This is a genomic window from Streptomyces sp. NPDC041796, from assembly GCF_055590785.1.
In genome coordinates, this window is record NZ_JBVJAH010000004.1 from 228,555 (window position 1) to 343,897 (window position 115,343).

Consider the following 115,343-nt stretch of genomic DNA (forward strand, 5'->3'; position numbering starts at 1 on the left):
GCCTTCCCGGCCTTTGCGCCCCCCTCTCCCCCCCCCACCGAAAGGGACTCCCCCCCGTGAGGGCAGGGGGGGGGGGTGGGGGGGGTGTGGGTCCCCCCCCCCCCCCCCCCCCCCCCCCCCCCGGCCGTTTCCCGCCGCTGCCGAACGGGGAACGCGTCCCGGCATTCACGCCGTTGCTCACGCGCCTATTCCGGAGTTACGGTCGGACCGCATCGCCGAACTTTATCCGCCCAATTCATGACCGCCGTGCGGCAGAATTACCGAGCCGATCCGAGCGGCGAAGGAGCGCTGACTACACACCATGCAGGAAAATGAAGTGAATAAGGTCGACGACCCTGCTCTCATCGATGCGTTCACCGAGCAGATACGTCTGACGGCGGTCGCCATCTGTGCCGAGCAGCCCGACGTCCCGGAGCCGAAGGAGCTGCTCGACCTCGACTCCTTCTCGATGGTCCAGGTCCTGCTCGACCTGGAGAACGAGCTCGACATGAAGATCCTGGAAGAGCTCGAGGGGTTCGAGGGCAGGACGTTCCGTGAGATCGCCGAGCACATCGCCGGCATCGCGCACCGGGCCGGCACCTACGCCGAGTTCACGGCGGCCGTGCGGCGCATCGAGGTCTCCCCGGCCTCGTAGGGCGCCGGTACGACAAGCCCCAGTCACAGGAGATAACTGATGGACAGCCACAGCAGCACCTCGGACCGCGCGTACCGCGTGGTCGTCAACGAGGAGGAGCAGTACTCGATCTGGTGGGCGGACCGGCCCCTTCCGGCAGGGTGGCGCGCGGAGGGAACCGAGGGCAGCCGCGAGGTGTGCCTGGCCCACATCGACACGGTGTGGACCGACATGCGCCCGCTCAGCCTGCGCCGCCGCATGGAGGAGTCCGCAGCGGTCTGATCCGGTCCGCGGCTCCGCCGGGCGGGCGCGACTCGGCCGAGTCGCGTGCCGGGCGGAGCCTCCGGTGCATTTGTCGCCCGGTCACCGGCCGCTGTGCGGCCCGTTTCTCCTAGCCTTTCGGCCATGACCATTTCGCATTCCGCCGGGTCACGGGGACCGGCGCATATAGCCATGTTCAATGTCGCAGCCCACGGTCACGTTCAGCCCAGTCTGGAAGTGATACGGGAACTCGTCGCCCGGGGGCATCGCGTCACATACGCCATTGCGGAGGAATTCGCCGAACTCGTCGCCTCCACGGGCGCCGAGCCCCGCGTTCACTCCTCGTCCCTCCCGCCCAAGGACGACACCGACGCCTGGGGCACCGAACTGACCGGGCATCTGCGACTGTTCCTCGCCGAGGCCGGCCGGGCCCTGCCGCAGCTGACGGAGGCGTACGGGAACGACCGGCCCGACCTCGTCCTGCACGACCCCGTGGCCTACGCGGGGCGCGTCCTGGCGGACCGCTGGGGAGTGCCCGCCGTCCAGGTCAGCCCGACCGCGGTCGCGTGGGAGGGGTACGAGGACGACATCCGGGACGGCACCGGCCCGGACGCGGCCGCGCACGGCTGGCTCGGAGCCGCCGGTCTGGCGGCCGGGCGCGCCGCGCGCCGCCCCGAGCGCTGTGTGGTGGTGATCTCCAAGGTCCTGCAACCGCACGCCGACCGCGTGGACGGTTCCGTCTACAGCTTCACCGGCCCCTGCCGGGGTTCCGGCACGGTCACGGTCCGGGACGACTGGCGGCGTCCGCCGCACGCCGAGAGAGTGGTGCTGGTCTCGCTCGGCACCATCTTCACCCGGGCGCCGGCGCTCTACCGCGCCTGCCTCGCCGCCTTCGGCGGGCTGCCGGGCTGGCACGTCGTCCTCCAGACCGGCGGGGGCATCGACCCGGACGACCTCGGTGAGCTGCCGGACAACGTGGAACTGCGGGGGTGGATACCGCAGTTGTCGATCATGGACCGGGTGGACGTGTTCGTCACGCACGCCGGGCCGGGCAGCATTCAGGTGGCACTCGCGCACGGCGTCCCCATGGTCGCCGTCCCCCAGGCCGCCGACCAGTTCGGGAACGCGCGGATGCTCCAGGAGCTGGGAGTCGCCCATTGCCTCGGCAAGGACGAGGTCACCGCGGAGGCGCTGCGCGAGGCGGTGTGCGCCCTGGTCGACGACCCGGAGGTGGCCGCGCGCGTCGCGAGCGTCCGGCGGGAGATGGCGGCCGAGGGCGGCACCCACCGGGCCGCCGACCTGATCGAGGCCGCGCTCCCCGCCCGCTGACGTCCCCGGACCCTGCCGCCCTGTCGGCCCCGCCCCTCAGGGCACCCCTCGGGGTGGCCCCCGCACGACACGAGCCCCGGCCGGGGGGTCGCCCCCCGGCCGGTCCCGCGCGGCGGAGCCTCGGGCTGGGGCTGCCGGCCCGCTCCCGCGTGCGGAGGGCCGGGGGCCGGGAGGCGTGGCGGGTGGGCGGTTTACCTGTGGGCGGCGGCTGACAGGTCGACGAGCTCGGGGACCAGGTCGTTGGCGTGCGGGACCAAGGCCATCTCGTCCCGCAGGTCCGCCGCGCGGCGGCGGAACGACTCCTCCTCCAGCAGCCGGAGCAGGCTGTCGCGGACGATCGGCCCGGTGGCTTCCACGGAGTGGGTCGTGAGGCCCGCGCCATGTCGGGCGAGGCGGCGCGACAGCATGGGCTGGTCCACGTCCCACGGCAGGGCCAGTTGCGGCACGCCGTAGAACGCGGCGGTGTTCAGGGTGCCCACGCCCGCGTGGTGGATGACCGCCGCGCAGGTCGGCAGCAGGGCCTGCATCGGTACGTACGGTACGAGGCGCGCGTTGTCGGGGACGCGGGTGAGCTTGGCCCGGGCTTCGTCGTTGACGGTGGCGACCAGTTCGATGTCGAGGTCCGCCACCGCGTCGAGGATCTCCTGGACGTCGATGGGGAGGCCTATCGCGTGGTCGGTGACCGTGAGCCCCAGGGTCAGGGCCACGCGCGGGCGGCGCGGCGGCTCCCACAGCCAGCGGGGGACCACGGCCGGCCCGCCGTAGGGGGTGAAGCGCAGCGAGCGGTAGTCGAGGCCGGGCGCGTGGAACTGGAGGGACGGCGGCAGGGGGTCGATCGACAGCTGTCCGGTGCACAGTTCCTCGGTGAACTCGTGGCCGTAGCGCCGGGCGTAGCCGCCGAGCCACTCGCCGAGCGGGTCACCGCGGTCCTCCGGCGGCTGCTGGGCCGTCAGGGCCACGAAGTGTTCGCGGGTGATGCCGTGCACGTCGGCACCGATCAGTACGCGGGCGTGGGCGGCGCCGACGGCCTGCGCGGCGATGGCGCCCGCGAAGGTGAGGGGCTCCCAGAGCACCAGGTCGGGCCGCCAGTGCCGGGCGTAGTCGACGAGGGCGCCGGCCAGTGGCACGTTGGTCATCTTGTGCGTGCTGTCGACCCGGACCCGGTAGCCCTCGCGGAGCGACTCCAGGGTGATGTCCTCGGGCATGCGTTCCGCCGCGTCGTACGGGGGGAGCAGGCCGGGCGCGCGGCGCGCCCCGGGGCCGTCGACCCGGCCGACGATCTGCCACAGGTCCCGGTCGCTTCCCACGGGCACCGCGGTGAGCCCTGCCTGGTGGACGACGGCGGCCATCTTCGGCTGGCAGGCCACCCGGACCTCGTGTCCCGCCGTGCGCAGCGCCCACGCCAGCGGGGCCATCAGCAGGAAGTGGGTGCGCTCGGGGTAGCAGGTGAGCAGGACGCGCATCGGCCGGGCCATCACGCCGCTCCCGCCATCGCCCGGCGGCGCAGCAACCGCACCGGGAGGCTCTTGATGCCCCAGGTGAAGTTGGAGGAGTTGTAGCGGACCGGGCCGCTGAGTTCGAAGCCGTCGAGGGTCCGCATGAACTCCTTGAGCAGCGCGGCGAGTTCGAACCGGGCCAGGTGTGCGCCGAGGCAGAGGTGGCGGCCGTGGCCGAAGGCGATGTGCCGGTTGGGGCGCCGGTCGACGGCGAAGGTGTGGGGGTCGGTGAACAGCTCCTCGTCACGGTTGGCGGAGACGTTCCACAGGGTGACCCGGTCGCCGGCGGCGATCCTCGTTCCGTTGATCTCGGTGTCCCGGGTGGCCGTGCGCAGTGCGTGGACGCCGGGGGTGGTCCAGCGCAGGACCTCCTCGACGGCGGGAGCGACACCGGCCTCGCCGAGTTCCTTCAGGAGCCGCCACTGCTCGGGGTGCTCGGCGAACTGGTGGACCGCTCCGGCGGCCGAGTACCTGGTGGTCTCGTTGGCACCGGACAGGATGCCGTTGCAGTTGAAGACGATCTCCTCGTCGGTGAGCGGGCGCTGCTCGCCGCCGCCCTCGTCCACCTGTGTGTCGTGGGCGATGTGGCTGATCAGGTCGTCGGCGGGGTGTGCCCGCCGCTCCCTGAGCAGCTCCATGAAGTACACGAAGATCGCGGAGTGGGCGCTGCTGCGCTCCATCTCGTCGTCGGAGTCGAAGGCCTCGGTGGTGAGTTGTCCGATCCAGGCCCAGTCGGCGTGCGGGATGCCCATGAGGGCGCAGACGACGCGGTTGGGCAGTTGCTTGGCGAGGTCGATGAAGTCGAACGTGTCGCGTTCGAGGTACTCCAGGGCCAGTTCGGCGACGACCTTCTCGACCAGGGCCTCGATCCGCGGCATGCGCTGCGGGCCGAGCGCCTGGTGGAGGGCGCGCTTGAGGCGGGTGTGCTGGGGGGCGTCGGAGACGATGAGCATGCGCTGGGCGACGGCGGCGACGGCCCCGGGGTCGCTGCCGAGGCGCATGCCGGCGGCCGAGCTGAAGGTCTCGCTGTCGGTGTAGACCCGGCTGATGTCGCGGTGCTTGCTGAGTACCCAGAAGCCGTCCCCGTCGGGCTCCGGATGGCGGTGCACCGGGTCGTTGACGCGCAGCCAGGCGAAGGTCTCCCAGAAGTCGTTCCTGGCGAAGGGCGCCGGGTCGAGGAGGTCGATGTGCATGTCAGGCTCCTGTGGGGCGAGCTGCGGATACGGCGGCGGTGGCCGCGGTGGTGAGGTCGGCCGGGGCCGGGGCGGCGGCCGCGGCCCGCAGGAGTCCGGCCAGGTGGGCGAGCAGCCGCTGCGGGCGGCGCAGCACCGCGTGGTGCCCGCCGGGGACCTGGTGACGGTGCAGGGGGCCGGTGGTGGCCGCGGCCCACCGGTCGAGCTCGGCGGGGGTCACGGTCGGGTCGTCGTCCGCTCCCCAGACGTGCACGGGAACCCGCAGCGGCGGGTCGGGCCTGTGCGTGTAGCTCCGGGAGAGCGCGGCGTCCTTGCGGAGCATCTCCAGGGCGAGTTCCCGGAGCTCCAGGTCGCGCAGGCCGTTGGCCTGGCCGGGGTCGAGGCCGGGGTCGTCGGTGTCGAGGAGCCGGTCCAGCTCCTCCTGGCGGATCGGGGAGCCGGCGGTGCGGCGGCCCGTGCCCGGCGCGCGGGCCGGGGCCCGGCAACCGCTGACGACCAGGGCGTACGGCGTGGTGCGGCGCGCCACCTCGTAGGCGAGGAGGCCTCCGAAGCTGTGTCCGTACAGGACGAGGGGGCGGGAGCGGCCGAGCCTGCGGGTGAGGGCCGTGACGATCGTGTCGACGGCCTGGTCGAAGGTGTCCGGCATGGGCTCGTGCCAGCGGTCCTCCCGGCCCGGCAGTTGGACCCCGAACACCTCGGCGGTGCCCGCGAGCGGGTGCTGCCAGGAGCCGAACCGCAGGCATCCGGCTCCGGCGGGCGGCAGGCAGACGAGTGCGGGGAGCGGGCCGTCGGTGACCGCTCCGGTGGTCCAGTCGATGATCCAGTCGCCCATCGCGGGTCCTCCTCAGTCCTCGGCAGTCTGGGGAGGAGGTCTATCGATTCCCTATCAACGCCGGCGCCCGCTCTGATAGCCGTTCGATCGAGCCCCTTCCGACACTGAGGATTCGTCCCCTGCCGCAGACCCGGAAACGAGGGTGAGCAAGATGAACAGTGCTGACACGCGGATACGGAAGGTCGTCATCCTCGGTGGCGGCACCGCGGGCTGGATGACCGCCGCCTATCTGGGCAAGGCCCTTCAGGACACGGTCGACATCACCGTCCTGGAGGCACCGGGCATCCCGCGCATCGGGGTGGGTGAGGCGACGGTCCCGAACCTGCAGCGCTCCTTCTTCGACTACCTCGGCATCGCCGAGGACGACTGGATGCGGGAGTGCAACGCGAGCTTCAAGATGGCGGTGCGGTTCATCAACTGGCGTACCGAGGGGCGTGGCGAGGCCGGCCCGCGGACGCTGCCCGACGACCGCCCGGACCACTTCTACCACCCGTTCGGGCTGCTGCCCGACCACGACCAGACGCCGCTGTCCCACTACTGGTTCAAGCGGAAGCACGAGGGCGCCACCACGGAGCCGTTCGACTACGCGTGCTTCACGGAGCCGCCGGTGATGGACGCCATGAAGGCGCCGCGTCACCTCGACGGCACGGCCGCGACCCGGTACGCCTGGCACTTCGACGCCCACCTCGTCGCGGACTTCCTGCGCCGCTTCGCCACCTCGAAGCAGGGCGTGAACCACGTCCAGGACGAGATGGTGCGGGTGGAGCAGGACGAGCGGGGGTACGTCACGGCGCTGCACACCAAGGGCGGTCTCGCGCTGGAGGCGGACCTGTTCGTCGACTGCTCGGGCTTCCGCGGGCTGCTCATCAACAAGGCCCTCGAAGAGCCGTTCATCGACATGAGCGACCACCTGCTGTGCGACAGCGCGGTCGCCACCGCGATCCCGCACGACGACGAGGCGAACGGCGTCGAGCCGTACACCTCAGCCATCGCGATGTCGTCCGGCTGGGCGTGGAAGATCCCGATGCTGGGCCGCTTCGGCTCCGGGTACGTGTACTCCAGCAAGTTCGCCACCCAGGAGGAGGCGACGCGGGAGTTCAGTGAGATGTGGGGTCTCGACCCGGAGAAGACCCGGTTCAACCACATCCGGTTCCGGGTCGGCCGGAACCGCCGCGCCTGGGTGAACAACGTGGTCAGCATCGGTCTGTCGTCGTGCTTCCTGGAGCCGCTGGAGTCGACGGGCATCTACTTCACCAGCGCCGCGATCTACCAGCTCGCGAAGCACTTCCCGGACAAGACCTTCAACCAGGGTCTCGTGGACAGCTTCAACCACGAGATCGAGGTGATGTTCGACGACACCCGCGACTTCATCCAGGCCCACTTCTACTACGCACCGCGCAACGACACCCCCTTCTGGCGGGCCAACAAGGAGCTGACGCTGCCGGAGAACATCCAGAAGAAGATCGCCGCGTACAAGGCCGGCCTGCCCATCAACTCGCCGATCACCGACGAGTCGACGTACTACGGCAACTTCGAGGCGGAGTTCCGGAACTTCTGGACCAACGGCAGCTACTACTGCATCTTCGCCGGGCTCGGCCTGGAGCCCGACGCCCCGCTGCCCGCGCTGGCGCACAAGCCGGAGTCGGTGGCCGGTGCGCAGCCGCTGTTCGAGGACGTCAAGCGGCGGCAGCGCGAGCTCGTCGAGACGCTGCCGAGCACGTACGCGTACCTGCGGCAGCTCCACAAGTCCTGACCCCCGTTCGTTTCCGTACGCGCCGGTCAGGCGGGAGGCCCCACGACGCTCCCGCCTGGCCGGCCGTACGCCGTGTGAAAGAAGGCCCAGTTGACGACGCATGCGCGGCCGGCCGCCGGTACCGGCGCACCGAACGACGTCCGCCCCATGACGGGCGAGGAATACCTCGACTCGCTGCGTGACAGGCGCAGTGTCTACATCCACGGTGAGCGCGTGTCCGACGTCACCGAGCACCCCGCCTTCCGCAACAGCGCCCGGTCCATCGCCCAGTTGTACGACGCGCTCCACGACCCGGAGGCCAAGGGCGTCCTGTCGGTACCGACGGACACCGGGAACGGCGGTTTCACGCACCCGTTCTTCAAGACGGCCCGCAGTGCGGCGGATCTGCGCGAGGCACGGGACGCGATCGTCGGCTGGCAGCGGCTCGTGTACGGCTGGATGGGGCGTACCCCCGATTACAAGGCGGCGTTCTTCGGCACGCTGGACGCCCACGCCGACTTCTACGGGCCGTTCGCGGACAACGCGCGCGGCTGGTACAAGCGGGCGCAGGAGCGGGTGCTGTACTTCAACCACGCCATCGTGAACCCGCCCATCGACCGGGACCGGCCGGCCGACCACATCGGCGACGTGGTGGTGCACGTGGAGGAGGAGACCGACGCGGGCCTGATCGTGAGCGGTGCCAAGGTGGTGGCCACGGGATCGGCGCTCACCAACGCCAACCTGATCGCGCACATGGGGCTGCCGTTGCGCAAGAAGGAGTTCTCCGCGGTCTTCACCGTGCCGATGAACAGCCCCGGGCTGAAGTTGCTCTGCCGCAGCTCCTACGAGATGCAGGCAGCCGTCCTGGGCAGCCCCTTCGACCGGCCGCTGTCGAGCCGGCTGGACGAGAACGACTCCATCATCGTGATGGACCGTGTCCTGGTGCCGTGGGAGAACGTGTTCATGTACGACGCGGCGTCGGCCAATTCCTTCGCCACGAAGTCGGGCTTCCTGGAGCGCTTCACCTTCCACGGCTGCGCCCGCCTTGCGGTCAAGCTCGACTTCATCGCGGGCTGTCTGCTCAAGGCGGTCGAGGCGACGGGTACGTCCAAGTTCCGTGGTGTGCAGGCGCAGATCGGCGAGGTCCTGAACTGGCGCGACATGTTCTGGGGGCTGTCGGACGCGATGATCTCCTCGTCCACGCCGTGGTCGGACGGGTCGGTGCAGCCCAATCTGCACTACGGGCTCGCGTACCGCACCTTCATGGGTGTCGGCTACCCGCGGATCCGCGAGATCATCCAGCAGACCGTCGGCAGCGCGCTGATCTACCTCAACTCGCATGCGAGCGACTGGAAGAACCCGGAGATCCGCCCCTATCTGGACCGGTATCTGCGCGGCTCGCACGGTATCGAGGCCATCGACCGGGTGAAACTGCTGAAGCTGCTGTGGGACGCGGTCGGCAGCGAGTTCGCCGCCCGGCACGAGCTGTACGAGCGCAACTACGGCGGCGACCACGAGGGCATCCGCGTACAGACCCTCATGGCGTACCAGGCGAACGGGCGGGCCGACGCGCTCAAGGGCTTCGCGGAGCAGTGCATGGCGGAGTACGACCTGGACGGCTGGACCCGCCCGGACCTCATCCCGCCGGGGTCCTGAGCGGCGTACCGGAACGGCCGAAGGGCCGGGGCGCGGACGGTGTGTCCGTACCCCGGCCCTTGCGCGTGCCCGTTTCACACGGGACGCAGGCCCCTGCGGAAGGCCGTGCACTGCTCGTACGAGGGCAGGGCCCCCGCCTCCTCGAGCTGGGCCAGGGTGGGTGCCCGGGAGTCCTTCGGCGAGAGCAGCGGGTCGATGCCGGCCGGCCAGTCGATGGCCAGCGCGGGGTCCAGCGGGTGGATGCCGTGCTCCCGGCCGGGCGCGTACCCCTCGGAGCAGAGGTAGACCACGGTCGCGTCGTCGGTCAGCGCGAGGAAGCCGTGGCCCAGCCCCTCGGAGAGGAAGACGGCGCGGTGGTTGCGGTCGTCCAGCAGCTTGCTCTCCCACTGGCGGTACGTCGGGGAGCCCGTCCGGATGTCGACGACGACGTCGAGCACCGCTCCGCGTACGCACTTGATGTACTTGGCCTGGCCGGGCGGTACGTCGGCGAAGTGGATGCCGCGCAGCGCACCGCGCCGGGAGACGGACAGATTGGCCTGGGCGAGCCTCAGCTCCTGCCCGGTGATCTCGCCGAACTCCTGGCGGCGGAACCACTCGTGGAAGTCGCCGCGCTCGTCGGGGAAGATCGTCGGCTCGTGGAGCCAGGCGCCTTCTATGGACAGCGGTCGCATACGGACGGGGATTCCTCGCGGTCGGTGTGGACTTCTCCGGTGGCGCGGTGCGCGATACCGGGGAGAGCGGCGGCCAGGGCGGACCGCCAGTCCCTCATGGGTGCGATGCCCGCGGTGTGCCAGCGGTCGTGCCCCAGCACGCTGTAGGCGGGCCGGGGAGCCGGGCGGGCGTAGGCGTCACTGGTCGTCGGGCGTACCCGGGCGGGGTCGGCGCCGATCAGCCGGAAGATCTCCCGGCCGAGGGCGTGCCAGGTGGCCTCGCCGGCCGAAGTGCCGTGGTAGACGCCGGGCGGTGCGGCGCCGGACAGGGCCGCTCGTCCCAGCGCGACCAGGGTGTGCGCGAGGTCGACCGTCCAGGTCGGCTGGCCGCGCTGGTCGTCGACCACGTCCAGGGTGTCGCGTTCGCGCTCCAGGCGCAGCAGGGTGCGGACGAAGCTGTTGCCGCCCGCCCCGTAGAGCCAGGCGGTGCGCACGACGTAGCCGGTGTCCGGCAGGGTGTCCAGGACGGCCCGTTCGCCCACGAGTTTGGTGCGGCCGTAGGCGGTGCGGGGTCCTGTCGGGTCGTCCTCCCGGTACGGCCGGGTGGCGTCCCCGGCGAAGACGTAGTCCGTGGACAGGTGCAGCAGGACGGCTCCGGCGTCGCGGCACGCCCGGGCCAGCAGCCGCACCGCCGTGCCGTTGACGACGAGCGCGTCGGCCTCCCGGTCCTCCGCGTCGTCGACGGCCGTCCAGGCGGCGCAGTTGACCACGACGGAGGGGCGGTGGGAGGTGATGAAGGCGCGTACCGCCACGGGGTCGGTGACGTCGAGGGCGCTCCGGCGCGCCGCGACCGTGCGGATGCCGGCGCGTGTCAGCTCGGCCAGGACGTCGCGGGCGAGCATGCCGCCCGCCCCGGTCACCAGCCACGGGCCCCGGTCCGCTCCCCCGGCGGGGCCGGGGAGCCGGTGGTGCGCGGTCACAGCTCGGCCCGCCTCTTCAGCGGCTCCCACCAGTCCCGGTTGTCGCGGTACCACTGGACGGTGGCGGCGAGGCCCTCCTCCAGCGGGACGCGCGGCTCGTAGCCCAGTTCCCGGCGGATCTTGGTGCAGTCGACGGAGTAGCGCCGGTCGTGTCCCTTGCGGTCGGTGACGTACTCGACGCTGGCGTCCCAGTCCGCGCCGCACTCCTTGAGCAGCAGGCGGGTCAGCTCGTCGTTGGAGAGTTCGGTGCCTCCACCGATGTTGTAGATCTCCCCGGCCCGTCCGCGGGTGCGTACCAGCTCGATGCCCTGGACGTGGTCGTCGATGTGGAGCCAGTCGCGGACGTTGCTGCCGTCGCCGTACAGCGGGACCTTCCGGCCGTCCAGCAGGTTGGTGACGAACAGCGGGATGAGCTTCTCGGGGAAGTGGTGGTGACCGTAGTTGTTGGAGCAGCGGGTGACCCGTACGTCCAGGCCGTGGGTGTGGTGGTACGACAGTGCCACCAGGTCTCCGGACGCCTTCGCCGACGAGTAGGGCGAGCTGGGGCGCAGGGGGTGGGTCTCGGGCCACGAGCCGGTGTCGATCGAGCCGTACACCTCGTCGGTGGAGACCTGGACGAAGGTGGTGATGCCGGCCCGGTGGGCGGCGTCGACGAGGGTGTGGGTGCCGAGGACGTTGGTCCGGATGAACTCCGCGCCGCCGTCGATCGACCGGTCCACATGGGACTCGGCGGCGAAGTGCACCACTTGGTCGTGCTCCCGCATGAGCCGGTCGACGGTGCCGGAGTCGCAGATGTCCCCCTGGACGAAGGCGAATCCGGGGTGGCCGCGCACGGCGTCGAGATTGGCCGGGTTGCCGGCGTAGGTGAGCTTGTCGAGGACGGTCACGGACACGTCGCCCGGCCCCTGCGGGCCGAGGAGGGTGCGCGTGTAGTGGGAGCCGATGAAACCGGCGCCACCGGTCACGAGTATGCGAGTCGCCATAGGTCCTTACACCTTGCTGTGGTCACCGGTCGGGCCGGTGCGCGGGGAGTCGGGCGTACGAAACGGAGCAGGGCCCGGTGGACGCGGGCGGCGCCGCGCACCGGGGCGGGTCGTGCGGGGGCGGGGCCGGGCGTTCACCGGCGCACGACGACGGCGGCGAGGAGCAGGTCGCGGTCGGCGGTCCAGCGGCCGTGCAGGTCGGGCGGCAGGGCCCCGGCCGCCCGGTCCGGCACCGGCCTGAGCAGCCGGGCGGTGAACGACCGCGGGGACGCCTCGAGGCGTATGGAGGCCTCATGGAAGCCCAGCCACTCGCCGGCGAGCGGTGACCACACCTTGTAGACGGCCTCCTTGGCGCAGAACAGCAGCCGGTCCCAGCAGACGCCGGGGTCCTGGGCGCGCAGGGTGTCGTGTCGCGCCCGCTCCTCGGGGAGGGCGATCCTGCGCAGCATGCCGTCCGGCAGCGGCTCGTGCGGTTCGGCGTCGATGCCGACGGCCCGCGCCCGGGTGCTCCGGGCCACGGCGGCGGCACGGTAGCCGCGGCAGTGGGTGAGGCTGCCCACCACGCCGTGCGGCCAGCGCGGGGCGCCGGCCCGGCCCGGCGGCAGCGGGAAGGGGGGCAGTCCGAGGCGGCGGCCGGCGCGGCGGGCGCACTGCCGCACCGTCGCGAACTCGCCCCGCCGCTCCCGGCTCATCGCGGCGGCGGGCGCCCGCTCCTCCGGCAGCAGCCTCGCCCCGGGCAGGTCGGTGAACGACTCGGCGGCGGCGACGTAGGACGGCAGGATCGTGGTCAGCACGGCGTCAGTCCCGGGCGGGCGCGAGCGCCTCGACGTGGGCGACGGGGTCGGAGTCGTCGACGGGCAGGAGGGCGATCAGCGGGGTGTCGAGGCCGTGCTCGGTGTACGCCTTGACGCGCGCCCTGCACTCCTCCGGGCTGCCGTGCACGATCAGTTCGTCGACCACCTCGTCCGGCAGGGCCATGCCCGCACGCCAGCGGTCGCCCGCGTCCCAGGCCCGGTACATAGCGGCGAGGGCGTCGCTCCGCCCGAGCCAGTCCTGGAAGGCCCGGTAGGCGGGTACGGTGAGGTAGCGGCTGATCATCATCCGGCCGACCCGCCGGGCGGCCCTGGCGTCCTCGGTGGGGCAGACGAAGACCGGGGCGACGAGTTCCGGCCCGGGGCCGGTCTCGGCCCTGATCCTCGCCACGTCGCCGGGCGCCATCCAGTTGGTGATCACGCCGTCCGCCTCGGTCGCGGCCAGCCTCAGCATGCCGGGCCGCAGCGCGGCGAGCATGATCGGCGGTACGACGGCGGGGGGTCGTTCCAGCCGGAACTGGCGTACGGCGAAGGTGGGGTACTCGGTGTTCACCGCGCCGCCGGCGAACGCCGACTTCAGGAAGCGCAGCGTGTCCCTGGTGCGGCCGTACGGGGCGTGGTGGGTCATGCCGTTCCAGCCCTCGACGATGCCGGGCGAGGAGGCGCCGATGCCCAGCACGAACCGGCCGGGAGCGCACTCGGCGACGGCCGAGGCGCTCATCGCGAGGAGCGCCGGGCCACGGGTGAACACCGGGACGATGGCGGTGCCGAGCCGCAGGCCGGGTGCCCACTGCGAGGCCAGGACCAGCGGCGAGAAGGCGTCGGTTCCCGCGGTCTCGGCCGTCCAGAGGTCGGTGTAGCCCAGGTCGGGCAGCCGCTCCACGAGCGTGCGGTGCCCGGGCAGGGGTACGCCCGGCAGTGGAAGGGTGATCCCCCAACGGGTCATGGCGTGGTCTCCGGTCTCACTCGGCGGTGCCGGTCCCACCCGGCGCTCTCGCTGTTGTCGCTCGGCGGTCCGCGCACGGACCGTGCCGCGCGCGGCCGGCTCGGGGGTGTCGGCCGCGCGCGGCATTCCTCAGCGGCCTTCGGCCAGCAGGGTCCCGGCGTGGCCGTGGAGCAGGTCCGCGGCCCTGCGGACCTCGGCGGCCATCGGCCGGTCCTCGTCCAGCGGCGGGGACAGCTCGGCCAGTTCGGCCCACACACCGGTGGCGTCCCCGGCCCGGCCGGTGATCGCGGCGAGCTGGGCGAGGGTCACGGCGAGGGAGCCGACGGTGAGCCACGCCAGCTCCAGTGCCTCGCCCACGCCGTTGGCGCTGTTGAGCGCCATCGGTACGTGGTCCTGGTTCCAGCCGTTGGTCGGCAGCGTCGTCAGGGACGCGGGGGTGACGAGCTGGCGTATCCGGGAGATGAAGGACGTGGCGCTGATCTGCACTCCGGCCAGGCCGCAGCCCCGGCCGGCGCGGGGCGTGAGCATGATGGGCAGGTCGCCGTTGGTGGTCGGGTTGACGACCAGTCCGAGCTGCCGCTCGGCGAGGTACGCGGCCATGTGCAGGGCGAGACCGGTCTGCTCGGAGGCGAACCCCACCGGCATGGCGTGGAAGTTGCCGCCGTGCAGGACCTGGCCCTCGAAGGTCAGCGGATTGTCGGTGCAGCCTTCCGCCTCGCGACCCAGCACGGTCCCGGCCATGGTGAGCTGGTCGAGCACGGCGCCGAGCACCTGGGGCGCGCAGCGCAGGCTGTAGGGCTCCTGGAGGGGGCGGGTCTCGTCGCGGACGTGGCCTTCCGGGAGGTCCTGCCGGATCCAGCGGGCCACTTGGAGCTGGCCCGCCTGGCCGCGGGCCCGCCCGACACCGTCCTCGAAGTGCTCGGGGTTCCCGCCGAGCAGCTCCGTCATCCGGGAGGTGAGGAGCGCCGTCGCACGGACGAGCCGGACGGCGGAGCGGTGGTTGAGGACCGCGGCGGCGAGGCTGACGCCCGTTCCGTTGACGAAGGCCAGGGCCTCCCGGACGGGCCAGGCGAGGGGTGTGGCGCCGAGCCCGGCCAGCACCTCGTCGGCCGGGGCCAGCGACCATCGTCCGTCGTCGCTCTGGGTCCACGCCTCGCCGTGGCCGGTGAAGGCGAGGGCGGCGTGGGCGAGCGGCTGGAGGTCGCCACTGGCGCTGACCGTGCCGTCCCGGGGGATGGCGGGGGTGAATCCCTCGTTCCACAGGTCGGCGAGGCGCTGCCAGAACTCGGGTGAGACGGCGGAGAAGCCCTTGCGCATGCTGTTGAGCCGCAGCCAGACGACCAGGCGGCAGGTCTCGGGGTCGAGCGGCCTGCCCTGGGCGGTGCCCAGGTGGGAGATGAGGGAGCTGCCCTGCTCCGCCTCCGACTTGGCCTCGTAGGTGACCAGCGGGCCGAAGCCGTGGGTCAGGCCGTAGACCGGCCGCCCGGTCGCCAGGTGGCTGTCGACGGTGGCCGCGCTCGCCTCCATACGGGCGATGTCGGCGTCGGTCAGCGGGCTGATCTTCTCCGTCCAGGGCGTCTGCCCGGCCTGCTCCGACAGGAGTGCGGGGATCGACGAACCGTCGTCGAAGGCCGCGCTGTTGAAGGTCTCGGTGGTGGCTGTCACGTTGCACTCCCTGGCTTGCTCTGTGGGGTCGATCGGTGGCGCAGCTTGCCCGTCGCGGATCGGCTGATCGCGGGCACCACGTGCACCTTCCGGGGGCGCACGCCCAGGAGGGCGGGCACGGGGGACAGGTCGGCGCCGGTGCGTCCGGAGCCGGCCCGGGGGACGACGTAGAGGTCGATCTGTTCGCCGGTCATGCGGTCGCTGACCGCGACCAGTGCGAGGTCCTCGCAGTCGACACGCGCGCGCAGGGTGTGTTCCATCTCGTCGAGGTTGATGCGGCGCCCGTTCACCTTGACCAGGCGTCCGACGCGTCCGGCGAGGCGGAACGTACGGGCGTCCAGGGGCTCCACGAGATCGCCGGTGTACCAGTGGTCCGGCCTCGGTTCGCCGGGACGGTGGCCGAGCCGGGGGCTGCGGATCACCAACGGGACGGTGCCGTCGGGGAGTTCGGCCTCGTCCGGGGTCGCCGGGGTCGCCGGCCCGCCCGGGGGGTTCGGGTGGTTCGCGTGGTACGTGTCGCCGGGGGCGAACGTCACGTCGGGGAAGAGGCTCCAGGCGGGCGGTTCACCGCCGCTCCAGCGCCGGGTGGCGATACCGCCCGTTTCGGTGGAGCCGAGCAGTTCGACGAGCGTCACCCGGCCCGGCCCCGTCTCCTCCAGCAGCGTGAGGGCGTCGGCCGGCAGCATCGCGCTGCTGTAGAGGACCGTGAGGTGCTCGAAGGAGCGTACCCAGTCGATGTGCCGCAGCAGCAGCGAGAAGATCCACGGGGTGGCCACCACCACGGTGTGCCGCTGCCCCGTGTCGGGCATCGCGCCCACGAAGGCCTTCCGGTACCAGGCCGGTACGCCCAGTCGGGCCGGGACGAGCAAGGTGGCCAGCGCCCCGTAGACGTGCAGCGGCGGGGCGAAGGCGACGACGGCACCGGGTGGTACCGGGGCGTCGGCCGTGAGGAACGCGGCGAGCATTCCGGCCTCTCCCCAGGCGTCCTCACGGGTGCGGCGCCAGCAGCGGCTGGGGCCGGTGCTGCCCGAGGTGTGGAAGTCCACTTCGGGCGGCAGGGCGCCCAGTACCAGCTCCTCGCGCCGCGCGAAGGACTCCAGCGCGTCCCAGCGCACGTGCCACGCGGTGTCGTTGACGGCGGGCGCGGCGTGTCCCGAGGAGATGAGCTCCTCGGGGCTCAGTTCCTGATAACCCACACAATCTCCCTGTGGTGAACGGGCGGTCGCGCACCGTCAGACGAACGAGGCGGCGACCTGCATCAGGTACTGGCCGTATTCGGAGTTCTTCATCTCCAGTCCGAGATCGTGGCAGGCCCTGGCGTCGATATAGCCCATACGCAGGGCGATTTCTTCGATGCAGGCCACGCGGACGCCCTGCCGCTTCTCGATGACATGGACGTACTGACTCGCGTCGAGCAGCGAGGCATGCGTTCCGGCATCGAGCCAGGTGTATCCGCGGCCGAGCCTGATCAGCCGGGCCCTGCCTTGTTTCAGATAGGCCTGGTTGACATGGGTGATCTCCAACTCGCCCCGTTCCGACGGGGTGAGTTCCCGGGCGATGTCCACAGCTTCGGAGTCGTAGAAGTAAAGCCCGGTGATGGCATTGTCGGAACGCGGCCGGAGCGGTTTCTCCTCCAGGGATACCAGATTGCCTTCCGCGTCGGTCTCGCCGATTCCGTACCTCTCCGGGTCCGATACCGGATATCCGAAGAGCGTACAGCCGTCGAGTTCCTCACGCGCCGTCCGCAGTAGCTGCGGGAAGCCGGCGCCGTGGAAGATGTTGTCGCCGAGCACCAGCGCGACGGGGCCGTCGCCGATGTGTTCCGCGCCGATGATCAGCGCTTCCGCGATACCTCTGGGCTCGTCCTGGACCGCGTAGGTGAGGTCGAGTCCGAGCTGGGAACCGTCACGGAGCAGCGCCCGCAGCGGACCGATGGCATCCGGCGTGGAGATCACCAGGATCTCCCGGATCCCGGCCAGCATGAGGACGGAAAGCGGATGATAGATCATCGGCTTGTCGTAGACCGTGAGCAACTGCTTCGACGTCGTCAAGGTGGAGGGGTACAGACGTGTGCCCCTGCCCCCCGCGAGAATTATCCCCTTCACCGTTCCGCCCGTTCATCGAGGCCGGGCACATGCGCTCGGCCGACCGGAAAACTCCTTCTTCGAAGCTCGTTCCAGCGAGTGTGCCAGGCACAACACCGGCAGTGGAAGGCGCGTTTGCGTGTTCTGTGTCCCGCTGGCGGGACACAGAACACCGATTGACCCTGGACTGGATCGGTCGTTAGCTTCGCATTCGGCCGGGTTTCCGCGCGCCGACACAGAATTGACAAATCCCGGTAATGGATTACCGGGTGTCCGGCATGCCGAAATGCGCGCCTCGACGGCCCCGGCAGGAGTTCCCTTGCCGGCAAGAGCGAGAAGGCACGTGATCATGACTGATACGACTGATACCAGCACTGCTCCGTTCCTCGTCGACACCGCGGTGGTGCTCACGGACGCGGAACGCGAGCAGGTGCGCGCGGTGGCGGAAGGCCTCGTCCCGGCCGCCGGCGGTGTACTCGACGACCCCGCCTGGCTCTCGGCGGCGCGCGCCGCGTCCGAGAGCCTGCCGCACCGGCTCCGCTGCGGACTGCGCGACTTCCGTCACGACGCGGGCCACGACGGCACCCTGCTGATCCGCAACCTGCCCGTGGAGGCGGAGCTGCCGGCCACACCGACCCGGCGCGGCTCGGTGCGGCGTACCGCGACCGTCGCGTCGGCCGCCATCGCCACGGTGATGCTCCAGCTCGGCGAGGTGATCGCGTACCGCAGTGAGAAGTCCGGCGCCCTCGTGCAGGACGTCGTGCCCGTGCCCGGGCACGAGGAGGAGCAGAGCAACGCCGGCTCCGTTCGTCTGCACATGCACACGGAGAACGCCTTCCACCCCAACCGGCCCCACTACGTGGGCCTGATGTGCGTACGCGCCGACCCCACCGGTGACGCGCGGCTGTGCACGGCCTCCGTGCGGCGGGCGCTGCCACTGCTGACGGACGAGGCCCGCCGGGTGCTGTCGGAGCAGCGCTTCATGACCGAGCCCCCGCCGTCCTTCGGCGACCTCGGCGGAGTCACCCCGGTGCACGCGGTCCTCCAGGGCGCCGCGGAGGATCCGGACGTGCTGGTGGACTTCGCCAGCACCCACCCGCTGGACGACGGGGCCATGCGGGCGATGGAGGAGCTGCGCGGGATATTCGAGCGGACCGCCCACGCGCACGACCTGGCGGCGGGCGACCTGGCGGTGGTGGACAACCGGCTCACCGTGCACGGCCGGACGTCGTTCAGTCCCCGCTTCGACGGTACGGACCGGTGGCTGCACCGGGTCTACGCCGCGCTGGACCGCCGCCGCAGCCGCCCCGACGCGGAGGCGGGCGGGGCCGTGCTGCGCTGACGTACCGGTGCCGGTGAGCGGCGTCCGGGGCCGAGGGGCCCGGACGCCGCTCTTCCGCGTGTGCGCCGGCCGCCCGGGCCGGTCCGCCGGCGCGCCTACGCGGGAGCACTCACGGGCGGTTGTCCGCGCGGCACCACTCCAGGACGGCCATCGCGCTGTGCATCTTGTTCTCGGCCTGCTGGAAGGCGATGCTCATCGGCCCGTCCAGCACGTCGGCCGTGACCTCCTCGCCCCGGTGGGCCGGCAGGTCGTGCATGAACGCGGCCTTCGGGCTGTCTTCCCACAGTGCGCCGTCGACCTGGAACGGGGCGAAGACCTCACGCCAGTCCGGGTCGGGCTTCGTGGTGCCGGTGGTCTGCCAGCGCGTGGTGTAGATGACGTCGAACCCCTCCGGCAGCCCCTCCATGGTGTGCTCCTCGCGCAGCACCGCACCGCTGCGCGCCGCGTGCCGCCGTGCCGATTCCCGCACCGGGGCGGCCAGCCCGTATCCGGGCGGGGTGCGCAGGTCGAACTCCACGCCCGGGTAGCGGCTGAGCGCCAGGGCGAGGGCGGCGGCGGTGTTGTTGCCCTCCCCCAGGTAGAGGATGCGCAAGCCCTCGATGCGGCCGAAGTGTCCGAGCAGCGTGGTCAGGTCGGTGAGGGCCTGCGTGGGGTGTTCGTCGGCGCTCATCGCGTTGATCACCGACATCCGGTCCTGCCGAGCCCAGGCCCGCATCTCCTCGGGGTCGCCCGCCGTCCGTGCCACCAGGACGTCCAGCATCCGGGCGAACACCCGGCCGGTGTCCTCGCTGGTCTCCCCGGTGTTGAGCTGGAGGTCGCCGGGGCCGTAGGTGACGATCGAGCCGCCGAGCCGCTGGGTGCCGGCGGAGAACGCGGTACGGGTCCGCGTGGAGGTCTTGGCGAAGTAGATGCCCGCGACGGAACCGGCGAGCGGGTTGTCGGGCACCGCGGTACGGGAGGAGAACGCCGCCCCCCGCTCGACGATGTGGTGCAGGTCCTCGTCGCGCAGGTCGTCGAGCGAGATCAGGTGGCGGGCGGTGGACGGGACCATCGGGTTCACCTTTCGGTAGGGGTGTCGAGGACGGCGGCGAGCGCGGCGACGGTGGAGTGCCGCAGGAGGGTGCTCAGTTCCAGGGGCAGCCCGGCCGCCCGGGAGGCGCTCAGCACGGAGAGCGCCAGGAGCGAGTCCCCGCCGAGGTCGCGGAAGTGGTCGTGGACGCCGACCCGCCGGAGTCCGAGCACCCGCTGCCACACGTCGGCGAGCCGGCGTTCGGTCAGGGTCCTCGGGGCCGTGTACGGGGCCCGGACGGCGGCGTCGGTGCGATCGGCGACGGCCGGGTCCATGTCCCGTCGGTCGTACTTGCCGTGCTCGGTCAGGGGCAGTTCCCTCACCACCCGGAACACGGCGGGGATCAGCGGTTCCGGCAGCAGGGCGCGCAGCCCGTCGCGCAGTTCGGCGGGCGTCGGCGTACCGCCGGGGCCGCCGACGGGCACGACCCAGGCGGCGGTCCGGCTGCCGCCCGTCGCGTCGGGCACCGCGACCGTGAGCGCTTCCCGCACCCGCGGATCGGTGAGCAGAGCGGCCTCGATCTCGGCGGGCTCGACCCGGTGGCCGCGCACCTTGAGCTGCCGGTCGGTGCGGCCGGCGAACTCCAGCTCGCCGCCGGGCAGTACCCGGGCGAGGTCGCCGGTGCGGTACAGCCGTGCGCCGGGCGGCCCGTAGGGGTCGGGCAGGAAGCGGTCCGCGGTGAGGCCCGGCCGCCCCGTGTACCCACGGGCCAGACCCGGCCCGCCGATGTGGATCTCCCCGACGACACCGTCCGGTACGGGGGCGAGGTTCTCGTCGAGGACGCGCAGCGTGGTGCCCGGCAGGGCCCGCCCGAGCGGCACCAGGTCACGTACCGCGGGACCCTCCGTACGGTAGGCGGACGCGGCCACCGTCGCCTCGGTGGGGCCGTACTCCGCGACCAGGCGCAGCGCGCCGCCGCCCGCGGCGATCCGGGTGGCGATCCGTTCGGCCCGCCCGGCGGGCAGTCCGTCGCCCGCGACGACGAACAGGGCGGCGAGCCCGGCGAGCTGCTCGTCGTCGAGCTGCCGCTCCAGCAGCGCCAGGTGGCCGGGGGTCAGCCCGGTGAACGCGTACGGTGCTCCGGCCGTCAGCAGGGCGCCCAGCTCGTCGGGCCGCCAGTCCTGCGGCAGCAGCCGCACGGTCTGCCCGGTCAGCAGCGGCCCGAACAGCGCGGGCACCCCGAGGTCGGCTCCGACGGAGGTGAAGAACGGTGCTCCGCCCGTCGCGTCCGCGAGGTAGGTGCGTACGGCCCAGTCCAGGTAGTGGCCCAGCGCCCGGTGGCCGACGGCGACGCCCTTCGGCCGTCCGGTGGAGCCGGAGGTGTGCAGGACGTAGGCGAGGCGGTCCGGGTCGAGCACGCGCGGGGGTGGCGTGGCGGCCCCGGCCCGCCGCGCACGTACCTCGTCCGGCGCGTCCGGCGTCGCGTCAGGTGCGTCCGGTTCCTCCGGCGCGTCCGCGAGGAGCACGGTGTACGGGGCGCGCGTCGTGCCGGCGGGGGCGGTGACCCTCCGCTGGTGGCGCGTGCCCGTGACGACGATCCGGCAGTCCGTCCCCGCCAGCAGGGCGTGCAGCCGGGCGTCGGGAACGCACGTGTCGAAGGGGACGTAGGCGGCGCCCGTCTTCCAGACCGCGAGGAGTGTGACGACGAGGTCGATGCCCCGGTCGAGGAGCACCCCCACGCAGACCTCGGGTCCCGCGCCCGCGGCGTGCAGCCGCCGTGCGAGGCGGTTGGCGAGGGCGTCGAGTTCCCCGTACGTCAGCCGTTCCGTGCCGGTGGAGAGGGCGATCGCCCCCGGGGTTCGCCGTGCCTGTTCCTCGAAGGCGAGGACGGTGTCCAGCGGCCGGGGGCTGCCGGCGTGGGCCAGGACCTCGGTTCCCTGCTCCTCGTCCTCCGGGTATCCGCGCCGTGCGTCGCCCTCCGCGCCGGTGGTGGCCATGTCGGCGAGTACGGCGCGGTAGAGCCGGGCGAGCCGTTCGCCGAAGGCGCGGTGCAGGGTGCGGGTGTCCGAAGCGATGCTGAGCAGCCCGCGGGTGGGCGTGCCGACGACGAGCGGGAACTCATTGGGGCTGACGTCCCGGGTGACCGCGCTGTCGACGAGGTCCGCGTCGACCTGGTGGAAGTCCAGGTAGTGGAACAGGACGTCGACCAGGTGGCGTTCACCGCCCTCCTCGCGCATGGCCGGCATGGGGAAGCGCCGGTGCGGCCACAGGCCGACCTCGGCCTCGAACACCTGCCGGGCCAGCTCGCCCCAGGTGCGGGCGCCTCGCTCGTACGGGAAGGGGACGGAGTTGAGGTACATGCCGGAGACCCGGTCGGCGCCGCGTACCTCGGGCCGGGCGTCGATGACCATGCCGCCGCGGAAGGCGTCCTGCCGGGTGAGCATGCTGAGCACCTTGCTGTGCGCGGCGTGCAGCACGCTCTTGTACGGCACTTCGGTGGCGGTGGCGAGGGCACGCAGACCCGGTTCCAGGTCGTGCAGCGGGATGTCGATGCGGTACCTCTCGCCCGGCTCCTCCGGTGAGCCGGCCCAGCCGGGAGAGATGCGGAACTTCTCGTACCGGTCGATGAGTCCGCGCCAGTGGGCGCGGTCCTCGGGGTCGGCCAGTGAGCGCAGCTCGGCCGCGATGAAGTCGGCGTAGCGCAGGGCGGGTGCGGGCGGTGCGGGTTCGGGGTCCTGTCCGGCCCGCAGCCGCCGGTAGGCGTGGAGCAGCTCCATGAGCTGGTTGTGGTAGCTCCAGCCCTCGATGGCGGGGTGGCCCTCGGTGATGGACAGCCACCAGCCGTCGTCGTCCAGTACGTGCGTGGCCATGCGCATCAGCGGGGCGGCACCGTCCTCGAAGAGCCGTTCCCGGTCCCGGTCGGCGAACGCGGTGAGCGCGGGCCACCGCTCCTCCGGGGGCAGGTGCCGCAGGTCGTGGTGGACGCAGGGCATCGAGCGGCGGGCGTGCACGATCTGCAGCGGCTGGGAGTAGCCGGTGAGGGCGAAGGAGGTCCGCATCACCTCGTGGCGTGCGACGACCAGGTCGGCCGCGGCACGGAAGGCGTCGGGGTCGAACGGCTCGTCGTCCTTGATCCGGAAGGAGGTGATGTTGTGGTAGCGGTTCTCGCCGCTGTCGCCGTGCATCTCGATGAACATGCCGGCCTGGGTGCGTGAGAGCGGGTAGGCGTCGACGGCATCCGCCGGGAGGGCCGCCAGGTCCTCCTCCGCCACGAGGGCGAACGGCGCGACGGGGGTGAACCGCTCGGTGCCCCCGCCCTCTCCCTGGCCCAGGGCCCGGCACAGTGCCGCGACGGTGCGGTGCTCGAAGATGTCACGTACCGCGACGGGCTGTCCGCCCTCCCGCAGCACGCCGGCCAGCGCGACCGCCCGCAGCGAGTCGCCGCCGAGGTCGAAGAAGTTGTCGTGGACGCCGATCCGGTCGATGCCGAGGATCTCGGACCACACGGCCGCCATGGCCCGTTCGTCGTCGGTGCGGGGGGCGACGTGCTCCCCGACGGCGGCGGCCTCACGTCCGGGCGCGGGCAGCGCCCGGCGGTCGAGCTTGCCGTTGGCGGTCAGCGGCAGGTCCGGGAGGGTGACGAAGGCCGACGGCACCATGTACTCGGGCAGCGAGGCGCCGAGCAGTTCGCGGAGCCGGGCGGGTGCGAGGGCCGCCGGGTCGGCGTCGGCCGCGGGGACCAGGTAGGCGACCAGGCGTCTGTCGCCCGGTGCGTCCTCCCGTACCAGCGCCACGGCTTCGGCGACGGCGGGGTCGGCGGTGAGGGTGGTTTCGATCTCGCCGGGTTCGATGCGGTACCCGCGCAGCTTGACCTGGTGGTCCGCCCGCGAGACGAAGTCCAGGTTGCCGTCGGGCAGTACGCGGGCGAGGTCGCCGGTGCGGTAGAGGCGGGACCCGGGCGGACCGTAGGGGTCGGGCAGGAAGCGCTCGGCGGTCTGGGCCGGGCGGCGGGCGTAGCCGCGCGCGAGGCCGATACCGCTGACGCAGACCTCGCCCACGCCGCCGATCGGTACCGGCCGCAGTTCCCGGTCGAGGACGCGCATGGAGGTGTGCGGGATGGCCCGTCCGATGGAGACGAGCTCCGCGTCCTGGGGCCCGTCGATGAAGTAGGCGGAGTTGCCGACGGTGATCTCGGTGGGTCCGTACTCGGCGGCGAGGCGCGTGCCGTCGGGGCCGGCCATGCGCAGCCAGCGGTTGGCGAGCCGGCCGGTGAAGGAGTCACCCGCGGCGATCACGACGCCCGCGAGCGAGGCGGCCTGCTGGTCGGTCAACTGCTTGGTGAGCAGGTCGAGGTGGCCAGGGGTCAGCTTGACGAAGGAGTACGGGGCACGGCGGACGAGCTGTGCGCCCAGCTCCGTGATGTCGGCGTCCTGGTCGAGCAGGTGCACCGGCTCGCCGGTCATCAGCGGGGTGTACAGGTCGGGTACGCCGAGGTCGAAGGCGAGGGACGAGAAGAACGGGGCGCCGCCCCGGCTCGCGCTCGCGTAGGCGTCCACGGTCCAGTGGAGGTAGTTGGCGAGCCCGCGGTGGCTCACCAGGACGCCCTTGGGGCGGCCCGTCGAGCCGGAGGTGTAGATGACGTACGCGAGGTGGTCGATGTCGTGGCCGCCGGGCGGCGGTGCGAGCGGGGTGGTGGCCTGCCGCTGGAGGGCGGCGCGGTCCGTGTCGTCGTCGACGACGAGGAGCCGGGCACCGGTGCCGGCCAGTCGTGCCGCGTGGCGCCGTTCGGTCACGACCAGTTCGGTGCCGGTGTCGGCGACCATGTGGGCGAGCCGGTCGTCGGGGTAGCCGGGGTCGAGGGGGACGTAGGCGGCTCCGGTGCGCCAGATGCCCAGCAGGGTGGCGACCGTCTCCGGGGTGACGTCGAGGAGGACGCCGACGGTGCGTTCGGGTCCGGCACCGAGGTCCCGCAGCAGGTGGCCGGTGCGGCAGGCGTGCGCGTCGAGTTCGCGGTAGGTCACGGTGCGGTCGCCGTGGAAGACGGCGGGGGCGTCCGGTGTGCGGGACGCCTGGAGCGCGATGGTCTCGTGGACCGGGCGCAGGGCGGCGGGGTCGAGCGGCGCGCGGGTGCCGACGGGGTCGGGCCTGCCGTCGATCAGCAGGGTCCGTTCGGCGTCGTCGAAGATGTCCAGGGCCGACACGGGGGTGTCGGGTGCCGCCGACACGGCATCGAGCAGCCGGGTGTAGTGGCCGGTCAGGCGCTCGGCGGTGGTCGCGTCGAAGAGGGCCGTCGCGTATTCCAGCGCGCCGTCGATGCTGCCGTCGGGCCGCTCCTCGAGGTGCATGGTGAGGTCGAACCGTGAGGTGCGGCAGGGGACGTCGACCGGTGCGACGTCGACGCCGGGCAGGTGCAGCGGTTCGCCGGCGGCCGCTTCGGCGAGGTCGAACATCACCTGGTAGACGGGGGTGGTGGACAGGTCCCGTTCCGGTGCCAGCGCTTCGGCCAGCCGGTCGAAAGGTGTTCCGGCGTGGTCGAGCGCGGCGAGGACGGTCCCGCGGTTGTCGGCGAGGAGGTGCCGGAAGGCGGGGTCTCCCTCCCACCGGGCGCGCAGCACCAGGGTGTTGTACGCGTACCCCGCCATGGTGGTGAGGTCGTCGCGGGTACGGGCGGAGACGGCCGTACCGACGGCGATGTCGGTGCCACCGGTGTGCCGGGCGAGCAGGGTCTGGAACGCGGTGAGCACCACCATGAACAGGGACGCCCCCTGCTCGTCGGCCAGCGCTCGGAGCCGGGTGGCCACGTGTGGCGGCACGGTGAACCTCTGCTCGGCCCCGGCCCACGACCGGACGGCGGGGCGGGGCCGGTCGGTCGGCAGGTCGAGCGGGTCCAGTCCGGCGAGGTGCCGTCGCCACCAGTCGAGTTCCTCGCGCGCCGTCGCGCTGTCCTCCCGGGCGGTGAGCCAGGCGGCGTAGTCGGCGAACTGCACCGGGGGGGGGGGGGGGGGGGGGGGGGGGGGGGGGGGGTGGGGGGGGGGGGGGGGGGGAGGGGGGGGTGGGGGGGGAGGGGAGGGGGGTGCCCCCCTCCCCCCCCCCCCCCCCCCCCCCCCCCCCCCCCCCCCCTCCCCACCCCCCCCACCCCCCCCCCCCCCCCCCCCCCCCCCCCCCCCGGGGTGCGGCGCCCTCGGTGCGGGCGCGGTACAGCTCGGACAGTTCCTTGAGCAGGAGCACTCGGGTCGCGGCGTCGCACACCATGTGGTGCAGCACGAACACGAGGAGGTGGTCGTCGTCGGCGAAGCGGATCAGCCGTATCCGCACGGGTGGTTGAGCGGCCAGGTCGAACGGGTCCAGGGCGGCGGCCTCCAGGCTGCGCTCGGCCTCGGCGTCACGCTCCTGCGGGTCCAGGCCGGGCAGCTCGGTGACGGTGAGGTCGGCCGGCCCCGGCGGGTCGATGACCTGACGTGGTTCGGTACCGGTGAGGACGTAACGGGTGCGGAGGATCTCGTGCCGCGCGGTGAGCCGGTCGCACGCCGCGCGCAGGGCGTGCGCGTCGACGGGGCCGCGCAGCCGGTAGGCCATGGGCAGCAGGTAGTCGGGGGCCTTGGGGTCGAGCTGGTGCAGGATCCAGAACTGCCGCTGTCCGGACGACAGGGGGAGCGGCTCTCCGCGCGGCACCGGGGGGATGGTGTCGGCGGGCCGCGCGTCGCGGACGGCACGGGAGCCCGTACGGGCGGCGGATCCCGCCAGCCGGCGGCGCAGCAGTTCCTCCCGGAGGGCGGCGGCGTCGGTGGGGGTGGCTTCCGCCTGGCTCGTCTGCGGTCCGGTCACGGATGGATCTCCTTGTGTGCTGCGGCCAGTTCCGCGTCGGTGAGTGCCGCGATCTCCGCGCGTACGGCGTCCTCGACGGCCTCGGCGAGGCCGGCCACGGTGGGGCGGTCGAAGATCGTGCGCGGCGGCAGTTTGATGTCGTACGTCTCCCGGATGCGGGCGATGACCCGCGCGGCCCGCAGCGAGTCCCCACCGAGCCGGAAGAAGCCGGTGCGGGCGCCGATGCGCGGTACGGCGCCGTCGGCCCCGGCCAGCACGTCGCTCCAGATGCGGGCGATGGACTCCTGCAGTTCGCCCTGGGGCGCGATGTACGCCGTGTCGTCGGACTCGCCGTGGGCGGGTGCGGGCAGCGCGGCGAGGTCGACCTTGCGGTGCCGGGTGAGGGGCAGGGCGTCGAGCGGGACGACGTAGGTGGGCAGCATCCACTCGGGCAGGCTGCGGGCGCAGTGGTCCAGCAGGGTGCCCAGGTACGGGAGCTCCTCCCCCGCCGCCGGGACGCAGTAGGCGACCAGGCGGGCCTCGTCCCCGGTTCCGTGCGGGACGACGACCACCTCGCCGACGGCCGGGTGTTCGGCCAGTACCGTCTGCACCTCGCCGGTCTCCACCCGCCGGCCGCGTATCTTGACCTGTCCGTCGGCGCGGCCGACGAAATGGAGCGTGCCGTCGGGCGTCATCCTGACCAGGTCACCGGTCCTGAAGAGCCGGGAGCCGGGCGGGCCGTAGGGGTCGGGCACCAGGCAGGCGGCGGTGGCGCCGGGGCGTCCCGCGTAGCCGCGGAACAGTCCGGTGCCGCCGACGCACAGTTCACCGACGGTGCCCAGGGGGACCGGCCGCAGCCGCGGGTCGAGCACGTGGGTGGTGGCGTGCGGGTAGGGGCGGCCGATGGGGACGGTGGAGGCGGTGCTGTCCGCCTCCCACCGGGTGGCGGCGATGGCGGTCTCGGTGAGGCCGTACTCGTTGACGAACCGCTTCAGGCGGCCGGCGAGGTCGCGGGCGAGGGCGGGCGGGCAGGGCTCGCCGCCGGTCTGGCCGGTCAGCGGCCTGCTGCCGAAGCCCGCGTCGATGAGCATCCGCCACAGCGGGAACCCGGCCTGGAGGTGGGAGACGCCGTGCCGGTCGATCAGGCGCAGGAGCGCGGCGTGGTCGGACGTCTCCTCCTCCCGGGCCAGCACGACCCGGCCGCCCGCGAGCAGCGGCATGACCAGTTCGGTGAGGGCGATGTCGAAGGTGGGCTGGGCGAGGGCGAGCCAGGCGTCGTCGGCGCCCTCGCCGAACCCGAGGTGGGCGCCGTTCGCGCGCAGGGTGCGCAGGACCGCGCGGTGCTCGACGGCGACGCCCTTGGGGCGTCCCGTGGTGCCGGAGGTGTAGATCAGGTAGGCGAGCCGGGCGGGGTCGCGCTCGGCCGGTGTCCGTTCCCGGTCGCCGCCGCGCGTGCCGTCACCGGGGACGACGAACGCGCCGTGGTGGTGGGGGCGGAGGCGCTCGGCGCCCGCCGTGTCGGTGAGGACGGCGGTGACGCCCCCGTCGGACAGGATGTGCGCCAGCCGCTCGTCGGGGGCGGCGTGGTCCAGTGGTACGAAGGCGGCTCCCGCGCTCCACACGCCGAGCATTCCGGCGACGAGGCCGGGCGAGCGGGGCAGCAGGACGGCGACGGTGTGCTCGGGGCCGGCGCCCACGGCGCGCAGTTCACGGGCGATGCCCTCGGCGCGGTCCGAAAGCTCCCGGTAGGACCACTCCTCGTCCCCGCACAGGACGGCGACCGCGTCGGGCGTGGCACGGGCCGTCGTCTCGAACGCGGCGTACACGCAGCCGTCGGGGGCGGTGTCGGCGGGGCCGTCGGGGGCGGCGAGGGCGGTCAGCCGGGCGTGCTCGTCCTCGGGCAGCAGTTCGGCGGCGGCCAGGGTGGTGCCCGGGTCCGCGACGAAGGACTCCAGGAGCCGTATCCAGCAGGCCACGAACCGGTCGACGGTCGCCTCGTCGAACAGCGCGGTCGCGTAGTGGGCACCGACGTGCAGGGAGCCGTCGGCCCGGTGCTGGACCACCAGGGAGAGGTCGGTGCGCGCGGCGCGCCAGGCGTCACGGAGCGCGACGCGGCCGGCCTCCGGTACGGCGGTGGCGGTGCGGCCTTCCTCGTGGAGGTCGAAGACGACCTGGTAGAGGGGCGTGCGGGAGGTGTCGCGCTCCGGTTCCAGCTCCTGCACCAGGCGGTCGAAGGGCAGTTCCTGGTGGGCGAGGGCGTCGAGCACGGTGTCCCGCACCGATTCCAGCGCCTCCAGGACCGTGCTGTCGGCGTCGGTGCGGCAGCGTACGACGAGGGTGTTGAGGAAGAACCCGACGGTCTGGACGACCTCGGGCCGGTGGCGCCCGGCGACGGGCACGCCGACGGTGAAGTCGGTGCGCCCGGTGAGCCGGGTCAGCAGAGTGGCGAAGGCGGTCAGCAGGGTCTGGTGGAGGGTGGCTCCCGCACTGCGGCCGAGGGCGGCCACGGATTCGGTGAGCGCGGCCGGCACGGTACGGGTCACGAGGCCGCCCCGGCCGTCCCGCTCCGGTGGCCGGGGGCGGTCTCCGGGCAGTTCGAGGGGGGTGATGCCGTGGAGGACGGTGCGCCAGTGTGCGAGGTCGGCCTCGGTGTCCGCCTCGGGGCGGCGGTGCTGCCAGGCGGCGTGGTCGGCGAACTGTACCGGTAGCGGCGGCAGTTGTGGCGCGGTGCCCTCGTGCAGGGCGGTGCCCAGGGCGTGCAGGTCGCGTTCCAGGACGACCGACGACCAGCCGTCGGAGGCGATGTGGTGGACGGTGAGCAGCAGCAGCGGGCCGTCGTCGTGGGTGCGGACCAGCAGGGCACGCCAGACCGGCCCGGTCTCCAGGTCGAAGCCGTGGGAGAGTTCGCGTTCGGTCAGGGCGCCGAGTTCCGCCGCGTTCGCGGCGTCGGCGACGCGCAGGTCCACCGACGGCGCGGGCGGGTCGATGAGTTGTACGGGTCCCTCGTCCCGCAGTACGTAGCGGGTGCGCAGGGTCTCGTGCCGCTCGACGAGCCGCGCCAGCGCCCCGCGGACGGTCTCCTCGCTCCATTCGGCGGGCAACCGCACCCACTGCGGGGACACCCATTCCGGGCTTCCGGGCTGCAGTTGTTCGAGCAGCCACAGTCCGCGCTGGCCGGACGAGAGGGGCATGCCGTCGGCGTCGCGCTCCACGGGAACGACCGCGTCGCCCTCCGGGGTGGCTTCGGCGTCGCCGTGCGCCACGGTCGTCCCCACCGGCCGGGCGTGCTCGCCGCCCCCGGGCAGGAACGCGGCCTGGGCCACCACGGTCGAGGCGGCGAACAGGTCACGGAGGCCCACCTGGGCGCCCAGCGCGACGAGCCGTGTGGCGAGCTGGGGCACCTGGAGGGAGGAGCCGCCGTGCTGGAAGAAGTCGTCGTGGACGCCGATGGCGGTGAGGGGCAGTCCCAGCAGCTCGGACCAGATGGCGGCCACGGCCCGCTCGGCCGGGGTCCGCGGGGCCGCGGGGCCGGCGTCGTCGCCCGTGCCGCCCACTGCCGCCGGGACCGGCAGCGCGGCGAGGTCGGTCTTGCCGCTGGGGGTACGGGGGAAGTCCGCGAGCGGCACGAAGAGGGCCGGGACCAGCGGCTGGGGCAGCGTGCGGCGCAGGAAGGCGCGCAGGTCGGAGGGGGAGGGCGCGGTGCCGCGTACCTGGATCCAGGCGGCGAGACGCTGTCCGCCCCTGCCGTCCGGGACGGCGCCGACCGCTGCCGCGTCCACTCGCGGGTGAGCGGTGAGGGCGGTTTCGACCTCTCCGGGTTCGACGCGCACGCCGTTGATCTTGAGCTGCTGGTCCAGGCGTCCGCGGTACTCGAGTACTCCGTCGGGGCGTTGCCGCACGAGGTCACCGGTGCGGTAGGCGCGGGCCCCCGGCGGGCCCGCCGGATCCGGAACAAAGCGCTCCGCGGTGAGTCCCGGGCGGTCCAGGTACCCGAGGGCGACCCCGGGCCCGGCAGCGTACAACTCGCCCTCGCCGCCGGGCGGTACGGGCGTGCCGTTCTCGTCGAGGACCAGGGCGCGCATCCGGCCGAGCGGGCGGCCTATGGGCACCGGACCATGGGTCTGAGCCGGGTCGAAGCGGTGCTCGGTGATGTCGACCGAGCACTCGGTGGGCCCGTAGGTGTTCCAGATCTCGACCTGCGGAACCCGCGCCAGCAACCGGTGGCACAGCTCGGCGTGGAGCGGCTCCCCCGCGCTGAACAGCAGCCGCAGCGCACGGCAGCCGTCCCAGCCGGGCAGCTCCGCCAGGGCGCGCAGCACCGTGGGCACCGCTTGGAACACCGTGATCCGCTGCCGGGCCACGGTGCCGAGCATCGCCGCGGGGTCGTGCTCGACGCCGTCCGGCGCGAGGACGACGGTGGCACCGCTGATCAGGGGCGCGAACAGTTCGAGCCCCGCCGCGTCGAAGCCGATGGTGGTCTTCTGGAGCATCCGGTCCCCGGGGCCGAGCCCGTGCCCCTCCGCCAGCCGGAGGACACGGTGGGCGATGCCCTCGTGCGGGACGACGACTCCCTTGGGGCGGCCGGTGGAGCCCGAGGTGTGCAGGACGTACGCGGCGCCGTCCGCGCGCGCGTCCCCGCCGCCGGCTCCGGAAAGCTCCGTCTCCTCCTCGTACGTGACCTCGTCCACCATCAGCATCGGCGCGGTGGCCGATTCCGGCAGGGCGGCGTGGGAGGCGCGCTCGGTGAGCACCACGGAGGGAGCGGTGTCGGCGAGGGCCCAGGAGAGCCGGTCGGCGGGGTGGGCCGGGTCCAGCGGTACGTACGCGGCGCCCGTCTTCCACACCGCGAGGAGGGCCGCCACCAGATCGGTGCCGCGGCGCAGGCAGACGGCCACCCGCCGGTCCGGGCCGGCACCGAGCGCGCGCAGCCGGCGGGCCAGGGTGTCGGCCCTCCGCTCCAGTTGTGCGTAGCTGAGCCGCGCTCCCGGCCCGCCCGCGTCCTCGACCGCGACCGCGTCCGGTGTGCGCGTGGCCTGCACGGCGATCAGCTCGGGCAGTATCCGGATGTTCACGAAGCCCCCTTCGACAGAAAACGCACCGCACGGGAGAGGCTGAATTCACCGACGAGCAGCACGGAATTCGTTGCATTGGTGTGGTCCGGCACGGCTTCCGCCGGCTCCCCATTCGCCACCCGGTCGGCGCGCATCGCGCTGCGGAGTTCAGCCGGAGGTGAATCCAGACGGTATCCACGGATTCCGTACGGGGGCAACGTTCACCGGTGTCCGCCGGCCCGGCGCCATGGCCGGCCGCATTATGTGCCCGGTCGGCGTCCCGCCGGCGGGACAAGGGCAGCCATTCGGTCCGGCCCGCCGCCGGCGGCGTACGGCCGGGATCCCGTTGCGGGAAGTCCATTGTCGCCGCGGGGACTTGCCCCGCGCCCTTCCGCCGGTCGAACGTCGAGTGCGTGACTTCGGCCTCGCCGAACCCCGCACCGTCGGTGCAGAAACCCGATGTATCGCCAGGGGCCGCTGTTCGACCGACGACCCGGCCCCGACGGAAGGGACCCCATGCTTTTCCCGCACACCACGTCCAGGCGCGTATCGCTGCGCCCGGCCGGCGCCGAGGACGCCGCTCAGGCGTATGAGATTCTTTTCCGCCTGGGGAGCCCGGGGCTCCCGCTGATCGACGATTTCGTGAAATCCTTCGGCGAGCGGCTCTCGGCCTGCTTCCTCGTGCACCGGAACGACACCGAGGAGGTCGTGGGGTTCAGCACGCTCTCCACGCTCGAGGCGGCCGGCCATCTCCGTATGGACGTCAGCCTGGCTTCGGAGACGGCCGCGGAATTCGCGACCGACGCCCACGCCCTGACGGCCAACTTCGCCTTCACCATGTGGCGTACCCGTAAGGTGTACGTCCATCTGACGTCGCCGGACACGTCCGGCATCGGTTTCGGTGACGAGTTCGGTTCGCTGCTCAGGTCCGAGGCCGTACTGCCGGATCACGCCTATGTGCACGGCGGTCTGCGGGACGTCCACGTTCTCGCCATTCACCGTGACGACTGGGACACGCTCGGGGTGGACCTCCTCAAGCAGATCGTCTGACCCGGCCGTACGACGGACACATTCACCAGTCAGCTCTTGCATCCCGACGGGAACCCTGGAGGCTCGATGACCCAGCATGTGTGGGGTTATTTGCCGGAGTACGAAAAAGAACGCGCGGAGATCCTCGAAGCCGTCGACACGGTGTTCAGTTCGGGGCAGTTGGTGCTCGGAAAGAGCGTCAGCGCGTTCGAGGAGGAATTCGCGGCGTACCACGGTGTCGGACACTGCGTGGGCGTCGACAACGGAACCAACGCCATCGTCCTGGGCCTGCGCGCCCTCGGTGTCAAGCCCGGGGACGAGGTGATCACCGTTTCCAACACCGCCGCGCCGACCGTCATCGCGATCGACGCCGTCGGGGCGAAGCCGGTGTTCGTCGACATCGACCCCGACACGTACCTGATGGACGTCGACCAGGTGGCGGCGGCCATCACGCCGCGCACCCGCTGCCTGCTGCCGGTCCACCTGTACGGCCAGTGCGTCGACATGGCCCCGCTGGAGGCCCTGGCCGCCGAGCACGGCCTGGTCGTCCTCGAGGACTGCGCCCAGGCGCACGGCGCCCGTCACCACGGTCGTGTCGCCGGGTCGATGGGCGACGCCGCCGCGTTCTCCTTCTACCCGACCAAGGTGCTCGGGGCGTACGGCGACGGCGGCGCCACCGTGACCGACGACGCGGAGGTCGACGCCCGGCTGCGGCGGCTGCGCTTCTACGGCATGGAGGACCGGTACTACGTCGTGGAGACGCCCGGTCACAACAGCCGGCTCGACGAGGTCCAGGCGGAGATCCTCCGCCGCAAGCTCACGCGCCTGGACGACTACGTCGCCCGCCGCCGGGCCATCGCCGACCGGTACGCGGAGGCGTTCGAGGGCACCGGCATCGTCACGCCGCGCACCGCGCCGGGCAACGAACACGTCTACTACGTCTACGTGGTGCGCCATCCCCAGCGCGACCGGATCATCGAGACGCTGAAGAAGGAGCACGACATCGCGCTCAACATCAGCTACCCGTGGCCGGTGCACATCCAGTCGGGCTTCAGCCACCTCGGCTACACGAAGGACGACCTGCCGGTCACGACCCGCCTGGCGGACGAGATCTTCTCGCTGCCCATGTACCCGTCGCTGACCGACTCCGAGCAGGAGCGGGTCATCGAGACGGTGCGCGACGTCGCGGGAAGGCTCTGACCGGAGATGACACACGTCGTGGAGTCGGGACCGCACGGTCCCGCCCTCCGCTGGGAGGCGGACGGCCCCCGCCTGACCTCGTCGGCGGAGTTCCACAGCTGGTGGGAGGAACGGCTGCGGACCGGCGGCTTCTCGGTGGAGCGCATACCCTTCGACCGCCTGGACGCGTGGTCCTTCGACCCCGCGACCGGGAACCTCCGCCACGACAGCGGACGGTTCTTCACCGTCGAGGGGCTGCGGGTGCGCGAAGGCACCCGCGACACCTGGTCGCAGCCGATCATCCACCAGCCGGAGATCGGCGTCCTCGGCATCGTGGTCAAGGAGTTCGACGGCGTCCTGCACTGCCTCATGCAGGCGAAGATGGAGCCGGGGAACGTCAACACGATCCAGCTCTCCCCGACGGTGCAGGCCACCCGCAGCAACTTCACCCGCGTGCACCGCGGGGCCGGGACGCTCTACCTGGAGCGGTTCATCGGACCCGACCGCGACCAGGTGCTGGTGGACGTGCTCCAGTCGGAGCAGGGTGCGTGGTTCTGGCGCAAGCGGAACCGGAACATGGTCGTCCTGGCCACGGACGACGTCCCCCTGGCGGAGAACTTCTGCTGGCTCACGCTCGCCCAGATACGCGAACTGACCCAGCGGGACAACCTGCTCAACATGGACGCCCGTACGGTCCTGTCCTGCATGCCCTTCGCCCTCCCCGACGAGGCCGAGGGCTCCACGGGCAGCGCCTTCCGGGACGCCCTGGTCCGGTCCTTCCAGTACCAGACGGCGGGCCGCAGCAAGCACGCGCTGCACACCGCGGGGGAGATCCTGAGCTGGTTCACCGAGGCGAAGACCCGGTGCGACTGGACGGCACGCCTGGTGCCGATGAACGAGCTGTCGGGCTGGTCGCGCGACACGTGGGAGATCACCGACACCGAGAGCAGGAACTTCCGCATCCTCGCCGTCGAGGTCGCCGCCGGGACGCGTGAGGTCACCCGCTGGACGCAGCCGCTGCTCAATCCGTACGGCGAGGGGCGGGCGGTGTTCCTCGCCCGCCCCATCGACGGGGTGCTGCACCTGTTGGTGCGGGCGCGCCCCGAGTACGGGCTGATGGACCAGGTGGAGATGGCGCCGACCGTGCACCTGCTTCCGGGGCAGGAGACCGGCGACGTCGCCGAGTCGTTCCTGCGGGACGCGCTGCGCCCGGGCGCCGCCACGACGCGGTACGACCACGTGCTCTCCGAGGAGGGCGGCCGTTTCCACAACGCGCTGACGCGCTATCAGATCATCGAGGTCGGCGAGGAGTTCCCGCTCGACGTGCCGCAGCACTTCTGCTGGATGACCGCACGTCAGCTGACCGATCTGCTGCGCCACGGCCACTACCTGAACGTCGAGGCGCGGTCCCTGCTCACCTGCCTGTACAGCCTGTGCTGACGGGCGACAGCGCCACGTACGCAATCACCTTTCGGAAGCTGGTCGGACATGTTTGATGCAGCATGCGTGACAGAGATGTCGATCCGGGACGCCTACCGGATCGTCCCGAACAAGAAGCCGGACCGGCGCGGCCACTTCTACGAGGCCTTCCGCGCCGACATCCTCACGGACATCATCGGCTACCCGTTCGTCGTCGGGCAGGCGAACTACTCCCTGAGCCGGCGCCACACGGTGCGGGGCATCCACAGCACCTCGCTGCCGCCCGGCCAGGGCAAGCTCGTCACCTGTGTGCGCGGGGCGGTGCTGGACGTGGCGGTGGACCTGCGGGTCGGCTCGCCCACCTTCGGCCAGTACGACGTGACGCCCCAGGACGAGGACTCGGGAACGGCCGTCTACTTGGCCGACGGCATCGGCCACGCCTTCCTGACCCTCACGGACGACGCGTGCATGAACTACCTCTGCTCGGAGGTGTACATCCCCGGGACGATGATCGAGGTCAACCCGTTGGACCCGGAGATCGGCATCCCGTGGGACCTCACGCAGGAGCCCGTGATGTCGGACAAGGACGCCGGCGCTCCCACGCTGGCCCAAGCGCAGTCCCTGGGACTGCTCCCCACCTACGAGGAATGCGTCGCCCATTACGAGGCTCTCAAGCAGAGCCCGTCGCGGAGCTGACCCCTGTTCCCGGGTGGCCGATCGCCTCACCCATCCCATGCTGAGCGGAGTTCTTCCACATGTTTCGAGACACGAGCGACAGACTGCGCGTCGGGGTCATGGGGTGTGCGGACATCGCCTGGCGGCGCACCCTTCCCGCCATGGCGGGCAACACCCGCGTGGAGGTCGCCGCGATCGCCAGCCGCAGCAAGCAGTCGGCCGTGGAGTTCACCGACCGCTACGGCGGCCTGCCCCTGGAGGGGTACGACGCGCTGCTGGAGCTGCCGGACATCGACGCCGTGTACATCCCGCTGCCCGGTCTCCTGCACGCCGAGTGGGTCACCCGGGCACTGGAGGCGGGCAAGCACGTCCTGGTCGAGAAGCCGATGACCGGCAGCTTCGCCGAGACCCGCCGCCTCGTGGAACTGGCCCGCTCGCGCGGACTGGTACTGCTGGAGAACTACATGTTCCTCTACCACTCGCAGCACGAGGCGGTACGCAAGGTCCTGGCGGACGGCGCCATCGGGGAACTGCGCGGCTTCACCGCCACGTTCACCATTCCACCCAAGCCGGCCGGGGACATCCGCTACCGCAGCGAGGTGGGCGGTGGCGCGTTCCTGGACTTCGGCGGCTATCCGGTCCGTGCCGCGCAGTTCTTCCTCGGCTCCCGGCTCCGGGTGGCGGGCGCCGTCTTCCGGCACGACGAACGGCACGGCGTGGTGATGTCGGGGAGCGTGCTGCTGTCCACGCCGGACGGAATCCCCGCCCAGCTCACGTTCGGCATGGAGCACGCGTACCGCAACACCTACACCCTGTCGGCCAGCACCGGGCACCTCTCGGTGGACCGCGCCTTCACCCCGCCCCCGACGTACCAGCCGGTACTGCGGGTCGAACGGCAGGACCACCGCGAGGAGTTCGTGCTGCCGGCCGACGACCAGTTCGCCAATGTCGTCGAGACCTTCGTCCGGGCGGTCGCCGGTGACGAGAACGTACAGGCCCAGCAGGAGGGCACGCTGCGACAGGCCGCGCTGATCGACGAGATCCGGCGCGTCGCCGAGGTCACCTCCGTCTGACGCCCCTACCCGGCGGGCAGCCGAAAGCCTCCCGGTCCCCGCTGGTCGGGTGATCCGGGAGGCTTTTTCAGCGGAAGAGCGGCGCCTCAGGAAGCGGTGGCCGGTGCCGTACCCGCCTCGTCGTCGGGCAGGAAGCCGTCCACCCGGGTGCCGAGCCCGCGCCGCACGCACTCCTCGTGGACCCACTGGGCGAGTGTGATGTCCAGGACGCCCAGGCCGAACGGCGAGAAGACGGCGACCCTCTCCGGGTCGCGCCGGAAGTCCGCGCTCCCGTCCAGCAGCGCACCGATGGGCGCGTCGATGAACCCCCGTCCGCCCATCGCCTGTTCGGCGAGGTGGAGCGAGGTCCGCTCACGGCACACGTGATCGGCGTCGTCCACGACGTTCTGCGCGCCGAGCACCGCCTCGACCGTCAGGTCGCGGAGCGAGACGTGCAGCACGGTGGTGCCCGGTGCGCACGCGGTCAGGTCCGTGTGCGGCTCACCGGCGGTGGTGGCGAACGACACCAGCCGGTGTGCGCCCAGGGCGTCCTCGGCGCTCGCGGCACGGCGGAAGGTGATCTCCGGGAAGTCCGCGCCCCCCTGGGCGATGAACGCGTCGGCCCGGGCGGCGTCCAGGTCGTGGACGACGACCTCCCGGAGCGACGGCAGGGCCGCACTGGTGAACCGCAGCACCTCGCGGTTGATCGGCCCGCAGCCGAGGAGCGACATGCCGCTCGGTGTGGCTTCGGTGGTCAGCAGGGAGGCCGCGAGGGCGGCGGAGGCCGCGGTGCGCCGCGCGGAGATCAGCGACGCCTCGACGCACGCCCTGGGGCGCCCGTCCTCCATGGAGTTGAGCAGGATCGCGGCACTGGCCCGCTCCTTGCCCCGGGCCACGTTGCCGGGGAAGCTCGCGATCCACTTCATGCCGGCGACGGCGTTGTCACCGCCCGCGTACGCGGGCAGGCCGATGATGCGGTCCCGGGGGCTTTCGGGGAAGCGCAGGAAGACCGAGTGCGGCAGCGCGGTGCGTCCCGCCTCGTGGAGCCGGTAGGTCTCCGCCACCAGCGACAGGATCTCCTTCTCCCGGCCCTCCATCACCCGGCGGGTCTCCCGGTGTCCGATGATCAGCACGAAACAGTCTCCTTGAGGTCGATACCGGCGCCGTGCGGTGGGGTGTCACGGGAGGACGGGTCGTCCGCCCACAGGTGGGTGACCTCGCCGAAGTGGCGCCGCACCCAGGCGTCGGAGTACACGGTGTCGAGGTAGCGGTCACCGCCGTCGGGCAGGACCAGGACGCAGACCGACCCGGCCGGGATGCGCGGCGCCATCTTGCCGAGGGCGGCGACGACGGCCCCGGAGGAACCGCCGGCGAGCAGCGCCTCGTGCCGCACCAGCCGACGGCAGCCGACGACGGCCTCCAGGTCCGTGACGTGGACGACGTGGTCGGCGGCGGTGGGGTCGAAGAGGGAAGGCAGGACGGAGGTGCCGTGCCCGGGGATGAGCCGGGAGCACGACACCGGCGAGTCGAACAGCACGCTGCCCACCGCGTCGACGGCGACGACGCTGGTGTCCAGGCCGTGTTCGCGTACGTAGGCGGCGCAGCCGCCCAGCGTCCCTGTGGTGCCGGCCGCGCAGAAGACGTAGTCGACCTCGCCCTTGAGGGCCTCGTCGATCTCCCGCATCGTCGTCAGGTGGGCCGCGGCGTTGAGCGGGTTGCCGTACTGGTCGGGCAGGTACGCACCGGGGATGCTCGCGGCCAGTTCCGCGACGCGGCGGAGCCGCTCGGGCAGGTATTCGCCGGACACCGGATCGGGCTCGGTGACGACCTGCACCTCGGCGCCGTAGGCGCGCAGGACCGCGAGGTTCTGCTCGGTGGTGCGCACGTCGACGACACAGATGAAGCGCAGCCCGTAGTAGCAGCAGACCTGCGCGAGGCCGATGGCGAGGTTCCCGGAGCTGGACTCGATCACGGTGTGCCTGCCGGGTACCAGTTCCCCGGAACGCAGCTTGGCCAGCAGCATGTTGAGCGCCGGCCTGTCCTTGATGCTGCCGCCCGGATTGAAACGCTCGACCTTCGCGAAGACCCGGAATTCACCGTCGGCTGCTATTTTCTGCAACTCGACCAGGGGCGTATTACCCACGGCCGAGAGGATTCCTTTGACCTCGGCTTCCGCTACGGGCTCCACCTGGTCCTGAAGAAGACTGTGCGGTTCCCCCATGCGCTTGACGCCCCTGTCATTCGGTTAACGGTTGCCCGTACCGTACTTGGCCATTTCCGGGGTGTGTCCACCACCGTTGTCCGAGTTTCTCCGCGGGCCCGGCGGGCGTGGGCCCGCTCCCGTAACAGCGTGTCCGCCGTGGTGTCGATATGCTGCGCCGACGGTGCCCACAACTGCGCACGGCATGTGTGACAGCGGCCCGTGTCCCGCCAGCGGGACAGAATCCGATTGCCCCCACTTCCGTCGCGGCCCTGTTTCTGTGAAGAATCTGGCTCATCCGCCACTTACGCTTCGACATGGCCCCGTGCTCAGGTCGACGGAGTCGGCTTTCCCGTACCGCATTCCGTACGGACTTTCCGTCCCAATTTTCGTGGCGCGGTATTCGTGCCCACAGGAGATCTCATGCCGAGCACTTCGCAGTGCCGCGTCTGCGGCGACCAGGTGACCGAGTTCTTCGACTTCGGCCGCCAGCCGTTGTCCGACGCCTTCCACACTCCTGGCTTCGATTTCGAGAAGGAGTTCTTCTTCCGGCTCGCGGTCGGGCTGTGCCAGGGCTGCACGATGGTGCAGCTGATGGAGGAGGTGCCCCGGGACAACATGTTCCACGAGGAGTACCCGTACTACTCGTCCGGTTCCGCCTACATGCGGGAGCACTTCGAGGGCCTGGCCAAGCGGCTCCTTGCCACCGAGCTGACCGCCGACGACCCGTTCGTCGTCGAACTGGGCTGCAACGACGGCGTGATGCTCAAGGTCATGGCCGAGTCCGGGGTGCGTCACCTGGGTGTCGAGCCCTCCGGTGGCGTCGCGGACGTCGCGGCCGCCAAGGGCGTGCGGGTGCGCAAGTCCTTCTTCGAGGAGGCGACGGCCAAGGAGATCGCGGCCGAGGACGGCCGGGCGGACGTGATCTACGCGGCCAACACGCTGTGCCACATCCCGTACATGGAGTCCGTCCTCAGCGGCGTACGCGCGCTGCTGAAGCCCACGGGCGTGTTCGTCTTCGAGGACCCGTACCTGGGCGACATCGTGGAGCGCACGTCCTTCGACCAGATCTACGACGAGCACTTCTTCTTCTTCACGGCCCGTTCCGTGCGGGAGATGGCGGCCCGCAACGGCCTGGAGCTGGTCGACGTCGAGCGGCTTCCCGTGCACGGTGGCGAGGTCCGGTACACGCTCGCCCCGGCGGGTGAGCGCACACCGTCGCAGGCCGTCGCCGACCTGCTGCGGGCCGAGGCCGCGAGCGGGCTCGCCGAGCCGGCCACCCTGCGGGAGTTCGGCCGCAAGGTCACCGCGATCCGGGACGACCTCACCGGCCTGCTGCGCCGTCTCAAGGACGAGGGGAAGAAGGTCGTCGCCTACGGCGCGACGGCGAAGAGCGCCACGGTCACCAACCTGTGCGGCATCACCCCCGACCTCGTGTCGTTCGTCTGTGACACGACGCCGGCGAAGCAGGGCCGGGTGACGCCGGGAACCCACATCCCGGTGGTGACGCCCGACACGTTCGCGGCGGACTACCCCGACTACGCGCTGCTGTTCGCCTGGAACCACGCCGACGAGATCATGGCCAAGGAGCAGGCGTTCCGGGACGCCGGTGGCAAGTGGATCCTCTACGTGCCCGACGTCCGGATCGTATGACGCGGACCGGGACACCAAACCGTCCATCGAGGAGGGGAGGGCGTACGCCATGAGAGCCGGCGTACAGAACGCGACCGGTGAACCGGAACGGCTGCCCGCCGCGCCGGCCGTGCCACGGCCCCGGCAGTCCAGTGATCCCACGGACACCGGCGCCTTCCGGGACTTCATGGGTTCCTATTTCACCGGGGTCTCCATCGTCACGGCGCTCGACGGCGAGGGCCGGCCGCACGGGTTGACGTGCAGCTCGCTGACGAGCGTGACCCTCGCGCCTCCCACCCTCCAGGTCTGTCTGGACGTCCGGAGCGGGACGCTGGCGGCACTGCGCGCCGAGGGCGGCTTCGCGGTGAACCTGCTGCACCAGGGCGGAGCGCACACGGCCGAGGTGTTCGCCTCGGCCGTGCCCGACCGGTTCGCGCGGACGGCCTGGCGCCGCTCCTCGCGGCTCGGCCTTCCGTGGCTGCACGAGGACGCCTACGCGGTGGCCGAGTGCCGGGTGGTCGAGAGCGTGGAGATCGGCGACCACGTGGCCGTCTTCGGTGAGGTCGTCGGTGTGGAGAACGGTGCCGGGTGGCCGCTGCTGTACGGCAGGCGCGCCTTCCGGAGCGTGGACCGTGCCGGAGCGGCGGACGGCGTGCGGGCGGAGGCGAACGTCTCGTGACTCCCTCGCCCCGCACCCCGCCGCCCCCGTCGTCCCGCTCGCAGACCCCGGCCGTGTCCCCGTCGCGGCCGGTCGGGTCCGGGGGGGGGGGGGGGGGGGGGACCCTCCCCAGCAGGGGGGGGGGGGAGGGGAAACGAGGGTTCCTCGGGGCGCTTTGGGGTGTTTTAGGGTGGGTGGCGGTTTTCTTCCTTCCCGGCCTCTTCTCGGGCGGTCCCGGCACCCTGTGGGACGACCCGCTCACCCGCTTCCTGCTCGCCCTCACGGTCATCCTGTGCGTGAGCCACCTGTTCGGGGAGCTGCTGCGCCGGATCGGTCAGCCCCCGGTGGTGGGGGAGATCCTGGGCGGCCTGATGCTGGGCCCGTCCGTGCTCGGAGCGCTGTGGCCCGCGGCCACCGACCTGATGTTCCCCCCTGCGGTGCTGGCCGGTCTGGACAAGGTCGCCCAGCTCGGGCTGGTCGTCTTCATGTTCCTGATCGGCAGCGAGGTGCGGATCGAGCGGGCCCGGAACCAGGGGCCGCTGGGTGCCGTCCTGGCCGGCAGCATGGCGCTGCCCTTCCTCTGCGGTACGGGGCTGGCGCTGGCCTTCGCCCCCCACCTGTCGGGTGACACGACGTCGACCAGGTTCGCGCTCTTCTTCGGCCTGGCGGTCTCCATCACGGCCGTGCCGGTACTGGCGCGGATCCTCGTCGACCTGGGCCTGGACCGCACGCGGGCCGGCAGTGTGTCGATGACCTGCGCCGCGCTGGGCGACGGCTTGGCCTGGCTGGTGCTCACCGTGCTGCTCACCGGGTCCCCGGCCGGGGACGGTGGCCGACTGCTGACGACCGTCGTGTGGGTCGCCGCGCTGGTGGCGCTGACCTACCTCGGCGTACGGCCGCTGCTGGCGCGGCTGGTCGCCCGCGCGCCGTCCGAGCGGCTGCTCGCGGTGGTTCTCGTCGCCGGTGCGGTGGCCTGGGCGCTGCTCACCCAGGTGATGCACCTGCACCCGGTCATCGGGGCGTTCCTGTTCGGCACCGCGGTGCCGCGCAACGTGCCCGCCGTGGAGCGGGTGGCGAACACATTGCGCGGCTTCACGATGCTGGTGCTGCTCCCGGTGTTCTTCGCCGGAGTCGGCGTCCGGACGTCACTCGGCGACTTCGGTTCGGAACCCGGGATATGGCTGCTGTTCGCGACGGTACTGGTGGTGGCCCAGGTGTCCAAGGTGGTGGGCGCGGGGGGCGCCGCCCGGCTCGCCGGGATGACCCCGCGCGAGTCGTGGCAGATCGGCGTTCTCATGAACTGCCGTGGCGTCACCGAGCTGATCGTGGCGACGATCGGCCATCAGGCCGGTCTCATCAACGACCTGTGCTTCACCATGCTGGTGCTGCTGGCCATGACCACCACGGCCCTGACCGGTGTGGTCGTGCCCCGCCTGGGCAAGGACCCGGCGCCCGGCGCGAGCGGCGGGGAGGCCCCCGGCGTCACACGCATGTCGCCGGGCGCCGGTCCGTGACCGGGCGCCGCACGGCGAACCCCGTGCCCGGGTCGTCGTAGCCCCTGCCCATCGCCCTCCCCTGCTCCACGAGCGCCATCCGGCGTGCGTGCTCGTGGAGCAGCAGGTGCATCCGGAAGCGGTCCGGCGCCACCTCCCGTACCAGGCCCGCGTCGGTGAGCACGTCGAGGGCGCGGCGGGCGTCAGGCACCGTCCGCCCGCTCAGGACCGCGGCGCGCTCCAGGTCGGCGTCGCGTGCGGGGTGCCGGCCGAACGCCCGGTACATCTGGGCGGCTTCCGGCGGGAGGCTGGCGTAGGACCAGCCGAGCACGGCACTCAGCGAGGAGTGCTCGTCACCGGGCAGGGACAGGGTGTCGAGCAGGCTGCCGGTGCGCAACCGGCGGAGGGCCACCTCCGGGAAGGGCGCGATGTTGATCTGGGTCGCCGCGATGCGCAGCGCGAGCGTCAGCCCCTCGCAGGCGGCGATGACCTCGTCCACCGCGGCGCGGTGCCGCGCGACGAAGGTCTCTCCCACGATCCCGCTGAACAGCCGCAGGGCGTCCTCGTCGGCGAGCCCCTCCGTCACGAAGCGCCGTGCCCCGTCCCGTGCGATCAGCCCGGCCAGGCCCCAGCGGCTGGTGACGATCACCAGCGAGGAGGAGGTCCCGGGCAGCAACGGCCGGACCTGTTCGACGGAGGCGGCGTTGTCCAGAACGATGAGCAGGCGGCGGTCCGCGGCCCTGCTCCGGTAGGCGGTCTCCAGATCGAGGTCGGCCAGCGGCCGGGTCTCGCCGAGCGCGGAGGTCAGCCGGCGCAGTGCGGAGAACACGCTGTACGGCTTGCCGCGTGCGGAGAACGCTCCCAGGTCGAGGTGTATCTGACCGTCGGGGAACCGTTCGGACTGGAGCCGCGCGAAGCGGTTGGCGAGCGCGGTCTTGCCCACCCCGGGCCCGCCGGTGAGCAGCAGCAGGGTGGACTCTCCGGTGTGGCCTCCGGCCCGTACCAGGGTGTCAAGCTGCTGGAGATCCGTTTCGCGCCCGGTGAACCACCGGTCCTGACGGGTGAGTTGGGCCGCGACGGGCGCCCGTGTGACGGCCGGGGCCTGTCGGCGCGTGTCGTCGGCGGGGCCGCCGACGATGCCCCTCCTGGTCTGTCGCGGGACGCGCGGGCGCTCGGGTCGCAGCACCCTCTCGTACAGCTCCCGCAGGCTCTCCCCCGGTTCGATGCCCTGCTCCTCGGCCAGTCTGGTGCGCAGGGCGTGGTAGTTGGCGATGGCGTCGGCGTGCTGGCCGAGTTCGACGTGACAGCGCATCAGCAGCAGCCGCAGGCGTTCCCGCAAGGGGTAGCGCTGGACGAGCGCGGACAGTTCACCGATCGCGGGAGCCGGCCGGTTCAGTTCCAGGAGCGTCTCCGCGTAGTCCTCGATCGCCAGCATGCGGGTCTCGGCGAGCCGCGCGCGCTCCGCTTCGACGAAGGCGCCGACAGCGCCGGCGTACGGCGTACCGCGCCACAGGCCGAGCGCCGCGCGGAGCCTCCCGACGGCCTGCTCACTGGCGTTGTCCGCGCGCAGTCGCCGGGCGTCGGCCAGGGCGGAGCTGAACCGCTCGGTGTCGACCTGGTCGGCGGGGATGCGCAGCATGTAGCCGAGCCTGTTCGACAGCAGGACCTCGGACTGCGCGGAGCGCGGGCGCTCCGGTTCGAGGGACTTACGCAACCGGGCGATGTAGGTGTAGACGCTGTTCATCGCTGTTTCGGACGCGTTGACGCCCCAGACGGCACGCACTAAGTCGTCCCGGCTCACTACTCGGTTCCCATGCGCGGCCAGCACGGCGAACACGGTTCTTTGGGTCGGTGAACCGAGTTCCACCTCGTGTTCTCCCCGGAAAGCGGTCACCGATCCGAGAAGAGATGCGCTCAATGATGCATGCAAGCCCGATACCCCCGTATCATTGATGCTACGACGATCGTATCACCGGACCGCAGCAAACCTACCGGTTGGTTCTTAGGTCTGTACCAAGCAACAAGGCCCCGCGGACACAACGGTCCGGCGGGGCCTTCGGTTCAGCAGGCAGGGGGCGGCGGAGCTAGGCAGGGCGGGTGGTACGCCAGTACTGGCGGCCCTTGTTGTCCCGCACGACCAGCCCCAGTTTCGCCAGCTCCTGGCGCAGTTCGCGCAGTTCGCTGCCACTGTCCTTCTTCTTCAGCGCCTGGTCGCGCGCCTTGAGGAGGGCGTTGGCACCTTCGGGAAGGCCCGGGGTGTCGGGAACCCAGAGCCGGAACTCGTCCTGGTGCGGGTCCTGTTCGGCCCACGTGTAACCGTGCTCGGCGCAGGCGGCAGCGATGCGCTTGCTGTCGATGTCGGACTTCTCCCGGGCCAGTTCCTCTCCCCGGTGGCCGAGCACGACGAGTTCCTTGCCGTCCTGGAACACCATGGCGACGTTCGCCGCGGGGATCCGCTGCGACTCTCCCTTGCGAGTGAGGGTGATCTCGCTCCCGGAGACGCTCGCGGACAACTCGTCCTGCTGGACCGCCACACCGGCGACCAGACCGACCAGCGCACCGAGGCAGATCAGACCGATGGTGAGCCCCGGCTGGGGGATCGAGGTCACAAGCTCCGCCGGGCCCTGCATGGGGGCCCACGGCAGGGTCACCAGCCAGCCGGCCAGAAGCTCGACGAGCCAGCCGAGCCCGGCACCCACCAGCACGAAGACAGCGACGACGAGGGCCTGTTCGCCGGTCGACTGTCCGAGCTCAGTGGGCTGCCCGGGGTTCGCATTCCGCTTTTCCGTCAAGGTAGATCAGTCCATCCATTCGATCGAGGAGGGGTGGGGGGATCGTGTTGTTCGGTGAACCTCCAGGACCCTATGCCAACGGCCACGGTGGGGCTCATCGGCGCATGGCCGAAACCCGGTTCACCAACTCCGGTACGAGATCGGCGGGATGGGGAACCCCGAGGGTCTCCTGGCGCAGCCGGCTCGCGCGGTGACCGAACTCGGCGTCCTTGAGCACACGTTGGAGGTGGTCACGGACGATGTCCCCGGTCGCCCGGGTCGCGTGGGTGGTGAGTCCCGCGCCGTACGCGGCGAGCCGGCCCGACAGCAATGGCTGGTCGACGTCCCAGGGCAGGGCTATCTGCGGTACGCCGTACAGCGCGGCGGTCATGAGCGTTCCCACGCCGGCGTGGTGGATCACCGCGGAACAGGTCGGCAGCAGTGCCTGCATGGGTACGTAGTCGACCAGCCGCGTGTTGTCCGGAACCCGCACCGGCCGCCCCCGACCCGCCGCGCCGACCGTCGCCACCAGCTCGATGTCCAGGTCGGCCACGGCGTCGAGGATCTCCTGCACCCCGACCGGGTAACCGATCCCGTGGTCGCTGACCGTCAGGCCGAGAGTGAGGGCGACCCGGGGCCGCCGCGGCCGCTCCCACAACCATCTCGGCACGACGGCGGGGCCGCCGTAGGGCACGTAACGCATCGACACGTAGGAGAGGTCAGGGGCGTGCACCTGCAGCGGCGGTGGGAGTACGTCGATGCCGAACTGGCCGGTCACCAGTTCCTCGTCGAACTCCCGGCCGTAGGTGCGGGCGTAGCCGCCCAGCCACTCCCCCAGCGGATCGGCGCCGCCTGCGCCGTGGTGCTCTCCGCCGCCCAGCCTGAGGAAGTGGTGCCGCGCCACACCGTGCACGTCGGCGCCGATCAGCAGACGCGCGTGCGCGGCGCCGACGGACTGCGCCGCGAGGGCGCCCGCGTGGGTGAGCGGTTCCCAGACGACCAGGTCCGGCTTCCAGTGCCGGGCGTAGTCGATCAGCGCGCCGGCCAACGGCACATTGATCATTTTGAGCCAGTTCTGGACCTGTGAGCGGTATCCGTCACGCAGGTGATCGAGGGTGATGTCCTCGGGCTCGCGCTCCACCACGTCGTACGGTTCCGGAAGGCCGGGCTCCAGAGTGGTGCCCTCCTTCTTGATCCGGCCCAGTACCTGCCACAGGTCGCGGTCGCTGCCGACGGGAACGGCGGTCAGCCCGGCCTGGGTGATCGTGGCGGCGAACTTCGGCTGGCTCGCCACCCGCACGTCGTGCCCGGCCGTGCGCAGCGCCCAGGCCAGCGGGGCCATCAGCAGGAAGTGCGTGCGCTCCGGGTAGCAGGCGAACAGAACTTTCATGACGTGTCCTCACGGGCGGGCGGCGGGAGTTCGCTGGGGAACTCATGGGAAATGACGCCCGGTCGGCGTGCGTGCCTGACCGCCGGCGGACGCCTTTGCGATCTCTTTGTCAGCGCTGGTCGCTCCGGTGCTTCACCGTCAGCTCCTCCAGCCGCGGCACGAGGCCGGCCGGGGTGGGCAGGGCCTCGATCTCGTCGCGGAGCGCGGCCGCTCCGCGGGCCCAGCGGTCCTCCTCCAGCAGTCGCTGAACCTGGGCGCGGATCGTCCGCCCGGTCGCCTCGCCGTTGGGCACCCGTATCCCGGCGCCCGCCGCGACGAGCTTCTCGGCGAACAACGGCTCGTCGAAGCTGTACGGAATGGCCACCTGGGGCACTCCGTACCGGGCGACCGTGGCCAGCGTGCCGGGCCCGGCGTGGTGGATGACCGCGGCGCAGGTCGGCACCAGGACGTGCAGCGGCACGAAGGGGAGCAGCCGGGCGTTGTCCGGTATCCGGGCCAGCTTGGCCTTCTCCGTGTCGGCGACGGTGGCGACGACCTCGACGTCCAGATCGGCCAGCGAGTCGAGGACGTCCTGGGTGTTGATGGTGTAGCCGTCGAAGATGTCGGTCGCCGTCAGCCCCATGGTCAGGGCGATCCGCGGGCGGTCCGGCGTCTGCTGCCACAGCCAGCGGGGTGTGGTGGCGGGCCCGTTGTAGGGGATGTACTGCGTCCGCTCGTAGTGCAGTCCGGCCGCGCCGCACTGGAGGGAGCGGGGGAACTGGTCGATGGTGAAGTGCCCGGTGACCATGTCCTCGGTGAACTCGCCCCCGTACTTGCGGGCGTACCCGCCGAGCCACTCCCCGAGCGGGTCCGACCGCTGGTCGGCCGGCTGCTCGGCCCGCAGCCGCAGGAAGTGCTCGCGGGCCACCCCGAAGACGTCGATGCCCCACAGGATGCGGGCGTGCGCCGCCCCGCACGCCTTCGCGGCGATCGCCCCCGCGGCGGAGAAGGGCTCCCAGACGACCAGGTCGGGCCGCCAGCTCCGGGCGAACGCCACGAGACCCGCGATGATGGGGAAGTTCTCGGGCTTCTCCACTTCCTCGACGATGCGCGCGTACCCGTCCCGCATCCCTTCCCAGGTGGCCCGCTCCGGTGCGCCGACGACGTCCCAGGGGGAGGGGAGATCGGCCCGAGCCGCCTCGTACATGTCCTGGCCCGTCCATTCCAGGATGCGGCCCAGGTCGAAGTCCCGCCCGACGGGTACGGCGGTCAGTCCCGCACGGGTGATCTCGTCGGCGAACGCGGGCCGGCTGGCGAAGCGGACCTCGTGGCCGGCCGTGCGCAGCGCCCAGGCCAGCGGCACCATGGACTGGAAGATGCTGGTCCCCGGGTTGACCGTGAACAGGACGCGCATGGTGGGGGTTCCTTCCGGAGGGTGAGGGGGAACGCGGGTGGTGGGGAGGGGCCGTCAGGCGGCCGCCGCGGTGTGCGCGCCCACGAGGTCCTCCAGGCGGCGGACCACCTCGTGTGCGCCGGGCAGGTCCTCGATCTCGTCCCGCAGCGCGGCGGCACGCTGCGTGAACACCGGCTCGTTCAGCAGGCGCAGCACGGCCTCGCGGACTGCCGAGCCGGTCGCGCGGTCGGCCGGGATCACCAGCGAGCCGCCCTGCCGTGCCGCCTCGCGCGCGAGGACCGGGCCGTCGAAGTCCCACGGCAGCAGGAGCTGTGGGACCGGGTGCCGCGCCATCGTCAGGAACGTGCCGAACCCGGCGTGGTGGATGACGGCGGAGCACGTCGGTGCGAGGGCCTGGAGCGGAACGTACGACACCAGCCGGGCGTTGGCGGGCACCCGGGCGAGCTTGCGCTGTTCGGCCTCCGGCAGCGTGGCGACGACCTCGATGTCGAGATCGGCGAGCGCGTCGAGGACGTCCTGCACACCGATCTCGTAACCGGCGTCGTGGTCGGTGGCGCTGAGGCCCATCGTGAGGGCCACCCTGGGGCGTCCGGGCTCGGCCCACAGCCACTTGGGCACGACCGCGGCGCCCCCGTACGGCTCGAACCGCAGCGGCAGGCGGGGCAGGGCGGTCGGGGCGGCCATGGAGTCCGGGAGCTGGTCGATGGTGAACTGTCCGGTGACCATGTCCTCGGTGAACTCGGCACCGTACTTGCGCGCGTAGCCGCCCAGCCACTCCCCCAGCGGGTCCGACCGCTGGTCGGCGGGCTGCAGTGCCTGGAGACGCAGGAAGTGCTCCCGCGCCACGCCGAAGGCGTCGTAACTCCACAGGAGCCTGCCGTGCGCGGCGCCACAGGCCTTGGCGGCCACGGGTCCGCCCATGGCGAGCGGTTCCCACAGCACCAGATCGGGCTGCCACGCGCGGGCGAACTCGGCCACGGAGGCGATCATCGGGAAACTCGCGGGCTTGTGCCACTGCTGGACTGTCCGCGCGTACCCGTCACGCAGCCGGGGCCAGTCCGCCGCGGACGGCTCCTGGGCGACGTCGTAGGGCGCGGGCAGGCCGAACTCGGGGCGGTACTCCCAGCCGGGCATGCTGCGGCGCAACTGCTCCCACAGGTCGTAGTCCCGGCCGACCGGGACGGCGGTGAGTCCCGCCTGGGTGATGACCTCGCTGAACCACGGTGTGCTGGCGACGCGCACCTCGTGGCCGGCGGTGCGCAACGCCCAGGCGAGCGGCACCATGGCGAGTACGTGTGCCTTCTCGGGATTCGCGACGAAGAGGACCCGCACGAGCCCGTCACCCCCTCTTGCTCTCGGCGGCCGTCCGGGCCGCGCCGTGGTGGTGGAGCGCGACGAACCGCTCCAGTTCGGGTACGAGGTCGTTGGGACTGGGCATCTCCAGCAGGTGGTCGCGCAGCTTGGCCGCGCCCTTGCCGAAGTGGGGTTCGTGGAGCAGCCGGAGCACGGCGTCGCGCACGGCTTCGCCGGTGGTCTCCTTGGGGTTCAGGGTCAGCCCCGCGCCGGCCCGGCTGACGCCGTCGGCCAGGACCGGGCCGTCGTTGTCCCAGGGCAGCATCAGGTGCGGTACTCCGCGCAGCGCCGTGGTGGAGAGCGTGCCGTATCCGGCGTGGTGGACGACGACGTCGCAGGTGGCGGCGAGGGCTTCCAGCGGGGCGAAGGGCACCACGCGGGCGTTGGGCGGGACGCGGGTGAGTTTGCGCTGTTCGGCCTCGGCGATCGTGGCGACCACCTCGATGTCGAGGCCGCCGAGCGCGTCGAGGACGTCCTGGACGCCGACGTTGTACTCGCCGCCGTGGCCGGTGGCGCTCAGTCCGAGGGTGAGGGCGACGCGCGGCTTGTCCGGCTTGTGCCACAGCCAGCCCGGCACCTCGGCGGGGCCGCCGTAGGGCACGGGGCGCAGGGGCAGGTACGTGCGGTCGGCGCGGCGCTGGAGGAGTTCGGGGACGAGGTCGATGGTGACCTGACCGGTGACCAGTTCCTCGGTGAACTCGCCGCCGTACTTGCGGGCGTAGCCACCCAGCCACTCGGCCAGCGGGTCCGCCCGCTCGTCGGCGGGCCGGCACTCCTTGAGGCGGAGGAAGTGGTCGCGTGTCACCCCGTACATGTCGATGCCGAAGAGCAACCGGGCGTGCGCCGCGCCGCAGGCCTGTGCGGCCAGGGGCCCGGCATAGGTGAGCGGCTCCCAGACGACCAGGTCGGGGCGCCAGTCGCGGGCGAAGTCGACCAGTCCCGCGGTCATGGGCACGTTGCTGGCCATGTGCCAGCGCTTGACCTGGGTGGCGTACCCCTGGCTCAGGTACTCCCAGGTGATGTCGGCGTGCTCCCGGTCGGTGACGTCGTACGGCATGGGCATGCCGCCCTGCTCGGTCTGCCCGAGCCAGTCGGGGTCCCGGGAGATGATCTGCCACAGGTCGTTGTCACGGCCGACGGGGACGGCGGTGAGCCCGGCCCGGGTGATCTCGTCGGCGAATCTGGGCTGGCTCGCGAAGCGGACCTCGTGCCCGGCGGTGCGCAGCGCCCACGCCAGGGGCGCCATGAGCAGGAAGTGCGTGCGCTCCGGATAGGTGGTGAACAGAACTCGCATCGTGCGTCCTTGTGGGAGTCAGCCCGCGGTGCGGTGGCGGGCGGTGAGTTCTTCCAGCCGGGGAACGAGCCGGTTGGGGGTGGGCAGTGCGAGCGTCTCGTCCCGCAGGGCCGTGGCGCGCTCGGTGAAGGAGGGGTCCTTCAGCAGCCGCAGCAGGCTGTCGCGGAGGGAGGCGCCCGTGACCTCGGTGGTGTGCAGGTCCAGGCCGGCGCCCTGCGCGGTGAGTCTGCGGGCCAGCACCGGCTGGTCGTAGTGGTAGTGCAGGGACAGGTGCGGAACGGGATGCCGGGCGAAGGTCGCCAGGGTGGCCGCGCCGGCGTGGTGGACGGCCACCGCGCACCGCTCGGCCAGCGCGTGCATCGGTACGTACGGCACCAGCCGCGCGTTGTCCGGCACGCTGCGCAGCTTGGCCCGCTCACTGTCCGCGACCGTGGCCACCAGCTCGATGTCCAGGTCGGCGAGGGCGTCGAGCACCTCTTGCGTGTCGATGGTGTAGCCGTTGTAGACCTCGGTGGCGCTGAGGCCCATCGTCATCGCGACGCGTGGCTTCTCCGGGCGGCTCCACAGCCACCGGGGCACCGAGGCGGGCCCGCCGTACGGGATGTACTGCATCCGTTCGTAACGCAGTCCGGCCGCCTGGACCTGGAGGCTCGCGGGAAGCTGGTCGATCGTGAAGTGCCCGGTGGTCATGTCCTCGGTGAACTCGCCCCCGTACTTGCGGGCGTAGCCGCCCAGCCACTCCGCCAGCGGATCGTCGCGCCGGCCGGCCGGCTGCTGCTCCGCCAGCCGGCGGTAGGTCTGCCGTACCCCGCCGTGCACGTCGATGCCGAACAGGAGCCGGGCGTGCGCGGCACCGCAGGCCTTCGCCGCGATCGGGCCCGCGAAGGTCAGCGGGTCCCAGACGACCAGGTCGGGCCGCCAGTGGCGGGCGAAGGCGACCAGGTCGGCGGTGATCGGGAAGGCCGCCATGCGGTGCGCCTCGACGGCCTCGGCCATCCCGGTCGACAAGTACTCCCAGGTCGCCTTCGCGGGGTCGGTGAACGCGTCGTAGGGCGGCTCGATCCCGGCCCGGCGCGCCTCCGACGCGTCGGCGCGCCGGGCCCACACCTTCTCGTGGTCGCGTCCGACGGGGACCGCGGTCAGCCCCGCCCGGGTGATGGTGCCGGCGAAGGCCGGCTGACTGGCGAACTGGACCTCGTGGCCCGCCGTACGCAGCGCCCAGGCCAGCGGCACCATGTACTGGAAAATGCTCTTGTGCGGATTGGCCGCGAACAGGACGCGCATGTCTCCTCCTCGTGCTCGCTCGTACGCGGATCAGTGGGCCGGGCCTGCCGGGGCGGCGGTGGCCCGGTGCGCCGCCGCCAGCGCCTCCAGCCGCGGCACGAGGTCGTTGGGCGTCGGCAGGGCGAGGAACTGGTCGCGCAGTGCGGTGGCCGCCTCCCGGTACCGGGCCTCGTTCAGGACCCGCAGCAGGCTCTCGCGCACCCTCGCCCCGGTGGCGCGGTCGGCGCGGATCGCCAGGACACTGCCCTGCTCCTCGGCGCGCCGGGCGAGTTCCGGCTCGTCGAAGTCCCACGGGACGGCGACTTGCGGGACGGGGTTGAGCGCCGTGGTCAGGAAGGTGCCGGGCCCGGCGTGGTTGATGACGGCGGTGCAGGTCGGCAGCAGGACGTGCAGGGGTACGTAGGAGACGACGCGCACGTTGTCGGGTATCCGGCGCAGCTTGTGCTGTTCGGACTCGGCGATGGTGGCGACCACTTCGACGTCCAGGTCCGCGAGCGAGTCGAGGATGTCGGAGAAGTCCGCGACGTAGCCGGCGAAGCTGTTCGTCGCGGCGATGCCGAGGGTCAGTGCCACCCGGGGCCTGGTGGGCTCGTCCCACAACCACCTCGGCACCGAGACGGGACCGCCGTAGGGCACGTACCGCATGGGGACGTACCTGTGGCCGGCGGCGGTCATACGCAGCGAGGTGGGGAACTGGTCGATACTGAAGTGCCCGGTGGTCATGTCCTCGGTGAACTCACCGCCGTACATGCGGGCGTAGCCGCCGAGCCAGTCGGCCAGCGGGTCCGCCTGCTTGTCGGCGGGCTGCCGCGCCTTGAGGGTGAGGAACCGCTCGCGGGTCAGTCCGAGGACGTCGATGCTCCACAGGAGCCGGGCGTGGGCCGCGCCGCTGGCCTTGGCGGCGATGGCGCCCGCGTAGGTGAGGGGCTCCCAGATGATCAGGTCCGGCCGCCAGTGCCGGGCGAAGGCGACCAGGTCCGCGGTCATGGGGAAGTTGTCGGTCTTGTGCCACTGGGCGACGACCTGTTCGTACCCCGCCCGCAGCGTGTCCCAGTCCAGGTCCTCCAAGGCGGTCGCGGCCGCGTGGTACGGGGCTGGGAGCCCCTTGCGCTCCGCCTCCGTGCGCTCGGGGTGGAGCTGCGCCAGCCGTCGGCTCGCGCGCTCGTTGCCCACGGGCACGGCGGTGAGACCGGCCTGGGTGATCGTGTCGGCGAACGAGGGCTGGGAGGCCACCCGCACCTCGTGGCCCGAGGTGCGCAGGGCCCAGGCCAGCGGCACCATCTGCTGGAAGAGGCTCTTCTCGGGTGTGGTGGTGAACAGAACGCGCATGCTGCCGTGCTCCTCCTGCGTCGTACGTGGTCTCTCGCGCACCGCTGCTACGCCGTGGCCGGCGCGGTCGCCCTCCGGCGGGCGACCGCCGCGGCGAGGCTGTCCAGTCCTTCGGCCAGCCCGACCCGGGGGCGCCAGCCGGTGACGTCCTGGAACGCGGACGATCCCAGGACGAAGTCGAGCTGGTCGGTCGGCATGGCGAACTCCGCCGGGGTGGTGTCCTCGACCGGCACCGGCGGCTTGCCGGTGTGACGGGCGACGGTGTCGGCGATCATGGTGAACAGCCGTGCCACGCTGACCGGTTCGCCGGAACCCACCTCCCAGTGGTGGCCGCAGACCGCGTCGAACCGCTCGACGGCGGCGAGGAAGGCAGCCGCCGCGTCGTCGGCCCCGAGCAGGTCGCGCTGGGCACGGCCGCCGTGCCACAGGGTCAGCGGCTCCCCGGCGAACGCGCGCCGGGTCATGCTCGCCACGACCCCCCGGTCCAGGTCGGTGTTGTCGTACCCCTGGCTGTAGAGGGTCGACAGGCGCAGCGTGGTGCCACGGACGACGCCTTCGGCGGTGGCGGCCTCGATCGCCCGCTCGGCGGCGAGCTTCTGCCGGTCGTACGCGGTGGGGGGCTGGTCGGCCGCGGTGCCTCCGGCCCGCGCGGCGGGCAGCCGGGCGGCCTGCGAGACCGAGCCCGCGAAGAGCACGAGGGGCCGCGGCGCGGTGCGGCCGGCGCGGGCGGCGTCCAGGACGTCGTGCACCAGGCCGAGGTTGACACGCTCGGCGAGGGTGTCGCCGGTCGCCACCCGCCAGGTTCCCGGGCCCGCGGTGTGGGCGACGAGGTGGATGACGACGTCGGAGCCCGCGACGGCTTCCGCGACGGCGCCGGGCTCCGTCAGGTCGACCGTCCGGTGCTCGATCTCGGCGGTGGTGCGCCCCGGTACGGTCACGGGGCGGCGGCCCACGAGCCGCAGGCGCCCGGGCCGGCCGGCGAGCCGCCGGCTGACGGCCGTTCCCAGCAGACCCGACGCGCCGAGCACGGTGATCAGTCTGTCCGTTCCGTGACCAGGCACGGGTTCTCCTTCACTGCGGTGGCTGTGGGTGGGGCGGTGCCCCGCGCCCCGGCTGTCGGGGAGCCGCGGGGAGCCGGCGGGGTGTCGGGCAGCGGGCCGCTACGGCCGGCCGGGGTCTTCGCGCCAGCTCAGGCCGGGGCCGAGCACGACGTCCAGGTCGGCGTCGACGTACCGTTCCCACTCGCTGCGGGTGATCTCGAAGCTGTGCAGGTCGTAGTGGCGCCCGCGGAAGTAGAGGTGGTCGCGGAGCACGCCCTTGGCATCGTTCTGCTTCGGATTCACACCGACCGAGTCGAAGGTCGCCTCGGTGGTCTGGGCGAGCAGCTTGTCAATGGGGAACATCGCGAACGCGTAGTTGATCGTCAGGTAGATGCACTCGGCGCCGACCCCGAGCCGCGCCCGGGCCGGGTCCAGGTAGGCGCCCGACCTCAGGTGCCCGGCGGGGTCGAGCCCGTGCAGGGTGCTGAAGCCGATCACGTCGCCGCTGTCGCGCTGGGCGACGAGGAAGGCGGCGTTGGCGCCGAGCGACGCCCGGGCGCCCGCCGCCGGGCTGACGCTCTCGATCCCGGTGCGCAGCAGGGTACGGGTGAACTCTGATCGGTCGTCGGCGGACGCGGGGCGGAACTCCAGCCGCCGCGACCGGGTGTGCGGAAAGAGCACGGGTGGTCCCCTCAGTCCCTCGGTCCGGTTCGGTGCCCGTCAGGTCCGGCGCGCATCGGCGCCCTCGGGCCGTACGGCGTCCCAGCGCATCTCGCCGGTGGCCATGGGCAGTTGGTCGAGCAGCCGCACGTCCTCCTCGGTGAGGCGAAGTGCGGTCGCGGCGACGTTCTCCTCCAGCCAGTGCATACGGCGGGTACCCGGGATGGGCACCACCTCCGGGCCCTGGGCGAGCACCCAGGCGATGGCCACCTGCGACGGCGTGGCGCCCTCGTGCCGGGAGCACACCTCGCGCAGGCCCGCCAGGATGGCCTCGTTGGCGCGCATGGCCTCTGCCCGGAACCGGGGGTCGCGCGTGCGCGAGTCCCCCGCGTAGAGGCTGTCGTGCGAGACCTTGCCGGACAGGTAGCCGCGGCCGATCGGGGCGAAGGCGAGGAAGCCGACCCCGTTCTCCCGGCACCATGGGAGGATTTCCTGCTTGTTCTGCGGGGCCCATACGGACAGTTCGTACTGGACCGTGGTGAGCGGGAATATCCGGTGCATCGTGTCGAGTTCGTCCCGGGTGGCGTGCGAGATGCCGAGTGCCCGGACCTTGCCCTCGGTGACCAGCTCGCCCAGCGTGCCCCAGGTCTCGGCGAGGGGGACGTCCGGGTCGATGCGGTGCAGTTGGTAGAGGTCGATCGCTTCACCGCCCAGCCGGCGCAGTGACTTCTCGCAGGCCGCCCGGAGGTGCTCGGGCCTGCCGTTGCGGCTGAACGTTCCGTCCGGCCGGGCGACCAGCCCGCATTTGGTGGCGATGCGCACCTCGTCGCGGTACGGCGCCAGGGTCCGGCCGAGCAGTTCCTCGTTGGTGAACGGCCCGTACACATCGGCCGTGTCGAACAGGGATATTCCTAGTTCAACGGCCCGGTGGAGAACCCTGGCGGATTCCTCGTCATCCCGGCTGTCCGGTCCATAGCCATGGGACATCGAACTGCAACCGAGGCCGAGCGCGCTGACGGAAAATCCGTCGGCCAGTTTGGTTTCCCACATTTACTTGAACTCCCAGAGGTCCTCTCCGACGACTCGGGGCTTTCCCGGATGAATCACCGACGGCCCCTCGCCGAGTGGCACATGAAGAAGTTTGCGCGTGCTGAGTGATGGAAAAATGATGACCTATTCCAGCGGTTCCCGGGCAACTGTCGGCCGGCTTTTCTGACTGCCATTCCGGGCCGTCGGTCGATCCTGCGGCGGACCCGCGCTCAGGCCTTGACCACGAACTCGTCCGTGAGTTCGGGAGCCGTTTCGGAAAGGAAGGCGAGGAACTGGTCCGTCCCCATGTCGGGAGCACAGTAGAACCGCTCGCCCACCGCGGTCGACACTCCCATGGTCACCAGCCCCAGCCGTCGCTGGAGCAGCGACTGACGCATCTTCACGCCGATGACGGCGTCCTTGCGCAGGGCGGTGGTCCGGCGCCGTGAGACGCCGCACCGCAGCACGAGATAGCGGCCCACCAGGGCGTGCCCCAGAGCCTTGTAGGCCGGCAGTGCGAGCAGGGCCGCCGCCGGCGTGAGCCAGAGCGGCACGGTCCACGCGCGGCCGGGGACGACGTCCGTCACCCCGAGCCAGTACAGCAGTCCCGCCAGCGAGACGACCGTCCAGAAGGCCCACACGAGCCGTCGGACGAGGGCGGCACGCGGATGTCTTCCCAGGGGCGCCTCCAGGGGTCGTTCGGGCCCGGGCAGCACCATGGCGGCGGCCCGGCGGGCCTCACGGATCGGGGCGCGCGGCAGGATGGAGGCCGCGGGTTCGCCGCTGAGGGAGAAGGTGGCGAGGCCGGTCGACAGGACCGTGGTCTCGGTGAGGCCCATCCACCGCCAGAAGAGCGGTTCGCTGGTGTGGATCCCGCGCAGGCGGCGGTCGTCACGGTGCACCTCACGGGTGGAGAACATGCCGTGCCGGGTGACCAGCGCCGTGCCGTCGTCCTTGTGCACCCGCACCAGCTGGAACAGCCAGTTGTCCTTGAGGAATCCGGTGACGAGGACGAAGTGGCCGAGCACCGTGACCACCAGGCCCCAGTACACCCAGGCGGGGACCGCGCGGGCCTCACGCCCGTCGATGAGGTCACCGAGCCGGCCGATGAGGTCGAAGCCCGCGATGGCGGTCATCGAGTCGAGGCTCCACAGCATGAGGCCGCCGACGAGCACACCCCAGATGTTGATGGCGTTGTAGAAGATCCAGTACCAGCGGAACTCCGCGATGGGCGTCTCGCGGGCCTTCTGCTTCTCCGCCTCCCCGGCCTCCGGCTCCCGGCCGTACATCAGCTCGCGCTGGAGTGTCAGCGCCATCTGTTTGGAGACGGCGTCGAGTTTGATGGCGGGCCGGGTCCTGCCGGAGCTGATGAAGACCACCCGCAGTCCCGCGAGCCGGTGCCGCAGCCGGGACTTGACGTCGACGGTACGGATCCGGTCCCGCGGGACCTGGCGGTAGACCCGCACGATGCGGCCCGTGCGGATCTCGACCAGGTCCTCGGTGATCCGGTACCGGGTGCGTATCCAGCGCACGACGTCGCCGACGCTGATGGAGAGGCCGATCGCGGTCGCGACCATGGCCGGCCAGTTCTGCAGGGGATCGTCGCCGGTGCCGAAGACGAGGAAGGACAGGCCGGTCGGGACCAGGGAGAGCACCAGCCGCCCGAGGTTGACCCAGATCAGCCGGGGGTGCAGTCGCTCCCACGGCTGATCCGAGCCGTCCGCCGGGCCTTCGCCCCCGGCCGCCTCCAGCGGCACGGAGTCCGGATCCAGGTCCACGTCGGTCACGTCGCGTCCCCCGGTACGGCCTGGGTGATCTCCGTCAGTTCGGCCGCTTCACGCGCCACCGTCCCGGCGTCCAGACCGCCGATCTTGATCTGCCCCTCCGGTGACGCCGTGATCACCCGCAGGGTGCCCAGACCGAGCATCTGCTGGACCGGCCCGCGCACCATGTCGACGCTCTGGATGCGGGAGATGGGGATGATCCGCCACTCCCGCACCAGCCAGCCCTTGAGCTCGTACACGGCGTGCCCGGTGCACTCCCAGCGGTGCACGCGGTAGCGCCAGCCCGGCATGACGGCGCCCGTCACCAGGTGGGCGACCGCCACGACGACCAGCACGGGGCCCACCCAGGTCCGGCCGGCCTCCCACAGCCAGTACGTGAGGGCCAGGGCGCCGAGTGTGGTCACCGCGGAGATCAGCACCCGCAGCGTCCACCACAGGACGGCCCGCCGTTCGACCCGGTGCCGCGGCGGCCTCAGCCGGGCCTCGGACGTCCGGGAGGCAAGTGCCAGTGGTGGCGGTTTCCTTCTGGTGCTGCCGCTGTCCGGCATCTGTTCCTCCCGTACCCGGTGTTCCCGTGGCTGGCGAAGGCGCTTACGAGACCTCGTCGAGCACCTTCGTGATCCACGTCAGGAGCTCCACGTTCGCGTGCTTGGCCGCCTCCTGCCAACGCTCGCGCTGGTGGTCGTCCGGGCTCATCTTCAGCCGGGCCGGGACCCTGGCGCCCGCCACGATCCCCTTCCGCGCCCGGATCTGCCGCCGCAGCTCGTTGCGGGACCATCCGTGCTCGAGCGCCCGCGCCAGCCATCCGCTCCGGTCCTCCACCGCAAGGCCGGCCACTTCGGCGTGGTGCTGGAAACTCAGTCCGGCGACCCGCTGGGCCGGATCGAACCGCCGGGCGACCCAGGCGTAATTGCGCAACGTCTGGTAGTCCAGCGAGGTCTGTTCGATGGCCCGCTTGTAACGGTCGGGATATTCCGCCTGCCCGTACAGCAGCCAGTCCCCCAGCCACCAGGCCGACGAGTTGGAAATCGCCTGGATGTGCCGGCCCAGGTTGTGCCATGCGCCGATGGGTATTCCACGGGGAATGGAGAGGGACGTTTTCCTCTTCACCGCCTCGCCGTACGCGCCCGGCGCCTCGGGTCTTCCCCGGCCACTGACCGCGGACGCGACGAGCCTATCTGGTTGGGTGAGTTCGGGCATTGATGACCGCCTTACTTTGCACTGCCCCTACGCCTCCGACCCTCACACACCGATCTTGATGCGAGTTGGACGCGATCAAAACGAGCAGGCCAGCGGAGCGGGGCGGGGCGCGGGGCCATGGACGCTGTCCCGCTGGCGGGACATGCCCGGTCACGTGCCCCGCCCCGGCCCCTCGGTCCGGCTTACCGGCACCGCGCCACGCGCCTTGACACCGGGCGCTCGTCGTCCCTCGCGCGACGGCCCGCCCGGTACCGGAGCCCATCCCTCCGCCCACGTGACCCGCCCTGCCCGCACCCGTTTCCCGCCGCACGGGAACGCACGCGGGACCACCCCCGCGCGGACGCGCGCGGGGGCACGCAGGCCGGGACGCCTCGGGGCAGGCGTCCGGGGCCACGCGTGCGGCAGACGCCTGCCGGGCCACGCGTGCCGGTCACGCCCGCGGGGGACCGTGCGGGGCCGCGCCGGACCGGACACGCCTCGGGTCACGCGTACGAAGCCGCGCAGGCCGGGACAGGCCCGCGGGGGACCGTGCGGGGCCGCGCCGGCCCGGTCACGCCCGCGGGGGACCGTGCGGGGCCGCGCCGGACCGGACACGCCCGCGGGGGACCATGCGGGGGCCGCGCCGGACCGGACACGCCTCGGGTCACGCGTGCACGTCACGCGCGCGAGGACACCTGCCGGAACGCACCCGGCCCCCTCGCCGTCCGGGGGACGGCGAGGGGCCGGGTCCAGCGGGGTTCCGCGGATCAGGCCGCGCCCGGGCCTCCGGCGACCTGCTTGCCGGGTTCCTCCGCGGGAGTCTCGCGCGGGGCGGCGGTGGAGCGCGTCAGCCACCAGGTGAGGACTCCGCTCACCAGGACCACGGCGGAGACCACGAGCCAGCCCCACGACCTGAACGTCATGACGAGCGCGGGAAGGACCGCGGGCCCGATCACGCGTTCCGCCGTGGTGCCCAGATTGAACGTGGAGAGGTACTGCGCCCGGTCCCGCTCGGGCGCGAGGTCCATGGATATCTGCCACGAGGAGGCCGCCTGCCACATCTCCGCGACGGTCAGCGCGAGTACGCCGATGAGCAGCACGGGCACCGCGCCGGTGGCGTCGTTCCACCAGGCGGAGAGCGAGAACAGGGAGCACGCGGCGGTCAGCAGCACCGCCGACGCCAGTGCGGCGCGCCCCGCTCCCCGAAGGTCGGCGATGTGCCGGGTGGCCGGCAGCTGGAGCACCGAGACGATCACGGTGTTGACGATGAGCGGAAGCGCGACGAGCGATTCCGGCACCCCGGGCGACGAGAGGATCCACAGGGGCAGCAGCACGTTGAGCGTGGTGACGTGCAGGGTGAGCAGGGAGTTCAGCCCGGTGAACGCCAGGTACCGGCGGTCGCGGAAGGCCCACGTCCTCTTGGCCCGGAGGGGTACGCGCACGGCGTCCGCGGTCCTGAGCCGGGTGAGCAGCGCCGCGCACAGCACGTAGAAGAGGGCGATGCCGAGCAGCGTTCCCCGGTAGACCCAGGAGCTGCCGATCGCGATGGCGACACCGGCGGCCAGCCCGCCGACCGCGTAGCCCACGTTCCGGACGGACCGGATGACGGCCATGAGCCTGACGCGCCGGTCGTCGCCGGCCACGTCGGCGACGATGGCCTGGCTGACGCCTCCCGCGGTCCGGTCGGCGACGGCCGTCAGGAGGACGACGACCAGATAGGCGGGGAAGGAGGTGACGAGGAGGTAACCGGCGAAGCCGACGGCCCGCCACAGGTTCAGGGCGATCAGCGTGCGGCGGGCCCCGAAGCGGTCGCCGACGACACCCATCGGGATGGTGAGGAGGAACCCGACCGCTCCGGCGAGGGAGAGACCGAGGGCGAACTGAGTGGCCGTCAGGCCGCTGATGCGGGTGAAGAACACCGCCGCCAGTGCGGCGAAGAGTCCCGTGCCCATCGAGTCGGACAGGGAACTGACCACGAGAGTGCGTTCCGCGGTCGAGCTGTTCTTGACGGATCTGCCGAATCTGGTCAGGACCGAACCACCGGTATCGGTCGTCATCCGGCACTGCCCGATATGCCGACGACGAACTGCAGGTCCCCGACAGCGCCGCGCACCGTGTCCAGTGCGGCCTCGGGAGTCCCGGCGACCGCCCAGACGTGGGCCGGCCGGTCGGCCGAGCAGGTGACGGGCCGGATACGGTCGCCCGGGGCGCTGCGTATCACCACGTCGCACACACCGGGACGGGCCTTGATCTCCTCGGCCCCGCGCACTTCCAGGACCTCGCCCGCCACTTGGGGCACCGCGTACCAGATCGCGGCCGACCGGGTGTCGCCGGCGGCCTTCACCAGGGCGTCCCGGACCTCGTCGAGCGAGGGGTCGCCGATGCTCTGCCGTGCGAGGGCGGTCACGAGGTCGGCGCCGCGGGCCTCCCGCAGCAGATAGGGGATCCGGTCGCCGCCCTGCCGCAGGTGGGTCTCGACGATCCTGACCGTGCGGTCGTCGACGATGACCTCCGTGTGCGTCGCTCCCTCCCTGATGCCCAGGGCGTCCAGCGCGGCCGTCACCGTCCGCAGGATCCGCTCCTCGTCGCCTTCCGGCAGCGGGGCCGGCAGTACGTGGCCCAGCTCGACGAACATGTCGGGGACGAGGAACTTCTTGGTGACGCACAGGGCGACGTGCTCACCCGCCTCGCTGACGCACTCGACGCTGTACTCCTCGCCTTGGTGGAACGGCTCCACCAGCACGTCGGAACGGGGCAGCCCCGCGGCGGCCGAGAAGGTCACCTCCAGCTTCTCGGCGACGTCTTCGGGCCCTTCGCACCGCACCACACCCTGACTGCCGACGCCCTGCACCGGCTTGCAGATCAGGGGGTAGCCGACCCGGGCACCGAAGGCGGTGACGTCCTCGACCGTCGCCGCCTCCACGCAGGGCGTGTCGTCGACCCCGGCGGCCGCCATGCGCTCCCGCATCAGGCGCTTGCTGTTGACGGCCGCCACCGTCTCCGGGGAGTGCCACCGCAGGCCCAGCTCCAGCGCGATGAAGGCGGCGGGCTCTTGGCCCTCCTCGCCGTAACACACCACGCGGTCCACCGGCTCCGCCGCGTGGACGAAGCGTGCGGCGGCCACCCACTCCTCGAGCGGGGCGTCCGCCTTCACGACGACCACGCGGCGGTGCGGGTCGGTGCTCCGCATCTTGCGGGCCTCCGGGTCCGTGCACAGGACGCTGGTCCGGAGGTCCGGGTGGAGCTCCCTGGCGCGCGCGACGATGTCCCGCTCGTCACCCACGACCAGCAGGTGACGGACACGCTCGTGAGCCGGGTGGTTCAAAGGCATCTGCGTTGTACTCCCCAGACGTGACGTTTTCGCGGGACGTCAGGTCGAACGCCGGTACCGCATGGCGTTGATCCGTCGCCCAGCGGCGAAGAGCGGAAGCCCGGCCGCCAGCGCGACCTGCAGGGTGCATCCGGTCACCAGGAGCGTCTCGGCTCCGGCGACGTCGGTGACCCAGGCGACCAGGCAACCGATGTTGACCGTTCCCCACGCGATGGTGGCGACCGCCAGCTTGCCCGTCGGCTTGGGGTACTGCACCCGGCTCACCATGAGCCAGGCGACCCCCACGACGGCGAGCAGCGTGACCGGGGACGGCAGTTGGAGCAGCACGACCGAGACGACGGTCAGTGCCGCGAACGGGATCGGCATGCCCTGGAACATGCCGTCCTTCATGGTGGTGCAGGAGAACCGCGCCAGCCGGAGCAGCCCGGCGAGCATGACGGCGACGGCGGCGGCCGCGACCAGTCCCGGATAGTCGTAGTCGCTCACCAGCCCCCACACCACGACGAAGTAGGCGGGCGCCAGCCCGAAACTGATCAGGTCCGAGAGGTTGTCGAGCTCCGCCCCCATCCCGGAACTGCGGAACCTGCGCGCGACCAGGCCGTCGCAGACGTCGAACAGCGCGGCCATCAGCATGAGCAGGACGGCCGTGGCCGCCCCCTGCCGCACGGAACCGGCGCTCTCGCCCTCGGTGAGGTACGGCACCAGTACGGCCACCGTGATGAAGTAGACGGAGGCGAAGCCGCACACCGCGTTCCCGAGGGTCAGGACGTCCGCGACCGACAGCCGCGAGGGGGACGGTTCCCGCTTGGTGTCCTTGACCTCGCCGACGGCTTCACCCGTCCAGGGAACGGGGGCTTCGGATTCGGTAACGGTCAACGCGCTCTCCTACTGGTCTCTCTGACTGCCTGCGGCGCCGGCACGGAAATCATGGCAGCAGGACGACGAGACCTGCATCCGGGGCCGGGCGCTCCGCGGACGGGGGCATGCGAAAGCCCTGACCGTACCCCCGAGCCGGGCCGTCGGACCAACGCCCCGATCAGAAGGGGACTTCGGTGAGCCAGTCCTTGTGACCGTCCGACTCCCCGCGCACCACGGAGGCGTACGCGGCGTCGAGGGCGCGCGTGACCGTACCCGCGGTGCCGTCCCCCACCCGGAGCCCGTCGACCCATGTCACCGGCAGGATCTCCCAGCCGGTGCCCATGAAGAAGACCTCCTCCGCCAGGTAGAGCTCGGTGCGGTCCACGTCGCGTTCGACGACGGTGCGGCCCATCTCCCGCAGCAGGGTCAGCGAGGTCTCGCGCGTGAGGCTCTCCAGGATTCCGCTGGTGGTGGAGGGGGTGATCACCTCACCGTCACGGACGATGGCGATGCAGGCACCGGGCCCCTCGCTGACCTTGCCGCGCTCGTTGAGGAGGATGGGCCAGTCATGGCCGTTCTCCCGCGCCTCGATCATCGCGAGTCGGCCGTTGTGGTAGTTGGAGAACGCCTTGACCCGCGGGGGCATGGACGACTCGTTGATACGGGTCCAGGAGCTGACCGCGGCCCGGCAGCCGCGTTCGGTGCCCAGACCGGTCCTGAAGGTCCAGCTGTCGACCACGACTTCGCACTCGACACCGGCGGGAACCATCTGTTCCTGGATCACGCCCGCGGGGAACGCCCACGGCCTCAGGTAGACGTCCTCGCGGTACCGGTTGGCGCGCAGGACGTCCAGAACCGCTTCCCGCAGTGTCGCCAGGTCGTACGGGATGTGGAGCCGGACGATGCGCGCCGAGTCGTACAGACGCTTCAGGTGCTCGTCGAGCCGGAAGACGAGGAGCCGGCCGCCGTCGTGCGAGACGTAGGCCTTGATGCCTTCGAAGACCGCGGCGACCGAGGCGTGGCCGACGGCGTTGACGTGGACACTCGCGTCCGCCCACGGCACCAGGGAACCGCTGCGCCAGAGCCATTCCGGTCCGCCGCTGTCCGTGCGTACCAGCGAGTCCATGATGGACATCGCGACACCGGACGCGTCGGCCTCCGCCGTTCCTGTTCCGGGCGTCCCCGTTCCGGTGGTCCCCACGTCCGTGGTCCCCACGTCCGGGGTGTCTGCTTCTGGGGTCTGCTCTTGCGTCGTCATTCGGATGTCACCTTTTGGGGCTTGGTGGTTGAGAAGTGCTCCAGGCTTTCGAGCACGAGGTCGGCCGCGTCCAGGCCGGAGCGGATGCCCCGGGCGCCCGGTACCGCCACGCAGCGCAGCCCGGCCGCCTTCGCCGCGGCCACGCCGGTGGCGGAGTCCTCCAGGGCCACGCAGGCGTCCGGCGCGGTGCCGAGCAGTTCCAGCCCCCGCAGGTACAGATCGGGGGCGGGCTTGCGGGCGCGGACCTGCTCGCCCGTGACCACTTCGGCGAACAGGTCGAGGACCCGCAGGCGCTCCAGGTGGCCGAGGACCCAGGCGCGGTCGGAGCTGGAGACCACCGCGCACACGATGCCCTGTCGGCGGGCGCTCTCCAGCAGGCGGGCCACGCCCGGCCTCAGCGGTTCCGCGGAGGCCAGGCGGTGCTTGTCCAGGCGGCGCTCCTCCAGTTCCCGCACGGTCACGGGACGGTCGAGCTGCCGGGCCAGGTCCTCCACGGCGTACGACTCACCCGTCGCCCGGCCCATCATGGCCGCCCAGACCTGGTCGGGGAACTCGAGCCCGTACCGGCCGTAGAGGTTCCGCCAGGACTGGTGGGCGGCCCGTTCCGTGTCGCAGAGGAGCCCGTCGAAGTCCATGAGGACCGCGTCGGCCGTGAAGGCGGCTCGGGGCGTCACCGCTCGCGGCGTGTGCCTCCGAGCACACGCCTGAGGTAGTCGCTCGTGAACATCTGCTCCGGGTCGAGTTCGGCGCGGATGTCCTGGAAGGCCTTCCAGCCCGGGTAGCGGTCGGCGATGACCTCGGCGGTCGCCGTGTGCGCCTTGCCCCAGTGCGGCCGCCCGTCGTGCTCCAGCAGCACCGCCTCGAAGGTGCGCAGCAGTTCGGTGTAGCCGACCGTGCGGGGGACGGTGATGTTGACGTAGGTCGTCGTCCGTCCCTGGGCGGGGCTGAGCAGGAGCTCGTCACCGGCGCCGAAGCGCACCGTGATCGAGTACGGGGTGCGCAGCCCGAACCGCTTGACGTCCTCGTGCACGTTGCGTACCGCGTCGGTCGCCGAGGTGAGCGGCAGGGCGTATTCGAGGGAGAGGAACTTCACCGGCTGCGGGAAGGTGAACGCGTTGTAGCTGACGTCCACGTAGTCCGCGGGGCCGGAGTCGCCGCCGAGCTGGGCGGTCATGATGCGCCGTACGCTGCGCTGGTCGACGCGGCCCACGAGGCCCGCGGTGGCGCAGCGCACCTCGCCGAGGGTGTTGGCGCGACGGCGGCGGGCGGCGTCGGCGGAGACCGGCGCGTCGGTGGGCTCGAGCGTGAGGGTGGAGGCGTTGTCGCTCCAGCCCTTGAGGGAGAACGTGGCGTGCTCGGCGCTGCCGGCGTACGCCTCGATGTCCTCCAGGATGCTCTCCAGCGGGCGGCTGCCCTCCGTGACGCAGAGGTTGTACTTGGGCACGCAGCGCAGGGTGACCGTGGAGATGACGCCGAGCGCGCCGAGGGACGTGGCGGCGGCGGCGAACAGCTCCGGGTCCTGCTCCGGGGAGCAACTGCGGACGCTGCCGTCGGCCGTGACGAGGGTGAGTGCCAGGACCTGACCGGAGAACGGGCGGTGGGCGAGCCCGCTGCCGTGGTTGCCCGTGGAGATGGCTCCGGCGATCGTCTGCTCTTCGAGGGTTCCCATGTTGGACAGGGCGAGTCCGGCCTTGTCCAGGGCCCAGTTGAGCTCGCGGAGGAGGGTGCCGCCGCGGACCGTGACGGAGGGGGCGGCGGGGTCGAGGGCGACGATGCCGGTGTACCCCGTCATGTCCAGCAGCACACCGGTGGTGGTGACGAGCGGGTTGAACGAGTGTCCCGTTCCGGCAGCGCGCAGGACGAGGCCGCGCTCCGCGGCGTACCGCACGGCGTCGACGATGTCGCTCTCGTGCGTGGCGCGGAAGATGCGGTCCGGGGTGCACCCGGCGGAGCGTGCCCAGTTGCGCCAGGTGGTGGCCGGGGCGCCGGTGACTCGGCTCAGCAGGTTCATGCGGTCGTCCTTCGGGAGTCGGTGTCGCCGCGCAGCACCGCGCAGTGCCGGACCACGGCGTCCTGCCAGCTCGGCATCGTCCAGCCGAGCCGGTCCAGCCGGTCGGTGTTGAGTGTCGAGACCTTCGGCCTGCCCCCGACGAACGTGCAGGCGTCGAAGGAGACGGCGGTGGGCGGGTGTTCCGCGTGCAGCTTGGGGTCGTACTCGTTGAGGGCGTACGCGCCGAGCTCGTACCGGGTCGCCGGGTTCTGGTTGGCGACGTGCACGATGCCGACCGGGAACTCGTCGGCGGTGATCAGGTGGACGATCGCCCGTGCCAGGTCGACGGTGTACGTGGGGCGGCTGTACTGGTCGTCGATGAGTTCCTGGCGCTCGCCGCGCTCGGCGGACCGGATGGTGGCGAGGACGTCGTCGTTGTTCTCCGCCGCTCCGCCGAAGAGCCAGGAGGTGCGGATCACGAGGTGCTCGGGCACCCGCTCGGTGATCTGCTCGCCGGCGAGCTTGGTCAGCCCGTACAGGCTCAGCGGGTTGGGGACGTCGGTCTCCCGGTAGCCGTCCTCGGGTGCCGCGACGCCGTCGAAGACGTAGTCGCTGGAGATGTAGACCATGCGGCTGCCGGTCCTGCGGCAGGCCTCGGCGACCTGGTGCACCCCGGCGACGTTGACGCGGAGACCGAGTTCGGTGTCGGTCTCGCAGGTGGCGACGATGGCGATGGCGGCCAGGTGCAGGACGATGTCCGGGCGGAAGGCCTCGATGGAGGCGGTGACGGCCTCCTCGTCGCCGATGTCGAAGTCGGAGACGGAGACACCGAGGACGGGCCAGTTCGCGGTGCGGGGATCGGCGCTCAGCTCCTTGGTCAGGGCCTTGCCGAGGCTGCCGTCCGCTCCCGTTATGTAAAGGCGCATCGATTCTCCTCAGAGGTTCCCGAACTCGGCCCGCAGGTCGGCGGCCGTGGCCCCGGAGCTGATGCGGTCGCGGATCTCGTTCTCACGCGCCGCGACACCGCGGGCGCTCTCCAGCACCGCCTTGGCGCTGCCCGACGGCACGGTGGCGACGCCGTTCTCGTCGGCCACGATGATGTCGCCGGGGAAGATGACCTGGCCGCCGACCGAGACGGGCACGTTGACCTGCACCGGCTCGATGCGGTCGTGGACGGCTCCGGGGGACTGCCGCGGGGACGTGGTGCGGTACCAGACGGGGAAGCCGATGTCGCGGATCTCGTCGATGTCGCGGGCGGCCCCGTCGATGATGGCGCCGGCGATGCCGAACTTGTGGGAGACGGTGGCGGTCAGGCCGCCCCACATGGCCGTCGTGGCCACGCCGTGGCAGGCCATGACGATCACGTCGCCGGGCTGGGCACGGGAGAGGATGGGAAGGGTGTTGACCCAGTCGTCGATCGACAGGTTGATCGTGAACGCGGGTCCGGCGATCTTCTGGTCGTGCCGGACGACCTGGAAGCCGCCGATGGCTCCGGCGCGCCGCTGGGCGTCGGTGACCACGCAGCTGGGGCTGTACTCGTCGAGCAGTTCACGGAAGCCGTCGGTGATGTCCTGCGGCGGGCGGGTGAGGTCGTTGTAGACCGTGTCCATGGGGTGCTCCTGTTGGTGGTGTGGGTGGCTCGGACCGCTGGCTGGGCTGTCGGTCCGGCGGCTCGGACCGGTGGCTGTCGGTCCGGTGGGCCGGACCGGTGGCTGTCGGTCCGGCGGGCCGGACCGGTGGCTCAGCCGCTGGTGGCCGGGCGCAGCCCGTCGCGGATGCGGGCGGCGAGCTTGTCGGCGCTCAGACCGTGGGCGTCGAGGACCTCGGCCTCGGTGCCGCAGAGCGGTACGTCGGTCAGGCCGATCCCTGTGAAGGAGGGGACGCGGTCGGCACCGAGCTCGAGCAGGGCCCTGGCGATCAGGTCCGCCTGGCCGCCGTGGGTGTAGTGGTTCTCGACGACGAACAGTTCGTCGGCTCCCGCGGCGAGTTCGCCCAGCCATCCGGTGTCCACCCGGTTCAGCCAGGGCAGCGCCACCACGGTGAGGTCGACGCCGTCGGCGGCGAGCAGTTCGGCGGCGCGCAGCAACTGGGTGAGCACGATGGGCCCGGAGCCGACGGCGACGGTCCTGCCGCCCTGCCGTACGACCCGGCCGTGGCCGGTCCGGAGCGGCTGCGAGCCCAGCGACTCGGCATCCTCGGACACGGGTGTGCTGACGAGCCTGAGGTAGACGCTGGTGTCGGTCTCGGCGCAGAACGCGACCGCGGCCTCGGTCTCGGCCGAGTTCGCCGGCTCCAGCAGGACCAGCCCCGGGATGGCGCCCAGTGCGCTGATGTCGCGCACCGCCTGGTGGGAGTGGCCGGGCGCGGCCGGGATGAGCCCGGCGAGCGAACCGACGTAGACCACCTTCCGGCGCTCGGAGGCGTTGGTGTACATCTGCTCGTTGGGCCGGGCGTGCAGGAAGCAGGAGAAGGAGTGCGCGAACGGCACCAGGCCGCGCGAGGCGAGCCCTCCGGCCATCGAGACCATGTCCTGTTCGGCGATCCCGCACTCGATGAAGCGCTCCGGGAGCGCTTCGGAGAAGGGGATGAGCCCGGTGTCGAGGACGAGGTCCGCGTCGAGCGCCACGATCCGCTCGTCCGTCCGGGCGCGTTCGACCAGGGCCCGGCCGTACACCTCCGGGAGCCTGGGGCCGGTCGCCTTGGCGGGGAGAACCGTTTCGGTCGTCGTCGGGGCGAGCGGGGCCAGGCCGTGGCGGCCGAGCAGCTCGTCGACGGACGCCACCAGTTCGCGGTGTGCGCTCAGGTAGTCCTCCAGGGCCGGTGCCCCACTGTGGAAGCGGTAGCGCCACTCCCCCTCGGGCATGGAGGTGGCCGCGAACGTGGCGCTGCCGGCGCCCTTCACGGTGTCGGCGATGACGACCGCGGGCCTGCCGGCGTACTCCTTCTCCCGGAGGCGGAAGGTGGCGTCGAGGTCCTTCGCGGAGTTTCCGTCGCAGCGCAGCACGGCCCAGCCGAAGGACCTGAACTTGGCCTCGAGGTCACCGAGGTCGCTCACATCGGTGACCCAGGTGTCGGACTGGATCTTGTTGTGGTCCACGATCACGGTCAGTTCGCCCATGTCGTGGTGGACGGCACCGGCGAGCGCCTCCCAGTTCTGCCCCTCCTGGAGCTCACCGTCGCCGGTGAGCACGTAGACGCGGCGGTCGGCACCGATGAGCCGGTCGGCCAGGATCATGCCCTTGGCCTTGGAGATGCCCATCCCGAGGGAGCCGGTGTTGGCGTGCATGTGCGGCAGGCTGACGTCCGGGTGGCCCGGCAGTCCGCCCAGCCTCCTCAGCCGGTGCAGCTTCTCCTCGGGCAGCGCGCCGAGGGCGATCAGCGCCGCGTAGAGGCCGGGCGCGTCGTGGCCCTTGGACGAGAAGTAGACGTCCCCGTCGGGATCGAAGGGCGACCTCATCTCCTCCAGCAGCAGCCAGGCGACGGTGTCGGCCGCGCTGAAGCTGGATCCGAGGTGGCCGGAGCCGGCTCGCATGATGCTGTAGAGGGTGTTGATGCGGGCGGCGTCCGCGAACGCCTTGCTGCGGTCGTGCGGATCGGGAATACCGTCCAGAATTCGGGTGAACTCGTGGGCCGGCAGCCAGGCGAGAGTGGTGTTCATGACTTCTCCAGAAGAACGGGTGACGGTCTCCGCCTCACCAGCTGACGTATCCGCCGTCGACGAGCAGCTCGGTGCCGGTGACGTAGCTGCTCATGCCGGAGGCGAGGAAGAGCAGCGGACCGGTGAGGTCCGCCGGTTCCGCCATCCGCCGCAGGGGTACGCGAGCGCTGAACTTGGCGCGGAACTCCGCGTCCTGGCCGCCCCTCACGCCGCCCGGTGACAGCGTGTTGACGCGCACACCGGCGGGTCCCCACAGGGCGGCGAGGTAGCGGGTGAGGGCGGCGGCCGCGGCCTTGGACATTCCGTACGCCGGCGGCTTGAGGAACGGCGGGTCCTGCGGGAGGTGCTCGTACAGGCGCGGGTCGGGTGCCATCGACCCGTACAGGGAGCCGATGTTCACGATGGAGCCCGCGCCGTTGCGGGCCATCGCCGCGCCGAACACCTGACACACCCGCAGCACGCCCAGCGCGTTGACGTCGAGGACCGCGGCGGACACCTCGGCCGGGATGTCTCCGAAGAGCCAGCTCTCGCCCGTCGCGGACGGCGGCTGGTCGATCCCCGCGTTGTTGACGAGGATCGTGGGCATCCCGGCCTCGGCCTCGCACCGGGCCAGCGCCGCGCGCAGGCTGCCGGTGTCGGTGACGTCGGCCTCCAGCAGGTGGAAGCGTCCGGGATCGTGGCGTTCGAGTACGGTGGCGAAGGCCTCGGGGACCGTCGACGTCCGGTCCAGGCCCACGACCCGCGCTCCGGCGCCCAGCAGTGCGTCGGTCCAGACGGCGCCGAGTTTCCCCAGTACGCCGGTCACCACCGCGACCTGTCCTGTCAGATCGGTGTGTGCACTCACGGCGCGGTCAGCCGAGGTTGCCGAGCTGAATGTCTTCGTCGGCGGCCAGCGGTGCCAGCAGGGCACGGCCGACGATCTCGTCCAGCAGGTACGGCCGCAGGCCGTCGCCGGGTGACTTGATGGCGACGTCCTCGACGGTGAGGACGTCACCGGCGCTCAGGTCGCGTGCGGCGACGAGCTTCTTGGCCATCTTGTGCAGGGCGGGCTGCTCTTCGGGCAGCAGGCGCTTGACCGGGCTTCCCAGCGAGCGGCGCGTCCGGTCCAGGCTGTCCACAAGGTCGCGCAGGTGAGCGGCCTCGAGGGAGAAGTGGTGGTCGCTGCCCGGCATGGAGCGGTCCAGCGTGACGTGCTTCTCGATGACGCGTGCGCCGAGGGTGTAGGCGATCACGCTCGACTCGGCCTCGACGTCGTGGCCCGAGAGTCCCACGACGACGTCGGGGAATTCCTCGCGGTAGGTGTTGATGACCGAGAGGTTCAGTACCTCGGGCGTGGCCGGGTAGGCGGCGGTGCACTGGAGTACCGCCAGCTGGTCGTTGATCGGCAGGATGGTGTCGACCGCACGGCGGACGTCTTCCATGTCCGCGCCACCGGTGCTGATGACCAGCGGGATGCCGGTCTTCGCCGCGTAGGCGAGCAGCGGGGTGTTGGTGAGGTCGCCCGAGGCCATCTTGATGGCGGGAACGCCCAGATCGGCCAGGAAGTCGACGCTGTTGAAGTCGAAGGCGGTCGAGAAGAAGTCAATACCGACCTCGGCCGCCACTTCGGCCAGGTGACGGTACTCCTTCTCACCGAATTCCACCGCCTCGCGGTGCTCTCCATAGGTCGCGCCGTAGCTGTTTCGACCGGTGTAAGGCTGGTTGTACATGGCCTTGGTGAAGAGAGACTTGTTGTCACGCTTCTGAAGTTTGGCGGCGTGCGCGCCGGATTCCGCGGCCATACGCACGAGTTCCGCCGCAAGCCCTATGTCACCGCCATGGTTATGGCCGATCTCCGCTATGACATAGGCCTCGGCACTGTCGGTGATAACCGTATTGCCGATAGTAATAGTGCGCGACATTAACTACTTCCCCGTGTGCATACGTGTCCCCTGAAATCCCCCGAGGGAACGGCTCGACCTGGCGACGCACACCCCCCCGAGGTGATTGACCAGGCGAACGCTAGCATGATCTGATCATGCTGCAGCAACCCCATAATGAGCGCAACATCCCCAACAATGCCAGCTGTTGACGGATGGTGTCGTATGTCCGAGTTCAACGCGGTGCCATGGCAACGGAATTCATAGCTCCGTTTTTTCAATACCCCATCGCGCCGCGACTTACCAACGATTTGAGAGACACACAACGGTGAGCATCCTCCTCCTGCACACACGCAACCTCAGCCGCCGCAAGCACTTGGCTCGGGTGCGGGACTACGCACGGGAGCACGGCGAGCGACTCCTGATGGTGATGAAGGACGCGACGTGGGAGGCGTCCTTCGTCGACCGGGTGGTGGCCGCCGACACGGCCAGCATCGAGGAGACGGTCGCGGCGGCCCGGCTGCTCGCGTCCGAGGAGACGGAACCCATCCGCGGAGTCCTGACCTTCGTCGAGCAGAGCGTGCCGGCCGCCGCGGCCGTGGCGGAGGAGCTCGGCCTGCCCTCGGTGGGCGTACGGGCCGCCTACCTGGCGCGCGACAAGTACGCCATGCGCTCGGCCTTCGGCGCCGCGGGCCTGGACCAGCCAGGATTCGCGCTGGCGCGCGACCTCGGGGAGGCGCGGGACGCGGCCGCCCGCGTCGAGTACCCCCTGGTGCTCAAGCCGCTGATCGGCGGTGGCAGCAAGTACGTACGCCGGGTGAACGACGACGCCGAACTGGCCGAGCACTTCCCCACCATCCAGCGCGGCGCGTGGACCGGCTTCACCCATGATCCTTTGCACGTGCGCACCAAGGAGGAGTACGGCGAGGCCGTCCTGCTGGAGGCCTACGTCCCGGGCTCCGAGATCAGCGTCGAATCGCTGGTCGTCGACGGGCGGACCCACGTGGTGGCCGTGCACGACAAGCCGCTGCCCATGGAGGGACCCTTCTTCGAAGAGGTCTACTACACGACGCCGACACGGCTGCCGCAGGAGCTCGTGGACCGCGTCACGGCCGCGACGGCCGACGCGCACCGGGCACTCGGTATCGACGCGGGCGCCACGCACACGGAATTCCGGATCACCGCCGAAGGTGAGCCCTACATTCTGGAGACCGCCGGACGCCTGGGCGGCGGACCGGTTTATCAGTCCGTGCTTCTCAGCACGGGAATCGACATGGTGGAAGCCCTGCTCGACCTTTCCACCGGCCGCGACGTCTGCCTGGATCCGCCCCGGGCGCCGAAGCCCACGGGCTTCTATCTGTTCTTCGCCGAACGCGCCGGCGAACTCGTCGGCGTGCATGGCACGGAAAAGCTGGAGAACGACGAACGGGTCAGTGAAGTCGTGCTCTACGGACAGATCGGCGACCAGGTCCTGGTTCCGCCCCACGCGTCGGCGGCCCATGGCCACGTGTTGTTCTCCGACGACACGGCCGAGGCCGTGGACGCCGGATTCCTCGAGTTCCGGGACGCGATCTCCGTGGAGGTCCGATGAGGTTTCTGATACTCAACCGGACGCCGCTTTCGGGGCGGCGGTTCCCGGAGTGGATCGGCAGTGCCCATGAGGCGGTGCTCCTCACCGACGCGGCGGCGGTCTCGGCCGACCCCGGAACCCGGACGGCCCAGCTCGCCGGATATGCGCATGTGGAAATTCTCACCGACTTCCACTTCAATCCCCTGGTCGAACTGCACGCCCTGGAACTGCACCGGAAATGGGGCTTCGACCGGGTCGTCGCCCTGTCGGAGTTCGACATCCTGCGCGCCGCGCGCGTCCGGGACCTGCTCGGCCTGCCGGGGCAGAACCTCGGGAGCGCGGTCGCCTTCCGCGACAAGCTCCGGATGAAGGAGCTGCTGACAAAGGCCGGTGTCCCGGTGGCACCGTACGCCCCGGTCGGCCACCTGGACGCGCTGCTGGGCTTCATCGAGGACCACGGCTACCCGGTCGTCGTGAAGCCCCGAAGGGGCGGCGGCTCCATGGGGGTCCACGTGCTGCGGGACCATGACGACCTGTCGTCGCTGCTGGCCACGCACCGCGAACTGGGCACGGACGACGGCGCCCAGCTGCTGGCCGAGAAATACATCGAGCACGAGCTGTTCCACGTCGACGGCATCGTCACCGACGGACACCCCCGGCTGATGTGGCCCTCCACGCAGGGCGACACCTCCTGCCTGGACGTCATGCGGGGACGCGCCCTGCACAGCTGCCTGCTGGACCCCGACGACCCGCTGCTGGAGCCGCTGCGCGATCTCACCCGCCAGGCCCTGGCGGCCCTCCCGGCGCCCGACACCTTCATGTTCCACGCCGAGGTCTTCCGGGCCCCGGACGGGCGCCTGGTGTTCAACGAGGTGGCGAGCCGCATGGGAGGCGGAATGATCGAGCACGTCCTCCAGCTCGGCTTCGGCATCACCCTCCCCGAGGTGTACGTGCGTTCCCTGGCCGACAACGGCACCCCGCACATCCCGGACGCCCCCCAACAGATCGCCGGCCTCTCCCTGTTCCCCCCGCGCCCCGGCACCCTGCTGGAGATCCCCGACACCTGCCCGGTACCCGGCATCACCGCCTACCACAAGCACGCGGAAACCGGAGCCACCCTCAAACCCGCCGAGGCGAGCGTGGAGAAGATCGCGTCGGTACTCGCCACGGGCGCGTCCCGTGCGCAGGTCGAGACGTCCCTGTCCGAGGCCCTGGACTGGTTCCAGCGCTCCACCCTGATCCGCCCGCCCGCCGATCCGGCTCCCGACAGCCCCTGATCACCCCCGGCACCGCGGCGCCCGGGCCGGCGCGGGCGCCGCGGCGGCGGGAACCGGGGGTGGCGCGTGGCGCGTGGCGCCTTGGCAGCGATGCCCGCATGCCCTCCCGGTGCTCAGCCATGTGCGCGCGGAAGAAGTCCGCGTACCCGGCGACGACGAGTGCGCGCGTGCCGACGGGCACGCGGGGCGGGTGTGCGGTGCGGGCCCTGTGGGCCGTTCACTTGCCGTAGTCGGGTCCTGCCGTCGCGAGGAACTCCGCCACCGTCAGGAGCCAGCTCTCGACCGAGTGCGGGGGCGGCGGCTCGACCTCCATGCCGAGTTCGGCGACGCCGATGACGTACTCGTCTTCGTCCAGCCCGAGGGCCAGCAGTTCGTGGATCTCGCCGACCAGCCGAGCGACGAGCCGGCGGTCGGCCGTTTCCTTGTAGTCGCGGACCGCGGCGTCGTGGTCGTCGAATTCGTCGGGCATGTCCTGCGAGAACCACCCGCCGAGGAACTGTCCGAGCTCCCCGAACCGGGCGTGCCACTCCCAGTGCGTCCGGGGTGTGTCCGGCGGGGGTACGTCGCCCGACTCGACGCTGCGCTTGATGTGGTCGGCCATGTCGGACAGCCAGCCCTGTGTCCGGGACTCGGGCAGCCCGATGTCGGGGACCGGATAGAACTCGCCGATGCGCAGCCGCAGGCGGCCGGGCGGATTCCGCGCGTACTCCCGGAGTTGTTGCTCGGCGACGGAAAGCGCCCAGGGCCTGGTGTGCCAGGTGTGCCGGAGGTAGGCCTGAAGGGCCGGCGGCGGTAGCTCCGGGTCCGGACTTTCGGGTTCCTGTCCGGCGAAGGCTGCGACGACGACGTCCAGTTCGCCGTACCGGCGGTCGAACTCAAGGGGCTTCATGGACACTGCGGCACCCTCAGAGGTAGATCGGGTAGGTGGCGTGCACGACGAAGCCGTGCGGGCTGGACGCTTCGCGCCGCAGCGTCACTCGTGCGGCCCGCACATCGACGGGCTCGCGGCCGGCGAGCATCATCGCCTGCAGCAGCACGCGCCCGACGGGCTCCTCACGGGACGGCCAGGCGGCCTCGATGGTGAGCCTCGGGCGCGTGCCCTGGGCAAGCCAGCGGTGTACGGCCTGCTCGTTGCGGGTGACGACCTGCTGGGTACACCACTGTGCGGTCGCGCGGTCGGGATAGGTGGCGGAACGGGTACGCACGGGAAATCCTCAGTCGATCGTGAAGCCCCAGAAGATGCCGACTTCCGTGGCGGAGACAGCGATTACACCACAGTCCATTACGTGGCCGGTGAATCCCTCATAAGCACCCTCTCGGCGGAACATGTCGGCGTGGGGATCCTCGCGCGCCGTCGCCGCGTTGGTGAAGAACAGCGCGTCGGCGCCGAACCTTTTCAGGATCACGTGCGCGTGGGAGATGAGTTCCGCCTCTCGCGCTGCGAAATCCGGGATGTCCTCCACCTGGAACCAGTCGCCCTGGAGTGTGACCAGGATTTGTTCCGCCCCCGTGCGGGACACGGGGAAAGCTCCATTGAAGTCGCCCGGCGTGACAGCGCTGAACGGATTCTCCGGTCCGGATCCGTAGTCACCTCCTTCCGGCGCCACGGCAAGCCTCGGCCAGCCACGCGGATCGTCCGTGCGCAGCCGCATGACGTCGAGGGCGTCCATGCGCCAGTCGTCGCGCCGCCGACCGCCCACGGCCGCGAACATGCCGTCCCCGAACAGCGCCCGCAGGGAATGGCTCCACGAGGCTTCGTCGATGTGATTCACGGGCTGTGTCCCCATGTCCAAAGAGTGCACTACGGGTGTTGGGTCTTATCGGTGGGCATCGAGGTGAGCACGACGAACGGCGGCGTGCTCCCCGGGTTGGGCCGCAGGACGACCCACACGTTGGTCACATCACGCGCCGCGGTGTCGCCCCGGTTCCACGACCGTCCCACGGTGTCGTTCGTCGTCAGGAGAAGGGAGCGCGACGAGTTCGGCCCGGGATTGCCCGCGAGCCAATTGTCGATCTTCCTTTGATTCGACGGTTCGTCCAGAGCCGCCTGAGTATACCGCTGGGCGTCCGCGAGGTTCTCGAAGGACGAAACGGCCTCGGGCCGGATGCCGTTGGGCCTGACGATCTGCTGGTCCCTCAGCCGCTGCTCCAATTGCTCGTCCGTCTTGCCCACGTGCTTGTCCACGACATGCGACCCGACCATACCCTCCTGGTTGGCGAGGTCGATCGGGTATTTGTGATTGCTTTCGTCTTCCCCGGCCACGGTGTAAAGGGGATCGTCCGTGAATTCGGTCAGAGCCCGGGCACCGAAGGACTCCGCTCGCGCCGATTCTGCCTGGAACGTGGGGGCGCTCTTGTACGCCTCTTCCAGGGCCTCGTGCAATTTGTTGAGTTCCGCGACCTGCCGGCGGACGCGGTTGTTGTAGCCCTCGACCGCCGCGTTCATCGCCTCCTCGTCGACCTCGAGGGCGAAGCCCGTCGCGAAACCCGTGCCCATTCTGAGGAGGCCCTTGCCGAAGCTCTTGACGTCCTTCATACCCAGACCGTCACTGGTGTCGATGTGCGGCAGAGCCTTGATGACGGCTTCGTAGTAGAGCTTGCGGAGGTCTTCCCGCACATCACGTGCGGCCTCCGCCCAGGCGCGCAGAGCGTCACTCATGACGTCGCAGGTCTTGACCAGCACCTCCATGACGGGGTGGCTGCTGGCCTGGCCGGGCTGCGCCGTGTCATGTTTCCACTCGTAACCCTCGCGGCTCTTGCCCCACGCGCTCGTGCCCCAGACAGCGCTGCAGAACTGCCGCATGGCCGTGGCCCACTCGCCGTTGGACCGGTCGGTGTAGTTGTGCAGAGCGCTGCTGAGGTTTCCGTCCGTGGTGGTGACGGCCATGCTCGCGTACGCCCAGGCGATGGACATGTTGTCCAGGCCCAGGTAATCGGGCAGCGGCATGATCTCGGCCGCCTTGCCCATGCGGTAGACATCCTCGAGGAGGGGTCTGATGATCGCCAGGAGGCCGGCCTCCACCGCTTCCAGCGCCAGCTGGAAGATGTCCTGGCTCTGATCGACGTCCGCCCACTTGAGGTCCGTCACGGGCCCGTAGTTCGGCGGTGTGTCGATCACGTGCGGCGGCGGCTGGGTGTGGGCCGGGGCGCCCGAGGGGTCCGTGGCCGCGTCCGCCGTCGCGTAATTGTTCGCCGTCACGGCGAAGCCGACCGCGGCGCCTCCGACACTCGCCACCGACTTCGCCCACACCTCGACGAACCGGTTACCGGCCTTCCGGTAGGCCGTGGAGAACTCCCACGCGGCGGTTCCGTAGCCCCCGCAGTCCGGGTACCGGGCGAGCTCGTCGAGGAGCTGCCCGGCCCCCTTGTGCAGGCCGTCCTGGAGATGGGCGACGTAGCCCGCGAGCGTGTGCAGCGCACTGGGGGTGACGTCGATGGCGCCGTTCTTCAGCGGAGGCGGAGGAGGCGGCATCGTCATCAGGCCGCTCCCCATCCACGCAACACCGCCGCGTGCGCCGCCGCGTAGTTGGTCTGTCCGGTCGTCACGATTCCGTGGAGCCACGCCTGGGTCGCCTGGAGGTCCCGCGCGGACCGGTCCCACTCGTCGAGCTTGTCGATGAAGGCCTCGCGCGCCTCGCCCTCCCAGGTGAGGACGACCTTCTCGACGCGGTCGTACATGGTGTGGACGTTCTCGTTGAGCTCCCTGAGGATGTCCTCCAGTTGCCCGGTGAGAAGCTGCAGAGTGGCGAAATCGACCGCTATGTTGTCGTCGCTGTCAGTCATGTGTCCCCCTCGTCAGAGATCCTGCAGGCGGCTCGCTCGCTGCGCGGCGGACGGGATCCCGGTGTTGGGAGTCGAAAGCTCCGCTGCCTCCTTGCCCACGTCCACGGCCACTTGGATGCGCTGGAAGGCCGCCAGCACGTCGAGCTCCTGCTCGGTGAACCCGTCCCGGCTCATCCGGACAGCGGCTTCGATCAGTTTCATGAGCTCACGGATGCGGACGGCGTCCTTGGCGGCCTCACGGTGGTGCCGCCGGTACGCCTTGGCCGCGGGCCCCCGCCAGCGGGCCTCGATCGCGTCGACGACCGCGTCCATGCGTTTGACCTGCCGCTCCAGGTACCGCTGCATCTCGTCGAGGTCATCGGCGAGCTTGGTCAACCCGTCGCTGCTGGCCCGCAAGTTGGGATCTGTCGTCATGCATCCGCCCCCGTACCCATGACCGCTCACATGATCGAACGTGCAACGCCTGGACCCTACCAAGCCACACCGACACATGCGGTTGTGGCCAAAACGCGGGCAGTTGAGGGTGTCGGAGCCTGTCGGCACCGCCGTCGGTCGCGCGTGTACCCGATCAGCAACAGCCGCCTCGCCGACTCGGGGCGTCGGCGGCCGGGCTGGAACAGCGCGTGCCGGTCCGCTGCTTGGCGAGGCTCCCGGTGCCGTGCCTTGACGACGTACACCTCCCACGGTGCACGCCCGGGGCGGCCGGCGCCGCCGCAGATACCGGTCTTGGGGAGCAGGACGCGCAGCCGACGCCGATCGCGGCGACACCGGATCCGACCTGCTCGTAGCCGGTGGGCGCGAGGAACGCGGGCGCGCGGCGTACGACTTCACGCCGGCCCCGGCTGCCGACTCCGCCCCGGCGGCGGCTCCCCGGCAGACTTCAGGTCGTGTCCAGCCGCCCCTGCTCCAGCCGTTCGGCCAGCTCGGTGGCCGTCTGGCGCAGGGAGGCGCACAGCTCCTCGGTGACGCGGCGCAGTCCGGGTCCGTCGAGTTCCGTGGAATCCTCCACGTCCCAGGCCGCAGACAGGGCGTCGACGATCCTCCGGCGCAGGTCCCCGGCCGTGCGGGAGAGAAGCGTGAACGACAGATGGAACGACGCCCCGTCCTCGGCGATCGCCTGGTGGGCCGCGCCGTGGGGCAGGTACAGCAGGTCACCGGCCTCCAGCAGCGGGCGGACGGTGACGGCGCCCGGTTCCTCGCACGGCCCGGGGCTCCAGCCGGTGGCCGGGGGCGGTCCGTGGACCTGCCACCGCTTGCGGCCGGTGACCTGGGCGACCAGCACATGGGCGGCATCCCGGTGCACGGGCAGGGCGGCTGAGCCCGGCGGTGTCCAGAAGCCGTAGACGCGCACCCGTCGTCCGCCGGCCGCCGCCAGCCGGGCCGCCACGTCCGCCACAGTGGGTTCCCACAGCTCCAGGCGGTTGAACTTGACCGCCGCGCCCGCCTCGAGGGCCGAGGTCACGCGCCGCACGTCCAGCACCACTTCGTCGGGACTGCGCAGGACGATCCGCTCCTGGCGGCAGAACTCGTCGGGCGAGACCTGCCGGCCGTCCCGGAGCAGGACGGCGTAGGGCGGGCGCAGCAGCGGGGTGCTCAGGAGCGCGGGGGCGTCGGGGAGTCGTCGGGCCAGCCAGTCGGTGGTGAGTACCTGAGCGCGGCGCCCCCACGCGACGGAGAGCGGTCCGTCGGTGGCCAGGAGCCCGGCCGGGGACGGCGCGTCGTGCGGCGGGCCGGGGTGTGTGCGGGCCGAGGTCTCCGTCACGGTACGCGCAGCTCCTTCGTGGTCGGGTCGGGTGAGGCGTCGACGGGGCCGAGGAGCCCGGTTCCGTCGGGGCGGTGCTCCAGCCGGAGGGGCAGCCCGAACGGCAGGGGGGTACGGGCCCGGCCGTGGCCGAACTCCGGCCACAGGTGGACCGGGGCGTCGGTGCGCTCGGCGACGGCGGTGGCCAGGCGGGTGGCGTCCAGCGCCCCGCCCCGCTCGTCGCGGCACGCCGTGAACTCACCCAGGACGACGGCGCGGGCCCTCTCCAGCCAGCCGGCGCCGGCGAGGACGTCCAGGGCGCGCAGCAGGCGGCGCAGGTCGTCGTCGACGTCTTCCAGCAGCAGGACCGCGTCGGCCGGTGGTGTCACCACCGCCGGCAGACAGGCGGCGACACTCAGGTTGAGCGGTACGGCACGGCCGGTGACGACCGGCTCCGCGCGTCGTCCGGGGCGCGCCGTGACCGTCGTCGTACCGGTCAGGGGCGGTGCCGCGCGGTGCAAGTGCCGCAGGAGCGCGGCGAGGTCGCTACGGCGTCCCGTGAGCAGCCGGGGATCCAGGGCGTGGGTGGCGTGCAGGAAACCGACCTCGGGGCGGTGGGTCGCCAGCCAGGTCCCGAGGGCACAGGAGTCGGAGAAGCCGACGAAGAGGGTCGGTGGGAGCGTCACCGGCAGCAGCCCGGCGAGCCGCGGCACGATCTCCGTCGCGCCGAACCCTCCTTGGGCGGCCCAGACGACGGGGTGGTCGGGGCTGGTGAGCGCGGCGGCGAGGACCTCCGCCCGCCGCTGTGCGGTCGCCACGCTGTAGCCGTGCGGTCCGCTCTCCTGCTCGTCCGGGCCCATCTCGTCGCACCGCACGCCGAGCGAGGCGAGTTTGCCGAGCTGCGCCGTGCGGCCCGCGGCGGAGAGCAGGGGGCGGCCGGAGGTGTTCACGACCGCCGCGCGCACGGCCCTCATCCGCTGCCGACCGCACGCAGGTCCGTGACCAGGTCACGCAGGGCGGCCCGCAGCCGGTCGCGGTCCTGCGGCTGGTAGTAGAGGCGCACCAGGACCGCCCCTTCGGCGTCCCGCAGCGCGACCATGGGTTCGGGTCCGTAGCCGATGTCCTCGTCGTGGTAGGTGAAGCGGACCGCGCGCTCCCAGTCGACGTGCAGGTGGCAGCCGCACTGCTGGAGGCGTATGGCGTACGGGTCCGCGCCGTCCGGGGCGATGACGAGCTGCCCGCACAGGTTGGCGGACCAGCCGTCGCCCCGCACCACGGCGATCGCTCCGGTGAACGGGCGCAGCGTCTCCATGAGCCGGGCGAGGAGCGTGTTCGGCGGCTTGTGCCCGTCGCGCCCGTCAGTCATGCCCGCCTCCGGCGGCACGTACGAGGATGTTGTTCACCGTCTCCTCACCCTCGCCCTCCAGGTCCACGTGGGCGATGTACGGGGGCAGTTTGGGGGACGGAGGGGCAACGGTGACACCGTGTGCCGCCAGCCGGGCGCGGCCTTCCTCGACCCCGTCGGCCGCCCGCAGCGCGGTGCTCAGCCCGGTGGGGGCCACCGTCGACCGTGCGGCGAGGTCCGCCGCCGCGGCCACGCCGCCGGACTCCACGAGGGTGGCCAGGGTTCCGGAGAGGTGCTGGAGGTATCCGGTGCGGTCGCGGAGCACGGCCGCGAGATGGGCGCCGGCCCGGAAGTGCTGGAGGGCGGCGGGGAAGTCCCCGGACCGGAAGGCCGCGTGGCCGTGGGCGTAGCGGATGCGCTCCTCGTAGAAGCGGTCTCCGCGCTCCTTGGCGCAGGTGATGGCCTGGGCGAAGTGCTCGTGGGCCGCCGGGTCGCCGGCCTGCGCCAGCAGTTGGGCGAGGCGGGTGTGGTGGGGCACGAGGAACGCGGTGGCCCCGGACTTCGCCACACCGGCGAACGCCCGGGTCCAGAACCGGGCGGCCTCGGCGGGCCGTTTGGTGATCTCCAGCAGGAAGGTGATGTTGGCGACGAGGTTGAAGCGCAGGTAGTCCGCGTGTTCACCGGTGAGGCCCTTGATGCCGTCGAGGGCCGAGAAGCAGAGGGTGAAGGCGGTGTCGAGGGCTTCCCGCCGCTCCGCCGGGTCGGTGATGCGGCGGGCCCGCATGGCTTCGACGAGCGCCTTGCCGTTGAGGATCCAGCTGCGCTCCACCGCGTTGTGCGGGGTGTCCTCGGCGTCGTGCAGGACGGCGAGCCCCTCCGCGTAGTGCCGGGCTCCCTCCTCCGGCGCCAGGTTCCGCTTGGTGCGCAGCAGTCCGACGAGGTAGGCGAGGTGGGCGGACACCGCCGGGGTGGTGGTCAGTCGCCTGGCCCGCTCCAGTCGATCGGCGGCGGCGTCGTAGTGGCCGAGCTGGGATTCCGCGATGCCGATGAGCCGTTCGATGTCGGCCCGCCTCTCCGGTGACGTCTCCGCCGCGGTCGCCGCGTCGGCGACCAGGAAGAAGTGCTCGAAGTTCTGGAATGCCAGGGCGTTGCCCAGCTCCAGCATGGCGTTGGGGAAGGAGTCCGCTCGTAGCGCGTGCCAGCGCTCGGCCGTGCGCGCGGCCGTCGCCACCAGGTCGCCGGCGGGGACGGCGGGGGGCGTCGGGCCTTCAACCGTCACCACGCCGGGGAGGGAGCAGATGCGATCGAGCCAAACCGTCCGGCTGTGTGCCGCGAGCCGCTGGAGCGGGGTGAGCAGGGGGTCGTCGGCCAGCGGCCGCCAGTCCGCGCTCGACGCCAGCACCGTGAAGTCACCGCGGGAGGCGAGCCGGCAGGTGCGGATCAGGACGCGCAGCGAGGGCCGGTCCCACAGGTCGATCCGGTCCACCAGGAGGGTCGGCCGACCGCGCCGGGCGCTCGTGGCGGCCAGTCCGGCGGCCAGTGTCCTGGCGAGCCCGTCGATGACGACGGCGCTGTCGTGCGACTCGCGGTTGATGCGACGCGTCACGCCGAGGGTGGCCGACTGGGTCAGCGGCAGCAGACCGCCCAGCTCGTTGCGGCCGACGGACGCCTCGAAGATGCCGAGGGCGCGGTCGATCTCATGACGTATCGCGGGCCGGCACGCGTCGAACAGGTCGGACAGTGCCCCGACGAGGCGCAGTACGCAGGACATGGTGGCGAAGTCCGCGGGGCCGCGGGCCTCCGGCACCCGCACCACCGTCCGGTCCGGCCGTCCGGTCGGGGCGAGGGACGCCGCCGAGTGCCGGGCGGTGTCGATGACGAGGTCCACCCCGGCTTCCGGGAAGCCGGGGAACGAGAGCGCGTTGAGGCTCTCGGTGGTGTACGAGGTCACGGCGGGCTCTCCTCTGTGGGCATCCCCGGAAGCGGTCCCGGGTGCGGGATCGGCGCGGGTACCGACCCCCTGAGGGGGAAGGCACCCGCGCCGTGGCTGACCGGTCTTACCAGTTCACGGCAGCGGTCGCCGTCTCGATGCGCGACTCCAGCCACTCCTGGGGAACGTCGCTGTCGAGGTCGGCGAGCACCTGGTCAAGAGCCTCGGTCAGTTCGATGTTCGTCATGTGGGCACTCCTTTCTGGGAATTACTGCGGACAGCGCCATTATTCACCTCGGTCGACTCCTCAAACGACGCTGGCCGCTTTCCGACCGGGGCGTCCTGACCCGGCCAATGCTCGAGATTCGTTGACAGCGCGGGTGCGCCGACCGAAGAATCATCAACAACGCACAGCCGAAGGGAGGTGAAGAAGAAATGGCTTCCACTCAGCAGATCAACCAGAAGCTCGAGGGTGTCGTCGGCAAGCGCCTGTCGGCCCCCGGCCAGGAGCCGCCGCGCCTGGTTCGCGCCAACTCGGCGTTCGCCAAGCCGAGCGAGAAGAAGTAACTCGCTCGGGATGGGAGGCGCCGTGTCCGGCGCCTCCCATCCCGTCGGCCAAATCCATCACGGAAAAGAAGGAGCGCGGCATGTACGACGTATTGGCCGACCTCAAGAATCTTTACAAAGAGCGTGAAATTCAACTGGGCGAGCTCTACGTCGATTCCATGACGTCGGCTCTCGACCACCAACTGTCCTACCAGGTGCCGGCCATGTACGGCATTACCAGGACGCTCTTCGACAGCCCGAAGATGATCGCCTGGAATCTCGTGCAGAACGGAATCGACGAGGCCAAGGGCGCCGCGCGCATTCAGATCATCGCGGAGAAGTACGCCGAGCCGGACCTGCACAAGAAGATGATGCGGCACGTGGGTGAGGAGCTGAAGCACAGCCGGCTGTTCCTCAACATGGTGCAGCTCACGGGCTACCAGACCGTCGAGGTCGACCTGGCCGACGGTGAGGAGCAGGTCGGACAGGTGATGGACTTCGACGACGACCTGCGGGCCTTCATCTGCCGCGTCCACTCCATCGAGATCCGCTCCTGGACGGTGCTGCGCTACTACCTCGAAGCGCTGCGTTCGATGTCCCGCCGGGACATCGCCGAGGAGATGACCCCGGTGATCGAGCACATCATGGTCGACGAGATCAACCATGTCGTCTACACCGGTGAGACCATCGACGGCTGGCTGCGCGAGGATCCTTCGCTCAAGGAGACCCTCGACGAGTGCTTCGCGCACACCAACCGGGAGACCTGGCAGGACATGGCCAGCATGACCAAGTACCTCGCGGACAACTACTCGTACGCGCTCACCCCGGAGTGAGACGCGCCCGTGCGGGCCGGGCGTCCGGTACCGGGGGCCGGACGGCCGTCCGTGCGGCGGTCAGCCGAGGCGCACGGCGGTCAGGACGCCGTCGCCGACCTCTTGGAGATGCACGGCGAACCCGGCGTCCTTCTCCAACAGGGCGTGGAACTCGACCAGTTGTCCGGCGTGGCTGACCGCGTTGTCCACCGCGACGATTCCTCGCGGCGTCAGGACGCGGCGCAGCAGGTCCAGGTAGCCGGGGTAGGCGGGCCGTTCGGCGTCGAGGACGACGAGGTCGACCGAGGCGTCACCGGCCCGCGCCAGCACGTCCGCGCCGTCGGCGTGCAGCACCTCCGCGTACGCGGCCACGCCGGCCCGCTCCAGGTGGGACCGCGCCGCGTCGGCCCGGTCCCGTAGCGTCTCCACGGTGGTCAGTCTGCCGCCGGTGTCCCGCACGGCGTCGGCGAACCAGATCGCCGAGTACCCGTTGGACGTGCCGATCTCCAGCACGTGGGAGCTTCCCTGCGCCCGGATGAGGAGGCTGATGAGACCGGCCGCCTCCGGCGTCATGTTGCGCAGCCGCAGCAACCGGTCGGCCAGCGGTGCGTCGTGTTCCCTCCCCTGCCGGTAGAGGTCGTTCAGGTAGGCCGCCAGTAACGCGTCCATCCAGACTCCCGTCGAGCCGCTGACAGCGCCGGCCGCGACGGTGGTCGACTTCCCCGTCGGCGCCGGACATCGGAGACCGTGCGTGGCCCATCCTATCAATCTGACGTCCGCCGAGATCGCGGTCGCGCCCCCGCGCCCGGTGCTGGCGGCGGCCGTGGCCCTGCTGTCCCGGCCCAGCGCCTACACCCCGCCCGGCGGCAACCCGGCGCTGCGCGAGGTGGTGGCCCGGCACCTGAGCGACCGGTCGCTGCGGCCGACCGAGGCGGACGAGACGGTGCTCACCACCGGCGCGTCCGGGGCCATCGCGGCGCTGGTGCTGGCCCGGGTGCCGGAGGGCGGCGCCGTGCTGGTGCCCGATCCGGGCCTGCCGCTGTACGAGCGCACCCTGCGGCGGCTCGGCCGGCGCCCGGTGCGCTACCCCTCGCCGCTCGGCCCGGAGGACGGGCGCTGGGCCGACGTGGTCGCCCGATACGGCCGGGACGCACACGCGTTGCTGTGGAACTCGCCGCACAACCCCACGGGTGCGGTGCACACCGCCGAGCAGCTGCGCGGGGCCGCCAAGCTGGCCGCCGAGCACGGCCTGTTCCTGATCAGCGACGAGGTCTTCCACGACCTCGTCTGGCACGGCGTCCACCATTCCCCGTTGCGCTGGGCCGATCCCGAGGCGTCGGCCGGGGTGTGGAGCGCGTCCAAGTCCCTGCGCCTGTGCGGCCTGCGGGTGGGCTGGCTCGCGGCGTCACGGGCGAACGCGGAGGAGGCGGCACGGGCGGCCTGGGAGCTGCACATGAGCTCCCCCGTGCCGGGCCAGGTCGCGGTGGGCGCGGCGCTTCGGGTGTACGACGAGGTGTGTGCCGAGTCGCGCGCCCGGGTGGCCGCCAACCTCCCGGTGCTGAGCGCCGCTTTCCCCCCGGGCTGGGCCGCGCCCGCGCAGGCGGGCACCTGCCTGTGGGTCGACACGAGGAGGTCGGGCATGCACGACACGGAGTTCGCGGCGCACCTGCGCACCGAGTGCGGGGTGACCGTGTGGCCGGGGAGCCGCTTCGGGCCTGGCGGACGCGGCCACGTCCGGATCAACGCCGGCGCCGAACCGGCCACCGTGCGGGAGGCGGCGCGGCGGATCCGGGCCTCGGTCGGGGCGATGGCGGAGGCGGGCTGACGTGGAGACCGCCGCGCCCGCGCAGGCGGGCACCGGCCGCCGTGCGCTGCTCGACGCCTTGGCCGCCCACCGCGTCCCGCTGTCCCGGCTCGACCTGCCCGGCCTGCCCCGGCTGCTGGTGTCACCGCGGCCCGGCTCCGGAGGAGTGGGCGTGGCGGTGGCGGCGCCCGCCGGGTTCCGCAGCGAACTGCCGGGCGAGGAGGGGCTGGCCCATCTGCTGGAGCACCTGATGTTCCGCAGCGGCGAGGAGGACGGCGGCTTCGTCGACCGCGTCCACCGGCGCGGCGGCAACACCAACGCCTCCACGCACCTCGACCACACGCTGTACTGGCAGGAACTCCCCCGCCGGGCACTGGAGGAGGCTCTGCGCGACGAGGCCGCGCGCTTCTCGGACCCGTTGATCACCCCGGCCGCCGTGGCCCGGCAGCGGGAGATCGTCCTGGAGGAGATCGCGTCCAACGTGGAGAACCAGCCGCTCGGCGGGTTCCCCTGGGCGCGGCTGCCCGCGGTTGCGTTTCTGGACCACGCCAACCGTCACAACGGGTACGGGACACGGGAGTCGCTCGCGGCGGCCACCGCGGAGTCGGCCCGTGGCTTCTGGTCGCGCCTCTACGATCCGCGCCGGCTGACGGTGGCCGTCGTGGGGGACACCGGCGTCGAGGAGGTGCGGGAGATCCTGCTCCGGGTCTGGCCGGTCGAGCCGAGCCGGCCCGTGTCCGCGTCACCGCCGCCCCCGAGCCGCTTCCGGCCCGGCCGGTACGAGGAGACCGATCCGTTCGTCACCGCGCCGGCCGTCGCCGTCGGCTGGCCCGTGCCGCCCGTCGAGACGGACCCGTCCGGACACGCCGCGACGATGCTGCTCGCGGACGTCCTCGGCGGCGGTGGTGAGAGCCGGCTGTATCAGCGGCTCGTCCAGGAGACCGGAGTGGCCCGGATGGCGTCCTGTTACGTCGGCTTCAACGACCCGCTGCAGTGCCGCAGCCCGATGCTTCTGGTGGCCGAGGCCCACCTGGCCGAGGGAGCCGACCCCGACCGTGCCGTGGAGCTGATCGAGCGGACGGTGGCCGACGTCGGTGCCCACGCCGATGAGGACGTGGTCGCCGGTGCCGCGCTGTTCTCCCTCCTGGCGTTCTGGCGCGGCCTGGAGAGCAGCACCGGGCTGGCCCGCGCGCTCGCCGCACACGGTGTCCTGCACGGGTCGGCCGACCGGTTGTCCGCGTACCCCGCTCTCGTGCCGCGCATCGGTGCCCGGGAGGTGGAGCGGTGTGCGACCGAGCTGCTGACCACCGAGCCCGCCGTGCTCGTGGTCGTTCCCGAGAAAGGTCGATGAGCCCGTGACCGCTCGTGTCTCCCCGCCGTCCGCCTGCCGTGCGCCCGTCGGCGGCCTGGCCGCGGCGGCGGTGCGCCTGGACACGGTGCCGCTGGTCGAGGTGCGGCTGAGGCTGCCCGTGCCCGTCACCGGCCCGCGCTCCGCGGCCGTGACGGAGGTGGCGGCCGAGCTGCTGTTCGGGCCGGGGGCGCCGGTGACCGGGAGCCTCGTCCGGCTGGGCTGCTACGTGGTCGCCGTCGCGGACCAGGACGCCCTGTGCGTCGCGGCCACGGGGCCGGCCGCCGCCCTGCCCGAGCTGCTGGCGGGGATCGGTGCCGCGCTGGCGCGCCCGCCGGCCGGTGCCGACGTGGTCGTTTCGGCGATCCGCTCCCTGGCCGAGCAGAGCCGGGCGGCCGACGACGACCCCGAGACCATGGCGATCCGCGCCGTGCTGGCAGCCGCCTACGGTTCCGGTTCACCGTACGCCCATGAACTGCCCGCCTCCGGTCTCACCGCGTCGGTGCGGCCGGAGGAGGTCCGGGAGTTGTGCGGGCGGATCACCACGGCCGGCGGGAGCGCGGTGGTGGTCGGGGACGTCGACCCCTCCCACGCCGTCGAGTCGGTCGCGCGCCACCTGGACGGTCTGGGCGGCCCCCCGCTCCCCCCGGCGCCGCTGCCCCCCGTGCCGGCCTCGGGCGTCAACCTGGCGGTACACCGTCCCGGCGCCCGGCAGTCGACGGTGCGCCGGGTCCTCGTCCTGCCGCCTGCCGCGCGGGACTCGGCCGCCTGGCGGGTGTGCGACCTGTTGTTCGGCGGTCAGCCCTCCTCGCGGCTGGCGCACCGGCTGCGGGAGGAGAACGGTTACGCCTACATCGCGCGCAGCCGGCTCGTACGGCGTCCCCGCCGTGCGGACCTGCGGGTGGTCGCCGACGTGGGGGTGGGCGTCACCGGTGCGGCGCTGGCCGCGCTGGACGACGTCACGCGGCGCATGGCGGACGGAGTGGGGGACGACGAGCGCACGGCGGCCGGCACGTTCGCGGCGACCAGCCTGCTCATGGCCCACGGCGGGCAGAGCGACCTCGCGGGCGTGCTCAACCAGGAACTGGGCCTCGGTCGTGGCGCGGACGACGTCGAGGGCGACATCACGGCCCTGACCTCCGTGACGCGGGACGATGTGGAGCGCACCGCCCGGGAACTGGCGCTGGGTGCCTGGCACACGGTGCTAGTCGGTGACCTCGACAGGATCGGCCGTACTCTTCCGGCCGTGGGCGGCGTCGGCTGGCTCGTCGCCGGCCGGACGTGAGGGACCTTTCCCCGGCTCGGGGTAGTCGTCGCTGTCGAAGCGGTACAGCCCCGGGCACAACACCGTGACGAGCACCGCGCCCAGCAGGGAGAGCACACCGCCGGAGAAGACGGCCACCCGCGGGGAGAGCAGCGAGCCCATCGCTCCGGCCTGCGCGTCCCCGAGGTACGGGCCGCTGCCCACCACCATGATGTACAGCGCGGACATGCGGCCCCGCATCTCCTCGGTGGTGATCGTCTGCACGATCGTCGAGCGGCACACGGCGCTGACGCTGTCGGCGGCGCCCGCGACCGCGAAGCACACGAGGACCCCGGTGAAGGCCGGCATCGTCCCGGCGAGCGCGATGGCGCCGCCCCAGCAGAGCACCGCCCACACCACGACCCGCCCCAGTCGGCGCACCCGCTGCAGCCAGCCGCTGGTCAACGCGGCGACCAGGGCGCCGAGGGAGACGGCGGAGAACAGCAGCCCGGTGCCCTGCGCCCCGACCTGGTAGGTGTGCAGGGCCAGCACCGGGAACAGAGCCCTGGGCATGCCGAACGTCATGGCGATCAGGTCGATGCCGAAGCTGCCCAGCACCGCGCGTTCCCGCCAGGCGAAGGCGAGGCTCTCGCCGATCGACCGCAGTACGGGCGGGCGTTCGGCACGCTCCGGCACGGCCGGGCGGTGCCTGATCATGAGCACCGTGGTGATGAGGCCGGTGAACGTGACCGCGTCCACCGTGTAGACGAGTGCCGGCCCCCACCAGGCGACCAGGAACCCGCCCAGCGCGGGGCCGACCACGACCGTCACCTGCGCGATGCCGTACCAGAGGGAGACGCCGGACCGCAGCAGCTTCCCGGGCAGCACCTGCATCATCAGGGCCTGTCGCACCGGCCCGTCGAACGCGGCGGCGGCTCCGGCGCCGCCGGCCAGTGCGTAGAGCAGCGGCGGCCCGGCGGTTCCGGTCGCGGTGGTGACCGCGAGCGTTCCGATGACCACGGCGGACGCGGCCTGCGAGCAGATGAGCAGACGTCTGCGGTCGTACCGGTCGGACAGCGCGCCGCCGAACAGCGAGAGCACGGCGAACGGCACGAACTCGGCGAGTCCCAGGAGGCCGACCTGCCAGGGCGAGCCGGTCATCCGGTACATCTGGACCGGCAGGGCGACCAGGGTCATCTGGGATCCGAACCGGCTGATCACCCCGCCGATCAACAGCAGCCGGTAGTCGCGGGACGCCCGGTAGGCGGAGGTGTCGACCGACACCGCCCGCAGCACCCGGCGCCACCGCTCCCGGGGGTGCTCCCCGCCGCGCCGGCCCCCCGTCACTCGATCCATCCCCGTTCGACGGCCCGCGCACCGGCCTCGAAACGGCTCGCGGCGCCGAGCCGCTCCATGAGCTGGGCGACGAGGCGGCGCACCGTACGTTCCGACAGGCTGAGGCGCCGCGCCACGGCACGGTCCGTCAGCCCCTCCATGAGCATGTCCAAGAGCTGCCGTTCCGTTTCGTTCGGCGCCGTCCCGCCCTGGGCGTGGAGCGGCTCGGTGTGCTGCGCGACCAGCCTCACGAGCGCCCGGAGCGCGTGCAGGGTGGCGGCGTCCTCGACCAATTCGTAACTGCAGCCCGCCTGGGGGCGGGAGGTGACCAGCGCCCCATGGCCGGTGAGGAGCACGGCGCCCGGGGGGAGCCTGGTGCTGTGACCGACCTGGATGCCGTGGCCCTGCTGCCAGGCGATGTGGCCGTCGAGGGCGGGCTCGCTCAGAGCGGCGGTCGGGTAGACGATCCGGATGCGGCCGTCCCGGTCCCACAGGCAGGCACCGCTGCCGTTCAGCACCTCGATCAAGGGGTCGTCGAGTGAGGTGTAGTTCCAGTAGCAGGTCACGTCGCCGTCGTCGGCGGCGAGCAATCGGGCTGCGGCCCGCGCCAGTTCCGTTGTGTCGGTGAGGCGCCGCGCCGTACAGGTGGTCGAAGACATGGGTCGTCCTCTCATCCGGGTCCCGGGGCCACGGTGATGCGATGCGCACTGATGTTCACACGGAATTCCGGCTTCCCTGACCCGCCACGTCCGTGCTGTCCGCTGTCCGACAATCGCACCCAGTACCGGACACGCGGGCAACCGGTCCGAGAGACGGACCGCCCGAGGGACGGACGGCTGGGGGACGGACGGCTGAGGGACGGACGGTTGAGGGACGGACGGCTGGGGAACGGACGGCCCGACCGCGCTCAAGGGCCGACCGGCCTCTCCGGGCCGCCCGCCGCTTCCCCGCTCCCGCCGCCCGGCACCAGCGGCGGGGCGGCGGCGGACGGCCGCGCCCCCTGCTGCCGCCGGGGGAAGCACGCCCACACCAGCAGCGCCAGCCCTCCCGCCACCAGCGGGAGCAGGATCCAGTAGCTCCCCTCCGTACCGCCGCCGCCGAGCAGCGAGGCGGTGACGTTGGCCGCCGCGCCGCCCAGGGCGATGCAGACGCCCACCAGCCCGAAGGCCGTTCCCCGGCCTTCGGAGCGGACGGCGGAGGTCACCTCGGCGTCGAGTCGGGGGTCGATGACCACCTCCCCGAGTGAAAACAGGAGCATGCCCACGACAAGCCAGACCATCGCTCCGGTACCCATCAGGCCGAAGCCGGCCCCCATCGTGAGCAGGCCGCCCGCGACGACCAGCGCGGTGTCGCCCCAGCGTCCCACGAGCCCGCTGACGAACAGCTGAAGCACCACGACGGCCACCGCGTTGACCGCGAAGAGCGCGCCGGCGAAGCCGGGACCCTGGTGGCCGGAGACCATGAGGGGCACGGCGAACTCGAGTTGCACGTAGCAGAAGCCGAACGCGGTGGCGGCGGACAGGATCCACCACAGGCGTGGATTGGCCCGCAGCACCTGCGGAATCCCGCGGAAGAGACGACCGCGCCCCGCCCGGCCCGGAGCGCCCTCCAGGGCGGGTACGGTACGGCGCAGCCTCCGAAGTCCGACCAGGAGCGCGAGGAAGAGCAGCGCCGTGAGGGTCAGCCCCGTGCCGGGGTCACCGAGCAGCAACAGCCCGCCGATCAGGGGCCCGAGGGCCAGGCCCGTGTTGTTGACGGCGCTGCGCACCGCGAAGACGGAGGCCATTTTCGACGGGTCGGCGACCAGACCCGTCAGGGCCGACTTGCCCGCCGGGACGAACAGCGAGCCTCCGAACCCCATGAGCGCACAGGCGGCGACGACCCAGGGACCGGTGGAGAGGAACGCCAGCATGAGGTAGGAAGCGGCCCTCAGGGCAACACCCAGGCACATGGTGTTGAGCGCGCCGACGCGGTCCGAGACCGCCCCGCCGACGAGCATCAGGCCGAACTGGCTCCACACCTTGACCGCCAGCGCCACCCCCACGACGAGCGGGGGCAGGCCTTCGTGCCGGGTCAGGTGGATGGCGAGGTAGGGCGTCACGATGCCGCTGCCCAAGGTGATCACGAAGTTGCCCGCCAGCAGGATCAGGCTCCCCCGGGTCCGCCGCAGCAGGACCAGCGTCTCGCGCACGTTCGGTTCCCATTCCTCGTTGTCGTCAGCTCACCGGAGCGTTCCGGCCTCGACCGCGTACGCCTCCACGTCCTCGGCCACGTCGATCTCGTACGCCTCGCACACGCGGCGTACCGCCGGCCCTGCCTCGTCCGGGGTGCCGACCCGCAGGTACACCAGCGCGCTCGCCGACGCCGAGCCGAGCGGACCGTGGACCGTCTCCCCCGGGCCGTGCAGGATTTCGACCTCGACGACGGAGGGGAGGGCCTCCAGCACCGCCGCGGGCGTCTGCTTCACGATGCGCCCCGGGCGGAGCGGGAGGTAGACGTGGGCGACGACCCCTTCCCCCGTCCGTGCGGTGACGTCGTAGGGCCGCCCGCACGACGCGCGCAGCGCCGCCCGCCACACGTCCACACCGGTGTGCAGGCGCAGGGCCTCGGGGATGCCGCCCCCGGCCGGGCGGCACGCGATCTCCCCCACCAGCAGGCCGTCGTCCGTCTCGAAGAACTCCATGTGGGTCACGCCGTCCCGCAGTCCCAGGGCGCGGACCGCGTCCGCGTGCAGGGCCAGCAGGTCGGCGTGCAGCGGGTCGGCGTCCGGCAGCACGCACGAACCGAAGCCGGCCGACCGTTCCAGGACCGGCTCCAGATAGCGTGAGCCGACGGCGAAGACCACCTCGCCGCCCCGCACGACGCCGTCGAGGTGGTGCTCGGCCCGCATCGGGACGAAGCGCTCCCCGACGAGCGGGACCGTCAGCGCGGCCAGGGCGGCGGCGTCCTCGGAGCGGCGGAACCGCTCGTAGTGCTCCGGGTCGCGAAGGACGTGGACGTGGTGCGAGCCGCCTCCGATCACCGGCTTCACCACGACCGGCCAGCCCGTCGCCCGCGCCGTGCCCGGGACCGCGTCGAGACCGGGCAGGAGGTGGAAGTCGGTGACCGGCAGACCCCCTTCGGCGAGCCGCTGCTTCATCACGTACTTGTTGGAGAAGGCGTTCGCGGTGTCGAAGCCGGTGCCCGGGATGCCGAAGAAGCTGCGGAGGTGACCGGCGGCCTGCTGCCCGTGCTCGAACGGCGCGAAGACCGCGTCCAGCCGACGCCGCGCCAGCACCCTGGCGCACTCGGCCCGCACTTCGTCCAGGTGGGCGACGCTCCCGACGCACCGGACGTCCACTTCAGGTCCGTAGCGCTGGACATGCCCGTGTTCGGTGATGACCGTCAGGTGGTCCTGCTCCAGCTCCTCCAGGACGTGGTCCGGCAGCACCTTCTTCCTGGTGTGCAGCACCAACACGTTCACGTGATCGGCTCCTTCACGAAGCGCTCCAGGTGACCGGCGTTCCGCCGGCGCAGAAACTCCAGCAGGGCGCCGAGCCGTTCGGCGTCCCCGGCACGCGGCACCCAGACCCACATCTCGCGCGGGTGTACGGTCGCGCCGCGCTGGGTCTTCGCCTCGAAGCCCTCGAATCCCAGCCGCACGGCACTCCTCCCCTCGGCGACCGCCCGTTCGACGGGGGCGTAGAACGCGGCCCAGGCATACGAGGTGCTCCGGTCCGTCACCTCGTAGTCGCAGCCGTAGGAGAGGAACAGGCTGCTCCCCCGGCCCATGAAGTGCAGTGCGCAGGCGATGACTCGGCCGTCCCGCCGCACTGCCGGGACCATCGCCGCACGCGGCTGCCGCGCGCCCAGTTCCACACGGGCGCGGCGGATCGCGTCCACGTCCGGGGTGGCGCCGTACTTGGCCAGTGTGGCGGCCTCCAGCTCGGCCATGCGCGCGGCGTCGGCGGCCGCGTCGAGCTCGCCGGTCACCAGGCCCGACTCCGCCAGCCGCTGCCGCTCCACGCGGTGGCGCCGGCGGTACCGGCCGGGCAGCGTCTCCAGGAACGCGTCGTAGCTGCGGCAGCCGCCGGTCCGGAAGAGCGAGGCCGCCGTGACCATGCCCCGGCGGAACCCGCACGCGTCGAGCACGGCGCGCAGCACGCCGTCATCCGGATCGACGAAGGGGAAGGCCACCGCGCCGGCGCCCGCGTCCAGCGCCGCCTGCTGGGCGGCGCGCACCAGCGCGTGCGTGGTCTCCTCCCTCTCACCGGGGGTTGCCCCTTCCCGGCACCGCACGGAACTGCGGTCGAAGCCGCGGACGACGAGGGCCGCGCCGAACCGGGCGGAGAGCCGCTGCCACAGCGGGCCGTCGTCGCCCGGGGCGCCGGCCGCGACCACCAGCTCGCGGTGCCGGGCACGGATTTCGGCGGCGGCCCCGGGGCCTGCCTCGCCGAGCCGCAGCACGGAGTCCGCGGCGAGGAACTTCCACGGGTTGCTCGTCATCGCCGTGCGCGGCGTCGTGAAGGCCCCGTGCAGCGCGCCCGCGAGGCCCCTGCCGTCGTACGCGGCGACCACCCGGCTCTCCCCCGGTTCCAGGGATTCCCGGAACCGCAGATAGCCGTAGCCCGCGTCGGTGTCCGCGCCCCGGGTGAGTTCGTCCCACTCCTGGCGGTCCACCGCGGCCAGCCCCGGCAGCGTTCTGCTGCGCATTTTCATCCCTCCCCCTTCGGGGTCAGCGCCACGGCCGCCCGGCCGCTCCGCGCGGCCGGGCCGGGTGTCTCGGAGTCCGGCACCCGCTCCGCCGGCCCGTGCGGCGTGGTGTCGAGCATCGTCGTCTCGTCGAAGGGGCGCCGGCCGGCCAGGACCTCCGTGAGCTGCTCCTTGTCGATCTCCTTCGCCCATGTGCCGACCAGTACGGTGGCCACCGCGTTGCCGGCGAAGTTCGTCAGCGCGCGGCACTCGCTCATGAACCGGTCGATGCCCACGATCAGCCCGACGCCGTCCACCAGGTCGGGGCGGTGGGACTGCAGGCCGCCGGCCAGGGTGGCCAGGCCCGCGCCCGTCACGCCCGCCGCCCCCTTGGACGCGAGGATCATGAACACGAGGAGCGAGATCTGCTCCCGCACGCTCAGCGGGGTTCCCATGGCCTCCGCGGTGAACAGGGAGGCCATGGTGAGGTAGATGGCCGTGCCGTCCAGGTTGAAGGAGTATCCGGTCGGCACCGTGACGCCCACGACCGGGCGGCTCACCCCGAGGTGCTCCATCTTCGCGATCAGCCGCGGCAGCGCCGACTCGGAGGACGACGTCGAGAGGATCAGCAGGAACTCCCGTCCGAGATACCTGAGAAACGAGAGGATCCCCACCCCCGCGACGAGCTGCAGGGCGGCGCCCAGGACGACGAGCACGAACAGGAGGCACGCCGCGTAGAAACCGGCCATGAGGACCGCCAGCGCCCTGATCGCGTCGACCCCGGTCTCGCCGACCACCGCGGCGATGGCCCCGAACGCGCCGACCGGCGCGAGCCACATGATCATCCCCAGGACGCGGAAGACGACGTTCTGGAGGTGCCCGATGCCGCGCACCACCGGGTCCCCGGCCGCCCCCATCGCCTGCAGGGCGAAGCCCACCAACAGGGCGACCAGCAGGGTCTGCAGGACCTCGCCCCCGGTGAGCGCGGAGACCAGCGTGGTGGGAATGACGCCCAGCAGGAAGTCGGCCGTGCCGTCGCCGGTCCCCGCCGCCTTCGCGGCACCCGCCTGGCGGAGCTCGTCCGTGAGGTGCAGGCCGCTGCCCGGTTCGAGCACGTTGCCGACGAGGAGTCCGATGGCGAGCGCGAACGTGGACATGATGAGGAAGTACCCGAGGGCGAGTCCGCCGACGGTGCCGATCCTGGCCGCGCTGCGGACCTGTCCGATGCCCAGCACGATCGTGCAGAAGACGACCGGCGAGATCATCATTTTGATCAGCGCGATGAACCCCTCGCCCAGTGGCCCCAGCCCGGCCGCGAGGCCCGGTGCGGCGAGACCCACCGTCACGCCGGCGAGGACGGCGGCGATCACGGCGAGGTACAGGTACCTGGTCCTGTCCGCTCTCACCGCGGACCCCACCCGCGCTCGGCGCCCGCCATCGCGGGACGATCCGCCCGGCGGGCCATCGAGGCGAGGGCACGACACACGTCGCCCAGCCGTTCCAGCGCGGCGGGCGCCACCAGTTGGGGGCCGACGCCCGCCGGGTGCGCGAAGTCGCCCGGTACGGTGACGAGTTGCTCCGGCACGGCGACGGCGCCCAGCGCCCGCGCCACCGTCCGCAGCCCGTCGCAGACCTGCACCGCGGAGAGGTTCTCGCCGTGCGCCACCAGGGCCACCGGCTTGCCCCGCATCCGGCCGGCGTCCAGGTGGTCGAGCGCGTTCTTCAACACCCCGGAGCAGGCCCCGTGGTACGCGGGTGAGGCGAGCACGAACGCGTCGGCACGCGCGGCCAGCAACGGCAGCTTCCGCGCGAGCGCGGCAGCGTACCGCTCGGGGCGGCCGTGGCACTCCGCCTCGAGGACGGGCAGCGGGTGGGCGGCCAGGTCCCACAGCAGCGGATCGGCGCCCTCCTCGACCAGGCGGTTCGCGGCGGCCCGCAGCACCGCGGCGGTGTGCGAGCCGTTGCGGGGACTGCCGGAGATCAGGAGCACCTGAGGTCGGGGCGTCACGGTGTGCTCCCCCCGTGGACGCTGAGTTCGATCCCGTACTCGTCGACGGGCAGGGCCACGCTGCCGCGGTAGGCACCGGACCTGACCCGCGCCAGATAGGGCGCCAGATCCGCGGCGAACTTGGGGTAGGCCGTGTCGTGCGCCAGTATCAACGCCCCGTCCGCCAGATGCGGTTCGACGGAGCGGAGGACCTCGTCGTAGATGCCCTTGCGCCGCACCGGGTCGTCCGCGTCCAGCAGCACCAGGGACCAGCCTCCCGGCGGCGGCGCGGGGGGCGTCCGCCCGTCACGCGTCTCGAACCGCACGGTCCCGGCGTACCCGGCCCGCCGGAAGTTGCGTGCCGCGAGGGCGGTGGCCGCGTCGTCCACGTCCAGCCCGACGGCACACTCGCCCTCGTAGCCGCGGGTCGCCCCGAAACCGGCCGCGGTGAGGAACCCGAAGAGGTTGCCGGCGTAGGTGCCGACGCCGAGCAGCGACCGGGGCCGGGCCGTGGCCGCGATGCCGTACAGGACGCGGGCGGCGAGCGGCGTCAGCGAGGAGAACGGCACCTCGAAGGAGTCCCGGATGCGCGCGCGGGCCCGGTGGAAGCCCTCCCACAGGTCGGCGGGTGGCTCCGGGAGCGCGCCGCCCTCGTGCAGCCGGCCGAGCACGGTGTCGGCGACCCGGTCCGCCTGCTCGGGGGTCAGACGACTCAGTCGTTCGGTCCGCATGTGAACCGCCTCTCTGCGTACGGGCGGAGGGAAGTGAATGAGAGGATGCCCGGGCTCCGCCCGCCCGCGCGCGGTCTTGGCCGCTGTGCGACCGCCGCTGTCGGAAGCCGGACGTGCGGGAGGGAGTGGCTGACCCCGGACGCACGCGGAGAGGTGGGCGGGGCCGCGACCGGGGACGCGTGATGCGAAGCGCGGCCGTTGCCGGGCGCGGGCGTCACGCGGTTCTGCCGGACACGCCCAGCCAGCCGAGCCGCGCGGCCCGCACGCCGGCGTCGAACCGGCTGCGCGCGTCGAGTTCGCCCATGATCCAGGCCACCGTGCGCCCCACCGTCCGTTCACAGACCTCCAGCCGATGGGCGATCTGCTGGTCCGTCAGGCCCTGGGCCATCATGCTGAGCACGGACTGCGTCTGCCCGTTCGGGAGCCCGTGCTCCTCGGCGCTCAAGTTCACCGACGCGTCCCACAGCCCCCGGAAGAGGTACTGCACGACGCTCACCGTCTCCGGGCAGCGCGACACGGCCGGCTCCATGAGGGACGCCGCACGGGAGCCGGACGCGCCGAAGCTAGGAACGACCACGGAGGTGTCGCAGTCCACCACGGTGAACGTCACCGGCACCTCGGACGCCGCGCGCATCTGCGCACCCGCCCTCGTCAGCCCGCGCGCGTACTCCTGAACGGCAGGTGACTCGAGCAGCCGCTCGTCCCAGATGACGCTGACGCGCACCCAGCGCCGCAACAGCTCCTTCAACAGGGCCGCGTCGCGCCGCAGTCGGTCGGGGCGGACGTCGGAGGCGCACCCCAGGGACACGTTGTGCCGAGCCGCCCCGAGCACGGCTTCCCAGCGCTCGTCCGGATCGTGGCGCGGCCGGTCGTGGTCCGCGTCGTGCCGCGGCTCCACCGACAGGTCCATGGCGCACGGTTCCGCCGACTGGCGAGAGGGGTGAGACGGGTGGGGCAGGGAAGACGGGAGGAGGTCAGAGTGGGAAAGCGTGAGCATCGTCTGTCTCCGTCGATAGTGGGGGTACGGCCCGGGAGATCACAGTGGTGCGGTGGTCGCGTTCGGCTTCCTCGGTGAAGGTGCGGTGTCAGTCGGAGATGGTGACCTGGACGACTGCCGGGTCGTCCTCGGGACGGCGGTAGTCGGCGGGGCGGGGGGCCGCGAGGGCCTGCCGCATGCGGTCCTGGTCCAGTTGGCCCACCCACTTCGTGATCACGACGGTGGCCACGGAGTTGCTGAGCAGGTTGGTGAAGGCCCGGCCCTCGGACATCAGCCGGTCGACGCCGATGACGAGCGCCACCGTGGCCAGCGGGACCGAGTGCGAGATGGAGATCGTCGCGACGAGTGTGACCAGGCCCGACCCCGTCACGCCCACCGCGCTCTTGGAGGTGATCATGGCCAGCGCGAGGAAGAGCAACTGGTCCCCGAGGGACAGCCCCTGCCCCGTGGCGACGGCGAGGTACACGGCGGCTGTCGTCAGGTAGAGGCACGTCCCCACCAGATGGAGGGAGTACCCCCCGGCCAGCACCGGTGCGGACGTCGCCCGCGGCGCCCCGGCCAGCTCCAGCTTGCGCAGCACCTGCGGGAAGACGGATTCGGACGACGACGTGCCCAGCAGCACCAGCAGTTCGCTGCGCAGGTAGCGCATCAGCAGCAGCAATGAGAAGCCGTTGATCCGGGCGAGCAGGCCGAGGCCGACGAAGATGACCAGGGCGCAGGTCGCGTAGAAGACGAGCACCAGGTAGGCGAGGCCGCGCAGCGGCACGAGCCCGAACCTGCTGACCGTGAAGGCCGCGCCGCCGAACGCCGCCAGCGGGGCGCCGGCCACCAGTACCCGCATGGCGCAGAAGAAGATGTGGCCCAGCCGGTCGATGAGGTCGAGCACCGGTGCGCCCCGGCGGCCCGACATCGACAGCGCGACACCGAAGAGCGCCGCCACGACGAGGACGTGGAGCGCGTTCCCGCTGGTGAAGGCCGCCACGAAGGAGTCGGGGACGATCCAGTCCAGGCTCAGGGTGCCGTCCGCCGAGCCGGCCGCCGCGCGCTCCAGCGGCACCACGTCCTTCTCGTCGACCTGCGACGCGTCGACCTCACCCACGGGCAGAACGGTGAACAGGTGGCCGGCGCCCAGTCCGAGCAGGAGGGCCAGCGTCGTCGCCGCCTCGAAGTACAGCAGCGCCTTCAGCGACAGCCGGCCCAGTCGGCGCCCGCTGCCGAAGGCGGCGATCCCGCTGACCACGGTGGTGAAGATGATCGGCGCGATGATCACCTTCATCAGGGAGACGAACCCGTCGGCGAGGAAGCGCATCCCCACGGCGTACTGCGGTGCCACCGCCCCGAAGACGGCGCCGGCCACGAGTCCCGCCACCACCCACAGGGTCAGCGCGCGGTGCAGCCGACGACGGCCCCCTGCTGCCTTCCCCACTGTCGCAAGCCCCCTCTCGAAGGCACCCCGTAGGTTCGGTACCGGACGCCGGGAGGCGCCGGGATCGTGCTCGATCACGCTACGAGTCCCGTGCAAGACGAATATGCGGTGAACTGCAAACGTGTGTTAAACGCGGGTATATTTTCGCTTCGGCGACCGGGCGCGGCACGAGCGACTGCCACACGACCAAGACCGCAGGACGGGGCGCCCGGAGCCGCGAGAGCAACCGGAGGGCGAGCAGCCGGAGGGGCGGGTAACCAGCGGGCGAGCGGCCGGAGGGGCAAGCGACCGGAGGGCGAGCAACCGCTTCAGGGACCAAGAGCACCGGCCACGGCGTGCCGGAGGGGGATCAGGGGGATCATGAAGGCTCTGCTCGTGGAGGACGACTCAGAAGTCGCCGAGGCCCTGACGGAAGGGCTGCGGCGGCACGGATGGGACGTGGCCCACGTCGCGACCGGGACGTCGGCGCTCTCCTCGCCCGACACGTGCGACATCGTCCTTCTGGATCTCAACCTTCCGGACATGGACGGCCTCGAGGTCTGTCAACAACTCCGCGCACGGGTGGCGGTGCCCATCATCGCCGTCACCGCGCGCTCCGACGAGTTCAACAAGGTCCTGTGCCTCCGCCTCGGCGCCGACGACTACATCGTCAAGCCCTACCGGCTGCAGGAGTTACTCGCCCGGATGACGGCGGTGCTGCGCCGGCTGCGGCCACCGCAGCCCCCGGTGGAGCGGGAGGCGGAGCCGCCGAAGGAGCCTGAGCCGCAGGACGACCGTGTCATCACCCGTGCCGGGATGAGCATCGACCTGTGGCGCCGTGAGGTCGTCGTGGCCGGGAGGGTGGTGCCGCTCACGCGGAAGGAGTTCGAGCTGCTGACACTCCTCGCCCGTTCCCCGGGGCGGGTGTTCAGCCGCGATCACCTCCTGGAGAACGTGTGGGGCCAGCAGTGGATGAGCACCTCCCGGACCCTTGACGCCCACGTCTCCGCACTGCGGCGCAAGCTCGGGAACAGCCGGTGGATACGGACCGTGCGCGGTGTGGGCTTCAGCTTCGAGACGCAGAGCAGGCCGGAGGACCCGCCTCCGTGCGCCTGACGTACGTGATGGCGCTCGGCGCCCTGATCGGTGGCGTGTTGGCGGTGCTGCTGGCCACGACGGGCTGGCTGTACGCACAACACGTGGGCGAGCGCACGACGGCCTCCGTGGCCGACGCCGCCGTCGCGGCGCAGACCGGTCTGACGACCGCCTCCCGGGGCCCGGAAGCGGACGGCGGCCTGCCGGTACGGCTCGTCCGGCTCGCGCGGCAGGTGGACGCCGAGCTGTCCCTGCGCCTCCCCGACGGGACGGTGCGGACCTCCGCCCCCGACTCGTCCGACGTGCGCGACGCCTTCCGCGCGGTCCCCTCACCGCCGGACGGGCACAGGCCGGGGCTGCGGACGGCGCGGCTCCCGCTCCTGCCGTCGAACGGCCTGTGCGCCGCCGGGTGGTTGCCGCTCGAAGCGGGGGACGCCCGGCCGACGGTGCTGCTCGTGCGGCGGCCCTGTGCGGACGCCCGCAGCCACGTCCTGACGGCCTGGACGGGGCTGGCCGTACTGTGGCCCGTCACCCTTGTCGGCTGTCTCCACCCCGTACTGGCGCTGCGCCGGCGCTCGGTCCGCGACCTGCGTGTCATCCAGCGCACGGTGCGGGCGATCTCCGCGGGGGCCCACCACCTGCGCACCCCGCCCGGCTCCCGGGGACACGACCTGGACCTGCTGGCCGCCGACGTCAACCGCCTCGCCGCCGCCCTGCAGTGCGCGGCGGAGGAGCGGCACCACTTCCTGGCGGACGTGGCGCACCAGTTGCGCAACCCGCTGATCGCCCTTCGGCTGCGGATCGAGAACATCGCCGTGGAGCTGCCGGAATCGGCCGCCGGACGGCACGCCCGCCTGCTGGCCGACGTCGACCGCCTGGACCGGACGCTCACCGACATGCTGGAGCATGCGCGTGACCCGGCCGAGCTGAGCACCCAGGTCGTCGACGTGTGTGCCGTCGTCGAGGAGTGCGTGCGCGGGTGGGCCGCCGTCGCCGAACAGCGGGGCATCAGCATGCGCCTGGACCGGCCCCGGCACGCCCGGGCCCTCGCCCGTACGGGCGCTGTGGAGCAGGCCATGAACGTGCTGCTCGACAATGCCCTCAAGTACTCCCCGGAGGGCAGCGTCGTCCATATCGGCATCACCGTGGGCACCCTGCTGGAGATCCGCGTCCGGGACGAGGGACCGGGCATGTCGCGTGCCGAGCGGGAGGCGGCGCTGACACGCGGCTGGCGGGGCGGCGAGCAGTCGAGCCACGGCATCGGACTGTCCATCGCGGCGAAGCTCATCGCCACCTGCGGCGGGCGCCTGGAGCTGCTCGCGCCCTCGGGAAGCGGCCTGTGCGCCGTCCTGCGCCTGCCCAGCGTCGCGCACGGCGACGAGGCCGACCCCTCCCACGGGCCGACGCCCCGCGCCCCGTTGCCCTCCCCCTGAGCGAGGATCGCCGCCCTGCCAGGGCCCGACCTGTCCACCAGGTCGCCTAACCCCCATCGGAACGAGCGTCAAATGAGCGTCACGAGCGTCATTTCAGCGTCAAGATAGCGCCCGTAACGCCCACACCGCACATAATGCGCACGCACAAATACGCAGGTCAGGAGCCCTTCGCGGCCGGTTCGAGGATGGCGACGCACTCCACGTGATGCGTCATCGGGAACAGGTCGAACGCCCGCAGCGTCCGCACCCGGTAGCCCGCGTCCGCGAAGTACGCGATGTCCCGGGCCAGGGCGGCCGGGTCGCAGGCGACGTAGGCGATGCGGCGGGCGCCCAGACCCGCCAGGTGCTTGACCGTCTGCTTGCCGGCGCCCGCGCGGGGCGGGTCGAGGACGATGAGGTCGACCTCCGTGATGCCGGTGCGCGGGAGGGCCTGTTCGACCTTGCCCTGCTCGATGCGGACGCGCTCGAAGTGCTGGAGGTTGTGGCGGGCGTCCTCCACCGCGCGCTTGCCGGACTCGATGCCGAGGACCGCGCCCTTGTCGCCGACCCGGTCGGCGAGCGCGCCCGCGAAGAGGCCCGCGCCGCAGTAGAGGTCGAGGGCCGTGTCGCCCTTGCGGGGCAGGAGGCCCTGCATCACGGCGCGGACCAGGGTGTCGGCGGCCTTCGGGTGGACCTGCCAGAAGCCGCCGTTGCCGACGCGGTAGGTGCGGTCGTCGGCGCGCTCGCGGACGAAGGGGCGGCCGTGGACGCGGTGCACTCCCCCGTCCTCGGCGACCCGCAGCACCGAGACCGGCTTGTCGAGTTCGACGATCGGGAGGCGGGCTCCCGGGCGGGGGGTGAGGACGACCTGGCGGTCCTGCGAGCCGGTGGCGGCAATCGCGTCGACGGAGGCCATGCCCTCCCACGAGCGCTTCTCGATGCCCAGCTCCGTGACACCCGGTGCCGCGATCAGGCAACGGTCGATCGGCTGCACCTCGTGGGAGCGGTGCTTGCGCAGCCCCGCCCGACCGGAGGCGTCCACGGCGTACTGGACGCGCGTGCGCCAGGCCGGGACCTCGCCCGCCGGGACCTTGTCGCCCTCGGCCGGCATGACCGTGCCGTCCCAGCCGGCCTCCTCGGGGGTCAGCCCGGCGAGCCGCTTCAGCTGCTCGGCGACGACTTCGCCCTTGAGGCGCCGCTGGGCGCCGGGCTTGGCGTGCTGCCAGTCGCAGCCGCCGCACTTGCCGGGTCCGGCGTACAGGCAGGGCGCCTCGACCCGGTCCTTGGAGGCGTCGAGGACGCGGACGGCGTCGGCGCGCAGGAAACGCGAGTCCTCGTCCCCCTCCGTGACGCGCACGACGACCTTCTCGCCGGGCAGCGCGTGCCGGACGAACAGGACGCGGCCTCCGTCGGTACGGGCGATGCAGTGGCCGCCATGCGCGACGGGGCCGACCTCGACCTCGTACTCGACCCCGATGAGGGAGGACTCGGGTGCGTTCTGCATGAGGGGGTGACTCCAAGGGCTGAGGGGGGCTGCCAGGCGGCGGCAGCCCTCCAGTCTACGTGCCTGCGGAGTCAGCTCTTGGCCGTCGGTTCCTTGGGGCGCTCCACGGCCGGGCCGCGGCGGACCGAACCGGGGGCGTTCCACTCCTGGCGCTTCTTCGCCCGCTTCTTCGCCACCTCGGAGGACTGGAGCTGGTACGGGACCGAGGTCACCATCACTCCGGGGGTGAACAGCAGCCGCCCCTTGAGGCGCAGCGCGCTCTGGTTGTGGAGCAGGTGCTCGTACCAGTGGCCGACCACGTACTCGGGGATGATCACGCTGACCGCGTCACGGGGGCTCTCGCGCCGGATGTTCTTGACGTACTCGATGACGGGCCGGGTGACTTCCCGGTACGGGGAGTCGAGGATCTTCAGCGGCACGTTGATCCCGCGCCGCTCCCACTCGGCCTTGAGCGCCTTGGTCTCGGCCGGGTCGACGTTGATGCTGAGCGCCTCCAGCTTGTCGGAGCGCATCAGCTGGGCGTAGGCGAGGGCGCGCAGCGTGGGCCGGTGGAGCTTGGAGACCAGGACGATCGAGTGCACGCGGGAGGGCCGGACGGTGTCGTCGCTCGGCTCGTCGGGCGCGGCGATCTCCTCGGCGACCCGGTCGTAGTGCTTACGGATCGCGGTCATCGTCCCGTAGAAGATGACCATGCCGAGCAGGGCGACCCAGGCGCCGTGGGTGAACTTCGTGGCCAGGACGACGACCAGGACCAGGCCGGTGAAGAAGGCGCCGAAGGTGTTGATCGCGCGGGAGCGGATCATGCGGCGGCGGACGGCGGGGTCGCGTTCGGTCTTCAGGTGCCGGTTCCAGTGCCGCACCATGCCGGTCTGGCTGAGGGTGAAGGAGACGAACACGCCGACGATGTAGAGCTGGATCAGCCTGGTGGAGTCGGCCCCGTACAGCCACACGAGCAGCATAGCGGCGCCGGCGAGGAGCACGATGCCGTTGGAGAACGCGAGCCGGTCGCCGCGTGTGTGCAGCTGGCGCGGCAGGTAGCGGTCCTGGGCGAGGATCGAGCCGAGGAGCGGGAAGCCGTTGTACGCGGTGTTCGCGGCGAGGAACAGGACGAGCGCGGTGGCCGCGGCGAGCAGGATGAAGAAGAAGGTGCCGTCGCCGAAGACGGCGGCCGCGACCTGCGAGATCACCGGGTTCTGGACGTACTCCTCGCCGACCGGCACGCCGTCGCGGATCAGGTCGTGGGCGGGCTGCTCGGCCATCTTCACGTCGGTGGCCATGGCCAGGCCGATGATGCCGCAGAACATGGTGACGGCCAGGCCGCCCATCAGGGCCAGGGTGGTGGCGGCGTTCCTGCTCTTGGGCTTGCGGAAGGCGGGGACGCCGTTGCTGATCGCCTCGACGCCGGTGAGCGCGGCACAGCCGGAGGAGAAGGCGCGCAGGAGCAGGAAGACGAGTGCGAAACCCGCGAGGCCTTCGTGTTCGGGCCGGATCTCGAAGTCGGCGGTCGGGGCCTTCATCGTCTCGTCGAGGACGATTCCCTTGAACGCGCCCCACGCGATCATGATGAAGACACCGGCGACGAAGACATAGGTGGGAATCGCGAAGAGCTTCCCCGATTCCCTCACACCCCGGAGGTTCATGAGTGTGAGGAGCAGGATTATCGCTATGGCGGAGAAAACCTTGTGCTCGACGACGAACGGAATGGCCGAGCCGAGGTTCTCCACTCCGGAGGAGATGGAGACGGCCACGGTGAGCACGTAGTCGACGAGGAGCGCGCTGGCGACGGTCAGACCGGACTTGGGGCCGAGGTTGGTGTTGGCGACCTCGTAGTCCCCGCCGCCGCTGGGGTAGGCGCGGACGTTCTGCCGGTACGAGGCGACGACCGTGAACATGAGGACGACGACGGCGACCGCGATCCACGGGCTGAAGTGGTACGCCGACACACCCGCGATGGAGAGGACCAGCAGGACTTCTCCCGGCGCGTACGCCACCGAGGAAAGCGGGTCGGACGCGAAGACGGGGAGTGCGATGCGTTTGGGGAGGAGAGTTTCTCCCAGCCTGTCGCTGCGCAGCGCCCGGCCGATCAGGATCCGTTTGGGCACGTCGGTCAGTTTGGACACGCAGAGGATCGTAAGCGCTGGAAAAGGGCCCCGCCCACCCACCACCCCTGCTTCCCGCGGAAACTTGCGCTCCCTTAACGCGGACAGCACAGAAACGTGTGACGCGGGCCACCGGCGGTCTCGAAACCGGTACCGACGCCGGTGTCGAAACCGGTACCGACGCCGGTGTCGGGACGGGTGGCGACGTCGGTGTCGAGCGGGTGGTGACGTCGGTGCCGACGCCCATGGGTTACGGCGGCAACCGAGCGGACGACTGCCGCGTCCTTAGCGTGGGTTCCGTCCCGGTGAGTGGCTCAAAGACGCTGCCGACGCGTCGGCCGCCCTCGGATGAGGGCAACAGCGCGGCGGCGGCATAAGCTCATCATCAGGCAACACCGCACGCAGGCTGAGAGAGAAGAGTGAGCAGGGTGTTTTCGCAGGTCAGCAAGATGACCAGGAGTGCGGGGTAAGCGGACGTGCACATCGTCATCATGGGCTGCGGGCGAGTGGGAGCCGCACTCGCGCAGACCCTGGAACAGCAGGGCCACACGGTCGCCGTCGTCGACCAGGACCCGACGGCTTTCCGACGTCTCGGTTCCGGCTTCGGCGGGCGGCGCGTCACCGGAGTCGGCTTCGACCAGGACACCCTGCGTGAGGCGGGGATCGAGGAGGCCGGGGCGTTCGCCGCGGTGAGCAGCGGCGACAACTCCAACATCATCGCGGCGCGGGTCGCCCGCGAGATGTTCGGCATCGAGAACGTCGCCGCCCGTATCTACGACCCCCGGCGCGCCGAGGTGTACCAGCGCCTGGGGATCCCGACGGTCGCCACCGTGCGCTGGACCGCCGACCAGATGCTGCGGCGGCTGCTGCCGTCGGGTGCCGAACCGCTGTGGCGGGACCCGAGCGGCGCCGTCCAGCTCGCCGAGGTGCACACGTCCCCGTCGTGGATCGGGCACAAGATCAGCAGGCTGCAGGAGGAGACCGGCGTACGCGTCGCCTTCCTCACCCGGCTGGGCGAGGCGGTCCTGCCGACGTCGCAGACGGTGCTGCAGGAGGGCGACCTGGTGCACGTGATGATGCGGACGGACGAGATCGAGAAGGTCGAGGCGGCGTTCGCCGAAGGCCCTGAGGAGGGCGGTCACTGATGCGGGTCGCTATTGCGGGCGCCGGCGCGGTGGGCCGTTCCATCGCGGGCGAGCTGCTGGAGAACGGGCACGAGGTGCTCCTCATCGACAAGGCCCCCACCGCGATCTCGGTGGAGCGCGTGCCGCAGGCGGAGTGGCTGCTGGCCGACGCCTGTGAGATCACCTCGCTGGACGAGGCCGCGCTGCAGCGCTGCAACGTCGTCATCGCGGCGACCGGCGACGACAAGGTGAACCTCGTCGTCTCGCTGCTCGCCAAGACCGAGTACGGGGTGCCCCGGGTCGTCGCCCGGGTGAACAACCCGAAGAACGAGTGGCTGTTCAACGAGTCCTGGGGCGTCGACGTCGCGGTCTCCACGCCGCGCCTGATGTCGGCGCTCGTGGAGGAGGCGGTGAGCGTCGGCGACCTGGTCCGGCTGCTGCGCTTCAGCCACGGCGACGCGAACCTCGTCGAGCTGACGCTCCCGCCGGAGTCGGCGGTCGCCGGTACGTCGGTGGGCGACGTGGAGTGGCCGCAGGACACCTCGCTGGTGACGATCATCCGCGGCTCTCGCGTCCTGACGCCCGGCCCGGAGGAAACCCTGGAGGCCGGCGACGAGCTGCTCTTCGTCGCCGCCCAGGCCCGCGAGGAGCAGCTGGAGGACCTGCTCTCCGTGCGCCGCGAGGACGCCTCCGGCTGAGGCGTCGTCCACTCTGCTCGACGAGGGGCTCGGGACCGCTACTGATCCTGAGCCCCTCGTCGTACGTCGAGCATCCCCCGTGCCGACGCGGTGGACGCGGCGGCGCGGCGGCCCCGGCGGTCCGGGGTTCCTGCCCGCGGGAGGCGTCGTGGGGCGCTCCGTGCCACTGCCCGGACAGTGCACCGACACGCCACCGCCGTGCGCGGAGAAGCCCCGGCGGTACCCGGCGGCGGCGCGGGCGTCAGACGTCGCCGTGGTGGGGGTGGGGCTGAGCGGCCTGGGACGCGGCGGCGGCCTTGCGTTCCTTCTCGGCGCGCTCCTCCGCCTCCATCTCCGCAAACACGTCGATCGGCGGCGGGGCCTTCGCCAGGAACAGCCACGTCAGGTACACCGCGAGCAGGAACGGCGGGATCTTCAGGGTGACCAGCACCCACCCGAGCTGGGTGGTGTCCGCCCACCAGTACAGCGGGAAGAGGATCGCGCACTTGGCGAGCAGGATGAGGCCCCAGGCCCAGCTCGCCTTGGCGTACGCCTTCTTCCGGCCGGGGTTGCGGGTGCGCCAGGAGAGGTTCTCCTTGAAGACCGGGCCGAGGATCAGGCCGATCAGCGGGACGCCCGCCAGCGTGGTGACGATGTACGCGACGCCCAGGCCCAGCGTGTAGAGCATGCCCGGCAGGTAGAAGTCCTTGGCGTTGCCGGTCATCATCGCGAAGACCACGCCGAAGGCGACGCCGAAGACGCCGCTGAAGGCGTGCTTCACGGTGTCGCGGCGGATCAGGCGGACCGCGACGAGCAGCAGGGACACGCCCAGCGCCGCGATGGCCGACAGGTGCAGGTCCTTGTTGATCGTGTAGATCGTGACGAAGAGCAGGCCGGGGAGGACTGTCTCCACCATGCCGCGCACGCCGCCGAAGGCTTCGAACAGGGCCGCTTCGGTCGCGGCCTTCGAGTCGTGGGAGCCCTGGGGGTCGGCGCCCCGGGTGGCGTCCTGGTCGGTGGTGGTCGGCTTGTCGAGTGACGTCACCGGCTACTCCTGTCCGAGCGGTCGGAGTTCGTATTTGGGATTGAAGAGGACCCTGCGGCCGTGGCTCATGGAGATCCGGCCGGAGGCGATGAGCTTGCGGCCCGGTTCTATGCCCACGATGGAGCGCCGGCCCAGCCACACCACGTCCAGCGGGGCGGACCCGTCGAAGAGCTCCGCCTCCAGCGCGGGCACACCGGCCCGAGGGCGCAGGGTGACCGTCCGCAAGGTACCAGTCACCTTGACGATCTGCCGGTCGTCGCAGTCCGAGATACGGATGCACCCCGAAGCCTGCGTGTCCTCCCGCAGCTCCTCCGACTCGAGGTCCCCCTGGGAGCTGGACAGCCGGTCGAGCATCCGGCGGAAGCGGCCGGCCTGCTTCTCGGTTCGCGGTGCTGCACTCATACAGAAAGCGTACCGGCCCCCACTACCGGGGGAATCAGCGCTCGAACCGGTATCCCATGCCGGGTTCGGTGATGAAGTGCCGGGGGTGCGAGGGGTCCGCCTCCAGCTTCCGGCGCAGCTGGGCCATGTAGACCCGCAGGTAGTTGGTCTCGGTGCCGTACGACGGTCCCCACACCTCCTGGAGCAGCTGCTTCTGGCTGACGAGCCGGCCGCGGTTGCGGACGAGCACCTCCAGCAGGTGCCACTCCGTGGGCGTCAACCGGACGTCCCGTCCGTCGCGCTGGACCTTCTTCGCCGCGAGGTCGACCGTGAAGCCGGCGGTCTCGACCACGACCGTGCCGTCGTCGCCGCCGCCCACGGGTTCGGCCCGGCGCACGGCGGCGCGCAGCCGTGCGAGCAGCTCGTCCATGCCGAAGGGCTTGGTGACGTAGTCGTCGGCGCCGGCGTCCAGCGCCTCGACCTTCTCGTCGGAGGTCTGGCGGGCGGAGAGCACCAGGATCGGTACGCGGGTCCAGCCGCGCAGGCCCTTGATCACCTCGACGCCGTCCATGTCGGGCAGGCCGAGGTCGAGGATGACGACGTCGGGGTGGCGCCCGGCGGCCAGTTCGAGCGCGGTGGCGCCATCGGGGGCGGCGTCCACCTCGTACTTCCGCGCCTTCAGGTTGATCACGAGGGCACGTACGATCTGCGGCTCGTCGTCGACCACGAGCACCCGCGTCATGAGGGGCCTGCTTTCTCCAGCGAGGGGGCTTGGGGGGCGGTGGGAGGGATGGCGGGGGCGGCCGGGGTGGCCGCCTTGAGGGTGAGGACCATGGTCAGGCCGCCGCCGGGGGTGTCCTCGGCCGTGATGGTGCCGCCCATCGCCTCGACGAAACCGCGCGCGACAGCGAGGCCGAGGCCCACTCCGGCGCCGCGCGGGGCGTCGCCGTAGCGCTGGAAGGGGGCGAAGATGCGGTCCTTGGCCTCGTCGGGCACGCCGGTGCCGCGGTCCACGACGCGCAGCTCGACGCGGTCGGCCATGGCGCTGGCCGACACCAGGACGGGTGCGGCGGCGCTGTACTTGACGGCGTTCTCGACGACGTTGGCGACGGCCCGCTCCAGCAGGCCCTTGTCGACCTCCACCATCGGCAGACTCTCGGGGATGTCCAGCTCGGCGCTGCCGTCGGGCACCCCGCCGAGCGCCATGGGGACGACCTCGTCGAGGTCGATGGCGCGGATGAGCGGCGTGACCGTGCCGGTCTGGAGGCGGGACATGTCGAGGAGGTTGCCGACCAGGTGGTCGAGCCGGTCCGCGCCCGCCTCGATGCCTTCCAGGAGCTCGGCGCGGTCCTCCTCGGACCATTCGACGTCGTCGGACCGCAGGGACGACACCGCCGCCTTGATGCCCGCGAGGGGGGTGCGGAGGTCGTGGCTGACGGCCGCCAGCAGTGACGTACGGATCTTGTTGCCCTCGGCGAGTTTGCGGGCCTCCTCGGCCTCGCCGACCAGCCGCTGCCGGTCCAGTACGACGGCGGCCTGGGCGGCGAAGGCGCCCAGTACGCGGCGGTCCTCGGCGGGCAGGACCCGGCCCGACAGGGCGAGCGCCATGTGGTCGCCGACGGGCATGTCGACGTCCGCGTCCTCCGGGCGCGCCACCGGCCGGCGGCCGACGCTGCCCGCGCGCGTCCACGGCTCGACGTCGTTCTCCCTTTCCAGGAGCGCCACCGATTCCATGGAGAACGTCTCGCGGACCCGTTCCAGCAGGGCGTCGAGGGCGGTCTCCCCCCGCAGCACGCTGCCCGCGAGGAAGGACAGCACCTCGGACTCGGCCCGCAGCCGGGCGGCCTGGTGGGTGCGGCGGGCGGCCAGGTCGACGACGGAGGCGACCGAGACGGCGACCCCGAAGAACACGGCGATCGCGACGATGTTCCGGGGGTCGGCGACGGTGAACCGGTACAGGGGCGGGGCGAAGAACCAGTTGAGCAGCAGGGAGCCGAAGGCGGCCGAGGCCAGGGACGGGACCAGGCCGCCGAGCAGTGCGGACGCCACGGTCAGCGACAGGAACAGCAGCATGTTGTTGGCGATGCCGAGGTCCGCGTCGATGTGGGTGAGCAGCAGGGTGAGCAGAGCGGGGCCGGCGACGCCGGTCGCCCAGCCCCAGAGGATCCGGGAGCGGCCGAGGCGGGCGCCGCGCGCGACGGGCAGGCCGCGGCCTCTGGCGACCTCCTCGTGGGTGACGATGTGGACGTCGAGGTCGGGGCCCGAGTCACGGGCCACGGTGGCGCCGACGCCGGGGCCGAACACGTACTGCCAGGTCTTGCGGCGGCTGGAGCCGAGCACGATCTGGGTGGCGTTGACGCCGCGCGCGAATTCCAGCAGCGCGGAGGGGATGTCGTCGCCGATGACGTGGTGGAAGGAGCCGCCGAGGTCCTCGACGAGGGTGCGCTGGACGGCCAGCTCCTTGGGGGAGGCGGAGGTCAGTCCGTCGCTGCGGGCGATGTAGACGGCGAGGATCTCGCTGCCGGATCCCTTGGCGGCCATGCGGGCGGCGCGGCGTATCAGGGTGCGGCCCTCGGGGCCGCCGGTGAGGCCGACGACGATCCGTTCGCGCGCCTGCCAGGTGGTGCGGATGTTGTGCTCGCCGCGGTACTGCTGGAGGTACTCGTCGACCCGGTCGGCGGTCCACAGCAGGGCGAGCTCGCGCAGTGCGGTGAGGTTGCCGGGGCGGAAGTAGTTCGAGAGGGCGGCGTCGACCTTGTCCGGCTTGTAGATGTTGCCGTGGGCCATGCGGCGGCGGAGCGCCTGGGGTGACATGTCGACCAGTTCGATCTGGTCGGCGCGCCGGACGACCTCGTCGGGCACGGTCTCCTGCTGGCGCACGCCGGTTATGGACTCGACGACGTCGCCGAGCGACTCCAGGTGCTGGATGTTGACGGTGGAGATGACGTCGATGCCGACGGCGAGCAGTTCCTCGACGTCCTGCCAGCGCTTGGCGTTGCGCGAGCCGGGCACGTTGGTGTGGGCGAGCTCGTCCACCAGGGCGACGGCGGGTCTGCGCTCCAGCACCGCGTCGACGTCCATCTCGGTGCAGGCCGTGCCCCGGTGCTCGATGGTGCGCCGCGGTATCTGTTCGAGGCCGTGCAGCATCGATTCCGTACGGGGGCGGTCGTGGTGCTCGACGAAGGCGACGGCGCAGTCGGTACCGCGCTCCACGCGGCGGTGCGCCTCGGAGAGCATGGCGTACGTCTTGCCGACGCCCGGTGCCGCACCGAGGTAGATCCGAAGCTTGCCGCGTCCCATGGCCCCATTGTCGTGATGGTTTTGTTCGACTGCTTGTGCGTAGACCTTACGGCCAGGGGCGGGGGCGAACCGGACGCGGAGGTCGGTTCCCGGGCGTCTTGACGGGATTCTGATGTGTGCGCGGCCAGGTGGCGGGAGCTGCGGCCCTGCCGCGGGGCCGGTGGTTCACCGCGGTCAGCCCGACGCTCGGCCGGCTCACCGCTCCGTCGGCTCACCGCTCGACCGGCTCACCGCTCGACCGGCTCACCGCTCGGTCGGCTCACCGCTCTATCAGCTCGCCGCTCGGCCGGCTCACCGCTCGGCCGGCTCACCGCTCGGCCGGCTCACCGCTCGGCCGGCTCACCGCTCGGTCGGCTCACCGCTCTATCAGCTCGCCGTCGCTCAGCTCCAGGACGCGGTCCGCCAGGCCCAGTAGCTGGGCGTCGTGCGTGGCGACGAGGGCGGTGACGCCCTCGCTGCGGACGACGGCACGCAGCAGTTCCATCACCGCGACGCCGGTCTCGGCGTCGAGCTGGCCGGTCGGCTCGTCGGCTATCAGCAGGGCCGGCTCGTTGGCCAGCGCGCGGGCTATCGCGACGCGCTGCTGCTGGCCGCCGGACAGCTCGCCGGGGCGCTGCGCCGCGTGGTCGGTGAGGCCGACGAGGGCGAGCAGCAGCTCGACGCGCTCGTCCCGCTCGCGCGGCTCGGTCTTGCGCAGCCGCAGCGGTACGCCGACGTTCTCGGCGGCCGTCAGGATCGGGATCAGTCCGAACGCCTGGAAGACGAATCCGATCCGGTCGCGGCGCAGCTCCAGCAACCCGTCCTCGCCGAGGTCGGCGAGGACGGTGCCGTCGACGGTGATCCGGCCCTGGTCGGGTGTGTCCAGGCCGCCGACGAGGTTGAGCAGGGTGGTCTTGCCGGAGCCGGAGCGGCCCTTGAGGGCGACCAGCTCGCCGTGCTGTATCTCGAAGGACACACCCCTCAGCGCGTGGACGGCAGCGGCTCCCGTCCCGTACGACCGGTGCACGTCCTCCACGCGCACCATCGGCGCCTGGGCCTCGGCGACCGCCGTGGCGACGGCTTCCCCACCGCGCCGCTCGGAACTGCGTTGCTCGGACATCCGTGCTCCCCCCGTCACTGTGCGCGTTCAGTATGTGGGGGCGTGGATCAGTGCGGCAACGCCTGTGGAAAACCGCCCGGAAAGCGCGGCGGGCCGCGCCCCGTCGTACGGGATACGGCCCACCATCGGTATGTCTTCGGCGACGGCTCAGCGGACCTCGGTGATCTCCGGGCCCCGCTGCAGGTGGCCCATGCCGCCGGAGAAGCGCGACGTCTCCTGGTCCTCCTGCTGTACGCCCTCGGGCACCATCTGTGCGTCGTTCGGCAGCTTCAGGACGATCGGGTCGCGCGGCGCCATCGGGCCCTCGCCGCGCACCACGACGGTGTCCCTGAAGATCTGCTCCAGCAGTCCGGCGGCCTCGGGCTGCACCGCGCCCTGTCCGGAGATGACCCCACGCAGGAACCAGCGGGGGCCGTCCACGCCGACGAAGCGCACCAGCTGCACGCCACCGGTGCCGTCCGGCAGCTTCACCGGGACCTGGGCCCGCAGCTCCCAGCCGAGCGGGCCCTCGACCTCGTCGATGACACCGCCCTGCTGGGTGATGCCGGAGGCGATCTCCTCGCGGACCTCGCCCCAGATGCCCTCTTTCTTGGGGGCGGCGAACGCCTGCAGCTGGATGGCGCTGTCGCGCAGCACCACCGTCGCCGCGACGATCGCGTCGCCCGCGACCTCCACGCGCAGTTCCATGCCCTCGACCCCGGGCACGAACATGCCACCCAGGTCCACCCGGCCCTCTTCGGGGCGGGAGACCTCGGAGACGTCCCAGGGACCGTCGGGCCGGGGTGCCGGCGGAAGGTTCACCCGGCGCGGCTCGTCGTCCGCGTCATCAGTGCCGACCTCGTCGACG

95 protein-coding genes and 1 pseudogene (1 of these 96 only partly in view) are annotated in these 115,343 nt (G+C 71.7%); 25 read left to right on the plus strand and 71 right to left on the minus strand.

The window, feature by feature from the left end:
* Positions 1 to 316: 316 nt before the first annotated feature.
* The 3 genes from ACZ6C1_RS09610 (at position 317) to ACZ6C1_RS09620 (ending at position 2,203) form a co-directional block, all read left to right on the plus strand.
* A complete protein-coding gene (locus ACZ6C1_RS09610) occupies positions 317 to 634 on the plus strand; it encodes a hypothetical protein (RefSeq protein ID WP_351822426.1) in 318 nt (105 codons plus the stop codon).
* 39 nt (positions 635 to 673) lie between these two features.
* Positions 674 to 895, plus strand: a complete 222-nt coding sequence (locus ACZ6C1_RS09615; RefSeq protein ID WP_469239452.1) for an MbtH family protein — start codon at positions 674 to 676, stop codon at positions 893 to 895.
* Positions 896 to 1,018: 123 nt separating this feature from the next.
* Positions 1,019 to 2,203: a macrolide family glycosyltransferase gene (locus ACZ6C1_RS09620; protein ID WP_469239454.1), complete on the plus strand. Its 1,185-nt coding sequence runs from the start codon at positions 1,019 to 1,021 to the stop codon at positions 2,201 to 2,203.
* Between the two features lie 191 nt (positions 2,204 to 2,394).
* Here ACZ6C1_RS09620 and ACZ6C1_RS09625 read toward each other — a convergent pair whose 3' ends face one another.
* The 3 genes from ACZ6C1_RS09625 to ACZ6C1_RS09635 are packed head-to-tail and all read right to left on the minus strand — an operon-like array spanning position 2,395 to position 5,724.
* The gene (locus ACZ6C1_RS09625; RefSeq protein WP_469239456.1) at positions 2,395 to 3,678 is read right to left on the minus strand and encodes an activator-dependent family glycosyltransferase; all 1,284 of its coding nucleotides are present in this window, start codon (positions 3,676 to 3,678) and stop codon (positions 2,395 to 2,397) included.
* Positions 3,678 to 4,892, minus strand: a complete 1,215-nt coding sequence (locus tag ACZ6C1_RS09630) for a cytochrome P450 (RefSeq protein WP_469239458.1) — start codon at positions 4,890 to 4,892, stop codon at positions 3,678 to 3,680. The genes ACZ6C1_RS09625 and ACZ6C1_RS09630 overlap by 1 nt, the downstream gene beginning before the upstream one ends.
* 1 nt (position 4,893) lies before the next feature.
* Positions 4,894 to 5,724: a thioesterase II family protein gene (locus ACZ6C1_RS09635; protein ID WP_469239460.1), complete on the minus strand. Its 831-nt coding sequence runs from the start codon at positions 5,722 to 5,724 to the stop codon at positions 4,894 to 4,896.
* Between the two features lie 151 nt (positions 5,725 to 5,875).
* Here ACZ6C1_RS09635 and ACZ6C1_RS09640 point away from each other — a divergent pair, with 151 nt between their 5' ends.
* The gene (locus ACZ6C1_RS09640) at positions 5,876 to 7,477 is read left to right on the plus strand and encodes a tryptophan halogenase family protein (RefSeq protein ID WP_469239463.1); all 1,602 of its coding nucleotides are present in this window, start codon (positions 5,876 to 5,878) and stop codon (positions 7,475 to 7,477) included.
* Between the two features lie 147 nt (positions 7,478 to 7,624).
* Positions 7,625 to 9,112, plus strand: a complete 1,488-nt coding sequence (locus tag ACZ6C1_RS09645) for a 4-hydroxyphenylacetate 3-hydroxylase N-terminal domain-containing protein (RefSeq protein WP_469239866.1) — start codon at positions 7,625 to 7,627, stop codon at positions 9,110 to 9,112.
* A gap of 74 nt (positions 9,113 to 9,186) precedes the next feature.
* Here the strand turns inward: ACZ6C1_RS09645 and rfbC are convergent, their stop codons facing one another.
* From rfbC to rfbA, 8 genes are all read right to left on the minus strand, one after another.
* A complete protein-coding gene (gene rfbC / locus ACZ6C1_RS09650) occupies positions 9,187 to 9,783 on the minus strand; it encodes a dTDP-4-dehydrorhamnose 3,5-epimerase (protein WP_469239465.1) in 597 nt (198 codons plus the stop codon).
* A complete protein-coding gene (gene rfbD, locus ACZ6C1_RS09655; protein ID WP_469239466.1) occupies positions 9,765 to 10,742 on the minus strand; it encodes a dTDP-4-dehydrorhamnose reductase in 978 nt (325 codons plus the stop codon). Before rfbD ends, rfbC begins: the two co-directional genes overlap by 19 nt.
* Complete coding sequence (gene rfbB / locus ACZ6C1_RS09660) at positions 10,739 to 11,725, minus strand: dTDP-glucose 4,6-dehydratase (RefSeq protein ID WP_469239469.1); 987 nt, start codon at positions 11,723 to 11,725, stop codon at positions 10,739 to 10,741. The genes rfbD and rfbB overlap by 4 nt, the downstream gene beginning before the upstream one ends.
* A gap of 134 nt (positions 11,726 to 11,859) precedes the next feature.
* The gene (locus ACZ6C1_RS09665) at positions 11,860 to 12,519 is read right to left on the minus strand and encodes a 4'-phosphopantetheinyl transferase family protein (RefSeq protein ID WP_469239471.1); all 660 of its coding nucleotides are present in this window, start codon (positions 12,517 to 12,519) and stop codon (positions 11,860 to 11,862) included.
* Positions 12,520 to 12,523: 4 nt separating this feature from the next.
* A complete protein-coding gene (locus ACZ6C1_RS09670) occupies positions 12,524 to 13,483 on the minus strand; it encodes an LLM class F420-dependent oxidoreductase (protein WP_469239473.1) in 960 nt (319 codons plus the stop codon).
* A gap of 129 nt (positions 13,484 to 13,612) precedes the next feature.
* On the minus strand, positions 13,613 to 15,148 hold the full coding sequence (locus ACZ6C1_RS09675) for an HAL/PAL/TAL family ammonia-lyase (RefSeq protein ID WP_469239475.1): 1,536 nt from the start codon (positions 15,146 to 15,148) through the stop codon (positions 13,613 to 13,615).
* On the minus strand, positions 15,145 to 16,344 hold the full coding sequence (locus ACZ6C1_RS09680; protein WP_469239477.1) for an AMP-binding protein: 1,200 nt from the start codon (positions 16,342 to 16,344) through the stop codon (positions 15,145 to 15,147). Before ACZ6C1_RS09680 ends, ACZ6C1_RS09675 begins: the two co-directional genes overlap by 4 nt.
* A 36-nt stretch (positions 16,345 to 16,380) precedes the next feature.
* A complete protein-coding gene (gene rfbA, locus ACZ6C1_RS09685) occupies positions 16,381 to 17,253 on the minus strand; it encodes a glucose-1-phosphate thymidylyltransferase RfbA (RefSeq protein WP_351816144.1) in 873 nt (290 codons plus the stop codon).
* 328 nt (positions 17,254 to 17,581) lie between these two features.
* On the opposite strand from rfbA, the gene ACZ6C1_RS09690 reads away from it, so the two are divergent.
* Positions 17,582 to 18,574, plus strand: a complete 993-nt coding sequence (locus ACZ6C1_RS09690; RefSeq protein WP_469239480.1) for a TauD/TfdA family dioxygenase — start codon at positions 17,582 to 17,584, stop codon at positions 18,572 to 18,574.
* 109 nt (positions 18,575 to 18,683) lie between these two features.
* On the opposite strand, the gene ACZ6C1_RS09695 is transcribed toward ACZ6C1_RS09690, so the two are convergent.
* From ACZ6C1_RS09695 to ACZ6C1_RS09710, 4 genes and pseudogenes are all read right to left on the minus strand, one after another.
* Entirely contained in the window at positions 18,684 to 19,625 is a 942-nt protein-coding gene (locus ACZ6C1_RS09695; protein ID WP_469239482.1) for an ornithine carbamoyltransferase, read from the minus strand.
* A 5-nt stretch (positions 19,626 to 19,630) separates the two neighbouring features.
* Positions 19,631 to 25,570 (minus strand): amino acid adenylation domain-containing protein, encoded by a 5,940-nt coding sequence (locus ACZ6C1_RS09700; protein WP_469239484.1) that lies wholly within the window; start codon positions 25,568 to 25,570, stop codon positions 19,631 to 19,633.
* Positions 25,571 to 25,814: 244 nt separating this feature from the next.
* A pseudogene (locus tag ACZ6C1_RS09705) lies at positions 25,815 to 26,408 on the minus strand (condensation domain-containing protein); the annotation flags it as partial.
* Positions 26,405 to 31,459: an amino acid adenylation domain-containing protein gene (locus ACZ6C1_RS09710; protein ID WP_469239487.1), complete on the minus strand. Its 5,055-nt coding sequence runs from the start codon at positions 31,457 to 31,459 to the stop codon at positions 26,405 to 26,407. The pseudogene ACZ6C1_RS09705 and the gene ACZ6C1_RS09710, both read right to left, overlap by 4 nt.
* Before the next feature lie 495 nt (positions 31,460 to 31,954).
* Between ACZ6C1_RS09710 and ACZ6C1_RS09715 the strand changes: the two genes are divergently transcribed.
* From ACZ6C1_RS09715 to ACZ6C1_RS09735, 5 genes are all read left to right on the plus strand, one after another.
* The gene (locus ACZ6C1_RS09715) at positions 31,955 to 32,488 is read left to right on the plus strand and encodes a GNAT family N-acetyltransferase (RefSeq protein WP_469239489.1); all 534 of its coding nucleotides are present in this window, start codon (positions 31,955 to 31,957) and stop codon (positions 32,486 to 32,488) included.
* Positions 32,489 to 32,554: 66 nt separating this feature from the next.
* Positions 32,555 to 33,667 carry a DegT/DnrJ/EryC1/StrS family aminotransferase gene (locus tag ACZ6C1_RS09720; protein WP_469239490.1) on the plus strand — a complete coding sequence of 371 codons (1,113 nt, stop codon included), beginning with the start codon at positions 32,555 to 32,557 and terminating at the stop codon, positions 33,665 to 33,667.
* Positions 33,668 to 33,673: 6 nt separating this feature from the next.
* On the plus strand, positions 33,674 to 35,086 hold the full coding sequence (locus tag ACZ6C1_RS09725) for an NDP-hexose 2,3-dehydratase family protein (protein ID WP_351816123.1): 1,413 nt from the start codon (positions 33,674 to 33,676) through the stop codon (positions 35,084 to 35,086).
* 75 nt (positions 35,087 to 35,161) lie between these two features.
* Complete coding sequence (locus ACZ6C1_RS09730) at positions 35,162 to 35,761, plus strand: dTDP-4-dehydrorhamnose 3,5-epimerase family protein (protein ID WP_351816180.1); 600 nt, start codon at positions 35,162 to 35,164, stop codon at positions 35,759 to 35,761.
* 59 nt (positions 35,762 to 35,820) lie between these two features.
* The gene (locus ACZ6C1_RS09735) at positions 35,821 to 36,813 is read left to right on the plus strand and encodes a Gfo/Idh/MocA family protein (protein ID WP_469239493.1); all 993 of its coding nucleotides are present in this window, start codon (positions 35,821 to 35,823) and stop codon (positions 36,811 to 36,813) included.
* Positions 36,814 to 36,899: 86 nt separating this feature from the next.
* Here the strand turns inward: ACZ6C1_RS09735 and sbnB are convergent, their stop codons facing one another.
* Both sbnB and sbnA read right to left on the minus strand, forming a co-directional pair.
* Positions 36,900 to 37,925 (minus strand): 2,3-diaminopropionate biosynthesis protein SbnB, encoded by a 1,026-nt coding sequence (gene sbnB, locus ACZ6C1_RS09740; protein ID WP_469239495.1) that lies wholly within the window; start codon positions 37,923 to 37,925, stop codon positions 36,900 to 36,902.
* A complete protein-coding gene (gene sbnA, locus ACZ6C1_RS09745; protein WP_469239497.1) occupies positions 37,919 to 38,935 on the minus strand; it encodes a 2,3-diaminopropionate biosynthesis protein SbnA in 1,017 nt (338 codons plus the stop codon). Before sbnA ends, sbnB begins: the two co-directional genes overlap by 7 nt.
* Positions 38,936 to 39,415: 480 nt before the next feature.
* On the opposite strand from sbnA, the gene ACZ6C1_RS09750 reads away from it, so the two are divergent.
* From ACZ6C1_RS09750 to ACZ6C1_RS09760, 3 genes are all read left to right on the plus strand, one after another.
* Positions 39,416 to 40,645, plus strand: coding sequence for a methyltransferase domain-containing protein (locus tag ACZ6C1_RS09750; protein ID WP_469239498.1), 1,230 nt, complete (start codon positions 39,416 to 39,418; stop codon positions 40,643 to 40,645).
* 49 nt (positions 40,646 to 40,694) lie between these two features.
* Positions 40,695 to 41,303 carry a flavin reductase family protein gene (locus ACZ6C1_RS09755; RefSeq protein ID WP_469239500.1) on the plus strand — a complete coding sequence of 203 codons (609 nt, stop codon included), beginning with the start codon at positions 40,695 to 40,697 and terminating at the stop codon, positions 41,301 to 41,303.
* A 173-nt stretch (positions 41,304 to 41,476) separates the two neighbouring features.
* Complete coding sequence (locus ACZ6C1_RS09760) at positions 41,477 to 42,796, plus strand: cation:proton antiporter (RefSeq protein ID WP_469239502.1); 1,320 nt, start codon at positions 41,477 to 41,479, stop codon at positions 42,794 to 42,796.
* Here the strand turns inward: ACZ6C1_RS09760 and ACZ6C1_RS09765 are convergent.
* The 25 genes from ACZ6C1_RS09765 to ACZ6C1_RS09885 form a co-directional block, all read right to left on the minus strand.
* Entirely contained in the window at positions 42,765 to 44,669 is a 1,905-nt protein-coding gene (locus tag ACZ6C1_RS09765; RefSeq protein WP_469239504.1) for an AfsR/SARP family transcriptional regulator, read from the minus strand. The genes ACZ6C1_RS09760 and ACZ6C1_RS09765 overlap by 32 nt on opposite strands.
* A gap of 190 nt (positions 44,670 to 44,859) precedes the next feature.
* On the minus strand, positions 44,860 to 45,567 hold the full coding sequence (locus tag ACZ6C1_RS09770; protein ID WP_469239506.1) for a YqeB family protein: 708 nt from the start codon (positions 45,565 to 45,567) through the stop codon (positions 44,860 to 44,862).
* A 94-nt stretch (positions 45,568 to 45,661) separates the two neighbouring features.
* Positions 45,662 to 46,936 (minus strand): activator-dependent family glycosyltransferase, encoded by a 1,275-nt coding sequence (locus ACZ6C1_RS09775; RefSeq protein WP_469239509.1) that lies wholly within the window; start codon positions 46,934 to 46,936, stop codon positions 45,662 to 45,664.
* 109 nt (positions 46,937 to 47,045) lie between these two features.
* Positions 47,046 to 48,329, minus strand: coding sequence for an activator-dependent family glycosyltransferase (locus ACZ6C1_RS09780; RefSeq protein ID WP_469239511.1), 1,284 nt, complete (start codon positions 48,327 to 48,329; stop codon positions 47,046 to 47,048).
* Between the two features lie 54 nt (positions 48,330 to 48,383).
* Positions 48,384 to 49,661: an activator-dependent family glycosyltransferase gene (locus ACZ6C1_RS09785; RefSeq protein WP_469239514.1), complete on the minus strand. Its 1,278-nt coding sequence runs from the start codon at positions 49,659 to 49,661 to the stop codon at positions 48,384 to 48,386.
* A gap of 7 nt (positions 49,662 to 49,668) precedes the next feature.
* The gene (locus tag ACZ6C1_RS09790) at positions 49,669 to 50,976 is read right to left on the minus strand and encodes an activator-dependent family glycosyltransferase (RefSeq protein ID WP_469239516.1); all 1,308 of its coding nucleotides are present in this window, start codon (positions 50,974 to 50,976) and stop codon (positions 49,669 to 49,671) included.
* A gap of 18 nt (positions 50,977 to 50,994) precedes the next feature.
* Complete coding sequence (locus tag ACZ6C1_RS09795; RefSeq protein WP_469239518.1) at positions 50,995 to 52,260, minus strand: activator-dependent family glycosyltransferase; 1,266 nt, start codon at positions 52,258 to 52,260, stop codon at positions 50,995 to 50,997.
* A 30-nt stretch (positions 52,261 to 52,290) separates the two neighbouring features.
* Positions 52,291 to 53,589 carry an activator-dependent family glycosyltransferase gene (locus tag ACZ6C1_RS09800; protein ID WP_469239520.1) on the minus strand — a complete coding sequence of 433 codons (1,299 nt, stop codon included), beginning with the start codon at positions 53,587 to 53,589 and terminating at the stop codon, positions 52,291 to 52,293.
* A 47-nt stretch (positions 53,590 to 53,636) separates the two neighbouring features.
* Positions 53,637 to 54,650, minus strand: a complete 1,014-nt coding sequence (locus ACZ6C1_RS09805; protein WP_469239522.1) for an NAD-dependent epimerase/dehydratase family protein — start codon at positions 54,648 to 54,650, stop codon at positions 53,637 to 53,639.
* Between the two features lie 99 nt (positions 54,651 to 54,749).
* Positions 54,750 to 55,310: a GNAT family N-acetyltransferase gene (locus ACZ6C1_RS09810; protein WP_469239524.1), complete on the minus strand. Its 561-nt coding sequence runs from the start codon at positions 55,308 to 55,310 to the stop codon at positions 54,750 to 54,752.
* A 39-nt stretch (positions 55,311 to 55,349) separates the two neighbouring features.
* Positions 55,350 to 56,339, minus strand: coding sequence for an aldo/keto reductase (locus ACZ6C1_RS09815; protein WP_469239526.1), 990 nt, complete (start codon positions 56,337 to 56,339; stop codon positions 55,350 to 55,352).
* Positions 56,340 to 56,548: 209 nt separating this feature from the next.
* Positions 56,549 to 58,105, minus strand: a complete 1,557-nt coding sequence (locus ACZ6C1_RS09820; RefSeq protein ID WP_469239528.1) for a PH domain-containing protein — start codon at positions 58,103 to 58,105, stop codon at positions 56,549 to 56,551.
* Complete coding sequence (locus tag ACZ6C1_RS09825) at positions 58,102 to 58,650, minus strand: PH domain-containing protein (protein WP_469239530.1); 549 nt, start codon at positions 58,648 to 58,650, stop codon at positions 58,102 to 58,104. The genes ACZ6C1_RS09820 and ACZ6C1_RS09825 overlap by 4 nt, the downstream gene beginning before the upstream one ends.
* Before the next feature lie 43 nt (positions 58,651 to 58,693).
* Complete coding sequence (locus tag ACZ6C1_RS09830) at positions 58,694 to 59,302, minus strand: LmbU family transcriptional regulator (RefSeq protein ID WP_469239532.1); 609 nt, start codon at positions 59,300 to 59,302, stop codon at positions 58,694 to 58,696.
* A 746-nt stretch (positions 59,303 to 60,048) separates the two neighbouring features.
* Positions 60,049 to 61,338, minus strand: a complete 1,290-nt coding sequence (locus tag ACZ6C1_RS09835) for an MFS transporter (RefSeq protein ID WP_469239534.1) — start codon at positions 61,336 to 61,338, stop codon at positions 60,049 to 60,051.
* On the minus strand, positions 61,335 to 62,612 hold the full coding sequence (locus tag ACZ6C1_RS09840; protein WP_469239536.1) for an ATP-grasp domain-containing protein: 1,278 nt from the start codon (positions 62,610 to 62,612) through the stop codon (positions 61,335 to 61,337). Before ACZ6C1_RS09840 ends, ACZ6C1_RS09835 begins: the two co-directional genes overlap by 4 nt.
* Positions 62,613 to 62,651: 39 nt before the next feature.
* Entirely contained in the window at positions 62,652 to 63,488 is an 837-nt protein-coding gene (gene pssA / locus ACZ6C1_RS09845) for a CDP-diacylglycerol--serine O-phosphatidyltransferase (protein WP_469239539.1), read from the minus strand.
* 160 nt (positions 63,489 to 63,648) lie between these two features.
* Positions 63,649 to 64,728 (minus strand): branched-chain amino acid transaminase, encoded by a 1,080-nt coding sequence (locus tag ACZ6C1_RS09850; RefSeq protein WP_469239541.1) that lies wholly within the window; start codon positions 64,726 to 64,728, stop codon positions 63,649 to 63,651.
* A complete protein-coding gene (locus tag ACZ6C1_RS09855; RefSeq protein ID WP_469239543.1) occupies positions 64,725 to 65,402 on the minus strand; it encodes an HAD family hydrolase in 678 nt (225 codons plus the stop codon). Before ACZ6C1_RS09855 ends, ACZ6C1_RS09850 begins: the two co-directional genes overlap by 4 nt.
* Positions 65,399 to 66,739 (minus strand): D-arabinono-1,4-lactone oxidase, encoded by a 1,341-nt coding sequence (locus ACZ6C1_RS09860; RefSeq protein WP_469239545.1) that lies wholly within the window; start codon positions 66,737 to 66,739, stop codon positions 65,399 to 65,401. The genes ACZ6C1_RS09855 and ACZ6C1_RS09860 overlap by 4 nt, the downstream gene beginning before the upstream one ends.
* Positions 66,736 to 67,644, minus strand: coding sequence for an SDR family oxidoreductase (locus tag ACZ6C1_RS09865; protein WP_469239547.1), 909 nt, complete (start codon positions 67,642 to 67,644; stop codon positions 66,736 to 66,738). Before ACZ6C1_RS09865 ends, ACZ6C1_RS09860 begins: the two co-directional genes overlap by 4 nt.
* Positions 67,645 to 67,653: 9 nt before the next feature.
* Entirely contained in the window at positions 67,654 to 68,328 is a 675-nt protein-coding gene (locus ACZ6C1_RS09870; RefSeq protein ID WP_469239549.1) for an RraA family protein, read from the minus strand.
* A 131-nt stretch (positions 68,329 to 68,459) separates the two neighbouring features.
* Positions 68,460 to 70,376: a transketolase C-terminal domain-containing protein gene (locus tag ACZ6C1_RS09875; RefSeq protein WP_469239551.1), complete on the minus strand. Its 1,917-nt coding sequence runs from the start codon at positions 70,374 to 70,376 to the stop codon at positions 68,460 to 68,462.
* 34 nt (positions 70,377 to 70,410) lie between these two features.
* Positions 70,411 to 71,220, minus strand: a complete 810-nt coding sequence (locus ACZ6C1_RS09880) for an SDR family oxidoreductase (RefSeq protein WP_469239554.1) — start codon at positions 71,218 to 71,220, stop codon at positions 70,411 to 70,413.
* Positions 71,221 to 71,227: 7 nt separating this feature from the next.
* Positions 71,228 to 72,277 (minus strand): N-acetylneuraminate synthase family protein, encoded by a 1,050-nt coding sequence (locus ACZ6C1_RS09885; RefSeq protein WP_469239556.1) that lies wholly within the window; start codon positions 72,275 to 72,277, stop codon positions 71,228 to 71,230.
* Between the two features lie 286 nt (positions 72,278 to 72,563).
* Between ACZ6C1_RS09885 and ACZ6C1_RS09890 the strand changes: the two genes are divergently transcribed.
* Both ACZ6C1_RS09890 and ACZ6C1_RS09895 read left to right on the plus strand, forming a co-directional pair.
* Entirely contained in the window at positions 72,564 to 73,826 is a 1,263-nt protein-coding gene (locus tag ACZ6C1_RS09890) for an ATP-grasp domain-containing protein (RefSeq protein ID WP_469239557.1), read from the plus strand.
* A complete protein-coding gene (locus ACZ6C1_RS09895) occupies positions 73,823 to 75,082 on the plus strand; it encodes an ATP-grasp domain-containing protein (protein ID WP_469239559.1) in 1,260 nt (419 codons plus the stop codon). The genes ACZ6C1_RS09890 and ACZ6C1_RS09895 overlap by 4 nt, the downstream gene beginning before the upstream one ends.
* Positions 75,083 to 75,299: 217 nt before the next feature.
* Here the strand turns inward: ACZ6C1_RS09895 and ACZ6C1_RS09900 are convergent, their stop codons facing one another.
* From ACZ6C1_RS09900 to ACZ6C1_RS09945, 10 genes are all read right to left on the minus strand, one after another.
* Positions 75,300 to 75,977, minus strand: coding sequence for a contact-dependent growth inhibition system immunity protein (locus ACZ6C1_RS09900; protein ID WP_469239562.1), 678 nt, complete (start codon positions 75,975 to 75,977; stop codon positions 75,300 to 75,302).
* A gap of 10 nt (positions 75,978 to 75,987) precedes the next feature.
* Positions 75,988 to 76,287: an RNase A-like domain-containing protein gene (locus ACZ6C1_RS09905; RefSeq protein WP_277331940.1), complete on the minus strand. Its 300-nt coding sequence runs from the start codon at positions 76,285 to 76,287 to the stop codon at positions 75,988 to 75,990.
* Between the two features lie 9 nt (positions 76,288 to 76,296).
* Entirely contained in the window at positions 76,297 to 76,854 is a 558-nt protein-coding gene (locus ACZ6C1_RS09910; RefSeq protein WP_469239564.1) for a hypothetical protein, read from the minus strand.
* Positions 76,855 to 76,883: 29 nt separating this feature from the next.
* Positions 76,884 to 78,560 carry an RNase A-like domain-containing protein gene (locus ACZ6C1_RS09915; protein ID WP_469239566.1) on the minus strand — a complete coding sequence of 559 codons (1,677 nt, stop codon included), beginning with the start codon at positions 78,558 to 78,560 and terminating at the stop codon, positions 76,884 to 76,886.
* Positions 78,560 to 78,865: a WXG100 family type VII secretion target gene (locus ACZ6C1_RS09920; protein WP_469239568.1), complete on the minus strand. Its 306-nt coding sequence runs from the start codon at positions 78,863 to 78,865 to the stop codon at positions 78,560 to 78,562. Before ACZ6C1_RS09920 ends, ACZ6C1_RS09915 begins: the two co-directional genes overlap by 1 nt.
* A gap of 12 nt (positions 78,866 to 78,877) precedes the next feature.
* Entirely contained in the window at positions 78,878 to 79,279 is a 402-nt protein-coding gene (locus ACZ6C1_RS09925) for a WXG100 family type VII secretion target (RefSeq protein ID WP_469239571.1), read from the minus strand.
* A gap of 466 nt (positions 79,280 to 79,745) precedes the next feature.
* Positions 79,746 to 80,627, minus strand: a complete 882-nt coding sequence (locus ACZ6C1_RS09930; RefSeq protein WP_469239572.1) for a JmjC domain-containing protein — start codon at positions 80,625 to 80,627, stop codon at positions 79,746 to 79,748.
* Positions 80,624 to 81,571 (minus strand): LD-carboxypeptidase, encoded by a 948-nt coding sequence (locus tag ACZ6C1_RS09935; protein ID WP_469239575.1) that lies wholly within the window; start codon positions 81,569 to 81,571, stop codon positions 80,624 to 80,626. The genes ACZ6C1_RS09930 and ACZ6C1_RS09935 overlap by 4 nt, the downstream gene beginning before the upstream one ends.
* Positions 81,572 to 81,576: 5 nt before the next feature.
* The gene (locus ACZ6C1_RS09940) at positions 81,577 to 81,972 is read right to left on the minus strand and encodes a hypothetical protein (RefSeq protein WP_469239577.1); all 396 of its coding nucleotides are present in this window, start codon (positions 81,970 to 81,972) and stop codon (positions 81,577 to 81,579) included.
* Complete coding sequence (locus tag ACZ6C1_RS09945; RefSeq protein WP_469239579.1) at positions 81,965 to 83,902, minus strand: hypothetical protein; 1,938 nt, start codon at positions 83,900 to 83,902, stop codon at positions 81,965 to 81,967. Before ACZ6C1_RS09945 ends, ACZ6C1_RS09940 begins: the two co-directional genes overlap by 8 nt.
* A gap of 414 nt (positions 83,903 to 84,316) precedes the next feature.
* Between ACZ6C1_RS09945 and ACZ6C1_RS09950 the strand changes: the two genes are divergently transcribed.
* Positions 84,317 to 84,448 carry a hypothetical protein gene (locus ACZ6C1_RS09950; RefSeq protein WP_307712920.1) on the plus strand — a complete coding sequence of 44 codons (132 nt, stop codon included), beginning with the start codon at positions 84,317 to 84,319 and terminating at the stop codon, positions 84,446 to 84,448.
* A gap of 80 nt (positions 84,449 to 84,528) precedes the next feature.
* Positions 84,529 to 85,260, plus strand: a complete 732-nt coding sequence (locus ACZ6C1_RS09955) for a hypothetical protein (RefSeq protein ID WP_469239582.1) — start codon at positions 84,529 to 84,531, stop codon at positions 85,258 to 85,260.
* A gap of 60 nt (positions 85,261 to 85,320) precedes the next feature.
* On the opposite strand, the gene ACZ6C1_RS09960 is transcribed toward ACZ6C1_RS09955, so the two are convergent.
* Complete coding sequence (locus tag ACZ6C1_RS09960; RefSeq protein WP_469239583.1) at positions 85,321 to 85,908, minus strand: O-methyltransferase; 588 nt, start codon at positions 85,906 to 85,908, stop codon at positions 85,321 to 85,323.
* 82 nt (positions 85,909 to 85,990) lie between these two features.
* Here ACZ6C1_RS09960 and ACZ6C1_RS09965 point away from each other — a divergent pair, with 82 nt between their 5' ends.
* The 3 genes from ACZ6C1_RS09965 to ACZ6C1_RS09975 are packed head-to-tail and all read left to right on the plus strand — an operon-like array spanning position 85,991 to position 89,676.
* Positions 85,991 to 87,064, plus strand: a complete 1,074-nt coding sequence (locus ACZ6C1_RS09965; protein WP_469239585.1) for a pyridoxal phosphate-dependent aminotransferase — start codon at positions 85,991 to 85,993, stop codon at positions 87,062 to 87,064.
* Between the two features lies 1 nt (position 87,065).
* Positions 87,066 to 88,394, plus strand: a complete 1,329-nt coding sequence (locus ACZ6C1_RS09970; RefSeq protein WP_469239587.1) for a M16 family metallopeptidase — start codon at positions 87,066 to 87,068, stop codon at positions 88,392 to 88,394.
* 4 nt (positions 88,395 to 88,398) lie between these two features.
* Complete coding sequence (locus ACZ6C1_RS09975) at positions 88,399 to 89,676, plus strand: M16 family metallopeptidase (RefSeq protein WP_469239589.1); 1,278 nt, start codon at positions 88,399 to 88,401, stop codon at positions 89,674 to 89,676.
* On the opposite strand, the gene ACZ6C1_RS09980 is transcribed toward ACZ6C1_RS09975, so the two are convergent.
* The 10 genes from ACZ6C1_RS09980 to ACZ6C1_RS10025 all read right to left on the minus strand — a co-directional run bounded on the left by ACZ6C1_RS09980 (position 89,596) and on the right by ACZ6C1_RS10025 (position 100,859).
* Entirely contained in the window at positions 89,596 to 90,981 is a 1,386-nt protein-coding gene (locus tag ACZ6C1_RS09980; protein ID WP_469239591.1) for an MFS transporter, read from the minus strand. The two genes, ACZ6C1_RS09975 and ACZ6C1_RS09980, sit on opposite strands and share 81 nt — an antisense overlap.
* Positions 90,978 to 91,628, minus strand: a complete 651-nt coding sequence (locus ACZ6C1_RS09985) for a helix-turn-helix transcriptional regulator (protein ID WP_469239593.1) — start codon at positions 91,626 to 91,628, stop codon at positions 90,978 to 90,980. Before ACZ6C1_RS09985 ends, ACZ6C1_RS09980 begins: the two co-directional genes overlap by 4 nt.
* A 248-nt stretch (positions 91,629 to 91,876) precedes the next feature.
* On the minus strand, positions 91,877 to 93,160 hold the full coding sequence (locus tag ACZ6C1_RS09990; protein ID WP_469239595.1) for an MFS transporter: 1,284 nt from the start codon (positions 93,158 to 93,160) through the stop codon (positions 91,877 to 91,879).
* 30 nt (positions 93,161 to 93,190) lie between these two features.
* Positions 93,191 to 94,432, minus strand: coding sequence for a hypothetical protein (locus tag ACZ6C1_RS09995; protein ID WP_469239597.1), 1,242 nt, complete (start codon positions 94,430 to 94,432; stop codon positions 93,191 to 93,193).
* Positions 94,429 to 95,661, minus strand: coding sequence for a GNAT family N-acetyltransferase (locus ACZ6C1_RS10000; protein WP_469239599.1), 1,233 nt, complete (start codon positions 95,659 to 95,661; stop codon positions 94,429 to 94,431). Before ACZ6C1_RS10000 ends, ACZ6C1_RS09995 begins: the two co-directional genes overlap by 4 nt.
* Before the next feature lie 2 nt (positions 95,662 to 95,663).
* Positions 95,664 to 97,058, minus strand: a complete 1,395-nt coding sequence (locus tag ACZ6C1_RS10005; RefSeq protein WP_469239601.1) for a cation:dicarboxylate symporter family transporter — start codon at positions 97,056 to 97,058, stop codon at positions 95,664 to 95,666.
* Positions 97,043 to 97,648 carry an NADPH-dependent FMN reductase gene (locus ACZ6C1_RS10010; RefSeq protein ID WP_469239603.1) on the minus strand — a complete coding sequence of 202 codons (606 nt, stop codon included), beginning with the start codon at positions 97,646 to 97,648 and terminating at the stop codon, positions 97,043 to 97,045. The genes ACZ6C1_RS10005 and ACZ6C1_RS10010 overlap by 16 nt, the downstream gene beginning before the upstream one ends.
* Positions 97,645 to 98,358: an O-methyltransferase gene (locus ACZ6C1_RS10015; protein WP_469239605.1), complete on the minus strand. Its 714-nt coding sequence runs from the start codon at positions 98,356 to 98,358 to the stop codon at positions 97,645 to 97,647. Before ACZ6C1_RS10015 ends, ACZ6C1_RS10010 begins: the two co-directional genes overlap by 4 nt.
* 214 nt (positions 98,359 to 98,572) lie before the next feature.
* Entirely contained in the window at positions 98,573 to 99,268 is a 696-nt protein-coding gene (locus ACZ6C1_RS10020; RefSeq protein WP_469239608.1) for a helix-turn-helix transcriptional regulator, read from the minus strand.
* A 175-nt stretch (positions 99,269 to 99,443) separates the two neighbouring features.
* Positions 99,444 to 100,859, minus strand: a complete 1,416-nt coding sequence (locus ACZ6C1_RS10025) for a cation:dicarboxylate symporter family transporter (RefSeq protein WP_469239610.1) — start codon at positions 100,857 to 100,859, stop codon at positions 99,444 to 99,446.
* Positions 100,860 to 101,141: 282 nt separating this feature from the next.
* Between ACZ6C1_RS10025 and ACZ6C1_RS10030 the strand changes: the two genes are divergently transcribed.
* Positions 101,142 to 101,876 (plus strand): response regulator transcription factor, encoded by a 735-nt coding sequence (locus ACZ6C1_RS10030; RefSeq protein ID WP_469239611.1) that lies wholly within the window; start codon positions 101,142 to 101,144, stop codon positions 101,874 to 101,876.
* On the plus strand, positions 101,867 to 103,288 hold the full coding sequence (locus ACZ6C1_RS10035) for a sensor histidine kinase (protein ID WP_469239613.1): 1,422 nt from the start codon (positions 101,867 to 101,869) through the stop codon (positions 103,286 to 103,288). The genes ACZ6C1_RS10030 and ACZ6C1_RS10035 overlap by 10 nt, the downstream gene beginning before the upstream one ends.
* A 157-nt stretch (positions 103,289 to 103,445) precedes the next feature.
* On the opposite strand, the gene ACZ6C1_RS10040 is transcribed toward ACZ6C1_RS10035, so the two are convergent.
* Both ACZ6C1_RS10040 and ACZ6C1_RS10045 read right to left on the minus strand, forming a co-directional pair.
* Positions 103,446 to 104,771 (minus strand): class I SAM-dependent RNA methyltransferase, encoded by a 1,326-nt coding sequence (locus ACZ6C1_RS10040; RefSeq protein ID WP_469239615.1) that lies wholly within the window; start codon positions 104,769 to 104,771, stop codon positions 103,446 to 103,448.
* A 71-nt stretch (positions 104,772 to 104,842) separates the two neighbouring features.
* Positions 104,843 to 106,891: an APC family permease gene (locus tag ACZ6C1_RS10045; RefSeq protein ID WP_469239617.1), complete on the minus strand. Its 2,049-nt coding sequence runs from the start codon at positions 106,889 to 106,891 to the stop codon at positions 104,843 to 104,845.
* 455 nt (positions 106,892 to 107,346) lie between these two features.
* On the opposite strand from ACZ6C1_RS10045, the gene ACZ6C1_RS10050 reads away from it, so the two are divergent.
* The gene (locus ACZ6C1_RS10050; RefSeq protein ID WP_469239619.1) at positions 107,347 to 108,015 is read left to right on the plus strand and encodes a potassium channel family protein; all 669 of its coding nucleotides are present in this window, start codon (positions 107,347 to 107,349) and stop codon (positions 108,013 to 108,015) included.
* Positions 108,015 to 108,692, plus strand: coding sequence for a potassium channel family protein (locus tag ACZ6C1_RS10055; RefSeq protein ID WP_469239621.1), 678 nt, complete (start codon positions 108,015 to 108,017; stop codon positions 108,690 to 108,692). The genes ACZ6C1_RS10050 and ACZ6C1_RS10055 overlap by 1 nt, the downstream gene beginning before the upstream one ends.
* 241 nt (positions 108,693 to 108,933) lie before the next feature.
* Here the strand turns inward: ACZ6C1_RS10055 and ACZ6C1_RS10060 are convergent, their stop codons facing one another.
* From ACZ6C1_RS10060 to ACZ6C1_RS10085, 6 genes are all read right to left on the minus strand, one after another.
* A complete protein-coding gene (locus tag ACZ6C1_RS10060; RefSeq protein ID WP_469239623.1) occupies positions 108,934 to 109,716 on the minus strand; it encodes a DUF3159 domain-containing protein in 783 nt (260 codons plus the stop codon).
* 3 nt (positions 109,717 to 109,719) lie between these two features.
* On the minus strand, positions 109,720 to 110,118 hold the full coding sequence (locus ACZ6C1_RS10065; RefSeq protein ID WP_469239625.1) for an OB-fold nucleic acid binding domain-containing protein: 399 nt from the start codon (positions 110,116 to 110,118) through the stop codon (positions 109,720 to 109,722).
* Positions 110,119 to 110,152: 34 nt separating this feature from the next.
* Complete coding sequence (locus tag ACZ6C1_RS10070; protein ID WP_469239626.1) at positions 110,153 to 110,839, minus strand: response regulator; 687 nt, start codon at positions 110,837 to 110,839, stop codon at positions 110,153 to 110,155.
* On the minus strand, positions 110,836 to 113,397 hold the full coding sequence (locus tag ACZ6C1_RS10075) for a DUF4118 domain-containing protein (protein ID WP_469239627.1): 2,562 nt from the start codon (positions 113,395 to 113,397) through the stop codon (positions 110,836 to 110,838). The genes ACZ6C1_RS10070 and ACZ6C1_RS10075 overlap by 4 nt, the downstream gene beginning before the upstream one ends.
* Before the next feature lie 355 nt (positions 113,398 to 113,752).
* Positions 113,753 to 114,421 (minus strand): ABC transporter ATP-binding protein, encoded by a 669-nt coding sequence (locus ACZ6C1_RS10080; RefSeq protein ID WP_469239869.1) that lies wholly within the window; start codon positions 114,419 to 114,421, stop codon positions 113,753 to 113,755.
* 222 nt (positions 114,422 to 114,643) lie between these two features.
* Positions 114,644 to 115,343, minus strand: the 3' portion of a protein-coding gene (locus tag ACZ6C1_RS10085) for a DUF3710 domain-containing protein (protein WP_469239629.1). The gene runs 62 nt beyond the window's last position; 700 of the gene's 762 nt are visible here — the last part of the coding sequence; the start codon falls outside the window, past its right edge — the gene reads right to left on this strand; its stop codon occupies positions 114,644 to 114,646.

Excerpts from the sequence above, each read along its gene's own strand:
- ACZ6C1_RS09800 (WP_469239520.1), bottom strand. The coding sequence starts at position 53,589 with ATGCGCGTTCTGTTCACCACCACACCCGAGAAGAGCCTCTTCCAGCAG.
- ACZ6C1_RS09895 (WP_469239559.1), top strand. The coding sequence starts at position 73,823 with ATGAGGTTTCTGATACTCAACCGGACGCCGCTTTCGGGGCGGCGGTTC.
- ACZ6C1_RS09630 (WP_469239458.1), bottom strand. The coding sequence starts at position 4,892 with ATGCACATCGACCTCCTCGACCCGGCGCCCTTCGCCAGGAACGACTTC.
- ACZ6C1_RS09795 (WP_469239518.1), bottom strand. The coding sequence starts at position 52,260 with ATGCGCGTCCTGTTCGCGGCCAATCCGCACAAGAGCATTTTCCAGTAC.
- ACZ6C1_RS09915 (WP_469239566.1), bottom strand. The coding sequence starts at position 78,560 with ATGACGATGCCGCCTCCTCCGCCTCCGCTGAAGAACGGCGCCATCGAC.
- ACZ6C1_RS09635 (WP_469239460.1), bottom strand. The coding sequence starts at position 5,724 with ATGGGCGACTGGATCATCGACTGGACCACCGGAGCGGTCACCGACGGC.
- ACZ6C1_RS10030 (WP_469239611.1), top strand. The coding sequence starts at position 101,142 with ATGAAGGCTCTGCTCGTGGAGGACGACTCAGAAGTCGCCGAGGCCCTG.
- ACZ6C1_RS10040 (WP_469239615.1), bottom strand. The coding sequence starts at position 104,771 with ATGCAGAACGCACCCGAGTCCTCCCTCATCGGGGTCGAGTACGAGGTC.
- ACZ6C1_RS09835 (WP_469239534.1), bottom strand. The coding sequence starts at position 61,338 with ATGACGACCGATACCGGTGGTTCGGTCCTGACCAGATTCGGCAGATCC.
- ACZ6C1_RS09850 (WP_469239541.1), bottom strand. The coding sequence starts at position 64,728 with ATGACGACGCAAGAGCAGACCCCAGAAGCAGACACCCCGGACGTGGGG.
- ACZ6C1_RS09725 (WP_351816123.1), top strand. The coding sequence starts at position 33,674 with ATGACACACGTCGTGGAGTCGGGACCGCACGGTCCCGCCCTCCGCTGG.
- ACZ6C1_RS09955 (WP_469239582.1), top strand. The coding sequence starts at position 84,529 with ATGTACGACGTATTGGCCGACCTCAAGAATCTTTACAAAGAGCGTGAA.
- ACZ6C1_RS09750 (WP_469239498.1), top strand. The coding sequence starts at position 39,416 with ATGCCGAGCACTTCGCAGTGCCGCGTCTGCGGCGACCAGGTGACCGAG.
- ACZ6C1_RS09625 (WP_469239456.1), bottom strand. The coding sequence starts at position 3,678 with ATGGCCCGGCCGATGCGCGTCCTGCTCACCTGCTACCCCGAGCGCACC.
- ACZ6C1_RS09755 (WP_469239500.1), top strand. The coding sequence starts at position 40,695 with ATGAGAGCCGGCGTACAGAACGCGACCGGTGAACCGGAACGGCTGCCC.
- ACZ6C1_RS09735 (WP_469239493.1), top strand. The coding sequence starts at position 35,821 with ATGTTTCGAGACACGAGCGACAGACTGCGCGTCGGGGTCATGGGGTGT.
- ACZ6C1_RS09960 (WP_469239583.1), bottom strand. The coding sequence starts at position 85,908 with ATGGACGCGTTACTGGCGGCCTACCTGAACGACCTCTACCGGCAGGGG.
- ACZ6C1_RS09620 (WP_469239454.1), top strand. The coding sequence starts at position 1,019 with ATGACCATTTCGCATTCCGCCGGGTCACGGGGACCGGCGCATATAGCC.
- ACZ6C1_RS09925 (WP_469239571.1), bottom strand. The coding sequence starts at position 79,279 with ATGACGACAGATCCCAACTTGCGGGCCAGCAGCGACGGGTTGACCAAG.
- ACZ6C1_RS09830 (WP_469239532.1), bottom strand. The coding sequence starts at position 59,302 with ATGCCCGAACTCACCCAACCAGATAGGCTCGTCGCGTCCGCGGTCAGT.
- ACZ6C1_RS09840 (WP_469239536.1), bottom strand. The coding sequence starts at position 62,612 with ATGCCTTTGAACCACCCGGCTCACGAGCGTGTCCGTCACCTGCTGGTC.
- ACZ6C1_RS09690 (WP_469239480.1), top strand. The coding sequence starts at position 17,582 with ATGACTGATACGACTGATACCAGCACTGCTCCGTTCCTCGTCGACACC.
- ACZ6C1_RS10070 (WP_469239626.1), bottom strand. The coding sequence starts at position 110,839 with ATGACGCGGGTGCTCGTGGTCGACGACGAGCCGCAGATCGTACGTGCC.
- ACZ6C1_RS10015 (WP_469239605.1), bottom strand. The coding sequence starts at position 98,358 with ATGCGGACCGAACGACTGAGTCGTCTGACCCCCGAGCAGGCGGACCGG.
- ACZ6C1_RS10075 (WP_469239627.1), bottom strand. The coding sequence starts at position 113,397 with ATGGGACGCGGCAAGCTTCGGATCTACCTCGGTGCGGCACCGGGCGTC.
- rfbC (WP_469239465.1), bottom strand. The coding sequence starts at position 9,783 with ATGCGACCGCTGTCCATAGAAGGCGCCTGGCTCCACGAGCCGACGATC.
- ACZ6C1_RS09670 (WP_469239473.1), bottom strand. The coding sequence starts at position 13,483 with ATGACCCGTTGGGGGATCACCCTTCCACTGCCGGGCGTACCCCTGCCC.
- ACZ6C1_RS09730 (WP_351816180.1), top strand. The coding sequence starts at position 35,162 with ATGTCGATCCGGGACGCCTACCGGATCGTCCCGAACAAGAAGCCGGAC.
- ACZ6C1_RS09695 (WP_469239482.1), bottom strand. The coding sequence starts at position 19,625 with ATGGTCCCGTCCACCGCCCGCCACCTGATCTCGCTCGACGACCTGCGC.
- ACZ6C1_RS09790 (WP_469239516.1), bottom strand. The coding sequence starts at position 50,976 with ATGCGAGTTCTGTTCACCACCTATCCGGAGCGCACGCACTTCCTGCTC.
- ACZ6C1_RS09985 (WP_469239593.1), bottom strand. The coding sequence starts at position 91,628 with ATGTCTTCGACCACCTGTACGGCGCGGCGCCTCACCGACACAACGGAA.
- ACZ6C1_RS09950 (WP_307712920.1), top strand. The coding sequence starts at position 84,317 with ATGGCTTCCACTCAGCAGATCAACCAGAAGCTCGAGGGTGTCGTCGGC.
- ACZ6C1_RS09715 (WP_469239489.1), top strand. The coding sequence starts at position 31,955 with ATGCTTTTCCCGCACACCACGTCCAGGCGCGTATCGCTGCGCCCGGCC.
- ACZ6C1_RS09870 (WP_469239549.1), bottom strand. The coding sequence starts at position 68,328 with ATGGACACGGTCTACAACGACCTCACCCGCCCGCCGCAGGACATCACC.
- ACZ6C1_RS10055 (WP_469239621.1), top strand. The coding sequence starts at position 108,015 with ATGCGGGTCGCTATTGCGGGCGCCGGCGCGGTGGGCCGTTCCATCGCG.
- ACZ6C1_RS10000 (WP_469239599.1), bottom strand. The coding sequence starts at position 95,661 with ATGCGCAGCAGAACGCTGCCGGGGCTGGCCGCGGTGGACCGCCAGGAG.
- ACZ6C1_RS09775 (WP_469239509.1), bottom strand. The coding sequence starts at position 46,936 with ATGAAAGTTCTGTTCGCCTGCTACCCGGAGCGCACGCACTTCCTGCTG.
- ACZ6C1_RS09825 (WP_469239530.1), bottom strand. The coding sequence starts at position 58,650 with ATGCCGGACAGCGGCAGCACCAGAAGGAAACCGCCACCACTGGCACTT.
- ACZ6C1_RS09640 (WP_469239463.1), top strand. The coding sequence starts at position 5,876 with ATGAACAGTGCTGACACGCGGATACGGAAGGTCGTCATCCTCGGTGGC.
- ACZ6C1_RS09940 (WP_469239577.1), bottom strand. The coding sequence starts at position 81,972 with ATGACTGACGGGCGCGACGGGCACAAGCCGCCGAACACGCTCCTCGCC.
- ACZ6C1_RS09885 (WP_469239556.1), bottom strand. The coding sequence starts at position 72,277 with ATGTCGCGCACTATTACTATCGGCAATACGGTTATCACCGACAGTGCC.
- ACZ6C1_RS10020 (WP_469239608.1), bottom strand. The coding sequence starts at position 99,268 with ATGGACCTGTCGGTGGAGCCGCGGCACGACGCGGACCACGACCGGCCG.
- ACZ6C1_RS10065 (WP_469239625.1), bottom strand. The coding sequence starts at position 110,118 with ATGAGTGCAGCACCGCGAACCGAGAAGCAGGCCGGCCGCTTCCGCCGG.
- ACZ6C1_RS09920 (WP_469239568.1), bottom strand. The coding sequence starts at position 78,865 with ATGACTGACAGCGACGACAACATAGCGGTCGATTTCGCCACTCTGCAG.
- ACZ6C1_RS09780 (WP_469239511.1), bottom strand. The coding sequence starts at position 48,329 with ATGCGCGTCCTGTTCACGGTCAACCCGGGGACCAGCATCTTCCAGTCC.
- ACZ6C1_RS09645 (WP_469239866.1), top strand. The coding sequence starts at position 7,625 with ATGACGGGCGAGGAATACCTCGACTCGCTGCGTGACAGGCGCAGTGTC.
- ACZ6C1_RS09720 (WP_469239490.1), top strand. The coding sequence starts at position 32,555 with ATGACCCAGCATGTGTGGGGTTATTTGCCGGAGTACGAAAAAGAACGC.
- ACZ6C1_RS09875 (WP_469239551.1), bottom strand. The coding sequence starts at position 70,376 with ATGAACACCACTCTCGCCTGGCTGCCGGCCCACGAGTTCACCCGAATT.
- ACZ6C1_RS10080 (WP_469239869.1), bottom strand. The coding sequence starts at position 114,421 with ATGGTGCGCGTGGAGGACGTGCACCGGTCGTACGGGACGGGAGCCGCT.
- ACZ6C1_RS09860 (WP_469239545.1), bottom strand. The coding sequence starts at position 66,739 with ATGAACCTGCTGAGCCGAGTCACCGGCGCCCCGGCCACCACCTGGCGC.
- rfbB (WP_469239469.1), bottom strand. The coding sequence starts at position 11,725 with ATGGCGACTCGCATACTCGTGACCGGTGGCGCCGGTTTCATCGGCTCC.
- ACZ6C1_RS09615 (WP_469239452.1), top strand. The coding sequence starts at position 674 with ATGGACAGCCACAGCAGCACCTCGGACCGCGCGTACCGCGTGGTCGTC.
- ACZ6C1_RS09815 (WP_469239526.1), bottom strand. The coding sequence starts at position 56,339 with ATGTGGGAAACCAAACTGGCCGACGGATTTTCCGTCAGCGCGCTCGGC.
- ACZ6C1_RS09865 (WP_469239547.1), bottom strand. The coding sequence starts at position 67,644 with ATGCGCCTTTACATAACGGGAGCGGACGGCAGCCTCGGCAAGGCCCTG.